Annotated in this window: 89 protein-coding genes and 1 riboswitch (2 of these 90 cut by a window edge); of the genes, 11 read left to right on the top strand and 78 right to left on the bottom strand. The window is 27.4% G+C overall.

Annotated features, from left to right (window positions below):
• The 18 genes from NG901_RS00920 to NG901_RS00835 all read right to left on the bottom strand — a co-directional run.
• Positions 1-437, bottom strand: the 5' portion of a protein-coding gene (locus NG901_RS00920) for a 3D domain-containing protein (protein ID WP_252211772.1). It extends 7 nt beyond the left edge of the window; the window shows 437 of its 444 coding nt (coding positions 1-437); it begins with the start codon at positions 435-437; its stop codon lies beyond the left edge, outside the window.
• A 225-nt stretch (positions 438-662) separates the two neighbouring features.
• Positions 663-1,103, bottom strand: a complete 441-nt coding sequence (locus tag NG901_RS00915) for a hypothetical protein (protein WP_252211771.1) — start codon at positions 1,101-1,103, stop codon at positions 663-665.
• 519 nt (positions 1,104-1,622) lie between these two features.
• Complete coding sequence (locus NG901_RS00910; protein ID WP_252211770.1) at positions 1,623-3,218, bottom strand: peptide chain release factor 3; 1,596 nt, start codon at positions 3,216-3,218, stop codon at positions 1,623-1,625.
• 429 nt (positions 3,219-3,647) lie between these two features.
• The gene (locus NG901_RS00905; RefSeq protein WP_252211769.1) at positions 3,648-4,397 is read right to left on the bottom strand and encodes a MurR/RpiR family transcriptional regulator; all 750 of its coding nucleotides are present in this window, start codon (positions 4,395-4,397) and stop codon (positions 3,648-3,650) included.
• A gap of 160 nt (positions 4,398-4,557) precedes the next feature.
• Positions 4,558-5,883, bottom strand: a complete 1,326-nt coding sequence (locus NG901_RS00900; protein ID WP_252211768.1) for a 6-phospho-alpha-glucosidase — start codon at positions 5,881-5,883, stop codon at positions 4,558-4,560.
• A gap of 230 nt (positions 5,884-6,113) precedes the next feature.
• Positions 6,114-7,694, bottom strand: coding sequence for an alpha-glucoside-specific PTS transporter subunit IIBC (locus NG901_RS00895; protein WP_252211767.1), 1,581 nt, complete (start codon positions 7,692-7,694; stop codon positions 6,114-6,116).
• 366 nt (positions 7,695-8,060) lie between these two features.
• Positions 8,061-12,110 (bottom strand): InlB B-repeat-containing protein, encoded by a 4,050-nt coding sequence (locus NG901_RS00890; RefSeq protein ID WP_252211766.1) that lies wholly within the window; start codon positions 12,108-12,110, stop codon positions 8,061-8,063.
• Between the two features lie 97 nt (positions 12,111-12,207).
• Positions 12,208-12,759 (bottom strand): hypothetical protein, encoded by a 552-nt coding sequence (locus tag NG901_RS00885; protein ID WP_252211765.1) that lies wholly within the window; start codon positions 12,757-12,759, stop codon positions 12,208-12,210.
• Between the two features lie 215 nt (positions 12,760-12,974).
• Entirely contained in the window at positions 12,975-15,062 is a 2,088-nt protein-coding gene (locus NG901_RS00880; protein WP_252211764.1) for a GGDEF domain-containing protein, read from the bottom strand.
• A 231-nt stretch (positions 15,063-15,293) separates the two neighbouring features.
• The gene (locus NG901_RS00875) at positions 15,294-16,721 is read right to left on the bottom strand and encodes a cadherin-like beta sandwich domain-containing protein (protein WP_252211763.1); all 1,428 of its coding nucleotides are present in this window, start codon (positions 16,719-16,721) and stop codon (positions 15,294-15,296) included.
• Positions 16,722-17,117: 396 nt separating this feature from the next.
• Entirely contained in the window at positions 17,118-18,365 is a 1,248-nt protein-coding gene (locus NG901_RS00870; RefSeq protein WP_252211762.1) for a cadherin-like beta sandwich domain-containing protein, read from the bottom strand.
• Positions 18,366-18,513: 148 nt separating this feature from the next.
• Positions 18,514-19,842: a cadherin-like beta sandwich domain-containing protein gene (locus NG901_RS00865; RefSeq protein ID WP_252211761.1), complete on the bottom strand. Its 1,329-nt coding sequence runs from the start codon at positions 19,840-19,842 to the stop codon at positions 18,514-18,516.
• A 221-nt stretch (positions 19,843-20,063) separates the two neighbouring features.
• Positions 20,064-20,978 (bottom strand): N-acetylmuramoyl-L-alanine amidase family protein, encoded by a 915-nt coding sequence (locus NG901_RS00860; protein WP_252211760.1) that lies wholly within the window; start codon positions 20,976-20,978, stop codon positions 20,064-20,066.
• Positions 20,979-21,122: 144 nt separating this feature from the next.
• Positions 21,123-22,610, bottom strand: coding sequence for an N-acetylmuramoyl-L-alanine amidase family protein (locus tag NG901_RS00855; protein ID WP_252211759.1), 1,488 nt, complete (start codon positions 22,608-22,610; stop codon positions 21,123-21,125).
• Positions 22,611-22,908: 298 nt separating this feature from the next.
• Positions 22,909-24,621 carry a methyl-accepting chemotaxis protein gene (locus NG901_RS00850; protein WP_252211758.1) on the bottom strand — a complete coding sequence of 571 codons (1,713 nt, stop codon included), beginning with the start codon at positions 24,619-24,621 and terminating at the stop codon, positions 22,909-22,911.
• A gap of 269 nt (positions 24,622-24,890) precedes the next feature.
• Positions 24,891-25,208, bottom strand: a complete 318-nt coding sequence (locus tag NG901_RS00845; protein ID WP_252211757.1) for a hypothetical protein — start codon at positions 25,206-25,208, stop codon at positions 24,891-24,893.
• Between the two features lie 325 nt (positions 25,209-25,533).
• The gene (locus tag NG901_RS00840; protein ID WP_252211756.1) at positions 25,534-27,279 is read right to left on the bottom strand and encodes an N-acetylmuramoyl-L-alanine amidase family protein; all 1,746 of its coding nucleotides are present in this window, start codon (positions 27,277-27,279) and stop codon (positions 25,534-25,536) included.
• Positions 27,280-27,979: 700 nt separating this feature from the next.
• Positions 27,980-30,217, bottom strand: a complete 2,238-nt coding sequence (locus NG901_RS00835) for a cadherin-like beta sandwich domain-containing protein (RefSeq protein ID WP_502800112.1) — start codon at positions 30,215-30,217, stop codon at positions 27,980-27,982.
• A 365-nt stretch (positions 30,218-30,582) separates the two neighbouring features.
• Here NG901_RS00835 and NG901_RS00830 point away from each other — a divergent pair, with 365 nt between their 5' ends.
• The 4 genes from NG901_RS00830 to NG901_RS00815 all read left to right on the top strand — a co-directional run bounded on the left by NG901_RS00830 (position 30,583) and on the right by NG901_RS00815 (position 32,364).
• Entirely contained in the window at positions 30,583-30,807 is a 225-nt protein-coding gene (locus NG901_RS00830; protein ID WP_205449994.1) for a DUF1659 domain-containing protein, read from the top strand.
• A gap of 130 nt (positions 30,808-30,937) precedes the next feature.
• Positions 30,938-31,156: a DUF2922 domain-containing protein gene (locus NG901_RS00825; protein ID WP_252211754.1), complete on the top strand. Its 219-nt coding sequence runs from the start codon at positions 30,938-30,940 to the stop codon at positions 31,154-31,156.
• A gap of 206 nt (positions 31,157-31,362) precedes the next feature.
• Complete coding sequence (locus NG901_RS00820; protein WP_252211753.1) at positions 31,363-31,926, top strand: sigma-70 family RNA polymerase sigma factor; 564 nt, start codon at positions 31,363-31,365, stop codon at positions 31,924-31,926.
• Between the two features lie 273 nt (positions 31,927-32,199).
• Positions 32,200-32,364: a YvrJ family protein gene (locus tag NG901_RS00815; protein ID WP_205449997.1), complete on the top strand. Its 165-nt coding sequence runs from the start codon at positions 32,200-32,202 to the stop codon at positions 32,362-32,364.
• 44 nt (positions 32,365-32,408) lie between these two features.
• Here NG901_RS00815 and NG901_RS00810 read toward each other — a convergent pair whose 3' ends face one another.
• From NG901_RS00810 to NG901_RS00775, 8 genes are all read right to left on the bottom strand, one after another.
• Positions 32,409-34,115, bottom strand: a complete 1,707-nt coding sequence (locus tag NG901_RS00810; protein ID WP_252211752.1) for a cadherin-like beta sandwich domain-containing protein — start codon at positions 34,113-34,115, stop codon at positions 32,409-32,411.
• A 730-nt stretch (positions 34,116-34,845) separates the two neighbouring features.
• Positions 34,846-37,086, bottom strand: coding sequence for a cell surface protein (locus tag NG901_RS00805; RefSeq protein WP_252211751.1), 2,241 nt, complete (start codon positions 37,084-37,086; stop codon positions 34,846-34,848).
• A 543-nt stretch (positions 37,087-37,629) separates the two neighbouring features.
• Entirely contained in the window at positions 37,630-39,462 is a 1,833-nt protein-coding gene (locus NG901_RS00800; RefSeq protein WP_252211750.1) for an N-acetylmuramoyl-L-alanine amidase family protein, read from the bottom strand.
• 408 nt (positions 39,463-39,870) lie between these two features.
• Complete coding sequence (locus NG901_RS00795) at positions 39,871-40,806, bottom strand: Rpn family recombination-promoting nuclease/putative transposase (protein WP_252211749.1); 936 nt, start codon at positions 40,804-40,806, stop codon at positions 39,871-39,873.
• Between the two features lie 227 nt (positions 40,807-41,033).
• The gene (gene dprA, locus NG901_RS00790; protein WP_502800111.1) at positions 41,034-41,600 is read right to left on the bottom strand and encodes a DNA-processing protein DprA; all 567 of its coding nucleotides are present in this window, start codon (positions 41,598-41,600) and stop codon (positions 41,034-41,036) included.
• 77 nt (positions 41,601-41,677) lie between these two features.
• Positions 41,678-42,859 carry a YifB family Mg chelatase-like AAA ATPase gene (locus NG901_RS00785; RefSeq protein ID WP_252211748.1) on the bottom strand — a complete coding sequence of 394 codons (1,182 nt, stop codon included), beginning with the start codon at positions 42,857-42,859 and terminating at the stop codon, positions 41,678-41,680.
• Complete coding sequence (locus tag NG901_RS00780; RefSeq protein ID WP_252211747.1) at positions 42,843-43,433, bottom strand: REP-associated tyrosine transposase; 591 nt, start codon at positions 43,431-43,433, stop codon at positions 42,843-42,845. The genes NG901_RS00785 and NG901_RS00780 overlap by 17 nt, the downstream gene beginning before the upstream one ends.
• Before the next feature lie 156 nt (positions 43,434-43,589).
• Positions 43,590-44,792 carry a cell wall-binding protein gene (locus tag NG901_RS00775; protein ID WP_252211746.1) on the bottom strand — a complete coding sequence of 401 codons (1,203 nt, stop codon included), beginning with the start codon at positions 44,790-44,792 and terminating at the stop codon, positions 43,590-43,592.
• A 294-nt stretch (positions 44,793-45,086) separates the two neighbouring features.
• Here NG901_RS00775 and NG901_RS00770 point away from each other — a divergent pair, with 294 nt between their 5' ends.
• Positions 45,087-46,538 (top strand): DUF2334 domain-containing protein, encoded by a 1,452-nt coding sequence (locus NG901_RS00770; RefSeq protein WP_252211745.1) that lies wholly within the window; start codon positions 45,087-45,089, stop codon positions 46,536-46,538.
• Positions 46,539-46,604: 66 nt separating this feature from the next.
• On the opposite strand, the gene NG901_RS00765 is transcribed toward NG901_RS00770, so the two are convergent.
• From NG901_RS00765 to NG901_RS00635, 27 genes are all read right to left on the bottom strand, one after another.
• On the bottom strand, positions 46,605-47,531 hold the full coding sequence (locus tag NG901_RS00765) for a hypothetical protein (protein WP_252211744.1): 927 nt from the start codon (positions 47,529-47,531) through the stop codon (positions 46,605-46,607).
• A gap of 285 nt (positions 47,532-47,816) precedes the next feature.
• Positions 47,817-49,856, bottom strand: a complete 2,040-nt coding sequence (locus tag NG901_RS00760; RefSeq protein WP_252211743.1) for a M13 family metallopeptidase — start codon at positions 49,854-49,856, stop codon at positions 47,817-47,819.
• 380 nt (positions 49,857-50,236) lie between these two features.
• Positions 50,237-50,683 carry a hypothetical protein gene (locus NG901_RS00755; protein ID WP_252211742.1) on the bottom strand — a complete coding sequence of 149 codons (447 nt, stop codon included), beginning with the start codon at positions 50,681-50,683 and terminating at the stop codon, positions 50,237-50,239.
• 2 nt (positions 50,684-50,685) lie between these two features.
• Entirely contained in the window at positions 50,686-51,099 is a 414-nt protein-coding gene (locus tag NG901_RS00750; RefSeq protein ID WP_252211741.1) for a nucleotidyltransferase domain-containing protein, read from the bottom strand.
• Between the two features lie 159 nt (positions 51,100-51,258).
• Positions 51,259-53,007 (bottom strand): AAA family ATPase, encoded by a 1,749-nt coding sequence (locus tag NG901_RS00745; protein WP_252211740.1) that lies wholly within the window; start codon positions 53,005-53,007, stop codon positions 51,259-51,261.
• Between the two features lie 42 nt (positions 53,008-53,049).
• A complete protein-coding gene (locus NG901_RS00740; protein ID WP_252211739.1) occupies positions 53,050-53,442 on the bottom strand; it encodes a HEPN domain-containing protein in 393 nt (130 codons plus the stop codon).
• Entirely contained in the window at positions 53,435-53,749 is a 315-nt protein-coding gene (locus tag NG901_RS00735; RefSeq protein WP_252211738.1) for a nucleotidyltransferase domain-containing protein, read from the bottom strand. The genes NG901_RS00740 and NG901_RS00735 overlap by 8 nt, the downstream gene beginning before the upstream one ends.
• Positions 53,750-54,047: 298 nt before the next feature.
• Positions 54,048-54,281, bottom strand: a complete 234-nt coding sequence (locus NG901_RS00730; protein WP_252211737.1) for a hypothetical protein — start codon at positions 54,279-54,281, stop codon at positions 54,048-54,050.
• A gap of 120 nt (positions 54,282-54,401) precedes the next feature.
• Positions 54,402-54,626, bottom strand: coding sequence for a DUF3791 domain-containing protein (locus NG901_RS00725; RefSeq protein WP_252211736.1), 225 nt, complete (start codon positions 54,624-54,626; stop codon positions 54,402-54,404).
• Between the two features lie 432 nt (positions 54,627-55,058).
• The gene (locus tag NG901_RS00720) at positions 55,059-55,751 is read right to left on the bottom strand and encodes a phage replisome organizer N-terminal domain-containing protein (protein WP_252211735.1); all 693 of its coding nucleotides are present in this window, start codon (positions 55,749-55,751) and stop codon (positions 55,059-55,061) included.
• Between the two features lie 417 nt (positions 55,752-56,168).
• Entirely contained in the window at positions 56,169-56,576 is a 408-nt protein-coding gene (locus tag NG901_RS00715; protein WP_252211734.1) for a GtrA family protein, read from the bottom strand.
• Positions 56,577-57,527, bottom strand: a complete 951-nt coding sequence (locus NG901_RS00710) for a glycosyltransferase family 2 protein (RefSeq protein ID WP_252211733.1) — start codon at positions 57,525-57,527, stop codon at positions 56,577-56,579. It abuts the gene before it with no gap.
• A 45-nt stretch (positions 57,528-57,572) separates the two neighbouring features.
• Positions 57,573-59,096, bottom strand: coding sequence for a glucosyltransferase domain-containing protein (locus NG901_RS00705; RefSeq protein ID WP_252211732.1), 1,524 nt, complete (start codon positions 59,094-59,096; stop codon positions 57,573-57,575).
• 403 nt (positions 59,097-59,499) lie between these two features.
• Positions 59,500-59,934, bottom strand: coding sequence for a GtrA family protein (locus tag NG901_RS00700; protein WP_252211731.1), 435 nt, complete (start codon positions 59,932-59,934; stop codon positions 59,500-59,502).
• 14 nt (positions 59,935-59,948) lie between these two features.
• On the bottom strand, positions 59,949-61,133 hold the full coding sequence (locus NG901_RS00695) for a radical SAM/SPASM domain-containing protein (protein WP_252211730.1): 1,185 nt from the start codon (positions 61,131-61,133) through the stop codon (positions 59,949-59,951).
• A 34-nt stretch (positions 61,134-61,167) separates the two neighbouring features.
• Entirely contained in the window at positions 61,168-61,722 is a 555-nt protein-coding gene (locus NG901_RS00690) for an HAD family hydrolase (RefSeq protein ID WP_252211729.1), read from the bottom strand.
• Entirely contained in the window at positions 61,722-63,650 is a 1,929-nt protein-coding gene (locus NG901_RS00685; protein ID WP_252211728.1) for a lysylphosphatidylglycerol synthase transmembrane domain-containing protein, read from the bottom strand. Before NG901_RS00685 ends, NG901_RS00690 begins: the two co-directional genes overlap by 1 nt.
• A complete protein-coding gene (locus NG901_RS00680) occupies positions 63,650-64,393 on the bottom strand; it encodes a sugar phosphate nucleotidyltransferase (protein WP_252211727.1) in 744 nt (247 codons plus the stop codon). The genes NG901_RS00685 and NG901_RS00680 overlap by 1 nt, the downstream gene beginning before the upstream one ends.
• On the bottom strand, positions 64,386-65,198 hold the full coding sequence (locus tag NG901_RS00675; RefSeq protein ID WP_252211726.1) for a glycosyltransferase family 2 protein: 813 nt from the start codon (positions 65,196-65,198) through the stop codon (positions 64,386-64,388). The genes NG901_RS00680 and NG901_RS00675 overlap by 8 nt, the downstream gene beginning before the upstream one ends.
• Positions 65,199-65,228: 30 nt before the next feature.
• A complete protein-coding gene (locus tag NG901_RS00670; protein WP_252211725.1) occupies positions 65,229-66,851 on the bottom strand; it encodes a hypothetical protein in 1,623 nt (540 codons plus the stop codon).
• A 137-nt stretch (positions 66,852-66,988) separates the two neighbouring features.
• Entirely contained in the window at positions 66,989-68,236 is a 1,248-nt protein-coding gene (locus NG901_RS00665) for a glycosyltransferase family 2 protein (protein ID WP_252211724.1), read from the bottom strand.
• Positions 68,224-69,216 carry a glycosyltransferase family 2 protein gene (locus NG901_RS00660; protein ID WP_252211723.1) on the bottom strand — a complete coding sequence of 331 codons (993 nt, stop codon included), beginning with the start codon at positions 69,214-69,216 and terminating at the stop codon, positions 68,224-68,226. The genes NG901_RS00665 and NG901_RS00660 overlap by 13 nt, the downstream gene beginning before the upstream one ends.
• A gap of 182 nt (positions 69,217-69,398) precedes the next feature.
• Entirely contained in the window at positions 69,399-71,633 is a 2,235-nt protein-coding gene (locus tag NG901_RS00655) for a glycosyltransferase (protein ID WP_252211722.1), read from the bottom strand.
• Positions 71,634-71,649: 16 nt separating this feature from the next.
• Entirely contained in the window at positions 71,650-72,375 is a 726-nt protein-coding gene (locus NG901_RS00650; RefSeq protein WP_252211721.1) for an ABC transporter ATP-binding protein, read from the bottom strand.
• 26 nt (positions 72,376-72,401) lie between these two features.
• The gene (locus NG901_RS00645) at positions 72,402-73,187 is read right to left on the bottom strand and encodes an ABC transporter permease (protein WP_252211720.1); all 786 of its coding nucleotides are present in this window, start codon (positions 73,185-73,187) and stop codon (positions 72,402-72,404) included.
• 3 nt (positions 73,188-73,190) lie between these two features.
• Positions 73,191-74,015 (bottom strand): glycosyltransferase family 2 protein, encoded by an 825-nt coding sequence (locus NG901_RS00640; protein WP_252211719.1) that lies wholly within the window; start codon positions 74,013-74,015, stop codon positions 73,191-73,193.
• Positions 74,016-74,032: 17 nt separating this feature from the next.
• Positions 74,033-75,148 (bottom strand): glycosyltransferase, encoded by a 1,116-nt coding sequence (locus tag NG901_RS00635; RefSeq protein ID WP_252211718.1) that lies wholly within the window; start codon positions 75,146-75,148, stop codon positions 74,033-74,035.
• Positions 75,149-75,589: 441 nt separating this feature from the next.
• Between NG901_RS00635 and NG901_RS00630 the strand changes: the two genes are divergently transcribed.
• Positions 75,590-77,029, top strand: coding sequence for an undecaprenyl-phosphate glucose phosphotransferase (locus tag NG901_RS00630; protein WP_252211717.1), 1,440 nt, complete (start codon positions 75,590-75,592; stop codon positions 77,027-77,029).
• 110 nt (positions 77,030-77,139) lie between these two features.
• Here the strand turns inward: NG901_RS00630 and NG901_RS00625 are convergent, their stop codons facing one another.
• Together NG901_RS00625 and NG901_RS00620 are read right to left on the bottom strand one after the other, a co-directional pair.
• Entirely contained in the window at positions 77,140-77,478 is a 339-nt protein-coding gene (locus NG901_RS00625; protein ID WP_252211716.1) for a type II toxin-antitoxin system PemK/MazF family toxin, read from the bottom strand.
• Complete coding sequence (locus NG901_RS00620) at positions 77,478-77,723, bottom strand: AbrB/MazE/SpoVT family DNA-binding domain-containing protein (RefSeq protein ID WP_252211715.1); 246 nt, start codon at positions 77,721-77,723, stop codon at positions 77,478-77,480. The genes NG901_RS00625 and NG901_RS00620 overlap by 1 nt, the downstream gene beginning before the upstream one ends.
• Before the next feature lie 425 nt (positions 77,724-78,148).
• On the opposite strand from NG901_RS00620, the gene NG901_RS00615 reads away from it, so the two are divergent.
• Positions 78,149-79,984 carry an O-antigen ligase family protein gene (locus NG901_RS00615; protein WP_252211714.1) on the top strand — a complete coding sequence of 612 codons (1,836 nt, stop codon included), beginning with the start codon at positions 78,149-78,151 and terminating at the stop codon, positions 79,982-79,984.
• 193 nt (positions 79,985-80,177) lie between these two features.
• Here the strand turns inward: NG901_RS00615 and NG901_RS00610 are convergent, their stop codons facing one another.
• The gene (locus NG901_RS00610) at positions 80,178-81,983 is read right to left on the bottom strand and encodes a PspC-like choline-binding domain-containing protein (protein ID WP_252211713.1); all 1,806 of its coding nucleotides are present in this window, start codon (positions 81,981-81,983) and stop codon (positions 80,178-80,180) included.
• Positions 81,984-82,549: 566 nt separating this feature from the next.
• Positions 82,550-84,883 carry a cell wall-binding repeat-containing protein gene (locus NG901_RS00605; RefSeq protein ID WP_252211712.1) on the bottom strand — a complete coding sequence of 778 codons (2,334 nt, stop codon included), beginning with the start codon at positions 84,881-84,883 and terminating at the stop codon, positions 82,550-82,552.
• A 1,084-nt stretch (positions 84,884-85,967) separates the two neighbouring features.
• Between NG901_RS00605 and NG901_RS00600 the strand changes: the two genes are divergently transcribed.
• Positions 85,968-86,219, top strand: a complete 252-nt coding sequence (locus tag NG901_RS00600; RefSeq protein WP_252211711.1) for a hypothetical protein — start codon at positions 85,968-85,970, stop codon at positions 86,217-86,219.
• 318 nt (positions 86,220-86,537) lie between these two features.
• Here NG901_RS00600 and NG901_RS00595 read toward each other — a convergent pair whose 3' ends face one another.
• Both NG901_RS00595 and NG901_RS00590 read right to left on the bottom strand, forming a co-directional pair.
• Entirely contained in the window at positions 86,538-88,631 is a 2,094-nt protein-coding gene (locus NG901_RS00595; RefSeq protein ID WP_252211710.1) for an MBL fold metallo-hydrolase, read from the bottom strand.
• A 241-nt stretch (positions 88,632-88,872) separates the two neighbouring features.
• Complete coding sequence (locus tag NG901_RS00590; protein WP_252211709.1) at positions 88,873-90,162, bottom strand: M18 family aminopeptidase; 1,290 nt, start codon at positions 90,160-90,162, stop codon at positions 88,873-88,875.
• Between the two features lie 497 nt (positions 90,163-90,659).
• Between NG901_RS00590 and NG901_RS00585 the strand changes: the two genes are divergently transcribed.
• Together NG901_RS00585 and NG901_RS00580 are read left to right on the top strand one after the other, a co-directional pair.
• The gene (locus NG901_RS00585; RefSeq protein ID WP_252211708.1) at positions 90,660-91,835 is read left to right on the top strand and encodes a cation diffusion facilitator family transporter; all 1,176 of its coding nucleotides are present in this window, start codon (positions 90,660-90,662) and stop codon (positions 91,833-91,835) included.
• A gap of 150 nt (positions 91,836-91,985) precedes the next feature.
• On the top strand, positions 91,986-92,303 hold the full coding sequence (locus NG901_RS00580) for a hypothetical protein (protein ID WP_252211707.1): 318 nt from the start codon (positions 91,986-91,988) through the stop codon (positions 92,301-92,303).
• Positions 92,304-92,694: 391 nt separating this feature from the next.
• Here NG901_RS00580 and NG901_RS00575 read toward each other — a convergent pair whose 3' ends face one another.
• The 17 genes from NG901_RS00575 to NG901_RS00495 all read right to left on the bottom strand — a co-directional run bounded on the left by NG901_RS00575 (position 92,695) and on the right by NG901_RS00495 (position 112,619).
• Positions 92,695-94,326: a thiamine pyrophosphate-binding protein gene (locus tag NG901_RS00575; RefSeq protein ID WP_252211706.1), complete on the bottom strand. Its 1,632-nt coding sequence runs from the start codon at positions 94,324-94,326 to the stop codon at positions 92,695-92,697.
• Positions 94,313-94,780, bottom strand: coding sequence for a hypothetical protein (locus NG901_RS00570; protein WP_252211705.1), 468 nt, complete (start codon positions 94,778-94,780; stop codon positions 94,313-94,315). Before NG901_RS00570 ends, NG901_RS00575 begins: the two co-directional genes overlap by 14 nt.
• A 323-nt stretch (positions 94,781-95,103) precedes the next feature.
• Positions 95,104-95,259, bottom strand: a complete 156-nt coding sequence (locus NG901_RS00565) for a hypothetical protein (RefSeq protein ID WP_252211704.1) — start codon at positions 95,257-95,259, stop codon at positions 95,104-95,106.
• A 107-nt stretch (positions 95,260-95,366) separates the two neighbouring features.
• Complete coding sequence (locus NG901_RS00560) at positions 95,367-95,738, bottom strand: hypothetical protein (protein ID WP_252211703.1); 372 nt, start codon at positions 95,736-95,738, stop codon at positions 95,367-95,369.
• A 451-nt stretch (positions 95,739-96,189) separates the two neighbouring features.
• Complete coding sequence (locus NG901_RS00555) at positions 96,190-97,656, bottom strand: methyl-accepting chemotaxis protein (protein ID WP_252211702.1); 1,467 nt, start codon at positions 97,654-97,656, stop codon at positions 96,190-96,192.
• Between the two features lie 299 nt (positions 97,657-97,955).
• Positions 97,956-98,678, bottom strand: coding sequence for an amino acid ABC transporter ATP-binding protein (locus NG901_RS00550; protein ID WP_252211701.1), 723 nt, complete (start codon positions 98,676-98,678; stop codon positions 97,956-97,958).
• Positions 98,665-99,324, bottom strand: a complete 660-nt coding sequence (locus NG901_RS00545; RefSeq protein ID WP_252211700.1) for an amino acid ABC transporter permease — start codon at positions 99,322-99,324, stop codon at positions 98,665-98,667. Before NG901_RS00545 ends, NG901_RS00550 begins: the two co-directional genes overlap by 14 nt.
• A gap of 80 nt (positions 99,325-99,404) precedes the next feature.
• Positions 99,405-100,241, bottom strand: coding sequence for an ABC transporter substrate-binding protein (locus NG901_RS00540; RefSeq protein WP_252211699.1), 837 nt, complete (start codon positions 100,239-100,241; stop codon positions 99,405-99,407).
• A 389-nt stretch (positions 100,242-100,630) separates the two neighbouring features.
• Entirely contained in the window at positions 100,631-102,742 is a 2,112-nt protein-coding gene (locus tag NG901_RS00535) for a HelD family protein (RefSeq protein ID WP_252211698.1), read from the bottom strand.
• A 163-nt stretch (positions 102,743-102,905) separates the two neighbouring features.
• Positions 102,906-104,972, bottom strand: a complete 2,067-nt coding sequence (gene ftsH / locus NG901_RS00530; RefSeq protein WP_252211697.1) for an ATP-dependent zinc metalloprotease FtsH — start codon at positions 104,970-104,972, stop codon at positions 102,906-102,908.
• A 44-nt stretch (positions 104,973-105,016) separates the two neighbouring features.
• Positions 105,017-105,235 carry a DUF3006 domain-containing protein gene (locus NG901_RS00525; protein WP_252211696.1) on the bottom strand — a complete coding sequence of 73 codons (219 nt, stop codon included), beginning with the start codon at positions 105,233-105,235 and terminating at the stop codon, positions 105,017-105,019.
• A 134-nt stretch (positions 105,236-105,369) separates the two neighbouring features.
• Positions 105,370-105,897 carry a signal peptidase I gene (gene lepB / locus NG901_RS00520; protein WP_252211695.1) on the bottom strand — a complete coding sequence of 176 codons (528 nt, stop codon included), beginning with the start codon at positions 105,895-105,897 and terminating at the stop codon, positions 105,370-105,372.
• Between the two features lie 66 nt (positions 105,898-105,963).
• On the bottom strand, positions 105,964-106,482 hold the full coding sequence (gene lepB / locus NG901_RS00515; RefSeq protein WP_252211694.1) for a signal peptidase I: 519 nt from the start codon (positions 106,480-106,482) through the stop codon (positions 105,964-105,966).
• Positions 106,483-106,806: 324 nt separating this feature from the next.
• Positions 106,807-108,102, bottom strand: coding sequence for a diaminopimelate decarboxylase (gene lysA, locus NG901_RS00510; protein ID WP_252211693.1), 1,296 nt, complete (start codon positions 108,100-108,102; stop codon positions 106,807-106,809).
• 212 nt (positions 108,103-108,314) lie between these two features.
• A riboswitch (Lysine riboswitch) is annotated at positions 108,315-108,483 on the bottom strand.
• A gap of 235 nt (positions 108,484-108,718) precedes the next feature.
• Positions 108,719-109,393, bottom strand: a complete 675-nt coding sequence (locus NG901_RS00505; RefSeq protein WP_252211692.1) for a hydrolase — start codon at positions 109,391-109,393, stop codon at positions 108,719-108,721.
• A 924-nt stretch (positions 109,394-110,317) separates the two neighbouring features.
• The gene (locus tag NG901_RS00500) at positions 110,318-111,103 is read right to left on the bottom strand and encodes a peptidoglycan recognition protein family protein (protein ID WP_252211691.1); all 786 of its coding nucleotides are present in this window, start codon (positions 111,101-111,103) and stop codon (positions 110,318-110,320) included.
• Between the two features lie 271 nt (positions 111,104-111,374).
• Positions 111,375-112,619, bottom strand: coding sequence for a methyl-accepting chemotaxis protein (locus NG901_RS00495; protein ID WP_252211690.1), 1,245 nt, complete (start codon positions 112,617-112,619; stop codon positions 111,375-111,377).
• 228 nt (positions 112,620-112,847) lie between these two features.
• On the opposite strand from NG901_RS00495, the gene NG901_RS00490 reads away from it, so the two are divergent.
• Positions 112,848-114,044, top strand: coding sequence for a pyridoxal phosphate-dependent aminotransferase (locus NG901_RS00490; protein ID WP_252211689.1), 1,197 nt, complete (start codon positions 112,848-112,850; stop codon positions 114,042-114,044).
• A 37-nt stretch (positions 114,045-114,081) separates the two neighbouring features.
• Here the strand turns inward: NG901_RS00490 and NG901_RS00485 are convergent, their stop codons facing one another.
• Together NG901_RS00485 and NG901_RS00480 are read right to left on the bottom strand one after the other, a co-directional pair.
• Positions 114,082-114,621 carry a transposase gene (locus tag NG901_RS00485; RefSeq protein ID WP_252211688.1) on the bottom strand — a complete coding sequence of 180 codons (540 nt, stop codon included), beginning with the start codon at positions 114,619-114,621 and terminating at the stop codon, positions 114,082-114,084.
• A gap of 134 nt (positions 114,622-114,755) precedes the next feature.
• Positions 114,756-115,343: the final stretch of a vWA domain-containing protein gene (locus tag NG901_RS00480; protein ID WP_252211687.1), read on the bottom strand. It continues 2,367 nt past the right edge of the window; 588 of the gene's 2,955 nt are visible here — the last part of the coding sequence; the start codon falls outside the window, past its right edge; the stop codon is at positions 114,756-114,758.

The following is a 115,343-nucleotide window of genomic DNA, read 5'->3' as shown; positions in this document are numbered from 1 at the left end:
CTTGAAGAATCTCCAAGGCATGTAACTTTTACATTTCTTACGCCCCACTCACAACATTCTTCATCACTGTTAAAATATACATCAATCTTATTTCCTTTTATAGCTGCTCCACTGTCAGCTGCAACAGCATAACCATATCCCTCTATATACAAAATCGAACCATAAGGAAATACACTTGGATCAACTGAAATTGTGCTAATTCCTAGAGGATTTCTTACACATGGAATTCCGCTAGCTGTCATATTACCTGAAGAATATGCTGTAGAAGGACATATCATTTCAATATTATGATCTGTTCCATTAGAAATATATGCTTGTGCTTCATGATTAGAAAAAGTTATTGTAAGTGCGCAAATGCTCATCATTGCTATTGTAAATACAGTAACTTTCTTTTTAAGATTTTTAAGAAATATTGTATCTTTATACTTCTTTAACATCCCATCTCTCCTTTTGTATTTTTATATTACATTTTCCATTATATCATATATTTATGTAACCTCTCAATGTAAACATATACATATGATAAAGTAGATTCTCAACTAATATTTGCTTAAACCTAAATTTTATCAGACTTTAAAGCTTCAAAAATTCTATACTTTCTTTTACAATAAAAAAGATGATGTTTCCAAATCAAAACATCATCTTTAAAAGCTCTCTGTTTATTATTTTTCACTATATTTAGCAAACATTTTTTCTGCAATTTCTTCATTTACGTTTTTTAAGTTATTTAAATACATAAATGCACTTCCTTGATATTCTTGTCCTTCTCCAAATAAACTTATCTCATAACAATTTCTTAAAACATTAATTATACAGTTATCGTAATGATTTTCCTGACAACTCTTACATCTCTTAAGTATATCTGCTATAGCAATAATAACATCATCTTTATCATATAATTTTGTATCCATTACAGGAATATTTCCATATCCATTTTCAACATACGTGACTCTATTTTTCAAACATCCTTTTATACATTCCTTACCATATCCGATTAAACACTTTTCTTTAGTGCATGTACTACATACATCTTCTGACAAACAGCAAGGAGCTAATTTATTAACTAATTCATTAAAATTAATATCTTTAAAAGCAACACCCATTATATTTCCCTCCATTTTTAATGTATCTTTTCAAACTAATATTTATGTTTTAATATAATTACATTCTAACATTTAAATTTACTTTTTTATAAATATAAAATAAATTTCTCTATTTTAAAATCCAGACTACAATATCAACTTAATATAAAACATAATCTAATTTTAAATACATTTTATAATAAACTCTATTAAATAATATTTATTATCACCTTATTGTTATATTATAGTATATGTTTACATTTTAATCAAATTATGCATAAATATTTTTATCAATTTATAAAATTTTAACCGTCATTCTCAATTAAAAACATCTCTAAAACTATATTTTATCTGCTTATGAAGCTTTAAAAGCCCTACAATTTCCTGTACATAAAAAAATAGTAGCTAAAATCATTTAAGTCAGCTACTATTCTTCATTATTATCTATATTTTTAATATTTGTTTATATATGCTTTAAATAAATTAGCATTTTACTCAGTCCAATTTACTTATGCATATATAAACACAATTATATTTTAATTAATCTTCACTCTTACCTACATCAGATAAAATTACATCTTTATTATGATCTAAAGCCCAGCTTATGCCCCAATCATTTTGGAATATAAGTAAGTTTCTATCTCTTAAATCCTTAACCTTCTTAGTATCTGAAGTTAAGTTTAGCTTATCCATATCAATATTTTTATTTTCTATCCATCTTACATATCTATAAGCTAATCTATCCATTTTAATATCTACATTATATTCATTCTTTAATCTGTATTCTAGAACTTCAAATTGAAGCACACCAACAACTCCAACTATAATTTCTTCCATACCTATATGAATTTCTTTAAATACTTGTATTGCGCCTTCTTGAGCAATCTGAGTTACACCCTTTATAAATTGTTTTCTCTTCATAGTATCAACTGGTCTCACTCTTGCAAAATGTTCTGGTGCGAATATTGGGATTCCTTCAAACTTAAATTTCTTTGATGGAGCACATAATGTATCCCCTATTGAAAATATACCTGGATCAAATACCCCAATTATATCTCCTGCATAAGCTTCTTCAACAATTTCTCTATCTTGAGCCATAAATTGTTGAGGTTGAGCAAGTTTAATCTTCTTTCCGCCTTGCATGTGGTATACATCTTCACCTTTGTTAAACTTACCTGAACAAATTCTCATAAATGCAATTCTATCCCTATGAGCTTTATTCATGTTAGCTTGAATCTTAAATACAAAAGCTGAGAATTTATCTTCAAATGGGTCAATAACCCCTTCTGATGAGTTTCTTGCAAGTGGTGATGTAGTCATTTTTAAGAAATGTTCTAAAAATGGTTCTACACCAAAGTTTGTTAATGCTGAACCAAAGAATACAGGAGTTAATTCTCCACTTCTTACAGCTTCTAAATCTAAATCATCTCCAGCAATATCTAATAGTTCAATATCTTCCATTAACTTATCATGAAGTGCTTCTCCTAAAATTTCTCTAAACTTAGGATCATCTGCTGAACCCTCTATAGCTTCAACTTCATTTTGACCATGGTTTCCTCCATTAAAGGCTATGATTCTATTATTATCTCTTTCATATACACCCTTAAAGTCCTTACCAGAACCAATTGGCCAGTTCATTGGATAAGTTTTAATTCCTAATTCATTTTCGATATCATCAAGTAAACTAAATGGATCTCTAGCTTCTCTATCCATTTTATTTACAAAAGTAAATATAGGCATTTCTCTTAAAGAAGCAACATGGAATAACTTTCTTGTTTGATCTTCTATACCCTTTGCAGCATCTACAACCATTACTGCGCTATCTGCTGCCATAAGTGTTCTATATGTATCTTCTGAGAAGTCTTGGTGACCTGGAGTATCTAATATGTTGATACAGTGATCATCATAGTTAAATTGCATAACAGATGAAGTAACTGAGATACCTCTTTGTTTTTCAATTTCCATCCAGTCAGAAACTGCATGTTTAGATGCCTTTCTTGCTTTAACAGAACCTGCAAGTCTAATAGCTCCTCCGTATAATAAGAACTTTTCTGTTAATGTAGTTTTTCCCGCATCGGGATGGGAAATAATCGCAAAGGTTCTTCTCTTTTCAATTTCTTTTATATAATCAGCCAAAAGTAAATCCTCCCTAATTTAAAATTTCATTAATTATATTATAAACATTCTTAAAATTTATTGTTTCTTAATAATATTATCTATATTAAAATATGTCCAAATACACTAAATACATTCAATATATTGACTAAAGTATTATATCACATCTATGCTTTTAAATACATATTCTCTTCTTTATAATTAACAATGAATAGAACAAAATCGCTAAGGCGACTTTAGAGCCGTTGATTTTTTTAGCCATGCACCCTTTCCAAATGCAATACAGGAATAATGGTGCGGCATATGATTATTTTTTATTCTTTAGATGTACTCATCATGCCTCTAAAATACAGTATTTTATAAGTTATCCACAGATTTTCAGGCGATATAATTTCCTACAGAATAAAAATAAGGCTATTGTATTTTGCAATAGCCTCATTAAATCATAGATTAAGTTCTTATATAACTTAAATATTGTCTAAAAAGCACATCAACTAATAAAAAAAAGAAGGCTGTTGTTTCATGTACTCTCCCATTGTCAAGATTAATTTTTCCCGTTGATATATACAAATTATATTCACAATTCCTTGCCAATAAATTATCACTAAATTTAGTCATAGATATACAATTGATACCATTAATCTTAAACCCATTTGTTATTACCTTTAAAACTTCGCTATTTCCAGATAATGATATTACTATAAATATATCCTTTTCAGTTATATCCGAAGCTACAGTTTTTAGTTCTGTTTCTCCCTCAATTACATATAAATATTTACTCACTATCAAAAATGTTCTTTGCATCTCTTTTGCTACTGCTGTTTGGGTCATTCCAGTTCCATAAACAAAAACTCTTTCAGCTTTATATATTAATTCACATATTTTAGGAAGTTTTTTCTTATCTAAATGCTTTCTATTTTCTTCTAAATCTAAATAAAATTTATGTACATAATCCTCATCTGTTTTTTCATCTTCTTGTTCTTCCCATCTTAAAAATACCTTGAATTCGCTATATCCTTTAAAGCCTAATTTCTGAGTAAGTCTTAAGATTGTTGTTCTTGATACATTACAATTATCAGCAAGGTCATTTATAGATAAATTTCGACATTTTTTCTTGTTATTATATATAAATTTTAAAATATATAGATCATTTTCATTAAGCTTTGAATAATTATTATTTACTGCCTCTTCTAACTTCATCTCTGCTACCTCCGTAATTATTATCATTATATCAAATAATCACATAACGAGATAGTTGAATTGTAACAGAGGTTGCTTATTTTAATAAGCAACCTCTAATCCACTACACTTTAATTATTTTGTAAAAAACTTTAAGCAAATTTAATTATATTATAAAATTTTATTTTAGCACTGGCCAATATTCTTTATTAGCTTCAATTAGATCATCAAGAATTTGCTTTGCAACTTTTGCACTTGGAACTGTCTTTGATAATGTAATTGCTTGCCATAATTTTTGATATGAACCTTCTGCCCATGCTTCAACTGTTAATTTTTCTACTGAAACTTGTTGTTCCATTAATCCTTTTTGGAATTGTGGAATAGCTCCAACAACTAATGGTTCTGGTCCTTGGCTTCCAACTATACATGGAATTTCAACCATTGCTGTTTTATCAAAATTTTCAATAGCTCCATTGTTTTCTACTATTAATAACATTCTTTCTTTAGTGTTGTATGCAATAGCTCTAGCTAAATCAACGATATATGAAGCATGTTCATCAACATGTAATTCGCATCCTTTGGCTGTTCCTGTCTTTACAACTTTTTCACATTCGCCAAATACGAATTTTTCTCTTCCATCCATAACTTCATTTGCTCTAGTATATTCTTTATTAGAATGTTCTACAACATAGTCTTGGAATAAGTAGTATTTTAAATATGTGTTTGGTAAAGTGCTTGGATCTACTGCAAATACATCTTTTGCTTTACCAAAAGTATCATTCCAACTTGGATCATCATGTTGATTTTCATCAATATTAACATTATATCCATATTTAGCAACATGTTCTTTGATCTTTGGCATTAAGTCCTTTCCTTCTTTATCTTTAACACTTGTCCACCAACCAAAGTGGTTTAATCCATAGTATCTTATTTCCATTTCTTTTCTTGAAGATAATCCAACTATTTTAGCCATGTGTTCTTCAATTCCAACTGGCATATCACATATATTTAATATCTTTGAGTTAGGTCTTAACTTTCTAGTAGCTTCTGCAACTATTGCTGCTGGATTAGAGTAATTTAACATCCATGCATTTGGAGAATATTTTTCCATGTAATCAATGATTTCAATTATTCCTCCAATTGAACGCATACCATATGAAATTCCTCCTGGTCCACAAGTTTCTTGACCAACTACATTATATTTTAATGGAATTTTTTCATCTAATTCTCTCATTGCATATTTACCAACTCTGATATGAGCCATTACAAAATCAATATCTGTAAATGCTTCTTCTGGATCTGTTGTTTGCATGAATTCTATTTCAGGTGCTCTTTCTTTTAATATTATTTCACATGCCTTAGCAACTTTATCTTGTCTTTCAGCATCATTATCATAAAATTTAATCTTTCTAATTGGGAATTTTTCTAAGTTTTCAAGTAACATTAATACTATCCCTGGTGTAAATGTACTTCCACCGCCTGCTATTACTACTGAGAATTTTTTCATTTTTCATTCCTCCTAAATTACTATATTTTATTCATTAGTTTGTATCTGTAATTTTAGTTACATACTTCTGAATTTATTTTGTCATCTTTTAAATTAATGATTTTATTAGTATTTAATTTTATTTATTAGTATTTATTTCCATTATAAGGTTAATCATATATTTAGCTTTTTAAACTTGGGTATGTTTTAAGTAAATATTAAAACATACCCTTAAAATATTGTCTTAAATTTTATAGTAATGATTCAAATCTTTGTCTAACTTGTGGTACTGATAACCCTACTATAACTTGGATTGCTTTTCCTTTGTTAACTAAACCATGTGCTCCAGCTTCTACAAACACGCTACTATCTTTTACTAAACTTGGATCTTTTACTGTAATTCTAAGTCTAGTTGCACAATTAGTTACATCTTCAATATTATCTTTTCCACCTAATGCTTCTAAAAATGCCTTTGCTTTAACATCTCTAGCATCTTCTCCTTCATTTGCCTTTTCTTGATTCTTTTTAGCTTTATAATCAGCTTTTCTATATAATTTATCTTCTTTTCCATCTTCACTATCTGTACGTCCTAAAGTTTTGAAATCAAACTTAAGTATTAAAAATCTAAACACAAAGAAGTAAATTGCTGTAAATATTAATCCTATTACTATTTGAGTTATATAAGTTCCTGTATGGTATTTAAATAATGGAAGCCAGTTTTGAACTACCCAATCTATTAATCCGCCTCCAAAGTTACCTGTTACTCCAAATGCAAATGATGTTGCTGATAATGTTGCTGCTAATGTTGCATGTACCAAGAATAATACTGGTGCAACAAATAAGAATGTAAATTCAAGCGGTTCAGTAATTCCTGCAAATATTGCTGTTAATGTTGCTGGTATTAAAAGTCCAGCTACTATCTTTTTCTTTTCTGGTTTTGCTGTTGAATACATTGCTGCTGCTATACCTGTGCAACCAAAAACTTTTGATAATCCATGTAAAGCAAATCCACCTTCTGGGAACATTTCTTTTAATGTATGTGCTAAAGTTGAGAAATCTTGTATATGTGCTGGCCAATAAGCTGCGATTCCTTCATTAACAACTGCTGGACCAAATATAAATGGTGTATAGATAAAATGATGTAATCCAGTTGGGATTAATATACGTTCTAAGAATGTATAAATCCAAACTCCAAATACTCCTGAAACTTTTAAGAAGCCTTGCATTGAATTAATTCCACTTTGGATAATTGGCCATATGAAACATAATGCTAATGCAACTGGGATCATTAAGAAGAATCCTATTATGCATACAAATGATGATCCTTTAAATACACCTAGCCATTCTGGTAATTCTGTATCAAAATATTTATCATGAATAAATACTGTAATTGCTGAAATTAGTATTGCTCCAACCATTCCTAAATCTAATGTTTTTATGTTTGCAATCATTGCCAATCCACTTATTCCACCAACTTCTAGTGAATAATCTACACCAAATGTTGGTCCCCATATTTTAAGCATTGCTGCCATAAAATAATTGAAAGTTATGTATATAACTAGTGATTCTAAACAAGCACGTGCATTGTTTTTCTTTGCTAGTCCTATAGGAAGTCCGATTACAAATAATAATGGTAATTGTCTAAATACAGTCCAGCATCCTTCTTCTATTATGTACCAAATGTTGTACCACATACTGCCTGGTGTTGCTATTGAACCCATTAAATCTGGATTTTTGAATAATATTGATAGTGCTACCATTATTCCTGAAAATGAAAATAATAATACCGGTGTAAACATAGCCCCACCAAAGCGTTGAATTTTCTGCATCATAACGTTTTCCTCCTCATCATTTTTCTTTTGCTGTATTGCTTTGTTGTGTTTATATTATCACCCTAAGATTACGTTTACAATAGAATCAAACCATGTAGTTCCTTTTCACATACATAGGTACTTAGTATGATTTTTGTGAAATTTCACACCCTGTAAATATTTAAAGATAAAGTGTCTGCACTGCGCTTTATTAGTTGAAAATTTAGATGTTAGAGTTAAAAGTCACGGTATTCTATAAGCTATTCTCAAATTTAATATTTTTATAATTTTCTACACAAAAAAGATAGATATCATTTATAATATCTATCTTTTTTTGTGTATTATTCTTTATTGTAAAAATTTAATAAATTTCTCATTTTTAATTATTTAAGGCTTTGTTGCAGAACTTGTTGAGTTTACTTGTTTAATTATTTCTTGTAATTTAACTTTATTAATACTATCAGTTGTTAATTTTGCTATTGCTTCTTTATAAGAAGATAAATTTGTTTCAACTAATTCAGTTAATCCCGCTTCTTCTAATTTTGAAATAGTTAATGAATCTTTTTTATTATTTGAAACATAACCTTTTATTGTTTCAATAACACTATTTTCTGATGGCTTAACTTCACATGTAATATCTATTGGTGATGAAACATTATTAATTGAATACTTAAATTCATTTCCTAAACTTGTACCTGAAATATTATTTGTATTCTTCCATGAATAAGTTATCTCTTCATTGTTACTACTACTAGCTGTAATTTTAAATAACATTTCCTTACCATCTTTAGATATTACAGATGCTCCATTAGATATTGTTTTTCCATCATAAGTTGATAAAATACTAGCCTTTATTGATGGTGAAGCCTCAACATTGAATTTTACAGTATAATAATTTATTGTATGTGTCTTACTAGATCCACTTACTACTATTGTTTCTCCAGTATCAGATCCATTTATTAATATTTTATACGTTCCATCTGGTACAGATACTTTAAATCCAGTTGAAGTTTCTATTGCTGATTTTGATACCAGCCCCTCTAATTTAACACTTGTAATTCCAGCTTTCATCTTTCCATCTAGATTTATTTTTATTTCAGCTTCCTGTAAAACTGCTGATTTTAAAGCAATTTTAACATCCTCTAACATTTTAATTTCATTATTTATATTAGTTGTAAGAGTGCTTATATTAGAATTAGTGCTATTAGGAATTGATGATGATTCTACTTTTATTGCATTATTAATAGCGCTTTCATATTTATTCCAAATAATACTTTCATAAGTATCTTTATCACTTATTAATTTTAATGTTTTTCTGTCTTTTCCATCACTATACTCATTATTTATTGCATCTGTTAATTTCTGCTTTAATTCATCAAATTCCTTAACAGACAATTGAATAGTTAGTGCATCATTAAATGCTTTTTTAATTCTGGCTTTTCCACTTTCATCTACTGCAAAAGCACTTATTTTTCCTGCATTATAAACAGCTTTTGCAACTTCTATTTTGTATTTATCATCACTTAAATTGCCATATCCATCAAAATTTAATTCAAGATAATCTTTATTATTTTCAAGTTCTGTTCTTGTATTAGTAAATGTATCATCATATTCATCATTAAGCCTAGCTAAATTAATTGCATCTATTGCTCCCTTTAATTTTGGATCTATATTTTTAATATATATTCTATCAGAAGTTTTAGATATTCCATTAACAGTAACTTTTACTTTATAGATTCCTGTACTTACATCAGTAAATTTGCCTTCTGCATATCCACTGCCTAACTCTACATCATTAATAGTTTTCTTAACACTCTCATTAAGATTAATTAATTCTAACAATTCTATAGTGGCTTTATTGCTTTCACTATTGATAATTCTTGATTTAAATGATATATTTCCTGAATCATCAGGAATTGCAATTAAATTATCTATAAGTATATCACTAGGAGTAATTTCACACTTAACATTAATTTTGTTTTCAAGCTTGTCTTCTCCATAAGTTGAAATTTTAGATACTTCATTACTTGCTGCATCTTTCCATAAATACTTAAAGCTATTTGTAACATCACTAATACCCTTAACTCTTATGACCAATTCTTTTCCACCAAGTAATATATCTCCTGATTTAATATCTTGTCCATCATATTTAGCACTGATAACTTCACCACTAATAGAATCTGATCCTACTATAGAATAACTTACAGTATAATAATACAATTTAACATCATCCTCTGGTTTATCAGTTACACTTACTATTTTCCCTGTATCTCTGCCATCAACTAAAACTTTATACTCACCGCTAGTTACAGCTACTTTTCTTGCACCATTTTTTGCAAAATCTGTTTTTATAGGAGTTGAACTTCCCTTTTGTAAACTTACATCACCTTCAAATTCACTCCAAATATTTTCTTCTGCTTTTCCATCTCTATAAAGAGTTATTGTTACTAAGTACGCACCTACTAAATTTTCATGTGACCTACTTAATGTCTTTATTGCATTTTCTATACTAGCAATGTATCCACTTGTAAGAGAATTTTTAGCTTGTTCCATAGCAGATTTATAATTTGTCCAACTTAATGATGTAAATTTATCTGAATTTAATTTACCACTGTCTTCTTCATCTTGATATTTAGCTATTAATTCTTTTAATTCCTTTTGCTTAACTTCTAACGCTTCTTTTTGTATTTCCGAATCTTCTTTTTCTTTCTTCAATCTAGCTTGTTCAGTGACAGCTCTATCAAACATTCTAGCAATACCCATTGCTTCATTCTCAAGTTCTTTTTTATTCACATTAGTAAGGTTATTAATATCAATATTTCCTGATATATAATTATTAGAATTTAAATCATCATAAATTGATTTTGCAACTTCTAATTGATAAGTTTGCTCTTTATCAGGCTTAGATGACAAATTTAGCTCATTATACTTATTGTATTGAGATTCATTTACACCAATTGATACCATACAACTTGTAGTTAATTGATTTTTAATAGATAATATCTTTTCCTCTTCATTAGTTCCAGCTTTTGAGGCACTATTTATTTTTTCAACTGCCTCACCTAACTTCATATCAAATTTCTTTACATAAGCATTAAAATCCTTGGTTACTGGAGTAGAATTCCCTTTAGATATAGTCGCTGTTAATTTAACTACTTCTGTTCCAGCACCGTTTATTCTATTTACTTTACCTGTAGTAGCATCTATTATATTTGAATCTGATGACTTCCAAGTAATAACGCTACCGTGTGATCCCTTTGTAGGTAAACTTAAATCATCTGTTACTAAACTTATATCTTGTAATCTAAGTTCATTCATATCTTTTATAACATCACTACTCGCTACTTCGTCCTTTGATAATATAATAAACTCAGATGAATTAGAATTTACTTTTCCAACTGTTACCTTTGCATAATATGTTCCTTTTTCAATGCCTGTGAATGTGAATTTTATATAACCACTTCCACCTATGTTAAGATTTTGAGTTTTCTTAACCTCATCAGTCTTTTTGTCTATTAAATCAATGGTTGCCTCAGTTAATCCAGCATAATTAGTTGCCTTTGCACTTACTTTAACATTACCAATATCCGATTCATTCTCACCTACAGTTACTTGTACATTATTTACAATTACAGAATTACTATTTGAAGAAGATGAATCTCCTGAACTAGAATTATCAGATGAGCCTTCTTTAATCCATTTTGCATATACTTTCATATTAGATCTTATTTTAGTATCTTCTGTAAACTCCTTATCAAAGTCATCATCTTTATACCAACCATCAAATTTATAACCATCCTTTGTAGGTTCCTTTGGTAAGTCTATAGTTTTTCCTGATTTTATATTAGTTATAGCAGAAACGCTACTTCCACCATCAGTATTAAAAGTAACTTTATATCTAACTTTTATTGTTTCAACATCCTTAAAAATTTCATCTTCTGAATCAGAATCACTTGATGAATTTTCTGAATTAGAATATGCTGGCTTAGATCCATATGGTAATAAATTATTTCCATTATCAAAAGTCTTAATAGGCACTGGAATTTTATCTCCTATTGCATAACCTTGATTATTGAACTTATAACTTTGACCATTTATAGATACATTTCCTTTTTGCATAATACCTCTATCATCAAATGCATAAATTTTGCCATCTATTTCAACTATTCCATTTTGCATTACACCGTTAGAATCAGCATAATACCAATAGCCCCAATCATTTATCCAACCAGTCCTCATTACTCCGCTATAATCAAAATAATACCAATTTCCATTTATATTTTTCCAGCCAATTGCATTATGTCCATTTTCCATCCAATTCCAATTTCCTAAATAATCTTTTGTCCACGTTGCCGATGCCTTAATAGGTATAAATGTTATTATAGTAGTTGCTGTCAATACTGATGCCAATACCTTTCTCAAAAGCACATTTTTCATTATTATCCTCCATCTTGTAAACTTTCTTTCTAAAATATTACTATTTAATATTTAAATTACTAAATAGTAATATTTTATAATATAATCATAACAAACTTTACTTGTGATTTGAAGGACATCCTAACAAAAATCCCACACAGCCACAAACAATATCTCTTAATTGAGATATTATGGGAATATCCGGATTAGAAACTTGTATGAAATCTCTTACTAAAAGTAATAGTATCATAGAAGCTAATCCAATTATGAAAACAATAATAATTTGTTCTTCACTTGCACGGTTCTGCTTATTTTCACCATCTAAATGTTCATTATTATTATTTATAATTAACTTCTTATTATCATTCAAATAAGCTTTATTACTGTTTTTATTCTCTAAATAGCATTTATTACTTTCTTTTTCATCTAAAATTTCTTTTTTATTTTTCACAAAATTTGAACTTATAAAATATCCGAATATAGATGCAATAGTAGTCCTTACTATTATATCTATTGCATTTACTGTCTCTTCAGAATTTATTCCATTACCACCTATAAATAGATCAAATGTTACATGAATAAATATAATTATCATAAATATAATTAAACATTTATCTCCTAAACATATTTTACTTAATATTTTCTTTAAATATGAAAATCTCTCTTTCAAAATTAAGCACCTCAATTAAAAAGAACTACTTTTTAATTTTATATTATGAAAAAAAAATCACAAATGATATAACTATCTTACTTATTGCCAATATTATTAACTCAACACTATACTAAAACATAACATAATTTCAAAGCAAAAATTTATGAGCTGTTATACTTAATCTTTAATAAGAAAATTAAGTATAACAGCTCATAAAAAAATAATTTTTTAATTTATCCTGAATATTCAATTGCCATATTTCTGCCTAAAGATTTTGCCATATATAGTGCTTTATCTGCCTTTTTTACACCTTCAAAAAAATCAAATTCATCTTTATTGAATTCATAAACACCAAGACTTAATGTAACACGATTATGTTTTTTACTAGTTAAATAATAATATTTATAATTTTCTACACTCTTCCTAATTCTATCCGCAATTTTTTTAGCTTCTTCTAAATTTATATTTGGTAATAATACCAAAAATTCTTCTCCACCATATCTTCCTAAAGAGTCCGTATTTCTAATTTCACTTTTTATTATTGCACTAACATCTCTTAAAACAATATCACCTATATCATGACCATAGTTATCATTGATTTTTTTGAAATAATCAACATCAATCATTATTATAGAAAACTTATCTTTTGTTTCCAGTCTATTATTTAAAATGTCCTCTCCTTGAGTTAATATAACATTTCTATTAAGCATTCCTGTTAATGAATCATACTTTGCAAAATGCTCAACTGCATTAAATATTTTACCATTTTGAAGTGCAATGGCTATATAAGATGACAAGATTTTTAGTTCATTTAACTCATTTCTTGTATACGCATTTTTTCTATAACTTTGAACACTTATAACACCTATGGATTTATTTTTAATAATTATAGGAATATATAGTATTGAGTAAGGAACTTTCTTGTATTTATTAACATTAAATTTTCTTACATACTTAATATGTTCATTTTCAATATTGTTAATTAAAATTTCTTTTTTACTTTTAAAACAGTACACGCCAAAACTATTTTTATCGTCAAGAGAAATAGAACATAAATTTTTAACGTCACCATTTTCTATAAACAATTTATATTCTAATATACTTTTTTCTTCATCAAATAAAGCAATTCCAAATATATCAGTATCAATTAGCTTTTTAACCTCAATATAAATAGTATATAGTAATTTATCTATATCTAATATGGAAATTATTTCTTTTCCTAATTCTGAAATACGCTCTATCTTATTATATAATTCTCTATATACATTTGCTTTCTCTTCTAAATTCCTATATTTAAAAATGCTAAACCAGCTACTGCTGTGTAAATCATATACCCTTTTTTCATACTTATCATACTCTTTCATTGCTTCAAATGCTTCTTTATATTTTCCTAACTTTTCATAGATACTACTTAATTCTTTATAAACCTGTGATTTTAAAGTAATAAAATTTGTTTCTTCTAATAAATTAAGACATTCTAAAAATTTTTTTTCTGCTAAAATATAATTTTCATTATATAAATTGCACTGTCCCCATCTTATTAATATTTTTGCTCTTAAATAATTATCATCTTGTTTAAGAATTTCTAATGATTCTTCAAATAATTTTATTGCTTCACATTCTTCATTCTTTCTATATAAAATATCTGCAATTATAGATAATAATTCTACCTTATACATTTTAGTCTTATTCTTTTCTATAATTTTTAATGCAAATGTCGAATAATTAAATGCTCTTTCTAAGTCATTTATAGACAGTGAACATTCTGCTAAAATCGTACACATTAATATTTCATGTTTAAAATTAAATTCACTTTTATATGCTTTAAGCTTTTTGAGTGTGTTAATAGCTTCATCATAATTATACGAGTCAACATATGCATATGATATATTAAGTAGTAATACTATAGATAATTTCTTATTTCCTAACTTTCTTGCAATGTCAGCTCCTCTTAATGCATTAATTATAGCTAAATCAAATTGCCCTATTTTTAAATAGTCAACAAGTAGTGCATTACATGTTACACTAACACCCTCTAGTTCTTTAATTTTTTCAAAATATTCTTTTGACATTAAATGCAATTTTATTGCCTTTTCAAAATTACATTCAAGCTGTTCACACCATCCAATATATATTAAGCACCAATGCTCTGCTAATTCATAGTTAAGCTTTCTTGAAATATCTAAAAGATACTCCATAACACTTTTTACATAATGCGGATCATATTCAATGTTATGAACTGCAAATGCTCTAAAGTATTTCATATAATTTTCATTATTCATAAACTTCTTAATGTGTTCTTGTAATTCAGGAAACTTCATAAACAGTTAACCTCCATGTCAAATCATTAAGTCAATAAAAAAATCGATAAAGCCACTATGGAGCTGTCGATTTTTTTACGCATCTGCCTTTTCGAACGTATGTGAAAAAACTTGGCAGGCGACTAAATTATTTTTTTATTCTTTAGATGACATTTCTTCAACTTTAACCAAAATTATAATTTAAGTTATCCACTGATTTCAATATATTATAATTGCTAAAGAATAAAAAAATCAGTTAAAATTTGCTGAACCATCTTTATTGAAATTATAAGTATATCCATCTATAGTTTTAGTAGTTGTATTCATTGTTCCATCTTCATTAAAATAATAGTACTTATTATCTTTATATAGCCAACCTGTTCTCATGGTACCAATATAATTTATATAATACCAATTGCTCCTATAAAATAACCATTCTCCATTTTTCATACTTCCATTAGCATTAAAATAGTACCATTCATTTTCATTATTAAACCATCCTACTGCCATTTTTCCATCATCTTTTAAAAAGTATCTATTTTTATTATATGTTATCCAACCAGTAATCATTTCACCATTGGCATTTAAAACATACCAATTACCTTTATCACAAATCCAACCTGTTTGCATAGCTCCAATTGAATCTAGAAAATACCACTTATCTTTATATGGTATCCAACCTGTTTTCATTATTCCATCATAATCAAAATAATACCACTCATTGTCCTCTAAAAGCCAGCCTGTTTGTCTTTCACCATTAATCTCTGCATAATACCAATTATTATCCACGCAAAGCCAGCCTGTCCTCATATTTCCCCTTTTATTAAAGTAAAAATAGTTATTATACTTTGTATCAAAAAACCATTTATCTTTTATAGGCTCTCCTAATGAGTCATTATATCTCCATCTACCATTTACCATTACCCATTGATTAGGTTTTATAACTGAATTTATAGAATTAGATACATCAGGAGATATAGGAATACCTACATACATATCTAAATTATATTCCTTAAATCTATTTGTTTCAGGATCAGTAACTTTAATTTTAATTTCATATTTCCCAATTCCACTAAATCTTATTCTAATAAGATTAGGATAATCAAGTTCAGTCCCATTAACAACTACCTTATAATTTTTATCCTTTGTTATAGCTTTAAGAACAACTTTAGATGTATCATCATCAACTTCAATATTATAAGAATTCTTGTCCTTCTTAAAACCAATATTACTTGAATCAATACTTATATCATCTAATAAATAGTTGCATTCATTCCCACCCCTATAAATATACAGAGTGTATGTAGCTGTTGTAGCACTATTATTATCCTTAACTTCTATTTCAATTTTATTTTTTCCAATTTCTAAGGGTACTAATTTTCTATATTTATCATCACTTGTTATAACTTCTCCATTAATTTTAACTGTATCATTATAATCTTCAGGTCTAGCTCTAACTACTATTTCTTCAAGTGATTTATCAACATCTAAAATATAAGAATACTTTTTCCTAGAAAAATCAATAGAGCATCTGTCACTTAAATATATATTATCTAAATACACCCTACTAGCTGCGTATGCTTTTTTATTAATTAAATTAAAATATTTTGACGGCTCAAATACTGAAAATATACCAATTACCAAAAATGCCATAATAATATTTCTAAAAAATTTCTTCAAAATTATCTCACCATCTCTCTAAATACTTTAGTACTATTAATTTTACCATTTTAAACATTGATAGTAAATTAACATTAGCTTAAGATAATATTAAGGTTTAAAAATTAAGTTGTGTTTTAAAGTCCACTCTTCCTTTTTCTCTCTCTAATAACAACGATATAATTGAAAATTTAATATAATTATAACATATTTTTTCCAGCATTCAATAGATTTTAAAAATATGTGTTTATAATTTTACATTTTTAACAAAAACTTTACATAAATTTTAAATATTAATTAAATTATATTCTAAAAGTAACGTAATAAAAAATGCCCTAGAGAAAATTTCATATCTCTAAAGCATTTTTAACTTAGGCTATGTTTTAAAACATAGTCTTAACTTAAAATAAGATTATATTATCTTACCCAAGCACCGCTTGATGCTAATCTATACCCATTAACAGTTGTATTTCTAAGCATTTTTCCTGATCCATCACAGTAATACCAATCACCACTCCAATCAGATTTTATCCATCCTGTTCTCATAGCACCTGATGAATTTAAGCAATACCATTGTCCATTTATATAAGACCATCCTGTTTGCATTTGACCACTATATTGATTTAAATAGTACCAATTACCATTACTACTAAACCAACCTTTTTTTGTTGTTCCATCAGCTTGGAAATAATACCATGCATTAGTGTTTCTATCTATGAACCATGCATTCTTGATAGGATTTCCTAATGAATCATTGTACATTAACTGTCCATTAACTGTTATCCATTGGTTTGGTCTAGCAGTTACATTTGTGTTATTATTTGAGTTTGAGTTATTCTTATTTTCTTCTTTGTCTTCATCTTTATCAGAAGATGATCCTCTATTGATGATTAATGTATATATTCTTTCATTTTTATCATCATCTTTAACTCTTATTTTAAATTCATTCTTACCTTTTTTTAAAGTGACTTTCTTTTCATAATCATCATCATCATCAACTGTATCTCCATCGATTTTTACTTTATATTCATCCTCATCTGGTTCAGCTACAATCTTAACTGATGTTTTACTTTCTTTAACATCTACAGTATAAGTAGTTTTGCTTTCCTTTAATTTAACATCTTTATCATCTACTTCAAGATTTTTTAAATAGATATCATCATAATCGTCATCATCATCATCATCATCGTCATCTTTGTCTCTATTACGTAATACTGTTATCTTATAAGTTTCTTTAAGTGTTTTCTTATTTCCATTTTCAACATTTCCATTTTCATATACTTTTACAGAAACCTTAGTTGAAGATGAGCTAAGTGAAATTTTACCATCATCAGCTTCTTTAGAACCTCTATATACTTCATATGAATATCCAGACTTAACATCTGCACTTACATAAACTTTATTTTTAGATTTAGCATTAACATAATAATCTGTTTTTCCGGCATCAAAGTCAACCTTTTTCTTACACTTCTTCTTATCATATAAGCTATAATCATCATCACCTTCTGATTTACCAATGTTTATATCAGTTATCATATCAGAATTTTTACTTGTAGATGCATGAGCTTCTGTTGTAAATAAGTTTGTATATTTTACAGGACCAACTGTTGCAAAGGTCGCTACAGCAAGTAATGATCCTATTGTTCTTTTCAATATTTTATTCATTTTACCATTCCTCCCTTATATGTTGTATATTTTACCATGACAATGACGACAAGTAAATTAATTTAAGCTTAAGATATTCTTAATTCTTTTGTCATAACTTATACTCATTAATAATACATCAAAAAGGTTAATTTTGGGTACTTTTTTATTATCTTCCTATCCAAGCCCCATCTGCACCTAATACATATCCATTCATTGTAACATTAGAAAGCATCTTTCCTGATGAACTAAAATAATAATACTTTCCATTATCTACAATCCAACCATTGCTCTTCATTACGCCAGTATTTCTGTTAATAAAGTACCAATTTGATCCATCTTGTAGCCACCCTGTATGCATTGATCCATTGTTATTTAAATAGTACCAATCATTTCCACAAAGTACCCATCCTGTTCTCATAGCTCCATTTTCGTCTAGATAATACCATGAGTCTCCGTCTCTTAACCAACCTATTTTCATATATCCATTTTGATCTAAGTAATACCATTTTCCTGAAGATCTATCACTGTACCATCTATTCTTAATAGCATTTCCATTTGAGTCATTATATTGCCAAACTCCATTAGCACTTACCCATTGATCACATTTTTTATCAGTATTGCCTGGTGTACTTGGCTTAACTGTATTAGAATTATTGTTTGTATTATTATTTGTATTTTGATTATTAGAAGTAGATGTTCCTCCTCGAGTTATATTTAAAGTGTATGTTCTCTTGTTATCATCATCATCTTCTATATTTATCTTAATAGTATTTTTTCCTTTTTTAAGGTCAACTTCTTTTTTATATTTGTCTCCATCATCGACTGTATCTTCATCAATTTCAACAGTATAATCATCATCTTCTGGTACAGCCTTAATCTTGATAGAATCTACTGATTCAGCAACATTTATATCATAAGAAGTCTTTTTCTTATTAAAACTTATATCTCCATTACTTAAAGTTATATCCTTTAAATAGATCTTATCTGAAGCATTGTCATCATCAGAGTCAGATCCATTTTTTACATATATCTTATAAGTTCTTACTACATTTTCTTCAACATCATCATCTTCAAACTCTCCATTTTCATATATTCTTACATAAAGAGTTGTTGTTCCAGATCCCACTTCTATCTCTTCCTCAAGATCATGTGGTGTATCTTTATTTCCTTTAAATACATGCGCTTCATAGTCACTATCAATATCAGCATTAATATTTACAGAATCTGTGCTACCTGAAATTTTAACGTAATATGTCTTTGTATTAAATTTAAAATCTACTTCATCAGAATCCTTACAACTTGAAGAACTATAAAGTTGTAATTTTTTTGAGCTTGAACCCTTGTATACAGCAAGATCATCAAACTCATCTTTACTTATGCTACTTGATGCATATGCATTTACCATACCTAAATTAATATATTTTGCTGGAGCAATAGTTGTAAATGCACTTACTACAAGAGTAGCTGCAATTATGTGTTTTAATCTTTTATTCATAATTCAATCCCCCTAATATCTTTCCAAAATTATCCTTTTGGACTATTATACCAAAAAAAATGGTGACAGTCACCATTTACCTATCGGTGACTGTCACCATTTTCAATTTAATTCAGCTAAAACCTGTAAATCCAATGCATTACAGATTCACCTCTGCCCAAAGGTGACTGTCACCACTTCAAAAAAGTGACTGTCACCAACATACCTGTCACCAACATAAATTAGATCAATTCGCCAGAAGGTAAAAAATAATACCAATTTCCATTATCTAATACTCTTTCATTCATCATTTTCCCTAATAAATTAAAATAATACCATTGTCCATCAATACTTCTCCAGCCAGTAACCATTTCTCCATTTGAATCAAAATAATACCATTTATCTCCTTTATTTAGCCATCCCGTCACCATATTTCCATAAGAATCTAAAAAATACCACTTATCCTTAGATGTGTCATGGATCCACTCATCTTTAAGTGGATTACCAATGTAATTATTATATTGCCATAGTCCATTTACCATAACCCATTGATTTCTCTTTGTATTATTTAAAACTTTATTATCAAATTTACTTAATAAATTATTTTCATTTTTTACTTCATCATCTTTATATTGTTCTAAATTCCATGATGACTCATCACTAATTTCATTTGATGAATTTTTATTATCTTCTAAAGATTTCTTAACTGTTATTCTATATTCTTTTTTAACATTTTTATCATCATCTGCATCTGATTTTGATTCATAAGTTTTTACATAAATCTTTGTTATTCCATCAGATAATAAAATATCTTTTCCTTTATAGTTCTTTTTTCCATCATTCTTATATATGGAGTAATCTGTAGCATTAGTAGAAGCATTTATTCTAATTGAATCAACATTACTATCCACTTTAACGCAATAATTTGCTTTAGATTTTTTATTAAAATTAGTCTTTTTCCATTCACTATCTAATAAATCAATTTCATCTCCACTTTTAGTTTCAAATACACCTAGTTTTTTAAGTAAATACTCATCATTATGTGTAGATGCATAAACCTTTTCATTATTAAAAACTCTATAATTTACTGGTGATACTGAAGAAAATGCCCCAATAATAAGTGTCATTGTGATAATTCTCTTTAATTTTTTATTCATATTCTATCGCCCTCTCCTATAATGTACATCTATAGCAATTTTTCCATAATAAGCTTATATATTAATACATTATACAATAAATAGTTATAAATTCATAATTATTTTTCAATCAATAAAAGGTGGCTGTCGCCAGCCACCTAAATTTTATGATTGTAAACTTCCATCTGAATTAAAGTGATATTTTGTTCCATCTATATATCTTGAACTTGTAATCATTTCTCCATTTAAATTGAAGTAATACCAATTTCCATTTACTGATACCCATTCATTCTTTTTCATTTTTCCACTTTCATCTAAATAAAACCATTTATTTTTATGGGATACCCATCCTGTTTGCATTGCTCCAGTAGAATCTGAATAATACCAACTGCCTTCATTTCTAAACCAACCTGAATACATTTTACCAGTTGATTTAAAGCAATACCATTTTCCATTAATACATTCCCAATCAGTTGCTGCTACTCCACTGTCTTTTAAATAGTACCATTCTTGATCATCATATATCCACTTTGATTTTTCTATATATCCAGTAGTTTCATTAAAGTAATATCTCTCATCTCTATTTACAGAATACCATCCTTTAGCTACCGTTCCATCAGCTTTTAAGTAACATGAATTTGCTCCATCTTGAGCCCACTGAGATTTTCTCACTTCACCTTTTTCATCAAGACAATATATTTTATCTCCATCTTTTATCCATTGACTATAAAGTTGATATCCTTTTTTAGGTGAGAAATAGCATCTCTTTCCGTCAACAATTTGCCAGCCTGTTTCCATAGCTCCATCAATTCTGTTGAAATAATAATTCTTTCCTTTTATTTCATGAACGCCTCTATACTTAATACCATCTTCATCATAGTAATAAACATATCCGTCATGCTTGTCCCAACCTTCATCTTTGTTTATTTTATCAAAGAAGTCATCAGTACTATCATCTAAATCATCAAATAAATCAGTTATAGAATTTGAAATTTTATCCACAGAATCAGCAACATCATCTAAAGCTCCAGTAATAGTGCTGCTAATATTTCCTATTATTCCTTTAATTTTATTTATCAATTCATTTACAACAGTAGTATCTAAGTTTGTTGCATCTACATATATAGGAGGTTCTTTAGATTGTATTAACAATGCCTCTACTCCTCCTCCAACAACAAACCCTTTTCCGATAATTGTTTGTCCATCGCTTCCTATTGCTGCATATTTGTATATAGGAATACTTTTACATGCACTTTGTAATACTGGTACAAGTTGTGTAAGTATTTTTTGAGTAATAGCTTTAACCGTATCATCATATTTGGGATCACCCGGTTTTAACCCCATTGTTTCAACAATTTGTTTTGCCTTCTTTTCAGCAATTGGAGTTGCTATTTTAGTTGCTTCACTAGTAGTTAATGTTATATTTAAAGTTTTTACTGGTTCCGGAATTACTTTAACTGCTAAACATCCTAAATACTCTTTTTTTAGCTCCTCTTGTAATACACCTATTATTTCTTGCTCTGTAGGCATTCCTTCCTTTGTTGTCGCTGCATAAGCAGTAACATTTCCTTTAAACATATCTCTAGGCGCTATTGCTACCATGGAAGTTGCAATAAGCACTAAAGCCATCACTTTCTTAATTCTTTTTATCATCGTTCTTCCCCCTTGATAATCCTAAAATAAAAAAATTCACTATAATAAATTCTATTTCTATGTACTTTATTTATTTATTATACCACTTATACTCAGCGGTTCAAATACAAAATTGACCAATATTCATTTGGAAAAAATTACACCCCAGGGGTATCCATTGACCCCTGGGGTGTAATTTTTTCCAATTATTCTTAAATTTTGGTTCTATTTTAAATGTGTATTGATATATGCAATAGGTAAAGTTGCATTGTAATTGGACTTTGCTTATGCATATATCAGCACTCTGCTAAAACAGAGCCTAAATTTTAAACTTTTGTACCATTTCAGTAAGTCTTTGAGCTAATTCTGCTTGACCTTGTGCAGCCAATGCTATCTCATTTGTAGCTCTTGTGTTCTCATTAACACTTTCTTTAATTAAGTCCACTCTTTCATTTGAATTTTGAGCTATTGTATCCATGTTTTGAATTGCCCTGCTCACATCCCCTATTGTAGAAGCTACATTTTGTGACATAGATGAAATTTCTTCTGACATTTTACTTACAAAATCAGAATCATTATAATATTGATGTCCTGCTTCACCATATGCATCAAATTGTTCTTGTATATCATCATGAATGAATTTAAGTATATCTGTACCAGTATTAATACTTATTTTAAATGCTTTATTAACTTCAATAATTGTATCTTGTATCCCAGTCACTGCTAATGATGATTGTTCTGCAAGCTTTCTAACTTCTTCTGCAACAACTGCAAAACCTTTTCCAGCTTCTCCAGCTCTAGCTGCTTCTATTGCTGCATTTAATGCAAGCAAATTAGTTTGACTTGCTATATTAGATATTGTATCTGCCATATCTCTTATATTATCAACTACTTTACCATCTTCAATAGCTTTCATCATTTTCTTTTCTTGTTCACTGTATAACTTTTCAGTATTTTCAATAGCTATTTTACTATTATTTTGAACTACTAAAGCTTTTTCCTTAAATTCATTAGCATTATTACTTCCTTGTACTGCTTTAGAAGAAAGCTGAGTAATACTTAAATCTACTTCTTCTACAGCTGAAGTCACTTCTTGTGATGTTGCACTTGTTTCATGCATTCCATTTGCAATCTCATTTACAGCTTCATTTATATGCATTGCATTTGCTGATAACTCTTCGACTGTCGCTGAAAGTTCTTCACTAGCTGAACTTATGTCTTGAGAATCATCCATTATATTTTTCACTAATTCTCTTATATTTTCTTGCACTTTATTTAAAGCATTAGCAGCTTTTCCAAATTCATTAGTTGTTCCAATATCAAGTGATGTTGAAAAATCATATAGAGCTAACCTTTCTGCAAAATTTATCATTTTGTCTAATAACTTAGATATACTAAGTGATGAGCTTAATGCAAGTGTAATTGCAATTAAAATTGATATTATAGTTATAACATCAATGAATAATTTGGCTTTAATAAAAGTATTTTTATTATTCTCATTAGCTGTTTTAGCGATATTCTGATTTATCTCTACAAGTTCATTAAGACTTTTAGTCATTTCTTGTTGTATAGGTTGTATGTCTAAATATTTTTTTTCAGCACCTTCAAAGTTACCCTCATAAATATAACTAACTAAACTTTCTCTTTCTATCCTATATTTCTCTAAACCTTGTTTAAATTTATTAAATGCTTGTCTTTCTTTGTCTGAAATATTTAATTCTTCATATTCTTTTATGTATGTAGTATTTTCTTCAACTTTTTCATTTATTTCTGTTTTAGCATTTTCAAACATATTTTTATGATCTTCATGCATTTCAAGCAATATTTTTCCATTTATTGTTTCTAAGTTTGCCTTTATCGATAAGATTTTTTGCATTGCTTGTAAATCAACATTATACATTTCCTTTACATTATTATTTGTATTTATTAATGCTTCTCTTCCAACTAAACCAATTAATATTACAATCATTGCCATAAACAAAAATGATCCTATTAATTTAGTTTTTACTTTTAAATTTTTATAAAAGTCCATTTCACTCTTCCTCTCTAATTTTGTATTTTATCAATTGCTATATTATGTAAAAAATTTTAATTATTTAATCACTATCTATTTCGTAAGGAACTTTAAATTCTTTATATAAATATTAATACATTAATTCAGTAATTATTTTCACCAAATTAATAAATTATTTTTTTATTATACTATACTGTCTATATAATTCCAAAACATTCCCCTTAATTATCCTTATTATTTATTAAGTAACAAAAAAAAAGCCACTAAGGCTTTTTTTTAATATATTTTTATGAAATAAGTTTTCCATCTTCAGAAAAAGTATATACTTTCTTTTCAATAATAACTTTTCCTTTTTGTATTAAACCGTTTTTATTTGCATAATATAAAATTCCACAATCATCAATCCATCCAATTTGCATTATACCTCTTGAATTTGTAAAGTATTCGCTTTCACCATCTTTAATCCAACCAGTTTGCATCTCTCCATCATCATTTAGATAATACCATGCATGTCCATCTTGAACCCAGCCTGTTTTCATAAAACCTTCATTAAAAAAATACCATTTTCCTTTTAAATTCTTCCAACCACTATAGTCTAATTCCATCAGTACATCCCCCTGTTACTCTAAAATACAGTATTCTAGAAATTATCCACAGACTTAAGATTTTTATAATCTCCTAAAGAAGAACAAAATCGACAAGGCGACTTTAGAGCCGTCGATTTTTTTAGCCATGCACCCTTTCCAAACGCAGTGAAGGAATAATGGTGCGGCATATGATTATTTTTTATTCTTTAGAGATACTTATCATATCTTTAAAACATGCTATTCTAGAAATTATCCACAGACTTAAGATTTTTATAATCTCCTAAAGAATAAAAAAAGGATGAGATAACCCCATCCTTTTTCATTTAAGATAATAATCTAATAATTATCTTATCCAAGCTCCGTTAGCTCCTAATTTGTATCCATCTACAGTTGTATTAGAAAGCATTTTTCCTGAAGCATTTAAGAAGTACCAAGTTCCGTTATCATTTAACCAACCTGTTTTCATTGCTCCTGAAGCTTGTAAGTAGTACCAAGTTCCGTTGTCATTTAACCAACCAGTTTTCATTGCTCCTGATCCTTGCATAAAGTACCAAGTACCATTAACGTTTTGCCATCCAGTTAACATAGCTCCTGAAGCATTAGTGTAGTACCAAGTTCCATTATCGTTGATCCAACCAGTTTGCATGATTCCAGCTGCATTTAAGAAGTACCAAGTTCCGTTGTTATTTAACCAACCAGTTGCCTTAGTTCCATCTTCTTTTACGAATGTCCAAGTTCCATCTGAGTTTTTAACCCATCCAGTAGTTACTTCTGGCTTTTCAACTTCTCCTGAGTCTTTGTTTCCAACTACTGAGTAAACTTCATCTTTTTCATTCCAAACAACCATGTTGTCTTTGTTATAAACTGACATTTCACTCATTGATCCGTCTACTTTGTAAACTTTGTCCCAATCTTCTTCATTATCAAATTTATAAACAAATCCACTTTCTAATAACCACATGTTACCGTCAACGTCGATATCAAAAGCTGTTCCTTCTTCTGCATCTACATCTTCAATTTCAGTATAAGTATATCCTCTTTCAGTAGAGAATTTAACTGTTTTAGCTTCAACTTTTACTTTATTAGCAGTTGTAGTTGTTTTGTAAGCTACTAATTTTCCATCAACAACGTTGAATGACATATCAGCTAATTGAGCAGTTGCATCTACACCATCTTTATCTGTTATAGCATAGTTAGCTACTGTTTTAGCATATTTAGCTCCATCTATAGTATCAGAAGCTTGTGCTTTTGATATTTTTTGGATAACTTTAAATTGTACTTTACCATCTACTGGTGTTACTGTAACATTATTTATTGATTTTATTGTATCAGTTCCAGCTTCTACTGTTATAGTTGCTGTTCTGTAGATATTATCAGAGTCTTGTCCAATTACTTTTGAATCAGTAATTTTCGCAGATACTTTTTGTCCATCTGTAATTGATTTTTCAGTATCTTCAGTGTTGTTTAAAGTAACTGATTTTGCGCTTGATCCAGTTGTAACTTCAACTTTAATTTTTCCTAAGTTGTAGTCAGCATCTATATAGTTTCCTTTAACGTCTGTATAAACATTGTTTCCGTCATATTTAACGCCATACCAAGAATCAGCAAATTTAGTACCTTCAAGTAAAGTGAAATCTGAAGCATTCTTTAACTCATCATGTTCAGTTGTATATCTGTCATCCGCTTTATCTTTAATTTGTTTTCTTAAGCTTACTGCTAAATCATCTAAAGTATTTTCTTTTAAATCTTCATCTATAACTTTACCAGTTTCTAAATCGATGTAGTAATCTCCACCTTCAACTGAAAGATATTTGTTAGCGTATACTCCATCAACATCTACTCCAGTATCAAGGTTTTCTAATTCTGAGTACTTTCCATCATTTAAGTAGTAAGCAGCATCAGTATCTCCATCTTTAACGTTACCATCAACGAAGAACTTTCCATCTTTAAATGCTACTGCATTATAGATTGTACCATCTTTTGATTCTATTCTTTGGTAGTCAGCAGCGCTAACCCCTGTTGGAACTATTGAAGCAACAGCAGTTGCAGCAACTAAAAGAGCTGTTAATTTGTTCATTCTTTTTATCATACTTTTTTCTCTCCTTGTTCTTTTATCCTTTGTAATACTTAACTTTAATAAAAGCTTTATCTTTTGTAATTATGGCTTTACCATATAAAAAAACAATTCATATTATTAGTAATCATTACATAATATAATTCCTTAATAAGTGGTTTTTTATATCTCATATGCCATAGTTTTATTTTAACACCTTTCGACTTTATTGGAAATAGTTTTTATAAATTTTATTACTAGATTATATTTCCTATAAAAGAATTTAAAACTATTGGATATTACAAAATCCATTTTTATTCTCAAAATTTTGTACATATTCATTTTAATGAGATTAAAAGCTTGTCTTTTTTCAATTTTATTCTTTTATTTCATATTATTACATAAATGTTGAAAGTGCCTGTCACCAATGTAATATGGTGACAGTCACCAGCTTGGTTATTTCAGAGTAAAGTGACAGTCACCAGCTTGGCTAAATTTCTCTTTACAATGCTTATATGATTATTTTTTATTCTTTAGATATACTCATCATGCCCCTAAAATACAATATCCCCATAAGTTATCCACATATTTTCAGGCAATATAATTTCCTAAAGAATAAAAAAAACGCTACGAATAAAACTCATAGCGTTTTTTCGGTGACAGTCACCAATTAACAGAAGTGACAGTCACCAACCCCAATTGGTGACTGTCACTAGCTAGTCCAAGAATAGCTAAATTAATAAATTAATGAACCATCTTGTCCTAAGTTATACCATTTACCATCTAAGAATATATATCCAGTCTTCATCTTTCCTGAAGAATCAAAATAATAATCCTTACTATTTATTCTTTGCCAGCCTGTCTTCATAACACCACTATTATTTAAATAGTAATAATTCTTCCCGTCATATAGCCAGCCTTTTTTCATTGTTCCATCATCATTTAAATAGTACCAATTTAAATCATAATACTCCCAGCCTCTTCTCATTGTACCGTTGTCTAATAAGAAATACCAATTACCTTTATACAGTTTCCAACCAGTTTCAAGCATCCCATTAGGTCCAAACATGTACCATTCTTTATCATAATATCCCCAACCAGAATTCTTCATAGCACCATCGCCTTGAAGATAGTACCAATATCCATTATCTTTAAACCAATTGTTTTTCATTGTTCCATCCGCATTTAGATAATACCATTGTCCACTTTCGTTAATCCATCCGTTCTTTTCCATATATCCATTGATATTTACAAAGTACCATTGATTATCATATTTTACCCATTTATTTTTTACTTGATTACCTAAAGCATCATAAAATGTCCAATCATCACCAGATAATACCCATTCATTAATAGCTTGTATTTTATCTCTAATTATACTTACTCTATATAGTGTTGTAGTTTTCTTATCTTCTGCTACAACTTCTATATTGACAAGATTTGCACCTATTTTTAAATCAATGTAATCAGATTCTTGTGCACTTGCATACTCTTTGCCATTTATCTTTACCTTTGCTTTATCATTTTGAGCTGTAAATACAAGTTTAGTTCTTCCTACTGCTCTATCAACTTTTACAGTATAAAGATAAGTTTCTGGATCAAATTTAGGTGATAAAGTTCCTTCAGTACTCTTAAGATTTGAAAGTTTTACATTATCTTTTCCATATCTTCTTGTGATAACTATATCGTAAGTACTCGTATCGCCTTTATCATCAGTAACTTTTATTTCTATTTCGTTAGAACCTTCGTCTAAACTAATAAAACCTGTTGTTCCTCCACTTACAACTTTCTTTCCATTAACTTTAATAGTTGATGTAGAATATTCAGCTGTTGGAGTAACTGTTACAGCGGTTACTTTATTTTCAACAGTAGCTGTATAATCAAAAGTTTGTTTATTAAATGATGGTGAAAGTGATGCTGAATTTATTTTTAAAGATTTTAAATAAGAACTTCTTGGTGCTTCAGTTCTAGTAACCTCTAAACTATAAACTCCAACTTCGCCATCTTTTGTAGTTACTCTAATAGTTATATCATTCTTTCCTTCTTTTAATGATATAGGTTGACTATTAGCTCCACTAGTCACAAGAACACCATTTATTCTTATAGTAGATGAATTATCTGCTGCTGTTGGTTTTAATACAACCTTATCTGTTGCTGTTGGAACAGTAGCTGTATAATCCGTAGTTTCTGGATCAAATTTAGGTGATAATGTTACACCTGTTAAAGACTTTAATTTAGCACTGCCTTTTTTAGCAATTACAAGTTTAAATGTCTTCGTACGTCCATTAACTGTTCTACTAATAAGTATTTCATTTTCCCCACCTAATAATTTAAAGGTGCCTGTCTTACCACCCATAGTAATTTTAACACCTGAAGTTATGGCCTTACCATTTTCATCTACAATACTAACTTTAGCTGTATCTATATCATCTCCTAATCCTGAGATATAGTAATCATCGCCATCAGAATTATAGTCTAAATCAAGAGTCATTGCTCCACCACTACCAGATGCAGCTATCATTATCTTGTTAAATTTAAATGTATCTGCATTTTCTTCTTTAAATTTAAAAGTAACATTATAAGATTTAACTTCTTGAGTTCCTAAATCTTTTACTTTAATAGTAGCATTAAAATCATTATATTTAGTCATAGCTATTTTATAACTTGTAACCCCGTTGCTTGTTGAACTTGCAATTTTTACACCACTTGAATTAGATGTTACCCCTTCGAGTTTGTAATATGACGTATCACTTGATTTTATATTAATAGTCGATACTGACATATCAATTTCATCCGTATAATAAGCATTTGAAGAACTTTTATTAATATCTAAATTAGCTCCACCCGCTTCTACAACAAATCCTAAATTCAATTCCACCGCACTTGCAGATTTAATATTCCCCATTTGAATTCCTGTTATCATAACTGTCAATATTAAAAATTGTGAAATAACTCTTTTAAAATTAATTTTCATCATTTATTTTATTGCTAAATGAATATTAACTTTAGCAATTTCCTCCTCCCTTTTTGTTAGTAAATTAAGCTTTTATCCTACATTAATTATCGTTTAAGCCTACATAAACTTTACATAAGCAATTATAACAATTATAGCCATTTTTTTAAACACAAAAATCCAATTTTCGCTTAATAATTAATTTTTTTTTACAAATAATCGGTTATTTTATTCTTATTAACATATATCTTTTGTGTAAAGCGAATCAAATGCTATGTTTTAAAATCAAATTTATATTTTTGTATAAAGCTTCTGGACAAAAATTTCCAGTGTGAGCTTATCCTTTAAAATATAGCAAAACAAAAAATACAAGGAGGAATGCTTTTATGGCTATAACAAAATTAGTAACAGGTTGTTCATTAGGTATCGAGGTGCAAAAGGGGGTTGATAAATTAGGTGATCCAATCTATACAAAAAAAACATTTTCAAATGTTAATCCATCAATAGGTGCTGACGATTACTTTGAAGTTGCTAGTGCAATAGAAAAAGTACTCGATGCTGATTGTCGAAACTATATCATAACTGATTCATCAAAATTAATGAATGAATAAAATTTAAACTAAAAAACTTACTTTATTACCACACATCAAAATTCAATAAATTGCAATATTATACTTTTTAAATATCTATGTAATTTATTGTAGAAAATATTAAAATTAATAATCTTTAGGAGGAATTACAATGGAATATATATTATCAATGACTTTTATTAATTCTACTGGTTCTAAAACAAATATAAATATAAGTGGTGTTAAAAATGATTTAACTGATGACAATGTAAAAGCTTTAATGCAGTTAATAATTGATAAAAACTTCTTTTTAACAAGTAAAGGATCTTTCGTTAAAATTGAAAATGCTCAATTAACTCAAAAAGAAATTAAAAAGTATACAGTTAAATAAAATAATTTAAAAAAAGTCATGTCCTAGCGACATGGCTTTTTCCATTTTCTGGACCCCAGGGGTAAATTAAAAAATTAAAGTTTTATTGGTTTTTTCATGAGTTAAAGCATATATATTTTATGAACATACAATTTATTACTTATATTACAATTTTATTGCATTTTTCAATATAAATATTAATTATTTTTAAAAGGGGATGGGTAAATATGAACTTTAACGCTATTGAGAGATTAGTTTATTTATCAAAACTAGGTGACAAAAAAGCTAAAGAAGAACTTGCAAAAGAATTTAAACCAATGATATTAAACATTGCTGCAAAAACTTTTACACATGGTTATGATTTTTTAGATATAAAAAATGAATGTTATGCTAAACTTTTTAGCTGCATTGATTATTACTCACTATCTGAACATAAATTTGTTGCATATGCTACAAATTCAATACAAAATGAAATAAAACAAATATTAAGAAAAACTAAAACTAGAGATGCTGCTGAAGGCTCAGATGCTTTAATATTAAATGATAATTTAGAATATGTATTGATATCAAAAGAACCAACTCCTGATGAAGTTTTATATAAAAATGATGAAAAAAAGAGATTAAAACTAGCTTTAAGTAAATTAGATGATGACGAACGACAACTAATAGACTTTATAATAATAAAGAATAATCCTTTAGTAAAATACTCTAAGATTACTAAAATACCATATACAACATTACATCGTAAAAAGAAAAAAACTCTAAAAAAATTAAGTGAATATTTAAATTAATTTAAAATTAGGCTTTATTTTAGCAGAGTGTTGATATATGCATAAGCAAAGTGGGCGGAGTAATTGAACTTAGGAATGCTAAAATGAGTATAGTCCCATTTTAGCTTGCTCCCAATATAAAATTGTGACATGCAGTAAATGTGACAATACTCATTGAGAATTCTCAAAGTCCAATTACAATGCCACTTTACCTATTGCATATATCAACACACATTTAAAACATAACCTAAAATTAAAAAGCAAGATTTAAAAATTTAAGGAGATGCAAAGGATATGAATATCAATGAATTAGTCAACTTAATTGGTAATGTAGGCTTCCCCGTGGCAGTTAGCAGTTACTTATTAATAAGACTAGAAAAACAAATACATGAACTTAATCTATCTATAAATAAATTAAATACCATCGTATCAACAAAACTTGGATTACCCCAAGGATGAAGAAAAGCATAGGATGCATCCTATGCTTTTCTTTATTGTAAATACTATTCTACTAATTGACCACTAGCATTAAAGTTGTAATTCACTTCATTTATTGTCTTTTGTCCTTTTTGCATTGTTCCATCAGCATTTAAATAGTATTTTGTCTTTCCTTCTTGTAGCCATCCTGTTCTCATAGATCCGTCGGCATTTGAATAGTACCAATTGTCTCCGATTTTATACCAACCAACTAACATTGTTCCATCAGTATTAAAATAATTCCAGAATCCATTCAACTTAACCCATCCAGTTGCCATTGAACCATCATAATTTAGGTAATACCACTTATTATTGTTTTGTAACCAGTTTGTTTTCATATTTCCATCAGCAGTTAAGTAATACCATTTATTATTAGTATCTTTGAACCATTGATTCTTTAAAGCCACTCCATTAGCATCATAATATTGCCAATTTCCTGTTGATGTTTTAACCCATTTACCTTTAATAGTACTTGCATTACTATTTGATGAATTACTATTATTATTTCCACCACCTGGTGTTACTGTTGACCCTGGATTTGTACTTCCGCCCCCTGGAGTCACTGTAGTATTTCCAGAATTACTATTTCCCGGATTACTTGTATTATTACTTGATGAAGAAACAGTTCCTCTTGTTATATTTAAAGTATAAGTTCTTTGTTCATCATCTTCATTTGTAACCTTAACTTTTATTTCATTCTTTTTATTTAAAGTTAAATCAACAGTTCTTTGATTCTTAGAATTTACACTTTTACCATCTACTGTTACATCATAATCATTATCATCTGGCTCAGCTTCAATTTTTACTGAATCTATAGAAGATGCAACCTTTACATCATATGATGTTACTTTTTTAGCAAAATCTAATTTAATATCTCCATTATTTAATTTTAAATCATCTAAATATACAGGATCTTGTTTATTGTCTTCTTTATCTGAATCTGAACTTGAAGAATCTCTTCCACCTCTATATACATTCAATGTATATATCTTTTCATTATCATCTTCATCTGATACTACAATTTCAATTTCATTTTTACCTTTTTTAAGATCTACAGTTCCCTCATATCCATAACTCTCTTTTACTTTTGTACCATCTATTCTTACAGTATAATCTTCATCTGATGGTTTAGCTTTAATTTCTATCTCATCAACAGATGAATTTACATCTACATTATAGCTTGTCTTAGTTTTAGAAAAAGATAATTTACCGTAATCTAAAGAAATACTTGATAAATATAAACTACTATTATTTGAAGAACCTGATGAAGTTTTTTCTATATGAATTTCATATTCGTCTAAAACATCATTCTTTACATTATTTTTGTCAAAACGTCCTTCTTTATAAGTTCTTATATATAAAGTAGTAGTTCCTTTTCCAAGTTCTATTTCCTCATCTGATTCAAATGCAGTTGATCTTCTGTTATTATCTGCAAAAATATAAGTTTCATAATCAGAATCTGTATCACAACTTATGTTAACACTTCTTAATGAAGTCTTAGCATAATATTCATTTCTACTAGTTCTAAAGTCTGTGCTTACATCATACTCATCATCTCTATAAAATTTAAGTTCATTTGATGTATCAGTCTTATTTAATTTTAAATCACTTATATGACTACTTGCAGCATATGCTGTTGTAGTAAATAAGTTCATGTATTTTGACGGTTGTATTGTTGAAAATGCACTAATTGTAAGTGCTATAGCAATAATTCTTTTTAATCTTTTATTCATAATTCTTCCTCCAATTGCATATATACTATTATTTTACCATTTTATGATATAAAATGCATTACCTATAACCTTAATTTTTTGTTATGTTTTTTAATCTATTGATATTTTAGTATAATGCTCATGGACAGAGGAATTTAATTTAACAACACTAAAAATAAAGCCTAGTCTAATTAATGCATGCTCCCAATATAAAATTGTGACAAGCAATTAATTCAACAGGGCTTCATTAAGAGTTGTAAAAAATCAAATTCCAACGCCACTGCGCTCTTATACTAAAATATCAACATTGTACAAAAAACATATACTTTCTATGCACTTTATAACAACATTTAAATTCTTACTTAATACTTTTCAAAATTCAATTGCAATGTCGCTTCACATATTTCATATATCAACATTTTACAAAGACATATACTGATTTTATATTGCTTAATTCTCAATTATATTCTAAATTAATTCAACAGGGCTTCATTAAGAGTTGTAAAAAATCAAATTCCAACGCCACTGCGCTCTTATACTAAAATATCAACATTGTGCAAAAAACATATACCTTCTATGCACTTTATAACAACATTTAAATTCTTACTTAATACTTTTCAAAATTCAATTGCAATGTTACTTTACCTATTACATATATCAACATTCTATAAAAAAATCCCTAATATAAGATATCATCTCACATTAGGGACAATCATATTTTTTAGCTTTCCACTATCCACTTTTCACTACATCACCTAGCAGCTCCATTTTGATTTAATACACGACCATCAATTTCTACGTTATATGCCATTGCTCCATCTGGATATAAATAGTACCATCTGTAATCTATATATTGCCATCCTGTTTGCATCTCTCCATTTGTATTAAAGTAATACCATACTTTATTAAATTCTTTCCACCCAGTAGATATTTCTCCCTTAGAATTTATATAGTACCAATTATTATTTGATTTTATCCATCCTGTAACCATACATCCATTATTATCCAAATAATACCATTTACTATTTGAATTAATCCAACCTTTTTGCATAACTCCAAATTCATTAAAATAGTACCAATTATTATCTACTTTTTGCCATCCTGTCATTATAAATGAATTTCTACTAAGATACCACTTTCCGTCCATAGATTCTTTCCATATTAAATTTGATGAATCTATATTATTAAAATTAACATCATTAGAATTTTTATCAAAATTAACTACATTATCTATATAATTGTTTTGTGTTGATGTTTCTATAGTTGTATTATAATCATCTGTTGATACGTTGCTGTCTGCATTTGGACTTGCTGATAATATATATTTAGAACAATGTGTTATAGTAAATATAGCTTTTCCTTTTTTAACACTTATATTTGATGATATTAACTCTAATGACTTAGTTTCTTCATTATAATAGTATAAGTATCTGTTATCACCATTTAATTCATCACCAACATTAACTTGAACAGTTGCTTTTCCTGGTAAAACTCCATGATGTTTAAAGTTTATAACTACTTCTGAATCATTTTGTGTTTTTGTTTGTATTTCAGAATCAAAGCTATCATCCATTTGAGACACATTTTTTAAATCTGAAGCATTAAAATTCCATACATAATTACTTCCCTCAAGAATTAATTTTTCATATTCATATTCCTTAGTTAAATCAAATATTTCTTTATCAACCTTACTTGAATATGAAGTATTTAAATACATCTGATCATCACTTGTTTTATCTGTATCAACTACTATTCCACTATTATATTTATTTGAGCTACTATTCCACGAATTACTGCTTGAAGAATTGTCTTTTAACTTTTCTTTGATTATTTCAGTTCTGTCGCTTTCTTTACTTTCACTAATTTCTCCAGATATAGTCACCTTAACTTTTAAATAATATCCCTTATCATTACTCTTAAGCTTGTACTCTTCTTTATCTGCATTATCTATTTCTTTATATTCTCCATTTTTATCTTTGCATCTTAACCATTGATATGAAACCTTAGGCTTGTTTGTATTATCGTTATATTTAACCTTAGCTCTTAAAGTATTTCCTACTCTCTCAGTTCCATATATAGATACAGATTTTAATATATCTCCAGTAACATTACCTGAGTTGTTATTATCATTAGCATTTACAGATGGTATATAATGAATTCTAATTTTTATTGCTGTATCATCACTATCCTCTGCATACTTAAAATAAAGAATACTATCACGTTCTTTTTCAGTATAATTAGGTGCTCCTGTTATATTTGCTCTCATATAATATGGTATTTTATTATTTGAATCTAAACTAAGTTCATAAAATTTTTTTCCGTCAACACTATAAGCTAATTTTTGTTCACCTTTGCTTAGTTCTATTAATGGTATAAACCATTTATTTAAAGTACTATTTGTAGCAGAATGATTACATGCATTAAGTTTATCACTTGCTAAAATAATAAATGTATATTCTCCTTGTGCATTTATATTAGCTGCATTTACAGTAAGCTTTTCATAATTTTTTCCCATATCTTCTGCAAAAGAATTTATTAAAGGTACTATAGCTTCCTTTTTATCATCTATTTCTGGTGGTACATCTTCATCATTTCCATCTGAAGGCTCATTTCCACTAGTTCCACCCTGTTCACTTCCATCTGTGTTACTCCCATCCCCTATAGTTTCACCATCCTTTGATTCAGTATTTTCTGTATTACCACTTTCTTTAACAATATCATTTTCATTGGACTCTTTTAAAGTAATATCATCCCCATTACCTTCATAAGTACTTAAAATATTTTCACCATTCATTAACTCTATAGATTTTTCAATTAAATTTGCAGATAACTCATCAGATTTCTCTGTGTCATCTTTATGTAATACCTCATCAGCATAAACAATATAAGAATCTTTGCAAGGTAAATAAAAAATAAAGGCAAATTGAATAAGTAATATAGTAAGAATGATTGCAATTGATTTAAAATAAATACGTCTCATAAAATCTCTCATTATCAAAACCCCTTCTCTTTAAACGTTTTCATATAAAATTATAATATTCTTATATAAATATATTATAATACATACTATATGAAAAATAATACAAAAATAATAAATTTTATGACATTTTCTTTTAATAAATGTTGATGCATAAAGTTATTACAATAAACAGTTGACAATGAACAATTGTGGTTAAAAACCATTAGCTTTCTAAAAGTATATATTTTAAAATTCATATAGGACTTCTATCCTTCACTTTCAACTAAAATATACTATAAATAAAATGTTATTTTTTAATATAGATTTATATATGCAATAGGTAAAGCGGCATTGTAATTGGACTTTGAGAATCCTTAATGAGTATTGTCACGTTTACTGCTTGTCTCAATTTTACATTGGGAGCAAGCTAAAATGGGACTATACTCATTTTAGTATTCCTAAGTTCAATTACTCAGTCCACTTTGCTTATGCATATATAAACTCTATCCCCAAACATAACATTGTAAAAAAATAAGAGACTTTCTTTCGAAAGTCTCTTATAATTTAAAGCTTAAATTATTTAACCCAAGCTCCGTTAGCTGCTAAAACATAACCATTAACAGTTGTGTTAGCTAACATTTTTCCTGATCCATCAGCGAAGTACCAAGTACCATTGTCGTTGATCCAACCAGTCTTCATTGCTCCTCTAGTTCCATCTGAAACTGGATTTAAGTAGTACCAAGCTCCATTAATGTTTTGCCATCCTGTTTGCATAGCTCCATTTGAACCTAAGTAGAACCAAGTTCCATTAACAGTTTGCCATTCAGTTTGCATAATTCCAGCTGCATTAGCTAAGTACCAATTAGCTCCATCTTGGAACCAACCAGTTGCTTTAGTGTTGTCAGCGTTAACGAATGTCCAAGTTCCATCAGCAGCTTGGTTCCATCCAGTTTTAACTGTAACTTCTGGTTTTTCTTCTTCTTTATCTTCTTTTTGTCCGATTACAGAATAAACTTCATCGTCTTCATCACTCCAAACAACCATGTTGTCTTTGTTGTAAACTGATAAGTTTATCATTTTACCATCTACTTTGTAAACTTTATCCCAATCATCTTCGTTATCGAATTTGTAAATAACTCCGCTATCAATTATCCAAAGGTTTCCATCTACATCAACATTATATGAAGTAGCAGTTTCTATATCACTATCAGCTACTCCTTCACAATCAGTGTAATACCAACCAGCTTTAGTCTTTAATGAAGCAACTTGAGCATATATTTTATCTTTATCTTTATCTTTACCAACTATACTTTTATCAGTTGTGTAAATAACTACTTTTCCATTAACTATAGTTGATTCAGCTTTATTATTTTTTACAGCTTCTAATAACTTTATAAAGTCTACAACGTCTCCATCATCAATAGTTGCATCGTCTTCAGTTACTGCATAAGTAGAAACTGTTTTAGCATATTTAGCTCCATCTATTGTATCAGAAGCTTGATCTTTTGATATTTTTTGAATAACATCTAATGTTACTACTGTATTACCCTCTGTAGCTTCAAGTTTAGATACTTCTATTCCATTAACTTCTTCTATTGGTTGGTCCTTGCTAGTTAATGTAATTGTTGCATATCTATAAATATTTTTAGAGTCTTGTCCTAAAATAGCATTTTCAACAACTTTTGCTGTTAAATTTTTGCTATGTTCTTTACCAGCATCATCTTTACCACAGTTATATTTTTTATCTGTATTTTCTACATTAACTGCAGATCCAGTAGTTGGTTTAACTTTAATTTTACCTAAATTGTAATCAGCATCAATGTAATTACCTTTTGCATCAGTATAAACATTTAATTTATTTGTATTATCTGTATTATATGCTTCTTTACCATTTGTTTCATCTGCAGCTTCATATTTACCAGCATACCAAGTTTCACCAAATTTATTTCCTGATTCTATTTCATCTAATCCTATTTCATTTTTGTGATCAGCATATCTTTCATCTGCTTTATCTTTAACTTTTTTCTTTAAAGCTGATTTTGCATCATCTTTATTTTCTTCTTTAATATCTTCATCAGTTACTTTACCATTTGTTAAATCAACAAAGTAATCTCCATCTTCAATGTTAACATATTTTTCGCCATAAACTTTTGCTTCTGAATTTGAATCAACATCTTCTAATTCAGAGTATTTTCCATCTGCTAAGTAATAAGCAGCTTCATCCTTATCATTTACTTCTCCGTCAACGTAGAATTGTCCATCTTTGTATGCTACTGCATGATAAACCTTTCCATCTTCTGAAGATATTCTCTTAACGTCTGCTGCATTAACTCCAGTTGCTGGAACTAATGAAACTACTGCTGCGGCAGCTACTAATAAAGCTGTCATTTTGTTTGCTCTGTTAAACATAATTTCTTTCCCTCCTAATTTTTAAAATCATTATAAATTATACCATTCTAACATATTAATGTAAAGTTTGATATAAAGTACAATAATATTGTCATCATTTACTTAATTGGATTTTTATAGTCAAAAACCCACTTTTATCATTATACCAAAAAGTTTGTCCCTGTCAATTGATTTTTTGGTATATAATTATCATATTTCAAAAATATATATATATGTTATCTTTTTTCTATATGTGGATTATTATCCCATAAATCTTTCGTTATACAATACAATAACATTTTCTAATTTAGGGCCTTTTTTGAGAAAATAAATTAAAATTTAAAAATATTTATTTATTTCCCATTTTCTGGACCCCAGGGGGTAAGCAAAAAAACAGATAAGACTTTAAATCTCATCTGTTTCCATTTTTTACACCCCAGGGGTGACTATTTTATTTATCTCTTCGTCTGTTAATCCTGTTAATTTAGATATAGTTATATTATCCATTCCTAATTTATTTGCCTGTATTACTGTTTCTTTTATTTTTTGCGTTGCTCCTTGCTCAATGCCTTTCTCAATACCTTTCTCAATGCCTTGCTGTATTCCTTTTTGTATTCCCTGCTCAATTCCTCTTTGTATACCTTGTTGAATTCCTTTTATTTCAGCTGTTTGCATACAAGCTATATAATCTCTAATTGCCTTTAATTCTCCTTCATACAGCTCTCTTTCTTCTCTATCCAAATACATAACATCTAACTTTTCAACAGCTTTTTTTACAGATTCATCTACTGCTAATTCAGTTGGTATTTTATCTTTTTCAAGTTCATAAGCTCTATTTAAAAATGCTATCCATCTATCTAAAGTGGTTTTCACATCTTTAAAATCCTTCTTAAACTTATTAAGTTCTATAAAATGCATTTCAAATACACTTGAAAATTCTTTTTTACTCTTCTCATTATATACTTTATATACATTATGAAAGTCGTCTTCATCTATATAATCAAAATCTAAAATATTTATAGATATAGTTTTTCTTAATTTGTCATAATTATATCCACCTTCTAATTGATCTGAATATACCTTAGCCCAATAATAGAAAGCTCTTTTTTCATAAAAAACCTGTTCTGATAGTTGCATCTCTATGTCATACCAAGTTCCTTTTTCATCTACTGCTTTTATATCAAGTATGCTCATTTTGTCACTTTTATAATTTGCTATGTTATATGGATTTTTAAGTATAATATCCTTTACTTGTTGATCCTCTGATAATATGGAATTTATAAAAGAAATAAGTATATCCTTATTCTCTTCACTTCCAAATAATTTTTTAAATGCAAAATCTACTTTGGGGTTTAATCTACACATAAAATTCACTCCTTAGCATTTTTTATCTATATATATTATATCCTATAAAAATCACTTCATAAATCATAATCTTTTTTTCCATTTTTTACACCCCAGGGTAAACAGTCCTCTTTTTTGTATTATGTAGCCTTTAAGCTCCATTTTATATGATTATCATCTTCTACAGCAAAATTATTAAAAACAATCATCTTCGAATTAAGATATATTTTTGCACCCTCAAATATTAATTAATTTGTTCCAACACTAAAGCCTTCATATATATTATTAGGTACTGCAAAAACTTCTTTATTATATTTCATTCCACATCTAGCTGTATACAACGCTCCACTATTTTTTCCTGCTTCAGTTACAACTATTTTCTCACACAACATTGCAATAATTTCATTTCTTCTTATAAAATTTTGCTTTGCATTTTTGCTTCCTGGTGGAAATTGAGATATTACTAGACCATGTTCGCATATAGCTTTCATTAATTTCATGTGTTCTTTTTGATAACATCTATCTAGCCCTGTTCCTATAACAGCTACAGTATATAAATTATTTTTTAAAGCTACTGTATGTGAATACCCATCTATTCCTTTTGCCAACCCACTAATTATAGGGATATTATTTTTAGAAAGTTCTTTTGATAATTCTATGGTTACTTTTTTACCATATTCACTACATCTTCTTGACCCAACTATTGCTACTGATTTAGAAAATTCTTTTATTATTCCTTTTGCATATAACACTATTGGTGAATTTATATATTTATTTAACTGACTTGGATACTTTTCTTTATATTTTCTTAAAATGTATATATCATTTTCAATACAGTAATTATATATTTTTTGACAATAAGTTAAATCCCTAGAATTAATGATTTTTTCAGCTAATTTATTGCATTAAAATTCTTTTGTATATCTATTCTATCCATTATTGGGCCTGATAGTTTTTGTCTATATTTAATAATTTCATAATCAGTACATTTACACCTTTGCTCTCCATAATATCCACATGGACAAGGATTCATGGCTGCAACAAGCATAAAATCTGCTGGAAAATCATGAGTATACTTAACTCTAGAAATTGTAACTTTACCATCCTCAATAGGTTGCCTTAATGCATCTAGGGTTTTCTTATTAAATTCTGCTATTTCATCTAAAAATAGAACTCCATTATGTGAAAGTGAAATTTCTCCTGGCATAGCAAAAGTGCCCCCACCTATTAGTGAATTTAATGAAGCATTATGATGTGGTGATCTAAATGGTCTTTCTGTTATTAATGCCCCTCTATTTTGCAATAATCCTGAAACACTGTATATCTTAGTAACTTCTAAAGCCTCTTCTTCACTCATAGATGGAAGTATTGTAGGTATTCTTTTAGCAATCATTGATTTACCGCAACCTGGTGTTCCACACATCAACAAATTATGTCCACCAGCTGCTGCAACCATTATAAATTCTATGGCACTATCTTGTCCTTGAACATCACTAAAATCTATTAAATATTTATTAGATATTTTATGCTTAGCGTTATTCAAATTTATAGGTTTATATGGATTTATTCCTGATATAAAATTAATAACTTCATTTAACGTTCTAAAAGCAAAAATATTCATATCACTAACTAGACTTGCTTCTTCCACATTTTCTATTGATACTATTATGTTTTTTATACCATTATTTTTGGCTTCAATTATCATTGGCAATATTCCTGTACATGGTCTCAAATCACCATTTAAAGATAGCTCGCCTATAAAACCATATGTACTAATTTCTTTAACTTGTACCTGCTTCGACTGTATTAGCAATGCAACTGCCATACCTAAATCATAATGAGATCCCCTCTTTTTAATATCACTTGGAGATAAATTAACTACTATTTTCATTTTTGGAAATTGAAACTTAGAGTTTATTATTGATGCTTCAAGCCTCTCTCTAGATTCTTTTATGGCAGTATCTCCCATTCCTACTATAGATATAGACGGTAATCCATCTATAATATCAATTTCTATTTTAACTAAATATCCATCTATACCTAATATTCCAAAACTATTAACCACTGTAGCCACTTAACTTCCCTCCCTCTTTATTGATACTAAGTGCATTCTCTACAAATTCCTTATATAAAATATCTCTATTCCTTTTACTAAAATAATCTAATATTATTTCTGGATTTATTGTTTTCTTAGAAGTCTTTCCTATAAACATAGAATAACTAGACCATTTGTAATACTCAGGTTTCTTAACTATATTAGCCCTTACTGGATTTAAATGAATATATCTACTAACTTCTAAGATTTGTTTATCATCTTTTATCAACTCTGAAAAATATCGTGATTGAAATAAATGTCCTATGTAATTGTATTTCTTATTAAAATATTTTGTGTATGTAGAATTCAATCTTCCCATTATTCGTGTTAATGGTTCTTTTCCTGTTTTTATTATTAAATGCACATGATTACTCATCAAACAATATGATATTAATTCATAATTTAAATAATCATAATAATGTAAGCTATCCTCAAGTTTATTCAAATAAACCCTAAAGTCTTGTTCATCTAAAAAAATTTTACTTCTACGATTACCTCTAGTTGTTATATGATATATAGCACCTTCATACCATATAATTTTAGGTGTTGACATCTTAGCATTTCTCCCTATAACTATTATTATTTTAAAGTATAGACATAATCTTTTTATTTAAACATTTCCCATTTTCTGGACCCCAGGGGTAGATACACCAAAAAAACAGATAAGATCAAATCTTATCTGTTTCCATTTTTTACACCCCAGGGGTGATTAATATGGGTAATAATAAAAATGTGTAGATGGATCTGTATCATATATTGGATCATAATCTTTAACATTTCTTTTATGTACTACATTGTCACCAAATTTTTTTCTTTGGTTATCTGCAATATATGAATTCCATCCATCAGCCCAACACATAAATGTGTATACATGAGAATTATTTTTTGTAAATACAATATCTCCTGGTTTTAATTGGTTTAAATCATAACACGCTACAAATCCTTTATTCTTTAATTGACTTTCTAATTGAGCTACATTTGCAGTATACGTAGAAATATTGAATCCATTTCTTCTTAAAACTTCTGATAAAAAATATACACAGTTATTACTCTCAATTCCGCCATGCAGTCTTATTGCTTCATCATGCACACTTACTTGATTATATGTATTAGTCATGTATTTAAATATGTTGTAATTAGTATTTGAATGAGAATAATCTCCATATATATTTACACATTCCCCATTAAACTGAGAATATTTATAGCTATCATACCATGTATTTTCAGCAAGAGTTCCGTCAGCATTAAATCTATAGTTTTTTCCGTCTATAATTTTTTCTTCATTTGATAGCATTGCACCTATATTTCTATCTAAATAGTACCACTTTTCCTTTAATTTTTTCCAACCATATTCGATTTTTCCTGATTCTGAAAAACAATACCACTTCTCATTTACTAATTGCCATCCTGTTAACATCTCCCCATTATTATTAAAATAATATGTTGTTCCATTTATGTTTTGCATGCCTTTTTGCATTGCTCCATCATTGTTAAAGTAATACCATTTTCCAAATATGTTTTTCCATTCATTCTTAACTAATTGATTTTTAAACTCATAATAATACCATGAACCATACTTTTCTTTCCATCCAATTGTATGTAACTCTTCTTTTAAAGGTTCATCTTCTTTTTCTTCATCTTTATCAGATTTCTGTGATGATACATCAGTATTATTATGCTTGTCCTCTTTTTCTTTTGTATCTTCTTCCTTAATATCTTTTACATCCTTTGTATCCAGATCTAGTTCTTTCTTTGATTCATTCTTTAATAAATTACTTTCAGTTAAAACCTTATTTTCTTCAACTAATTTAATCTTTTCTGGATTTGTACTTTGACTTGCAAAGACTGTTGTTGGAATACTATTAATACATAGTATTAATGATAAAATCACTATTATTTTCCTTTTCTTCACATTAATCTCCTCATTTTTTCTTTTGTATTATGCATGTTTTTAATATATATATTAGTTCTATTTTTACAAATTTACTAACTATCAAATAATGCACCTTAATTTATCGTTAACTGTTTATTAATCTTTATCTTAAATTTAAAAGTAGAAATTTTTTATCATCTACTCTTTTGTGCTTCTCACTAGCTTACCCAATTTCCATTTTTTACACCCCAGGGGTATAGCAATCACAGTATCATGTTATACTATATTTTATATTACATATTCAATAGATATGAAAAGAAAGGAATTTTATTTATGAGAAAAAGAATTTACACTTATCTTCTTTTATTATTCATGTTTATTTTTTTAACGGCTTGCAATAATACAGATGAAACTAAATCTTCTAGCTCAATTGATAACGATATTAGTATTAATGATGAAAATTTAAATTTTGATAAATTATTTAAAAAAGGTAATGAACTTTCTAATGATTATTCTACATTTAAAGATTTTGATATGAATAAAGATGAAGCAAAACTTAAAATAGATGGAAAAAATTTAAATTTTACCTTACCAATATACTTAGATAAGAATAGATACTATTTACCATTAAATGAAATTGCCTATAATTTAAATGGTAAAGGCGTGAAAAATGAAGATATATTATCATTACAAATAAACGATTTAATTTATTCTATTAATCTTTCAAATAATACCGTTAAGTGTCCTAATAAAGAATTTAAATTAAAAAAAGATTTATTAAACTCTGAAAACATTTATTACATATGTTTTTCGGACCTCTCTAATATGCTTGATTTATATACTAGATGGGATAAGGATAATAAGATAATTAATTGTAAAATTAATTCCAGTGAAAATATAAAAAATACTAATACTGAAGTAAATAATAGTAATGATAACTCTAAAAATACTAGTGATGATACTGATATAGATAATGAAAATACACAGATAGGGTTAATACGATTTGAGGATATATGTTTAACTTCTCAAAGTTATGATAAAAACTACTTTGAAAATCTTCGTGTAATTGGAACATACATGAATGAAAAAAATATTCCTTATCATATAGCTTGGATTCCAAGATACAAAAATCCTAATTTTAAAATTGATAATAATCCTTTAACTAAAAATAATTTTGAGATTGCAGAAATGGTTTATACACTTGATTATTTGAAAAATAATAATGCTGTAATTGGTTTGCATGGCTATACTCATCAGTTTGGACATCATGAATCAGCTGCTGGATTTGAATTTGGAAAGTTTGAACCTTCACCTGTTGTGTTTAGAGAAAAAATAGAAAAAGCTATTGAAACAGCATCATACTTAGATATACCAATAAATTTTTTTGAAGTACCACATTATGAGATAACTCAAGAACAAAATAAAATTGCAGAAGAATATTTTAAAATACTTTACTATCCATTTAATGATTGTGGTGTTGACAATGCAGATTTGACAAAGCCACAACTAAGTCCTTATAATAACGCTTCATTATATATATCAACTCCATTAGATTATATTGCAGAAGGTAAAGAAGATCTTTGTTTAGATAGAATTAAAAATGCTGATACCTCTAATATGGGTAGTGTATTTTTCCATCCTTCATTAGAAAATAATTTTATTACACTAAGTGAAGATTCTAATGGTTGTCCATGTTTTAGCTATGATGATAATTCTATATTAAAACGATTAGTAACTATATTAGAAGAAAAGGGCTTTAAAATGACTAAAGTAACTGAACTTTAAAAGATCAAGCTGGTGACTGTCACTAGCTTGACCTTTTTCCATTTTTTACACCCCAGGGGTGATTTCTTATAAATCATCTTTTGAAAGATTTATATAAACATATGAATCATTATTAGTTTTAGTTTCTATTTTATAATTTCCATCTTGAGTAAGCTTATATTTAGTAATATTAAAGAACTTACTACCGTTTAATTTGAACTCTTCTTTTTGTCCATCAGGTTTTGTTATTATAAGATTTTTCAAAACATCATCTCCAGCTTGTACAAATGATGATATTAATAAATCACCATTATTAGATGATTTAGAAAAACCTATATTAGGTGAAGTTATATCTCCATTATTAAGGTAAAAATCATATTTTAATACATCAGAATAAGAACCATCTTTAAACTTGTAAACCATAAGAATTTCAGTCATACCAGTATAAGAACTTTCAAATGATACAGGAGAATCATTACCATTAACTAGTCTCCAAGTTGAATAATCATCTGTAAATCCTAGTATCTTGCTATACTCTACTTTTCCTGATTGATTAACTTTTTTATAAGCACAGTACAATTGTCCTCCATCATAAGTAGTCTTAGGTAATACACGATGTCTACAATACGCATCAATAGAAAGAGTTATTTTTCCATCTTCACTTTTTGCAACAGTTTGAATTGCATCTCCTCTTTTTATATCACTTCTATATTCTCCAGTTTTATCAACATAGTAACCATCAATAAATTCATCTGTACACATTCTACCCATGTCTTGTATAAAATACCATTTCCCATTTTCTTGATACCAACCATATTTATGGCTATATCCATCAGAATCAAATAAAAAATATGTTCCATTATAGTTATACCATCCAGTTGGATAACTTCCATCGTCAAGTTGTAACCAATCTCTTCCGTTATCATTATGCCATTCATTAGCAGAAGCCTTTATTGGCAACGCCACTATTGTTATAACTGCTGTAATAAGTAAACTTAAAAGTATTTTTTTCAATATACTTCCCCCTCGTTTAAATTTATATATTTACAATTATACCATTATATATATGTAAAAGAAAATTAAAGCAACATTGTTAGGTATGTTAAAGTCACAATGAACACTTCCTTCAATAAGTTTTACATACATTGGTTTTAAATATTCACTTAAAGTTAAAAATCTTCATAATATACTTTCAATAATCAAAAAGCAGATAAGATTTTTACGTCTTATCTGCTCATATGTGGTGACTGTCACTGTTTGACCTTTTTCCATTTTTTACACCCCAGGGGTGATATTATCCTACCAAATCTTTAATCTATTTTCTGGTTTTACATACATATCATCATTTTCTTTTATTCCATATATTTCATAGAATTTATCAAATTGTGATAATACTACATTTGATCTTACCTTATTAGGCGAATGTACATCATTTTGAAGTTTAAGATCTCCATATTCCTTTGTACTAATTTCACGCCATACATTAGCATTACTTTCAAAGAAATCTTTGTAATTAGCCTTTGGCATCTTATCTAATATATCTAATGCACAAGCTATTCCTCCAAGATCAGCTATATTTTCTCCTACTGTAAGATCTCCATTTACACTTTTACCATTATCAAGTTTTACATTATTATAAAAGCTTCTTACGCTATTAGTTTTTTCTTCAAACTTTTTATAATCTTCAGTGCTCCACCAGCTATTTAAGTTACCATCACCATCAAACTTGGCTCCAGTATTATCAAAAGCATGACTAATTTCATGACCAATGATTGCTCCAATTGCTCCTAAGTTATGTTCTTTTGAAGCATTTACATCATAAAATTGTTGTTGAAGAATTCCCGCTGGAACTGTGATTGAATTAGCTGTTGGATTATAGAAAGCATTTACCATTTGTGGTGGACATGCAAATTGTGATTTATCTACACGTTCATTTAATATACTTAATTGCTTTTCTTCTGCAAATTTACCTAAATTTATTAAATTTTCAAAAAGTGAACCGCCTTCTTCATATGATCTTATCTTTAATGAAGAGTAATCTTCCCATTTTTCAGGATATCCAATTTGAACACTTATTTTATTTAATTTTTCTTTAGCACTCTTTTTAGTTGAATCACTCATCCAATCTAAATTTTCTATTCTCTTTTCATAAGTTTTAATTATTTCATCAGTCATATCTTTAACATCATTTTTAGTCTTTTTAGAAAAGTATTTTTCAACATATATCTTACCAAATGGCATTGCTAATGCTGAATTAACTATATTTATAGCCTCTTCATCTTTAGGAGTTTCTCCACTTGAACCTAAGTAAGCATTAGAAAATTCTTGTGCTGCTTTTTGGAAATCATCACCTAGACAACCTGCTGCACCTGCTATATTTTTTATTTCTATATAATCTTTAATAAGTGGTAAATTTTCTTCAGTATAAATATCATTCATTGCTTTTAACCAATTAGGTTCTGTTAAAATTATTTTATTAGCTTTATCTATTTTTAAATCTTTCATAAGATCTTTTATCTTTAAATTTGGAGCTACTTCGTTAAGCTTATCTAAAGTATATACATTATATTCATCATCTATTGCATTAGGATTTTTTGAGCTCTCTTCTTTTCCTATTATTGATGGTGCTATCATGTATTCTAATTTGTAAAAATTATCAACCTTTATTTTTGCCTCTTCTTCAGTATATCCTACTAAAGTTAAGATCTTTTTATAATAATTTTCAGAAAGACTTTTCACTCTTGCAGTATTTTCTGTTGGCTTTACATATTCATCAGAATTTCCTAAACTAAGAGAAGTTGATCCAACATATGCAGCATATCTAGTGGCATCTTTTAAATCAACACTGCATCCAATATTAATTAATGGATTTCCAATATCATATTTATTAAGTTCTCTAATGTCATCTAAAGTCTTAATGTTTTTAATCTTATCTAACATTCCTTTAATAGGTTCTATACCTTGTTTATTTCTTGCTTCACTATTTAAAACATTCTTATATAAATTAATCATTTTTTTCTCATCACTATCTTTTGAATAGTTCTTTTCATTAGCTAGTAATTCTTTCATTATTTCTTTCTTTTGCTCTGTTAATGCCTTTTCAGCTTCATTAAATGCTGAATTAGATACTTCACCAGCATCAATCTTAGCAGTATTTAACCATTCTTTATTAGTTACACTATAAAAGTCATCTTGTAACCTTATATCGTCAGATACTACTTTACTTCCTAAATTAGCTGTGTCAGTTACTTCAGCTGCTTTAACATATGTTGCTTGTGACATAAATAATGAAAATGCCAAAGCACATGCTATAAGCCTACTCTTTTTAAATTTTGCCATTTTAAGTCTCATCCCCTATATCTTATTAATTTTTAGATTACATTTTTACAGGGTATTTATATATGCCACTTTACATATTGCATATATCAATACAGATAAAAAAATAACCTAATTTTTAATTTGCGTATTTAATGTACCATATTCTGTAATATACGTATATATTATCTATAAAATATTAAGAAAAATTTATGATTTTTCTAACTTGTACATTATTATCTTGCACAGATATATAATTATTATTATAAAAAATGTATTTCTTATGAATTACTTTTTAAGTAAAACAAAATTTAGATTTTAAACTTGTACCTGTAAAATTTTACACCCCAGGGGTCAATAAAAAAACAGATAAGATTTTTACACCCTATCTAATTGTATAAATTTTATTTCACTCTTAAATGTATTTCTGTATCACTTACCTCTAAAAATATATCAAGATACATTATTTCTGAAAAACAACATTTAAATATCTCTTCTTCCACACCTTCTCTTTTATAATAATCGTGTGTATATCTATTTCTTAGTCGTACAATTTTTATTAAAAAATCACATAAAGAATCCTCTAAAAATCCATGAATTCTTGCTCTCTTTACTAATTCTACTGCTGAGCATCCATCTATATAATTATCATTCATAACTAAAAATGTCTCTGACATATCAATTATATATTCCGTTAAATCCTGAAAATATCCAAGAATAGAACGCTTTAAAAAAATAGAATTTGTATTATTAAATTCCTTCATTGCACCAATAAGCAAAGTAAGTGTGTCTTTAGCAACATAAAACTTCTTTTCTAATCTTTCTTTTTTATATTTATAATAAGGTGACATATTTATTTTCCTCCATTTAGTAATTCTGTATCATGTTTTATAAGTTTATTAAGCCATTCATTATTTCGTAAATATTTATTAACATAAAGCCTAAAATCAATTTCTTTATTAAAATCTAAAATAAGTTTATTTTTACTTTCTATATAACATTTTGCTAAATCAGAATCAAATTCATTTAAATATAAAAATGTTATATGTATATTATCATAAGAAAAAAAATCTTCTAACCTAGGAAGTAATTCATCTTCTAGTTTAAATTCAAATTCTACCCCTCTTTTTTCATTTAACAAAATTAATATATCTATATCACTTCTATTTTCTATAAAGTTTTCTGTATTATAACTACCAAAAGTAGCTAAAGCAATTATATTATCTGTGTCATCAATTTTAAAATCTTTTATATCTTCTTTCTTCATGTAATTCACTACCTTTAAATCATAGTATTACTTTAATTATAACCTATGTTTAATTTTCTTAAAACAAAAAAACAGATAAGATTTTTACACCCTATCTGCTATGGTGACAGTCACCAGCTTGAACATTTTCCAAATTTTACACCCCAGGGGTGATTTACATCAACCTTCAACAACCTCAATTTTCTTCCCTTTAAATACAATTGCAAGTTTTAATATATTATTTATATTTCTTTCCATAAGTTCTGCTTCATATTTATTTTCCTCAATTTGATTTAAAGCTTCTTCAATTCCCTTTTCTATGCTTTTACTCATAAAATCATCAATCTTTTTAAACTCCATTATAATTCCAAGCTTTGAAGTATCTTTAGGAATTAGCATAACATCATATCTACCGTATCCACTTTCTTTATTTGATTTTACTTCATATTTATCAGCAAGAGATACAATCATACCAAGTACAAAGGCATGATAAACCTTTTCTGGCTCCTCTCCTGATACATCAAAATAGCTTATATTATTTAAAACAAAATTTTTGAAAAAACCACCAAAAGTTTCAACATCTCCAGTTACCAATGCATTCAGCATAATAGCATACTTTTTGCTTGTTAAACTTTCCTTAAACCACTTTTCAATTAAGTTTTCATAAAATATGTTCACTTCTTCATTTGGTATTTTTAATTCACAATTAAACTTTCCTCTAGTAAGCTCCTTATTTACTGGCTTCAAATATCCGCTTAAGGTTAAAAATCCCCATAGATTTTCCTCATCATCTTCTACATCTTTCATAACAACATGATCATCTACTATCTTTTTTATAGAATTTCCCTTTATAAGTTCTTCAAGATTTTTCTTAGTATCTTCATTTCCATTAGAAAGTAATCTCTTTATTAAATCATTACTACTACTATTTATCCAATAAGGCATAAATCCCATTGTATTGTTTTTAATATAATTTAAAACTGACCAAGGATTATATATAATCTTTCCTCCAAATATATACCCATTGTACCATTTCTTAACCTCATCAATCTTTTCTGAAAGGTTATAATATTCTAATAAATTTATAACCTGTTCTTCTGTAAAGCCAAATTTATCATTAAAATTAATTCCTAAAATACTATCTACCTCTATATTATTAAGCCCTGAAAAAATACTTTCCTTTGCAACTCTAAGTATTCCAGTAACTAAAGATTTTTCTAAATATACATTATCCTTAAGTGCAGCTGTTAAAATATTTCTTATTAAAACGATAGCTTCCTCATGCTGTGAGAATCCAAATCTTGTATTTGGTTCATCTAACGTACTCAGCGAATGAATATGAGTCGAGTTTCCTTTTTTTTCTGAATAAGACTCCTGAATTGGCACATCATATTCATCTATAAGTACAATTACTTTTTCATCATAATGCTTGTTAAGCAATCTCATTAGATTACTTAATGCTTCTGAAAACTCAACGATAGAACCTTTTCTATCTAATATTTCTTTAAACTTCTTTTTATCAAATTGTGATAATTTTTCACTTTCTAATAAATAGTAGTGATCCATATATATATTGTACATTAATGATTTTATTCCCTCTTGAAGATTTTCAAAACTAAGATGTTTTTCATTCTTAAAAGTAAGAAAAATAACTGGATACTCCCCTTGCATCTTCATTATCTTTTCTTCATTTTCTATTTCTAATCCCCTAAATAAATCTTTATTTTCCTCTTTTTTTTCTATATCAAAAAAGTATTTTAACATACTCATATTTAAAGTCTTACCAAAACGCCTTGGTCTTGGAGTTAAAATAACCTTTGCACCATTTTCTATAAATTCTTTTATAAGCAAACTCTTATCTACGAAATAATGATTTTCTTTTATAATTTCCCTAAAGTCTGATGTTCCAACCTGAATACTCTTTTTCATTACTGCACCTTCCTTCTAAAAAAATATCTATACTATAAATTCTTAATTCAAATTTAACTTTGATATCACAATTCTATAAATTTCTTCTGCTATTTTAACACATTCCTCTGCTTCATAATCACTTACTATAAGTGGATTGTCTGCTGGATATCTTGTTTCTATATAATATTGATTTAAAAAACCACAATCCTTAATGTATTGTTTAAAATCATTATTGTGCTTTTCACTTACTTTGCATAAATATATAAGACTATGGCCACTTACGATTCCCTCTCCCTTAAATATTAAATATGCTTTTAATGATTTTTCAACTGCTTGCTGACAATGAAATGCTACTACATCATTTCCACACTCATGTTCTTTTAGTATTTTTGCAGACTTAATATCTCTTTCTGCCTTATCTATCCAATCCTTATATCGCAACGTATCAACCATATATTTTCACCCCTGTATTTATAATAGAGTATGCAAAGCTACTTTTGTCATTTATACAATTATTCCATTCCTCATTTGTGTATAAAACTAAATCAAATGGAATATTACTTTCTATATTTACATACATATTTGTTAACAATTCTCTTTTATTGATTGTATCCTTAATAATACATAAGTCAATATCACTATCTTCTCTAAAAATTCCTTTTGCTACAGAACCAAAAAGTATTATCTCTTTGGGATTGAATTTTTCTATTACTTGTTTCTTTATATAATCTATTTCTTTATTAAAACTATTAACATTCATTCTGAATTCTCCTTTAGTATCTCTACCAAATTTATTAACATTCTTTTTAATAATCAATATATTTTATCTTATAATGACCTTTTAAAAAATATCTATCATATATCTTATATTATAGCCTATTTATAATGCACTTAAAACAAATAAGAGTATTCAAACTTGTACCTGTAAAATTTTACACCCCAGGGGTCAATAAAAAAACAGATAAGATTTTTACATACTATCTGTTATCTTTATTTCCATATTATTTTTATAAAATATTTAACCTCTTCAAAGCTATTATCAATTTTTTTATTTAAATTTAATGAAACTTCACCTTTGGCTTTTCATATAAATTTAATTCACGTAAAACATCATCAGCAATAAATGAATATGATTCTGTACAAAGTGTAGTTTCCTGTTCAACTAATTCACGATAAACATTAGTTGAATAAAATAATTCTAATGTTTCAATTTCAGATTTATTTAACTTTTTTGAAAGTTCTAGTACTATCAGTTGTAGTTTACGATTCATTATAGATTTTTTAATCAGCATATTCCCACCTAACTAATTTTAATCTTTTAATAGCTCTATAAGTATAAAATGAAATTTGATTTTCCTCTAGTTCTATTACGCTTTCCTATTTTTAGCGCCCATTTAGTTGCTTGCTTAAAATTAGTTGTCGTATAAAATCCCACTCCTATTAAAAATAAATTTATGAACATCTTCAACACCATAAGATATAGATTGTGTTTGCAGTATATCATAAAATTCAATTATATATTCAAAGACATTATATTTTTTAAATAATTCTATTATTTCTTGACCCTCTATTTTATAACATTTCTTATACTCTTCTATTAGACATACTATATATAACAATATATTAGAATCCAACATAATTTTCCCATCCTTTAATGTGAAATATTATTCTCTTAATCATATTATACTTATTTATTAATTGTATTTCTACTCTTATGTCATATTTATTGACTTAAAACAACTAACAATCACAAACTTGTACCTGTAAAAATTTACACCCTAGGGGTAACTTCTAAAGGGATGATTTACCACCTTAGAATAAAATTATTATTTATAGATTCCAAGGGTGATTTCTAAAATTCAAAATTATCAATCAAGTTTCCTTTTGGAAGCTCTCCTGTAAAATCATATATTTCAATATCATCACCATCGTGATCTCAACTACAAATAATTTCATCATCAATTTTTTTTGAATTACTTTTGTTTTTCGTCTTGGGTTTACTTCGCGTTTTATTAGATTTATTTAGCATAGATTTTTTATCTAAATAAATTTTATCTTTCAATTTTATTTTATTTTTTTACATCACTTTCATTATTGAGGAAATTTTCAGTTTCATTCGATTTGCTTAAATTTGTTTTCTCTAAAATACTTTTACTTTGGATTTTAAGGTTATCTTTTTTATTAATCTTATCTTTTACCTTAATACTTTCTATCTCAGCATTAAAATCTTTTTTATCATTATTAAAATTTACTACCTTAATATTGTTGTGTAAATTAGATACTTTATTTTCCTTATCAAGATTAGCTACAAATTCTTTATTATTCGATTTATTTTCCGTAATGCACTCTTTATTTAAATTTTGTACATTCTCTTTCTTAACATCACTTTCTATATTATCAACAGTTTTTAATTTATCATTAGAACCTTCTTTCTTCTTAGGTTTGATATTTTGATGCTTAGCAAAGTTCCTAACTCTATAAATATTATCTTCATCTAATTCAATCATTTCTAAATCCATAAATACTTTTAAAGCTAATTCTGCTTTTTTAGCACTTCTATTAAATTCTAAGGCTAAAGTTTCTATTGTATAAGGAATACTTCTTGAAAGATATAGATTACCTTCTAAATTAACTTTACTTGCTAAAATTAAAAGTCTAGTCCAAATATAATGAATAAGGTCCTTATCATCCATTGTGTCTATTATCTTAAACTTAGTATCATTATACATATCTACTCTTAACTTCACTACTTTTCTTTCCATGTTAAAAACATCTCCTTATAATTTTCTATCATATATATTTATTTTAAATTCGTATACATTTTCTCTTGTACAAGTTATGTATCTTAAGATTCTAAATAATATATATGTATTAGAAAGAAATATTACATAAAAATATAAAAATTTTTTATAAAAAAATCTATTTTTCCAAGTTGTCTATAACTTCTTTACAAATGTAATTTTCTATAGAAAAAAACAGATAAGACTTTTTTATCTTATCTGTTATAAATTTACTCTTATTTATTCGTAAGCGTCAAATAGGTTCTTTCCAACGTTATTGGATTAAAAAGTTAATCCCTTTAATTGCTATTATTGTCTATCTTATATGGTACATTTTAGTTATCAGTAGAGGTTTTTCTAAATTATCTCATTAGCGGAGGTACAGCCTCCACTTGCTCTCTAATTATTAAAAACAATTCTTTTACTTAATATATAGTTTAATATTACAACAATAATTGCAACTAATAATTTAGATATCATTTCATCCATATTGATATTGACTAGCCCATATAATAACATAGTTTCAATAAAAAAAGTAGTTATCCTAGTACTAAAAAATTTAACTATCTTTAGTAATACATCTTTAGATGAATTTTCCTTATTACTTTCAAATACATATTTATTATTAGTAAAATATGCAAATAGTACTGCTATAATGAATGCTATAGTATTTGCTATAATTATATTATTTGTGAATTTTATACTTACCCAAAATACTAAAAAGTTAACAATTGTTGTTAGTCCACCAAATATAATATATACTATATACTCCCTATATTTTCTATATAACTTATTTATTTTACTCAACTAGTAGTCCCCTTTACTATTTAACTTTTTCTCTATGTTAGTCTCATTTATAATAAAGATTGGCCTATTTTTAACTTCAATATATATTCTGGAAATATATTCTCCTAATATTCCTATACAAGTTAAAATTATTCCACTAAAAAACAATATTCCTGCCATTAATGAAGCATAACCAGGTGTATCCACTCCTACAAACAATGTCTTTATTATAATATAAAAACCATACAAAAAACCAATACTAGAAACCAAACTTCCAAATATCAAAGAAATTTTTAACGGTATTGTTGAAAAGGCTATAATTCCATCTATAGCATATCTTAGTAATTTATTAAAAGACCATTTACTCACACCGACTGGTCTCTCAACATTTTCATGCTCAAACCACTTAGTTTTAAAACCTACCCAACTAAAGATACCTTTGGAGAATCTATGATACTCTGGAAGACTAATAATACTTTCTACTACTTTTCTTTTCATTACTCTAAAATCTTGTGCCCCATCTTCTATCTTAACATCTATCATATTATTAATTAAGACATAAAATTTTCTAGAAAAATAACTTTTAATCTTATCCTCACCATTTCTATTTACTCTTCTAGCTGCTGCCATATCATATCCATCTTCTAATGCTTCAATCATCTTAATTATAGCCTTAGGTGGATGCTGTAAATCTGCATCTAAAATTCCTACATACTCTCCTGAAGATAGTTTCATTCCTGCTAGCATCGCAGCTTCTTTTCCAAAGTTCCTAGAAAAAGAAATATATTTAACATTTTCATCCCTACTTGCTAATCCTAATAAGATATTAAAAGTTTTATCTTTGCTTCCATCATCTACAAATATTAATTCATAACATTCGTGATACTCTGCCAATACGTTCTTTATTTCTGTATAAAACAATTGAAGTACATCTTCTTCATTATAACAAGGTATAATTAAACTAAGTTTCATTTTCTCATCTACTTTCAATATATTATTTATATTAAATATCTATAATTAATAAATACATATATACGCTGTATCATCCTCAATATATATTTGCTGTTTATTTAATTCATCCCAATTTTTCGCTGCAAACATTTTTTTCTTAATTTCTTCAGGTATCTCAGATTGTAAAAATTTCCTATTTGTATAATAGTTATACATTGGTAATACACACCATTCCACATGTGCGGCTCTAACATTGATATCGCCAAAAGAAAATACATTGTCATATGCCCACTTATAGTTCTCATCTCCCGTAAAGGCTAGTTTATTAACCTCCATACCTGTTTCTTTTTCATATTCAAGAATCTCATTGTAAAAATAAAGTGTTTCTTGTCTATCTAATCTATTAGTAATGTGATTTCCTAATATGACTTGTTGTGTTTGATAATAATTAATGCCTAGATAAATAATTATTATTAATCCACATACTTTAAATTTAAAATTGTTAAGTTTAAAATCTTCTTTTTTCTCAGCTTGACATAAAATTCCTGCCATGATATATAACCATCCAGGTAATAAAATAAATCCAGTAGTAGTTCGCCATACCATCCAAAATTGATTTCCTATTACATGTGGTAAAAATGTAATAGCAACTATTCCAATAAAATTTAATATTATTATTAATGATACACATGTCTTATTTACTCTCTTTAATTTTAAAATTACATATATTAGGGATATAATACCACTTAATAGAAATAGTATATAAGTGTATTTTGGAAGTGCATTCAATGTAGTTGTCCAAAGGCTACTGTGTAATATATTTTTAATATTATTCATAATGTCTACTTGACTGTAATTTGCTCTTTGTAGGCTATATATCTTTGATATAATTAGTTGACTTCCTGCCGCATAGCAAAAAATAGTAATTGCTTTAATTAAAGTTATAAAAAATTTCTTAATTGAATGCCCTTCTAAATAGTCACCTAACATAAATATTGTACATACTAAATAGAAGTACACTCCTGAAGTTTGATAAAATCCAAATCCTAGTATCAATAATAATGCACTTAAAAAATAATTAAATATTTTATTTCCTTTTTGACTTAATAATACTTTGCCAGATAATAGACCACATAAAGCTGCAGGAATAAAGGTAAAACAAACTGTTTCTGTCCAAACTATCCAATCGGTATAAAATACATTACAAAATAATGTTATTGTTGCTAAAAATAACAATCTATCTACATGAGTATTTTTTTTTACTATCTGCTTTATAAAGTAATATATAAGATAAATATTTATACTTAAAATTAAACAGGCTAATGCAGTAAAAAATAGCTGATTTTCTACAGGATAAAAATTCAATATATGCATAATGCCAAGAAAAATATCCAAACCGAATCTACCATTAACCTTCACAAATTCGTAAGGAGTATATGCTTGTGGGTTATCCAACATGATATACCCATCAGCAGAAACATGTGTATAACCGTAAAGGATATAAAAAATGAATGGTACTAATATACTTACCCATATATACCTCTTATCTCTAAGATATATGTTTCTTATATTACTTATAAATTTTTGCATTTAATTTCCTCTTTCCTTAACTAAATTTTTAATTGCTTTTCTTAGAATTTTTCCTACTTTATTATTATCAATAAAATATATATTTTTAATTAATCTACATATATATAAATAACTCTATGAATGTATATATCAAGCATTATTGCTCCATATATTTATTTCTTTTTTAAAGCAAAATCATTAATACAAACCTTTGTTATATTTTCTTTATTTATCATTATTTCTTTCTTTTTTTAAAAGATTACAAATAGTAATTTTACCTACATTTGCAATACTTTGTCTTAAATGTTTAGATGCTGTTATTGAACTTAAGTTTAAAGATAAAATAAAAATACACCTTCCATTTTTCTTAATGTAATGTTTACAAAAATACTTTTAAACAAGAAAGGTGTATCTGTTTATGCTACTATAATTTTTCACTTAAAATTTTTATTACAAGAAAGTTTATTGTCATTGTAATTGGTGTTATAAAAATTTTAACAAGCATTTCTAAATTACTAGATATAAATAAATAATTCATTAATGTTGTCGTACTGACTATATTGAAAATTACTTGTGCCAAACTTGAAATCAAACTAATTAATATTATTTGATATAAAAAATAAATCAAGTATTTCTGAGGCAAGCTAAATTTACTACTGGTATTACTAAATATTTTTTTTGTTGATACTATAAATACAAACGTAATAGCTGGAATTGCACTAATTACATTTGCTACTCCTACATATAAACCTAACTTACTTGTAATTATATAATATATTGAAAAATCAATAATCCACCCTGTTCCTGAAATTAGAATAAACTTAAAAAATTGCTTTACTATTTTATTTAAATTATACATCTATTTTATCCTTACTAATCTTCGTTATTGTGTTTTTCCTGTTTATTTTGTAGATTATCTACCCACTTCTTATAAACCATTAATTCTTCAACACGCTCATTATATACTTTTGTCAATTTATCATATTCTTTTTGTAAATCTAATACTTGTTTTTGAAGATTTTCAACCCAATTCTTATAATCTTTAGCTTCTTTTATCCTAGCATTATATCTTTGTTCTGCTTTTTCATTCTCAGATTTAAACTGTAAAATTTGTTCCTGTAATTGCTTATTCCAATTAACATATATTTTTAATTCTTTTATTCTTTCTTCATCTTGTATACGCAACCTATTGTTACATTCAAAGTATAACCTATAGTCATCATATATTTCATTTATATTTCTAGCATTTATACAATCTCTGCACAGGATATCTTTTTGTTCATCTTTAAGACCACATCTTATATAATTAGATTCTTCACTCTCATAAATTTCATCATATGATTGTTCTAATAAATTGCCTAATACATGTTTCATACCATAATCCATACAACATAATAGAAGTGTCCCATCAGGAAGTAACACATTGTGATTCAAATCTAGTTCACAGTTAATACATACAATTTCACCAACATTCTTTTTATTAACAACATTTTCTTCATTGACATTTCCTGCCCTATTATGAATCTCTGTAATTAATCTAGAGTCTTCTGGTATTGCTGTTAATATATCAGGATGAATTCCTGCATGGCAGGAAAAACCTGTCACAAGTTTTTTACCATTTTTCTCATACTTCGTAATATGATCTAGTAAGTTAATATATTCTTTGGTGACATTAATGTGAGTATTACTTTTATCATCTGGAATGTGAACTATAAATTCCTCAAAAGGTATATCTTTAATTTGATTAAAATCCTCCATTTTCATCCCTACCAACGTAGTATAGATTGCAATAGGCAACTTCTTTTCATATGCATATTTCACCATTTTTGTGCATTCTGGATTAAGCCAAGGTTCAGCCATTCCAGAGAAGTCAATTCTTGTATTTTGTGGTAACTTATTAATGCAAGTTTTAAATCTTTCTAGCGACAACATCATGTCAGTCTTCGGATCTTTACATTTTTTAAGATATTCACTAATTAATAATTGCTGCGGACAATATACACAATTACAACTACATCCTATTTTAGTTGTAATTTCAAGCCTTCCTACCCTTTTCATATAATCCTTCTTTCATTAATAAATTTATTTCTTACTAAAACTTTTCAACCTTTATAACTGTTGCCCCAGATTTTAATGCTGCTTCTATGCCTACTTCTGAATCTTCATATATGATAGTATTCAATGGTCCAATATTATAATATTCCATAGCTTTATAAAATCCTTCTGGATTAGGTTTTACCTTTATGACATCCTCATGAGAAATTATTAATTCAAATAAATCGTACTTACCAAACTGTTTCAATATCTCTGTACTATTTTTTTTAGAAGCAGTTGTTACTAATACAATATAATATTCTTCACTCATATATTTTATCATATTAAATAAATGTATATTAACAATGGCTTTATCAAGGTAATTTTTATATACATTCTTTTTAAGATGGTGAATCTCTTCTATATTATCTACTGTGTCCATGATAATAGGTAAAAATTCCGTATAATGCCTTCCATTACACTTAGTTACAAAATAATCATAATCTAATGTATAATGATATTGTTTTAAAGCTTCTTTATACGCATAATAATTTACATTTCTAGTATCAAATAAAGTTCCATCCAAATCAAATATTGCTAATTTATCTTTCATTAATCATCTTCTCCATACATTTCTATTACATCATGTAACACAATTAATAATCCTGCATAAAACAGTATTGATTTTTCCTCATCTTTTTCTATTTTATAAGGCATTAATCGCAACCAATGTATAATTTCATGAAAATATATACTTTTAATTCTATCTTTAGAAAAATTTTCTTTCATATATCGCTTAAGCATCATATGCAATTTAATATAAGCTTGAGATTTTGTAAATAGAAAGTTAATCTTATTTTTGTTTATTTCAACTTTTTTAGTAGTCATTAAAAATTCATAGTTGCCGTGAATGGATTGTAGTAATTTAGCATAATCTAAGTTTGAGCAATCATGAATATTTCCTGTGTTAGGATCAATAATATAAAAGTCATCTTTACCAGTAGAATCTCTTGTACATATAATATTTTCAATTGTTAAATCTCCATGAATATCTGAATAAATATCTTTTGCAAATACTTCGCTAAGATATTCAATCGAAAGGTATTTTTCATAATATTTTAAGTTTTTATAACCAACACCGTTAATAATAATTTTATCATATTCTTGTAATGAATTAATTTTTTTAGATGTAAGTATTCTATCAATATTTTTTGTAACTTTACCTTCAATATACTTTTTTATTGTCTTTTTATCTGCCGGTTTTACATTGCACTTATAAATAGATGCTTCTAAACACTCTAATGCACCTTTTATCATGTTCCATCCGTTTTCTAAAGGCATAGAATGTGCATAATTAAATAGTCCTACTGCATTTCCTAAATACGGCATATCATAATAACAATATGTTTCCTCTTTTTCATACCTAGTAATTTCAGGAAGAGGTAGCATTGATTTATATTTCTTCAACCATTGCACCTGTTCATATAATTTATCACCATCATCCCCAAAAGCATACTTTCTAAAAAAAGTGCTTTTCTCATTCATGCACAACATTGTTGTTGCATTAGATCCTGCTGAAAAATCACGAATAATTGATATATCTTGATTGATTTTTAAATAATTCTTTAAATACTCATTTTTATGTGTTGAAAAATATTCCTCTAAAAAATTTAATCTTTCTTTTTTATCGATATGCGGTAATAAATTTAAATAAGATTCATCTCCAGTAGATATATCTCCAGTATAATTTTTTTGAAATATAGAAATAATTAATATTATAATAAGTGGTGCAATCATATAAATCGCCATTGCGAATGGAAATGAACCCAATAATTGCGTTGACATTCTAGATATCCCTAACGTGCCCATTTCAATACTATTTTTAGCAAATAAGATTGTAAAAATATCTGTCCATAAAAATGTTGAACCTTCTTTAGATATGAATTCTGCAAAAAAATAATATGATGTTAGGTAAACAAACCACATTCCTACTGTTGTAACAATTAATAAAATCTTATTAATCTTCAAGAAGATATCTTTAAAGTTACATATTAAAGACCAACATAATTTTAATAAGCTACATTCTATTGTTTCATTAAATATACTGGCAATTTTTCTAAGTATCTTTTTTAGATATCCTCTAAACACAAATGCAAAAATTGTTAATAACATAATAAAAGCAGATAAAAATATATAAAAATATGTAGATTTAATTCCATTATCACTATTAATACCTGTTAATGTAAATACAAAGAATATTATTCCTACCACAAGTATATCTAAATAACGGTCGACTATTACTGTGGATAGTGCAAAAGTTTTTCCATTTTTCATTTTTCTTCCTGAATACCATGCTCTAAACAAATCTCCAAGTTTAAATGGCAAAAAGAAATTAAATAAGTATCCTAAAGATAAAGCTTGCACAAGATTTCTATCTTTAGGTTTTTCATATATTTTTACAAATAACCTCCAACGAAGTACTCTTATATAATGAGCTATGCAAATTAATGTTATGGCTATAATTAAATACATATATCGCATTACAATAATGCCTCTAATCTGCTATCTGTAACAGCATCATCATACTCATCTGGCGTTCCAAAAGAAATATGTTCATCTACTCTAAAACTTTTAATTATATCTCCTCTATTAGCCATCTCATTATATACACCACTTACAAAAAATTCACTATAACTACATTCTATTAAATATTTCTCTACTGCTGTTTTAAAAATATCTCTATTTCTAAAATAATATGCCCCGCAGATTGCTTCGTTACTAATTGCTTGTTTCTCTACTGTTCTACATACATTGCCTGTACTGTCGAACTCCAAAAAGCTATATTTAGAATCATTTGATTCAAAAGTTAACATTGCACCATCCATTTGATTAAATTCTGCTATTTTACAAAAATCATAAAATGAATTACATATAAAGGCATGGTCACAGTCATTAAACAATATTGGCAAATCATCTTCAATAACTTTTATTCCTTCCATACAAGTAAGAACTGCTCCATTAAGTACTTCTGGTACAATTTGTATCTTAGCATCTGGATAATACTCGTTTATCCTATTCACTATATCAAATCTTTCAATATGTTCTTTTAAAACTACAAATGTAATGTCTTTCACTTCCATAAATTTCACAATAGATTGCGTTGCCCAGTAGAAAAAAGGCTTTCCTTGTAACTCAATCAATGGTTTAGGCAGGTTAAATCCTTTATTTCCAAATCTAGTTCCACCACCGCCCATTGGCATTATCAAATGTACTTTTTTACTCATGATTTTCCCCCTTATGTTGATATATCACTTCATAACCATAGTTAATTTTTGAGTGCTCATTTTCGTTAGTATTAAATACTTTTTTAGGTGCAAATACTGTTTTAAAGGTCAAACCTGCAATCTCCTTAGATTGCTTTATAAATTTAGCATTACTTATTTGATCCTCTTCTCGCCATGTTAACGGCTCAAACCTAAACTTACTTTTAGTAATTACACCATAGTTAAGCATATACACATTAAATGTTAGGTTATTCGGAAAATTCATATAGAATTTTTTCTTTAAATACTTAACACTATACATATTTAATCCTGATCCTAAATCCGTAATTCTTCTTTGTAGCATTATTGTCATAAAAACATTAAATATATGATTTCCCCATATTCTAATCTTTGAATAATTAATAAGTTTAGATTCTTTTTCAAATCTACTTCCTAATATACTATCGCACTTTAAATATGTTTTTCTTTTTAATATATTTTCAAAATCATGAACATTGCCTTGATCATCTCCATGCAAAACAATAACATAATCAAAGCCATTATCTATGGCATATTGAAATGCTACCTTATGAGATCCTCCTAATCCATAATTATCATTATTTCTTAGTAATTTAATATCCACATATGCCTTATGCTTTTTCAAATAGTATTGTATTGCCATTTCTCCATTATCTGTACTTCTATTATTTACTATAATAACTTGGTTAATATATCGGCTTATTTGCCTATCTAATTGGCCTAAAACACGTACTACTTGCTTTTCACAATTATAACATGGTATGAATAATAAAATTTTATCTTTCATGGCATATTCCTCCTTATATATTAAAATCCTCTATACTTTATTGTCTCTTTTACTATTTGTAATGCTTAAAATATACATAATACTCAAAATGTATCCTAGTAAATAAAATTGGAAGAAATACATTAGATACGTAGTTGGCGCTAATAAATATACTAGTATAAAATGAATATAGTATATTCCACTAATTATACATAGCATCCATTTTTTCTTTATAGCACATATGATTGATACTATTAAAAATAATATAATTGGTATTAACTGATTCCAATATATATAAAATGCAATAGGCCCTTCTCCATTATTAATCCTATATTCTCCTGTTAAAAAATGCATAAACTGATTTCTATAAGATTCATTAATAGGATTAAGAAATTTACAAATTTCTGGTGAAATATCATACCCTTTTAAAGTATTTTTTAAAACTTCATCTGTAGGTATAGAAGGTAACCAATGGAAATTTTCACTAACTCCTGTTGATTCTAAAAGTATATTAACTTTTGTTTTAATATATTTTATAGGGTTATATGCAATAATTCTTATAGCACTTTTCATAAATGCTTTATATTCTGCATCTGTAAATTCTACAGGCCCAATTGCTTGCTTTAGAATTTCTGCGTTAGTAGCGCTTGAGTTTTGAGTCAATTTATCTATCGGTAGTATTTTATCAATATTTTTCAGATCTTCTTCAAGATTACTTGAGCGAAGATTCGTATCTTGTAATAAAACACTAAATCCCGTCATAAATGTCCATACTGTAGCTCTTCTTTCTAGTTTTTGTTGATCCCCTTGTATAATAATGCAAGAAAATGCTAAAGATAATGCAATTATTAACGCCAAGGCTTTAAGAATATATTTTTTTGATATATTCTTTCTGAAAAAAATTATTATAACTAAAGGCATTATAAATATTAAAGATTTACTTTCGCCTCTAAGATATCCCACGACTACTGTTAATGCTGCAATTAAATATAATTTTTTGGGTGTAAGATAATTATTTTCAAAAACCTGATATAGTTCAAACATTAACAATAAAAATAATACAGAATATATTCCTGCCCTTAATGGGTATAGCATAAAATATATTGTTGGTATAGTAAAGAATATTATTAAAATAATAAGTGCTTTTTTCCCAAATTTATAAAATAGAACTGTTACTATATACGAAGCTACAATTGCAAATATTATTGCTTGGGCTAATATAACCCCTCCTGGATTAGGTATTAACATTAAGCATAAGATATAAAATATATTTGTAAATACACTTTGATGTAAAACAAAATTAAATGTTCTAACATTACTTAATATCAATAGTTCGTCATTATTCCAATTACCAGGCCATGTAATATAAATAAACACTCCATAAATTATCATAATCCCCAAAAATATTATTGTAAAAGTTTTGTATTTAGGATTATTATTTATTACCTTAGTAAAAACATAAAACATAAATTTTATAGTACATACTACTAATATACAAAATAAAATTTTACACATTATATAGTTAAACTTTTGATAAGTACTTATATTTTCAAATATGAAAAATTTTTTTTCCATGAAAAACGATAATATAATTAAAGTTATAGCTAAAACTATTTCAATCATATTAATATTAGTTATAGCTGTAGTTAACTTTAACTCTTTTTTATTATTCATAAACTTTCTCCTTTTAATTATTTCAAAATTTTTTAATTGTAGTCTTAATCCCATATTCTATAAGATTAAATCTTAAAGTTTCCAATTTTTCATTTTTCTTTATTTTTATTATTAAAGTAATTAAGGAAACTAAACTTTTATTTATTACTCCATGATTTTTTTACTGTTCTCTTAATACCACAATTAATTAAGTTTTCTCTTACTCGCCATAATCTTTCAGACTTTGTAATCCTCACCAATCCCGCAACTACTTTAACTAATACTTTATTAATGATTCCTGGTGCTCTATCTTCTGGCCTAATAATATTATTATCTTCAATTGTTTGAGTCACCTTTTCTAACTGTTCTTGGCAGTATTTTTTACTGCAAATTATTTTGCATCGAGAATAAACTTTTTCAACATCTGAAAACTCTATAGCATCTTTTATCCATCTAAAATTTTCATCTATCCATATAGCTTTTTGAATATTATCTCTAACTACATTTGAATTTAAAATTTGAGCTATATAACCTTTCTTTTCTTGTTCTGTCATATTACACTCTTCTCTGAATAATTCCTTTAAGCATCTTATTACTTGCCCCATAATATACGTAGAAAATTCTCTTTTTCCCTCCGGTGTCCATGCCTTATTATCTTCCATTAGTTTTTCAAAAGCCTTTAATAGAATTTCCTGATTTTGAAATCTATCATGTCTATATTTCCTTGTTAATGCCTGCTCATTATGCTGTAAATAGTAATAATATGTATCCTCTAAAAAAACTGCTCCTTTACACATATTATAATATTCAATATTAAACAATAAATCTTCACCCAAAGAAATCTCTACAGGAAATCTCAAATTAAATTTATCTATTATAGACTTTTTATACAACTTGTTCCATAAAGCTTCTAATGATACTGTATTCAATAAGATATATGGTAATTTCTCCATAAAAACATCTTTTCTTAAAACGCACTCTTTCCCCATACATCTTGAAGAAAATTTAACTCTGTCTGTAACTTTTTTGTTTTTGTCTAGAGTTATCATTTCTGCTCCACAAAATACAACATCTGTATCATACGTTTCTATTGTCTCAACTAATCTTTCAATCATCTGTGTTTCTATTACATCATCTGAATCTACAAATTGAATATATTGCCCTATAGCATTTTCTATTCCTATATTCCTCGCACTACTAACACCTTTGTTGGGGGTTGTTATAACTTTTACACGTTTATCAATATTTTCATAATTTCTACATATCTTTAAAGAATCATCAGTAGAGCCATCGTCTACTAGAATTACTTCTATATTACGATATGTTTGATTAAGTATTGAGTTAATACAATAGCCTACATACTGTTCCGAGTTATATACTGGAACAATAACACTTACTTTTTGCATTCACTAATCCCCCACTTTTCTTTTATTATATTAGTATCTCTATACTCACCATATTCCGCTAATCCATGTTTTAATATAATTATTCGTCTTATATATTCTTCATTTACATCTTCTTTTTTTATCCATTCAAAGTCACTTAATAGTAAGTTTTTTACCTGATCAACTAATTTTCCAGATATATTATTTAAATAGCAATTATATAAAGCTTCTAATGCATGCCAGCAATATATATTTATCATCTTATTTTGTAATGATTTAATGTTATGTTCTTTAAAAAAATCTAACCGTTCTCTAAATGCTAAAGAGGCATATAAATTGGCTTCTCTAAAATCTTCTCCTGTTATACTATCTACTCTTCTTCTGTCATAATTATATTTTGATACATCTACGTATACAATTTTATTGGCATTATATATATATTTGTACGTCGTAAATTCATCCTCATGTATTTTCCCTTTTGGATAGCGTACATCTTTAAATACTGATTTTTTATAAAGTTTATTCCATGCTACTGGTTTGAAATATTTCCAATCTAGCATACCCTCAAGAGCCAAAAGGCTATCTGCTTCAATTATTTCCGCAGTACACCTAGTCTCCTCTATAATTCCATCCATATAAAGATTCCTATAACTACACTCTGCTATTTCTGCATCTCTTTGTTCACATAAATTATATAATAACTCTATCATGTCTAAATCTAGCCAATCATCACTATCTACAAATACTAAATACTCACCTTTTGCTACTTCAATCCCTACATTTCTTGCATCTGATAACCCACCATTAACTTTATGTATAACTTTTATACGTTTGTCTTTTTCCGCCAATTCATCACACATCTTGCCACAAGAGTCTGGTGATCCATCGTCTACTAAAATAATTTCTAAGTTTTTATAGGTTTGTTTTTGTATTGATTCAACACATCTAATTAGGTATTTTTCTACTTTATAAATCGGAACAATTACGCTCACTAACTTCATTTTCTCTTCGTGCCTCCTTTAATTCATATATGCAATACGTATAGTCTTATCTTAGAATCCTTTTCATGTCTTAAATATCTATAGATATACTCACTACACATTTTTAACTCAAGTTAGCATAAATCTTGCTTTCTATAGAGCTTTTTTATGCAATAACTTGAGTCAATATTTAAATAAATTATTTATTTAAATAATTTATTTAATTTTAATTTAAATGCTAATCTAATAATTCTTGAGCCCCACTTAGAATTTGCGAGTCGCATTAATTCATTTTTTGTATTTGCTGTATAAGCATTTTTAAAAGAATTCTCTAACAGTTCATATTCTGTATAAAGTGTTAGATAGTCATTTATTAGGCATTCATATTGTTTTAAATTCTCTGAGGCTTTACGGCGTTTTTCTAAACATGTTAGTGACATAAGTTCTTTAAATTCTTTTTCTAAATTCTCTATCATGATATCAGTTGAAAAACTTTCTTCTATTCTGCTTCTACAGTTATCACATAGTCGCTGATATTTTTCTTTGTCTCTTAAAATATCACAGATTACATTTACATATTGCATAATCTCTTCATTTGAGAATTCTCTTGCATCTAAGGCCTCTCCTTCAATCTGAAGAAGTGGCAAAATTGCACCGACTTCATTGTCGATAAGTTCTGCTTGTCCGCCTACATCCGAGCTGATGACCGGTGTTCCCATTGACAATGATTCATATGCTGTGAGTGCTAATCCTTCTTTTAATGAACAAATTAGTGTTAGATCACTTTCATTATAGTATTTTCTCATATCTGCTTGTCTACCTGCAAAATAAATGGTGTTTTCTAGACTAACATCTTTTACTTTTATTTGTAATTCATTTAATTGTGGCCCATCACCTACTACTACAAAGGCTATCTCTGGCATTAGTTTCTTTGTTTCTTTAGCAATTTCTAGCATCAAAAAAGGCCTTTTTTGAGGATGTATTCTGCATGGAAATAAAACAGTTGGACGTTGTTCTTTTATTCCTAATTTTTCTTTTGCGTTTGATTTTGGTGTATTATTGCTATTATACTTATCTTTATCTACACCAATATAGATCGTTTTTATAGTATCTTTTTCTCTTTTGAAATTGTTGATCAAGATATTTCTCGTTCTATTATTACACACATAAGTACGCTCAGTTATCTCCCCTAATGCTCCTGCTGTTCTTGCATATCCACCATTTCGCCAATACCATTCTTCCATGTGTACATAATCTACTATTGCTACGTGTGGAAATTCTTTTCTAATCCATGGTATTAAATAATATCCATAATATGAATTAGTTAAAAATACAATATCTATTTGTCTTGATTTAATAAAATAACTAATAAAGATTGCATATTGATCTACTTCTAAAAAGGTTGGTAATTCAAAAATATCTTGTGTACTTTCTTCAAATAATGATCTCCATGTATTTTCTGCTGGCACTGTCGTAAGTATACTTAATTGGTATTTTGATTTATCCAATTTCCTTACAACATCTAAATTAAATAAATCTGCTCCACCCATCTCCATCCAAGGAAGAAGCATCATAATATTCACTTTATCGTGTTTACTAGATATTTTTTTATTCCATTCTGTATTTTCTGGTATATTAAACTTATTGATTTGGTTTAATGGGTATTCCTTTGCCTCTACTGTATTCGCTATATTCTGTGCTGCTTTTTTAATAATATTTTGTGACTGATTTAAAATGTCACTATTTTTTCTAACTTGGCTTCCCATTCCATTGCTAGTACGTCTATACCAAAAGGCTATTTGATCTAAATGTACTGGTTTTTTACCTTTTGCTAATAAATCTAACCAGAGTTTCCAATCCTCATCATAGTGTTTAGAAACCTCGTCATATCCCCCAACCTCTATAAAGTCTTGTTTTCTAATAGCTGCTGTACAAGTAAGTATATTATCTTTTTTCATTACATCTGAAGAAAATTCTTTTTTCCAAACATATTCTTGTTCTCCAAAACCCACACTATCTGTATAGCACCAACTATATCCTGGATTAAGTTTAAGCCCCCAATAAATACATTCTAAATATGTTGGAGTAATTAAATCGTCTGCATCTAATGGAACAATTATTTCCGTTGTACTATTAGATGCAGCATTATTTCTAGCACTTGCCTGTCCTCTATTTTGTTGTGTTATTATTTTTATCCTTACATCTGTTTTAGCAAGTACTTTTAGTCTTGCTATATCTTCTTTATCGGTACTTCCATCATCTACAATAATCCATTCAAACCATGGAAATGTTTGATTGAGTACACAGTTAAATGTCTGTTCAAAATATTTACCTGCATTATAGTAAGGTGTAATAATACTTATTAAAGGAATTTCGCCTTTATTTATATCTCTATCAAAAAGCACCTTCCCAGGTTCATTACTAAAATTAAATTTCATTTTCTTCCTCCTACTACTATGCCATGTATTGCTTACATACTTCTTCTACATCACCCATCATTACCATCTCACCTTTTGATAACCATACAACCTTATTACATAATTTTTGAACTTGTTCTATCGTATGAGATACAAAAATAATAGTTGCTCCATGATTAATAATTTCATTCATTCTTTTTTCACATTTTTGTTGAAATTTATAATCTCCCACCCCTAGTATTTCATCTACTATTAAAATATCAGGCGCTCTTACTGTTGCAATAGCAAATCCTAAACGTGCAACCATACCGGATGAAAAATTTTTAATTGGTACATCTACAAAATCCCACAATTCCGCAAAGTCAATAATTTCTTCAAATTTTTCTCGCATTTCAGCCCGACTATATCCTAACACAGCCCCATTTAAAAATACATTTTCTCTAGCAGATAAATCCATGTCAAACCCTGCTCCTAATTCTATAAGTGGTGCTATTGTTCCGTGAACTTCAACAGTTCCATTTGTTGGTTTCATAACTTGTGCAATAATTTTAAGTAAAGTACTTTTTCCCGAACCATTCAAGCCAACAATACCAACTGCTTCTCCTTTTTCTATGTTAAATGAAATATTTTTAAGTGCCCAAAATTCTTCGAACATTAATTCTCTTTTTACTAATTTAACAATATATTCTTTTATGTTATCTACACATTCACTACTTTTATTAAACATCATCGATACATTTTTAACTTCCACCATATTGTTCATTGATACACCTCCTAGTAAATATTGTTTTAGATATACAAAATAAACTTATCTTGTTTTTTGTAAAATAAAATTAAACCTATTATTAGTGTAATAACTCCGATAGATAAGCAAGTTATATTTTGTCCTAATGTAGGTATAGTATTATATAATACTATATCTCGAAAATATTTTATAAAATGATATACAGGATTTAATATCAGTACTATGTTCATTTTTTCTTCTAGCAATGATACTGGATAGAATATTGGTGTAAGATACATCCATGCCATTGTAAGTACACTATATAAATGTGCTATATCTCTAAAAAACACTACCAATACTGATAATATTAATCCTAATCCTATTGTAAATAAAATTAAGTAAATCATCAAAATTGGTGTTAATGCCATCGTTGCATAAAATGGTGCTTTTGTAACAGCCATTACTAATATCATTGCTATAAACGCAAAGAACAAGTTAACAGCACATGAAAATACTTTTGATACAGGAAATAAGTATTTTGGTATGTATACCTTTTTTATTAAACTAGCATTTCCTGTAATTGCATAAAGACAATTTGTAGTTGCCTCTACATTAAATGTAAATATAATATTTGCTGTAAAGAAATATACCGGAAAGTTTTCAATATCAAATCTAAACAAATGTGAAAAAACTATGGTCATAACTGTCATCATTAACACAGGATTTAATAATGTCCACAACAGCCCTAATACAGATCTTCTATATCTTATTTTTATATCTCTTGTTACTAACTCATATAATAAAGATTTATATTTAAATAATCCTGATAGCATTACTTTTATCTTATTCATAATCTATTTACGCATCCTTCTCTTTATATAATATATAGTTTTAATTTTATTAAGTATCTTTACAGGTATTAGTCCCACTACTAATGGTTTAATTGCATAAAATATGCCTTTTGGCATAAGTCCTAAATTTTTAAATCCTCTATATTTTACAATCATTTCATTAACTCTAAACCTATATTTACGTCTTTTAAATGTATTATCATCTTGTCTTATATAGTATAGGCTTTTTTCTAGGTTAGCGCCTCTACATCCTGCCGCATATAATCGAAGTAATAAATCATAATCTTCTGATCTTATAACTAAGTTATTTTCACAGTATCCTTTTTGTTTTTCTATACTATCCTTTTTAAACATTAAAGATCCATGCACAAATGGTAATGTAATTAAAAAATCTTGTTTTTGTGGATATTTGCAAAACCAATATTCTCCATCTATTTTGCTTGGTTTGTGCTTAAAGTATACTCCTTTACATCCTACAAAATCATATTCTTTATTATCACGTAAAAAAGCAATTTGTTTTTCTAACCTTGCTGGATGTGAATAGTCATCTGCATCCATTATTGCTATAAATTCACCTTGTGCAATTGACAAACATTTATTTCTAGCACCACCAGCCTTTATGTTTTTCTCATTCTTAAGCAGTTTTATCCTTATATCGTTAGCACAAAGTTTTTCTAATACTGAATAGGTATTGTCAGTTGAACCATCTTCACATATAATAAATTCAAAATCTTGATAAGTCTGATTTAATATAGATTGAATAGATGTCCTTAGTACATCCTCATCATCTGTATTATATACAGCCATAATAACAGATATTGTTGGCATTCTAAAACACCCCCTAATTAATCTATATAAGTGTTATATATATCTATTATTTTATATAAGGCAGTAGTAAGATCATATTTTTCAATTCGTTTGCTATTATATTTACCAAAATATTCTCTTTTATTTTTATCCCAAATTAATAATTTAAATTTTTCCAAAAAATCTTCTTTATGAATTTTAAATAAATATCCTCCTTTTCCTTCCTCTATAAGATCTACATGTCCTTTTACATTAGATGCTAATACTGGAAGTCCACATGCCATACTTTCCATAATATTAAATGGTAGTCCTTCGCTTTTACTACTTGAAATAGCAACATCTGCCATAATCATATATTCTCTTACATTCTTTGTATAGCCTGTAAATATTATATTTTTATTCAATTTGCTTTTAATGACTAATTTTTTACATTCCTCTAGTGTCTTACCATTTCCTATTAAAATGAGCTTTACATTCGGAAAATCTTTTAAGATATAATTCATATTGTTAATAAGAAATGTCTGATTTTTTCTATTTGAAAATTCAGCCACATATACACCCAAAAAGTCATTTTCTTCAAATCCATATTTCTTTCTTAATATTATCTTGTTTATCTTATTTTGGGGAGAAAATTTTTTTAAATCAACACCCACTCCAGGTACGTTAATAATTTCTTTAGATGCTAACTTATATTTTTTAGCAATATTATAATCTTCCTGATTCATTGTTATAACGCAAGTTGTAACTTTTGAAAAAATCTTTTCTACCCCCAAATAACATATCTTTTTTGCAATTTTATCATTCACGCTAAAAAGATACCCGTGTACCATATTAATAATGTTAATTTTCTTATGATGACTTAATATATATGCACAGCGTGTAATAGCAGCTGCTAAAGTTGTATGTAATATAATCACATCAAATTGTTGCTGATTAAAAATATTTCTTATTTGTTTAATTGCAATTATATTTCTTAACGAATATATTTTTTTATAAAAATCTACTTTATATGCGTAGTCTATTGTGTCATGTTTTATAACTTCATTAGAAATTACGTGAACTTCCATCCCCTTATCTTTTAAAGATTTTAAATATGGTAGATGAAAATTAGTAATATGTATTGCTGTAGATGCAACAAATAAAACTTTTTTCATTAGCTATTTACCTTTCTAAAATACTTAATTTATTTTATGTATGAGCTTATCTTATTTCCCATTTTCTAATAAAAAAAGACACACTATAACATAAATATTGTATCATAGTTTGTCTTTTTTTAAATACTTTTTTCATTTTAGTTTGGGTCAAGTAAAATTATCCAAAATTTCATAGTATATTTATGTTTTTTAAACTTCTATGAATATTTAATTTAAAATCTCTTATTACAAATTTTTTTACTACTCAAAGCTATATCTTTTTCATTTATTTACTATTGTTATTTCTTTCAAAACCTAGATTTCATCTACATTGCAAATTTATACATACAATGATATTATCAAGATATATTAAATATAATACTGTACTTTAATGTCATTTTTAATTTGTTAAAAATGATGGACAAGTTTCTAAATTTAAAATTTACGAAAAGGAAGATGTTAATGATAAAAGAAAATCAAAATTTATTAAATAAAATAAATGCTTTTTCTGACATTTTAATTTTATTTATTTCTATGGTTTTAGCATATTTAATTAGATTTTATGTATTTTCACCAGATAGCGAATACATAAAATTAGCAAAATATATTCAGTTCACTTTAATTATTGTTCCAATAAATTTAATATTATATAACTTTTTAAATTTATACCATTCATTTAGAACAACGGCTTTTAAAAAAGAATTTTTTCAAGTAATTCAAGCTAATACTATACTAACAGCTGTTTGTTTATCACTATTATACATATTTAAATTTGTTGATATTTCTAGATGGGTAATAGTTATTTTTTATTTTGTTAATATAACTTTAATAACATCAAAAAGATTTTTTCTACGAAGAACACTATCAAAAATGCGTTCTAAAGGAATGAACTTAAAACATGTAATAATTATCGGTTCTGGAGAGACTGCTAATGAATATTTAAAAGTTATTAAAGAAAATAAGAGTTTTGGATATAGCTATACTGGATATGTTTCTAATTCTTCAAATTTTGAAGGAAGTAAACTTGGGAATTTCAATGATTTATATAAAATTTTAAATACATTTAATGCAGATGAAGTTGTCTGTGCTCTTGATATTGAAGATGCAAAGTATTTAGAAAATATAGTTTCTGCTTGTGAAAAAAGTGGTACAAAGATTTCAATTATACCATTTTGTTATAAGTATATACCTAGTAAGCCTTATATAGATCAACTAGGTAGTATTCCTCTTATTAATGTAAGAAGAATTCCTCTTGATAACTTTGGTAATGCATTTATTAAAAGAACTGTAGATATTATAGGTTCTCTTGTTTTAATTATATTGACAAGCCCTATAATGATATTTACTGCATTAGTAATAAAATGTACTTCTAAAGGACCTATTATATTTAAACAGCCTCGTGTTGGTTTAAACAAGAATACATTTACAATGTATAAGTTTAGATCAATGAAAGTTAATTCCGAAGAACAAAGTGGTTGGAGTACAAATAATGATCCTAGAAAAACCAAATTTGGATCTTTTATTCGTAAGTTTTCCATTGATGAATTACCACAATTCTTTAACGTATTAAAAGGTGATATGAGTTTAGTCGGTCCAAGACCTGAAATTCCTCATTTTGTTGATGAATTTAAAAACGAAATACCCCTTTACATGGTAAAGCATCAGGTAAAACCAGGAATAACTGGACTAGCTCAAGTTAATGGCTTTAGAGGAGATACTTCTATCAAGAAAAGAATAGAATATGATATACACTACATTGAAAATTGGGACATACTATTAGATATATCAATACTATTCAAAACAGCATTTAAAGGCTTTAAAAATAATGAAAAGCTAGTAATAAAAAATAAATCAATAATTGAACAATCAGAAAATATAAATCACAATAACATAAATATATAAATTTAAAGCATGACCTATACAACTAACTTAATTGTGCAGGACATGCTTATTTTTTAGACTCGTTTTAAATTTATCTTTATATATGCATAGGTGCAATGAAGTTGTAATACTTATTCAAATTCAACAAATCCAATTATTATATCAATAACTTCTGCCAAAATATCTTGTGGCACTCTTTCTACAAACTCTGCATTTCTCATTTTTATATCTAATGATTTAACTTGATCACACATTACAACACCTGTAGTTTTAGTTCTCTCATCTAAGGGTACATGAATTGGTATATATCTATTTGTATTAGTAATAGGACAAACAACAGCTATACTTGTAAAACTATTAAAAGTATTATTACTAACAACAATAGCTGGGCGTCTTCCTCTTTGTTCATGACCTACTTGTGGATCAAATGTTAAAAAAATAATATCTCCTTGTTTTGGATTATATTGCATTACCAAATCTCCCTGCCTGCTATTTTTCCTGTATCCCATTCTTCTGCTTCATATTCGCTATTAAAATTTTTCAATCTTTCTGCTAAAGTTTTATGCTTTATAGTTTCCGCTTTTTTTATAATGATTTGATCTTCACTTGCAATAACTTCAACTCTATCATTTTCTTTTAAAAATGCACTTTCTAAAATTGCTTTTGGTAACCTAAGAGCATTACTATTTCCCCAACGTTGAATATTAGCATACATAAATATCAACTCCTTTATTATTAGTATATACATTGTATCTACTTTTAGTCAATAAATTATAATAAAATCTCTATACTCATTAACACAAACTTATAAACCTCTCATTTCTTGCACCACATATCTTTACAATGATATAATATAACTTAATCTAACAAAGAATATTTAAATTAATTTATATTGTAAAATATATTTTTAAATTTAAAGTTTATATTTAAGTATAATTGTGAGATTGGCATTGAAATTTGCTTTTTAGAACTCTTAATGAAGATTTGTTTAATTAATTGCTTGTCTCAATGTTTCATTGGGAGCATGCATTAATTAGACTAAGCTTTATTTTAGTATTCTTAAGTAAATTTCTCAGTCCAACGAACTTTATACTTAAATATAAACACTACGTAAAAAATAATATTTTAGGAGTGTTAAATATGTATCTTCTTGAAAGAATTGAAGACAATTTAAAGAAAAAGTCCATTGGATTTTTCTTACCTATTACATTTATATTAACTATAATACCTCTTATTGTGAGATTAAAGATGGTTGACCTTGATGATGCCGGTATAAATTTATATGCAGTTGAAAATCAAGCTGATTTCTTTTCACAAAATAAGGCTCTTTGGTTAGCTATTTTTTCTGTAATACTTTTTATATTTGCTTTATGTTTATTTAAAAAATTATTTGAAAAAAGAGATAAAACTACCACTGCAATTTTAATTTGTACTGGTGTGTTTTTAATTTGTACTTTCCTTTCAGCGATGTTTTCATCGTATAAACAAGTTTCTTTCTTTGGATTTTATGATAGAGCTGAAGGATTTATTACTATTGCATGTTACATGATTATTTTTGTTTATTCCATTTATGCATTTAAGAGTACACATTGTTATAAGTACATGGTAATACCTATATTAATTGTAGTTTTAATTAATTCATTTTTAGGGATTTTTCAATACATAGGTAATGATTTAATTAATAGTAAATTAGGTATTGCATTAGTTGTTCCTAGTGAATACAACATTGGTGAAAAAGGCTTAGGCTTACTATATGAAAAAGGAAAACTTTATGGTACTTTTTATCATTACAATTATGTTGGTAGCTTTGTCGGCCTTGTATTACCAATATTATTTTCTTTAACTATATTTGAAAAGAAAGTAATTAATAAGATTGTCTTAGGAGTATTCTCATTACTTTCTGTATGGTTATTATTTGGTAGTACATCTCGTGCTGGTATAATTGGTTTATTTGTCGCTATAATTTTTGGACTTATAATCTTTGGAAAAGTTATATTTAAAAGCTGGAAACCTCTTGTAATAACTTTAGCTTGCATTGCTATTTTAGCTGTTGGAGGTAACATTGCTACTAAAGGTCAACTTTTTGAAAGAGTTCCTTCTCTAGTTTCTGATATATTCAGCGTATTTGATAACACAAGTAATGTAGATTATAGGACAAATACCCCTATAAGTGATATCAAACATGTTGATAAAAATGTAGAAATAACTGTTCCAAATGATGTTTTAAAGATATCTTATGAAGATGGAAATTATATATTTAGAAATTCTAGTAATGAATCTATTCAATTTGATATTGTAGATGGAGTTTATAAAACTGCTAATGAAAACTTTAGTAATATTTCATTTAGATTTGGTAAATCAAGTAAATCTTCTAGTAAAGCAGATTTATTCATGTTACAAGTTAATGATAATCCAACATTTATGTTTAAATTAAAAGAAGATAATAGCATTCATTTAAGAGATTCAAACGGAATGAGATTTATAGATGTGGAATATCCTGATACTTTTGGATTTAAAGGAAAAGAAAAATTAGGTTCTGCAAGAGGATATATCTGGTCAAGATCAATTCCTTTAGTTAAAGAAACTTTATTATTAGGTAAAGGCCCAGATACATTTGCTTATGTATTCCCACAAAATGATTTAATGGGTAAATACTACGCTTATGATACTCCTAACATGATTGTAGATAAGCCACATAATTTATATTTACAAATTGCAATAAACAACGGTTTAATAGCTTTAATTGCATTCTTAGGTATAATGATAATTTATGTTGTAGATAGTATTAAATTATATGCATTAAAGAAAGAATACAGTGAATCTCAAATACTAGGTGGAGTAACTTGCCTTGGAATTGTAGGATACCTTTTTGCAGGAATGTTTAATGATTCAGTAGTCAGTGTTGCACCTATGTTTTGGATAATACTCGGAGTTGGGGTTGCATTAAATTACTTAAACAAAAAAGAAACTAAATAAATTTATATAATTTTAAAATATACTTAAAATAAAAAATCCAGAGTTATTATTTGCCCTATCAACTTGACAGGTGGCAATTCAATTCTCTGGATTTTTTACTTATACACATTAAATTATTTGTTCAAAAAAGGTACTCCCACATGGGGAGTACCTAATATATAAAATTTAAATATGATAAAAAGCTTAATTTAAATTATCTGATCCAAGCTCCGTTAGCTCCTAAAACATAACCATTAACAGTTGTGTTTGAAAACATTTTTCCTGAACCATCTAAGTAGTACCAAGTTCCATTGTCATTTAACCATCCAGTTTGCATAGCACCTGAAGCGTTAGTGTAGTACCAAGTTCCGTTGTCATTAATCCAACCAGTTTTCATTGCTCCTGATCCTTGCATAAAGTACCAAGTACCATTAACGTTTTGCCATCCAGTTAACATAGCTCCTGAAGCATTAGTGTAGTACCAAGTTCCGTTATCGTTGATCCAACCAGTTTGCATGATTCCAGCTGCATTTGAGAAGTACCAAGCTCCGTTGTTGTTTAACCAACCAGTTGCTTTAGTTCCATCTTCTTTAACGAATGTCCAAGTTCCATCTGAGTTTTTAACCCATCCAGTTGTTACTTCTGGCTTTTCAGGTTCTACTGAATCGTCTTTAGCTCCAATTACTGAATAAACTTCATCATTTTCATTCCAAAGAACCATGTTGTCTTTGTTGTAAACTGACATTTTGTCCATTGATCCGTCTACTTTATAAACTTTATCCCAATCTTCATCATTATCGAATTTGTAAACAAATCCGCCTTCTAAAATCCAAAGATTTCCGTCTACATCTTTATCAAAAGCTACAACATCTTCTTCTTCATCAGCATTTGTGATATCAGTGTAGTTGTATCCTCTGCTTGTTTTTAAGTCTATTGTTTGAACATTTACTTTTTCAGATGCTACTGTGTATGCTATAACTTTTCCACCAACTATGCTGAACTCTGCATTAGCAAGTAAATCTTTTGTTTCTGCTTTATCGTTAGAAATAACGTAGTTAGTTACAGTTTTAGCATATTTAGCTCCATCGATATCTCCTGAAGCTTGAGCTTTAGATATCTTTTGGATAACTTCAAATGATACTGTTTTGTATCCATCAGTTGTTGTGAATGCAGTTGTAGCTGCAGTTACATCTTTTCCGTTAATTTCAACAACAGTGTTAGTTCCAGCACTAACTGTTATAGTTGCTGTTCTATATATGTTGTTAGAATCTTGTCCTATTACTTTTGCATTTGAAACTTTTGCTGATAAATCATCTTTTGCTATTGAATCATATTTATCATCAGTGTTTTCAACTGTTACTGCTGAGCTAGTAGTAGTTCCATCTGAAACTTTTACTTTGAACTTTCCTAAGTTGTAATCAGCATCAATGTAGTTACCTTTTGCATCAGTATAAACATTTAATGCTTTTGCAGTAGCACCATCTCCACCATTAGTTGATTTATCTTCAGCTGTGTAAGTAGTTTCGTACCAAGTTTCTCCAAACTTGTTTCCTGACATTACTTTTAATGAAGATTCTTTTAATGCATCATGATCAGAATATCTGTCATCAGCATTGTTTCTGATTTTCTTTCTTAATGTTGTTGCAGCATCATCAATATTGTCTTCTTTTAAATCTTCATCTGTTACTTTACCGTTTGTTAAGTCAACGTAGTAATCTCCACCATCAACAGAAAGATATTTTTCTCCGTATGTTCCGTCAAAATCTACTCCAGTATCAACGTCTTCTAATTCAGTATATTTTCCTTCATTTAAGAAGTATACTGCTTCAGTATCTTCATCTTTAACATTACCATCGATAACGAAAGATCCGTCTTTGTAAGCTTGTGCACTATAAACAGTACCATCTTTAGATTCTATTCTCTTATAATCAGCAGCATTAACTCCAGTAGCTGGAACTAATGATACTACAGCTGCAGCAGCTACTAATAAAGCTGTTGCTTTGTTTGCTCTATTAAACATATTTTTTCCTCCTAGTTTTCCACTTAAATTTCTTTTTCTTTAGTTTTTCTAAAATTTCTTCTTTAGTTTTTGTGGAATATTATTCACTTTTTTCTTTTCGTAATATAATACCTCCACTTTTTTATATTTCGGTACTTTTTTTGTAGTTCTTTATACTTTTTTGTAATATTTCTAAGATTTTTTTAATTTTTTTATATTTTTTTCTCATAAAATTTAGATATATTAAAAATACTTTCATAAATTGTAATAAAAATACTTGGTATTTATATTGAAAAATACCAAGTAAATAGAAGTAATTTAATTTTATTCAATTTTTGTATATAAACTTATATTTAATATAATTAAAGGCTATCTCATAGATATAAATATCTAATTTGAGATAGCCTGTATATTGATTATTTTAATTTATATTGATATTTAATTACGAGGGAAAGTTGTAATTTAACACAATACCAATTTTATTTTAAGCGTAGATTTTAATCATTTTAGTATTCCTAAGTTCAATTACTCAGTTCAATTTATTTATGCATATATCATACATTGCTAAGATATATGATTTATACCTATTATCTAATCCAAGATCCATTTGCTCCTAATGTATATCCATTTACACTTGTATTAGAAAGCATTCTACCTGAACCATCTAAATAGTACCATGTTCCTTTATCATTAAGCCAACCAGTTTTCATTGAACCATTACCGTTTAAATAGTACCAAGTTCCTCTATCGTTTATCCATCCTGTCTTCATAGCTCCTGATGGTTCCATAAAGTACCAAGTTCCATTTACATATTGCCATCCTGTTAACATGTTTCCATTATCATTTAGATAGTACCAAGTTCCTCTATCATTTAACCAGCCTGAATGAGCCATTGATCCATCTGCATTTAAATAGTACCAATTTCCAAAAGGATTTACCCATCTGTTTGATTGCATTATTCCATATTCATCAAGATAATAATAAGTTCCATTTACATTAACCCATTGATACTTAACTTGATTTCCTTCATTATCAAAGAATATCCAGTTTCCGTAATTATCTTTGTCCCAACCTTTTTTAACTTCATTATTATCATCTTTATCTTCATCTTCTGATGATTTTTTCTCACCTATGATTGAATATACTTCATAATCTTCATTCCAAGCAACCATATTGTCTTTATCATAAACTGATAATTTTTCCATAGAACCGTCTACTTTATAAACCTTGTCCCAATCTTCATCATTATCAAATTTATAGATAAATCCTCCATCTAAAGCCCATATGTTACCATCAACATCTATATCATATGCTTCTTCATTATCTAAATCTTGATCTTCTTCTTTAGACATATCAGTATAGTAATGTCCAGATCTTGATTTTAATTCGATAGTTTTAGCATTTATATTATCTCCATCTATTTTGTATTCAACAAGTTTTCCACCTACTGCTGTGAATTTTCCACCTAATAAATCTTCTTTATCACCATCTTTATCAGATATAACATAGGTAGTTACATTCTTGGCATAATGAGCTCCATCTATATCTTTAGAAGCTTGAGATTTTGAAATTTTTTGTATTGTTTCAAAACTTACTGATCCATTTGCACCTCTTTTAAATACATCACTATGATCATTTATTTTAATTCCATTTATTTGTTCTATTAAAATATCAGAAGTGCCATCACCCTTTGCTCCATTTGCTGCTTTTTCAATTAAAGTTGCATCTGCTATTGCTTCTACCTTTGCTGCTTTTGCTGCTTCTATTGCTTTTGTATTTTTTGTAGCTTCATCTCCTGTTGCTTCTCCAAATGCTTTTTCTGCTGCATTAATTATTGCATCTTGAACTGCTTTTATAATTCCTGTTGCTGATGGTGTTTTAGCATTCTTTATTCCATCAAGTGTTGTTACTGAATCTGCTGTTAATTTATCAGCTTCTCCTTTTACAAGACTTACTGCTGAAGCTGTTGTTTTAACAGTTTCAATAGTTGCCCCTTCTAGACCAGCTGCTTTTTCAACTTCATCTTTTATAGCTTTTTTAACGCTACCATTTACATCAACACCGTCAATACTGTTTATTGCTGCTTTTACATCAGCTATTGTTGCAGTATCTGTAGTACCTTCAGTAACAAATGAAGAATTAATATTAATTGTTACAGTAGCTCTTCTATATATATTATTAGAATCTTGTGCTATAACATCTTGATTTGAAACTTTAGCCTTTAATGCCTTTTTGGCACCAGCAACTTCAAATTCTTTATCAGTGTTATCTATACTGACACTCTTGCCATTAGCTGTTACTCTAACTTTGCCTAGATTATAATCAGCATCAATATAATTTCCCTTCATATCTGTATAAACTGTTAAATCAGATGCAGTGTTTCCATCTCCACCATTAGTCTTTTTATCATCTGCAGTATACTTAGTTTCAAACCATGCGTCTCCATATTTTGAACCATTAAGTTCTTTTAAGTCATTCTTTAAATCCTCATGATCTGAATATCTATCATCTGCTTTATTTTTTATTTTTCTTCTTAATGCATTTGCTGCATCATCTTCCCCATCATCTCTTAAATCATCATCATATACTTTACCATTAGTTAAATCAACGAAATAATCTCCACTATCAAGATCAAGATATTTTTCATTGAATACTCCGTTAAATTCAGAACCAGTGTCTACATCTTCTAATTCTGTGTATTTACCATTACTTAAAAAATAGATTGCTTCAGTATCTCCATTTTTCACATCACCATCTATAACAAAGTTTCCATCTTTATATGCTTGAGCACTATAAACTGTACCATCCTTTGACTCTATTCTTTTATAATCTGCAGCATGTACACCTGTTGACGGAACTAATGAAGTCACCGCCGCCGCTGCTAGTAATAATGATGTTATTTTGTTCGCTCTTTTTATCATATATATTCTTTCCCCTTTCGATGTGCGTGTTTACAACTTAAAATTTAAATATTATTCTTGTACGATTTACATTTAAATTTATCTTTTTATTAATCTCTTTTTATTAATTCTTCTTATATATATCTTCTTATCAAATTCTTTTTATTAATTTTTCTTCTTATCAAAATTCCTATTATTCTTTATCTTTGTGTATTATCTTAAAGCCTTAAATTTTTATTTTTTTATATTAAAGCTTAATTCTTTATATTCTGTTATTTCTTATTATATTTGCTTTATAGTACTTTTATTTTTTAACTCTATTTTAATTAAATATTGATATCTTAGTATAATAAGCGTAGTGGCAATCTCTTATTTACCTTTTAGAGTCCTATCTACTAGTTTTACACTGTAATATCTAAAATTTTTTAAAATAGCACTTTTATAAAGTTTAATTATAATGGCTTTTTCTTTAATTATTGTAGGATATAGCTTAATTTACCATCATGTTAACTATTATAAGCAAATTTTTCTTTTTGGTACCTAAAAATTACTTTTGATTTTTTTGTCGACAACTCTAAATAGAATTACTAATTACTTAATAACTCTAAGCAGATTTATTAATCAGTCAATAACCCTAAAAGGATTATAATTTAAATGACTTTAAGATAAGATTTAAGATAAGAAAAATAAATAAATTGTTTTTATTTACACTACACATTACAAATTTGATTTTATATTTTGGGACCTATTTCTATATTTTTTCTTCTATTAAGGTTTTCTTAAGAAAAAACTCAAGAAACATTAATATTTTCTATTGATTTTTATTACTGAATCAATTTCATATTAAAACAAGCTAAAATAGGACTATACTCATTTTAGTATTCCTAAGTTTAATTACTCAGTCCATTTTACTTATGCATATATAAATATATGCGATATTTTAATTTTTACAAATTTAACCTAGTATTAAATTTGAGTTTATTCAAATAATATTACTGTAAATATTAATACCTCCAAATAAACATTATTTTTAACTTATTTTAATTTCTTTAATATATTATTTTAATATATTACTTTTTTTAAAATATTAAGGAAGTGATATTCTATGAATAATGAAAAATCGCCTTATCTACCTAAGGTAAGAACAGATTATTATCCAACACAAAGCAAAATAGAAAGTGTTTCTGAAGACGGATCAGTTGCCATTAGTTTACCTAATCCAGCCGTGGATGATATTGTTGTAAATAACATCGCTTCCATGGAATTTGATTATACTCAAGATATGACGTCTAGTGAAAATTCCGACTTAAATAGCACTGATCCTGAAAAAAATTATTTTAAACATTGTAACAAATAATTTTAAACTCCCGAGAAAAGAAAACAGAGTACTTAATGACATACATCATTAAGTACTCTGTTTTTTCATGTTCAATTTAAAATTCACTATTTATACTTTGTATATGTTGATATATTTTTTTAAAAAAGTGGCATTGTAATTGGACTTTGAGAATTCTCAATGAGTATTGTCACATTTACTGCTTGTCTCAATTTTATATTGGAACAAGCTAAAATGGGACTATACTAATTTTAGCATTCCTAAGTTCAATTACTCCGCTCACTTTGCTTATGCATATATCAACACTCTGCTAAAACAGAGCCTAAAATATAAATGAACTTAATATTGAACATTCCATCCATCTTCTGTTGCGTATAATGAAACACCATCTTTAAGTCCAGTTTCAAATAAAGTTACTCTTCCTGTTACTAAATTAGTGTAAGCATCATTTTTCATTATTTGATTAGTTTCTCTAGGAATTATACCAATATCTGCTCCAATATAATTTACAAAAATATAGCTTGAAGATGTATTTATTCCATGATGTGGAACTTTTAATACGTCTACTCTTGAATGTGCTAAAAGATCTGATTCTACTATATCTTTTTCAGCCAGCCATTCTATATCGCCTGTAAATAATGCGCCTAAATCACTATATTTTAAATATACTAAAGCTGATTGATTATTTATTTCCCAATAATTAGCTGAGACTCTTTTGTCAAGTGGTTTTGCATAGTACGTATCTCTATTAACAAATTTCAAAATACCTTCTTCATCGATATCTTGTCCATAAACTGCATTTATAACTTCTATATCAAGATCTTCTATTAAATCCATAGTCTTTTTAAATACCCTATAGTCTTCTTTCATAATCTTGATATCACCAGATTCTGATCCAGTTTCCTCTAAATCCAAACAATCTTCTAAATAACTTTTTTCAGGCATATATATTTTTTCTACATTAAAATTCTTAAGAATTTTATATAGACCTCCAATATGATCTGAATGAGGATGAGTTATTATAACATGATTGATTATTTTTTTATCATCTTTATCTTCTTTCATATCTTGACTTTCTAAAAAGTCTATTACTTTCTTTTCACTATCTTTTGTATTTAATCCAGTATCAATCAATGCAGTCTCTCCATTTGGAAGTTTTATAAATATACAATCTGCATTTCCAACATCTAAATATTTTACATAAAGATATTCATCTATTTTTCCGCCACCTTTATATAAACCGCTGTCAGTAAAGCTTTCAGGTTTACCATCTATAATTATATTGCCTGTTGCTAATTCCCCATTTGCCTTAACATAATATTTTTTATCATTATTTTCTATCCATTCATTAGATAACATTTCACCATTTTTATTTGAATAACATTCCTTGTCATTCTTTCTATAAAAGCCTGTCTCCAATGCCCCACTACCATTAAAATAGTACCATTTATCATCTATATTCATTTTTCCACTAGCCATTTCACCAGTTTTATATAGATAATATTTATCCATACCTAATTTTATCCATCCATTTTGCATTACTCCATGATCATCTAAGTAATACCATTTATAATCAATATAGCTCCAACCATTTCTCATTGCACCATATTCATTAAAATTATACCATTTACCACTAAAGTCTTTCCATCCAATAGCAACTGAATAATCATCATTAAAATAATAAGTATTCTTGTGAAGTACATAATTAGGATCTTTACTAGGATCTACTATTTCATACTCATCTTCTTTAGAGCTTGTACTGTTTAAATCAGTATCATTTTCTTCTTTATTATCTTCAAGAGAGTTTACTTCTTCCCCCTTTTTGTTATCTTCTTCTACTTTTTCTGAATTTTTAATATCTTCATTATTATTCTCAGATTCTTTAATTTTTTTATCTGTTTTTTTATCTTCAGATTTTATATCATCTTTGTCTTCATCTTCTGGTATATCTTTATCAACTTTAGTGTTTTCTTTTTCCTTCTTCTTTAAGATTGGTTCATATACTTGAGGATTAGTTTCCGTTCCTTTATATATGTATTCCTCTATTTCAAACCAGCCTCTTTTTTGTAACATTCCATCTTCAGTAAAATAAAATCTTTTTCCATTAATAACATGCCAACCTGGTTCTGGAGTTTTTTCCTCTTGGTCTAGAACTTCATCAACATCTTCTTTTAAATCCTGTTCTTTTGAATTACTTTCAGATAACTTGTCCCCTTTTAAATTATTTTTTTGTGATTTACTATCTTTATTATTTTTCTCTTGTGATTTATCTTTTTGTAATTCATTTTCTAATGAGCTATTTTTTTGTGACTTAGAAAGATCACTTGTAGCTGCATATGCATTTACATTTGGACATATACCACTTATAAATGTTGTAGCCATAATTAATACTATAATTCTTTTCTGTAAATTAAAAATAACAATCCCTCCCATCAAAAATTTCCTTCATATATTATACCTTTATTAGAATATTTTCTCAAATAAATATACACCCCTGGGGTGTAATTTTTTCCAGATGCATAATTTTTATTAATTTAATTACATTATGTAGAAATTGTATCTTTATTTTTGCAAATGAAAAGACTGTCTCTTAATTAATACTCTTAAAATATTAAGCTTGATACTTAATTACTTTTTGTTTAGAGACAGTCTTGTTAATTTTTTAAACTAATGTTTATAATGAAAGAAATTCAGTAAATGCTTTTATTGTATATTCATTATCTTTAACACTTGCAAGTTCTCTTACTGAATGCATTGAAAGTAATGGTGCACCCATATCTATAACTGGTATATTTAATTTAGATGCAGTTATTGGTCCTATTGTTGTTCCACCCTTAACATCTGATCTATTCACAAATTCTTGACATGGTACATTTACATTTTCACAAACTTGTTTAAATATTGCTGCTGCGTAGCTGTCTGTTGAATAACTTCCTGATGCCGCAATTTTTATAACTGGACCACCTCCAATAAGTGGTCTGTTTGTTGGATCATGCTTTTCTGTATAGTTTGGATGAAGAGCATGAGCTAAATCTGCTGAAATCATAACTGAGTTTGATAATGATCTCTTGAAATCTTCTCTATCTTTTCCAAGTGCTAATGTTATTCTTTCTAATATATTTTCAAGTAATGAAGAATTTGCTCCTTGAGATGTTAAGCTACCTATTTCTTCATTATCAAGTGCCACTAAAACTTTTGTTGCTTTATTAGATTTACTTTGAAGTAATGCCACAAGTCCTGCATATACCATCCAAAGGTCATCTAATCTTCCTGCTGAAATGAATTCTTCATTCATTCCAAATAAGCATCCTTTTTCATATTCATATACGAATAAATCAAAATCTACGATTTCTTTTTCTTCTACATTTAAGCTTTCTGCAATTAACTTAAGTAAGTAACCGTCTTTCTCTAACTTATCAGTAGCCATTGTAAGTAATGGTAATGTATCTTTTTGTCTATTATATTCATAGCCTTCATTAATGCTTCTATTCATGTGTATTGCTAAACTCGGTATTATTAAAACAGGCTTATTTAGATCAACTAATTTAACTTGTGGTTTTAATGGATTGCTTCCTTTTAATGTAACTCTTCCAGCTACCCCTAATGGTCTATCAAACCATGTGCTAAGTATTGCACCACCATAAACTTCTGTGTTTAATTTAACATAATGGTCTTCTACTGTCATTTCTGCATGTGGCTTTATTCTGAATCCTGGAGAGTCTGTATGAGCTCCTATTAATCTAAATCCTTCTTCTGCTATATCTCCACTTCCAATTTCGAATCCTATTATTGCAGATTCATTTTTCATAACATAGTATTTTCCACCATGCTTTAAATCCCATTTATCACATTCCTTAATTTCTACAAATCCTTCTTTATCTAAGATTGATTTAACTTGATGAGCACCATGAAATGCACTTTTACTATTATTTATAAAATTTAATAAATCTTTTGCTGTGTTCATAAAAATTCCCCTTTCAATATAATAGCTAAAAAACACCCTTCACAGTATAGCTTTAATATTTATTACAATTTTAAGATAATATTTATAAATTATATCTTAAAATATTATAGAAGCTCTTACATTAATAAGATTATTTTGACTATTATTTATAACTAAAAATTATTATATATTTACATAAATTACATATACAATAAATGTATGAATATAGTCATATTATCAAATTCTATAATTTAAATCAAACAATCTATAATATAAAAATACAGTTTATATCTTATTTTATCCTTTAATATAAAAAAAATTATATGAAATTTTAATTACTCCGCCCACTTTGCTTATGCATATATCAACACTCTGCTAAAACATAGCCTAATATAAAAGTATCAATAAATTTAATTATTAGCTATTAATTTTTACATTATAGCAACATTATATTTTACAAATACTAATTACTGTATTAGAATTAAATTATTTAATATAAAGCATAGGAGTGATTATATATGTTCTCAAAATTTCTAGTTACTAAGTTTATTAAAGATAATCACAATGTAAATGATGATAAAGTAAGAAATTCTTATGGTATTCTTGGAGGGCTTGTAGGAATTTTTATTAATCTTATACTATTTTTAATAAAAATTTCCGTTGGACTTTTTTCTTCAAGTATAGCTATTATTGCTGATGCATTTAATAACTTATCTGATGCAGCATCTTCTCTTATAACTATAATAGGTTTTAAGATGGCAAGTAAACCTGCTGATAAAGAACATCCTTTTGGACATGGGCGAATTGAATATATTTCTGCTTTAATTGTTGCATTTATGGTTATGCTTGTTGGTTTTCAATTTATAAAATCATCATTAACTAGAATTATAAATCCTGAAGCAGTTACCTTTGAAATTGTACCTTTTATTCTTCTTTTAATTTCAATAGGACTTAAATTTTGGCTTTCTGGTTTTAATAAATTTATGGGGAATAGGATTAATTCTTCTGCATTAAAAGCAGCTTCTGTAGATGCATTAGGAGATGTTTTTACTTCTAGTACTGTTGCTATTTCTTTTTTAGTTTCTAAGTTTACATCAATTCCTATAGATGGATTTATCGGACTTATAGTTGCTGGATTTATAGTTTATTCAGGTTTTTCATTAATAAAAGAAACTCTTAACCCATTGCTTGGTGAAGCTCCTGATCCTGAACTTGTTAAAGGAATAAATGATATGGTATTATCTTATGAACATATTACTGGATCTCATGATTTAATAATACATAATTATGGGCCTGGAAAGTGTATGGCTTCAATACATGCTGAAATTCCCTCAAACATTGATATAATGAAAATTCATGAAGTAATTGATAAAGCTGAAAGAGAGATTTCTGCAAAACTTAAGATTTATCTTGTTATACATATGGACCCTATATGTATAATTGAGGGTGAGGTTAAGGAAGCACACGATGAAATTCTAAAATTAATTGATGAATATGATTATATAGATTCTATTCATGACTTTAGAATCGTTGGTGATGGAAACTGTAAAAATCTAATATTTGATTTGGTTTTAAATGCATCTTTAAAAACATCTTTAAAAGATGAAGAACTAATTGATAATATTAGTTCAAGAGTGAAGTCAGTTCATCCTAAATATAATTGTATAATCACTTTAGATAAGCATTATCTTTAATAATTATTTATATTAATGTGTAAAATATACCTCCTATAAAGCATAAACTACTTTATAGGAGGTATATTTTTATTGTTTTTATACTATATATGTTATGAATTTATTTATAAAAAATAATTAATTAAGTTCTAAAAAAAGGAGGTATTTTTTATGAAGTGTCCTTACTGCAACAAAGAACTCGGAGAAAAAAATGAATGTATAACATCTACATGCTATGCATTTGAGAAAGTATTCCCAAGATATGATTTAGAAGAAGAGAAATCTTCAAAAACTAATGAAACTTTAAATACCACTAAAGAAAAACTTGATGATTCTACTATTAGTTCAAAACTTGAAGAAATTGAAAAAAATGCAACTAATCAAAAAAGTAATCCTATAGAAAATTCTACTGGAACAAGTACTAATGCAGGACTTTACATTTTAATTGCAATAATTATCCTATTAATTATTGGCTTTGTTTTTTTCTAAAATTTGATTTTTATCTGATCAAAATGGCATTGAAATTGAACTTTTAAAATACTTAATGATTATTGTCACATTTACTGCTTGTCTCAATTTCACATTGAGAACAAGCTAAAATGGGACTATAATCATTTTTAGTATTCCTAAGTTCAATTACTCAGTCCACCTTTTATTATAACTACATGTTTTAAGTAAAATGATATTTTAGTATAATGGCGCAGTGGCATTGAAATTTGCTTTTTAGATTTCTTAATTAGTATTGTCACATTTACTGCTTGTCTCAATTTTATATTGGGAGCAAGCTAAAATGGGACTATACTAATTTTAGAATTCTTAAAGTAAATTTCTCAGTCCACGAGCTTTATACTAAAATATCATATTTTTCTAAAACATGTTCTTACTTTTTATTCTTTAATGTTTTGAATCTATCTGCTGCTGCAACTTTTTCTGAACCATCAGTTATTATTTCAACTATTATAGGTTCACTGCATGAATATAACTCATCTTTTATTTCATTAAGCTGACTTAAATCTGTTATTTCATATGATTTAATTCCAGCTGCTTCCCCTATTGCCTTTATTGAAACTCTATCTTGAACTACTCCATTAATAGATCTTCCAAATAGGAATGTCATTCCCTGGTCAACGTAATTTAATTTTGCATTATTTATTACAAAGTATACTATAGGTAATGAATATTGTTTTGCTGTTAAAATTTCACTACCATTCATAAATACTGATCCATCTCCAACAACTACAGCATATTTTTCTGTATTCCCACTTAATGCTGCACCTATTGAACCTGCAACACAGTTTCCCATAGCTCCATAATTTAAACTAGCAATAAAATCTGATTCTTTTGGAATAAACAGATATTTATACATATAGTTCATGAATTCACCAATATCACACATATAAGTAGTGCTTGGATTTAATATATTAGGAAGCATGTCTGCTAATCTTCTAACAGATATTCCTGTATGATCTTTTACATAATCATTATTTAATTTTTCTACTTTATTTAAAGTCACATTTTTATCTTCAATTTTTTCATTTATTATTGATAATGCTTCTGATAATTCATAATATACTTTAAATCTATCAATATGATCTTTATTTAAACTCTTTTTCTTATTATCTATTTGAATAACTTTATTTCCATCATTAAATAATGCATCATTAAAGTTTCTTGTTGCACTTTCTCCAAGGCTTGATCCTAATACTAATACACAATCTAACTCTTCTGTATCTGCATAATTTTGGGCAAAATCAGTACTATTAAATCCATAGTTTCCTATGTTAAATTCAAACTCACTATCTATTGAGCTCTTACCTTGAGGAGTAGTAGCTACATACCATCCTAATTTTGATGATAATTTCTTTATAATTTCACTATTTCCTTTAGCACCTCTACCAACTAATATGATACCTTTTTTAGCATCATTTAACATATTAATTGCTGTATTTAGTGATTCTTGATCATAATTATAATCTATTTTTTCAGCTACATAAGTTTTTATATCGTCTTCACTTATTTCTGTTGTAGGTAAATCCATAGAGATTGATAAATGAACTGGACCCTTAGGATCTTGCATTGCTAATTTTACTGCTTTATCTAATTCAGATAATACATCTTCTTTTTTAGTAACTGTTTTACTGTATTTTGTTATGCTTTCAGTTATAGGTGCTGTATCTAATTCTTGAACACAACCTTTGCCTATGCTATCACTTGCTGCATATCCACTAATAACAAGCATAGGAATATTATTTATGTATGCATCTGCTATTCCATTTATTGCATTAGTAATGCCTACCCCTCCACATAAAATTGAACAACTAAGTTTTTTACTTAAATCTGAATATTTTCCTGCTGAATAAGTTGATCCTGCTTCATTTTTAGTTACTACAAATTCAACCTTAGTATCATTAAGTGCATCATAAATACTTGCTACATTTCCTGATGGTATACCAAATACGTATTCTACACCACAACTTTCAATATATTTTGCTATAGCTTTAGATAATTTCACGTTTAAACATCTCCTCAATACATAAAATCTTATTATATTTTTTTACAATATTTATTGCTTCTGATTTTTCTTCTTCTGAATATTTATGTTCTTCTTTAAATATTGGCATAGTAATAAAGAAGACTATTTCATCATTTAAGAAAAATGGTATAAGACAAGTTGATACTATCCCAAAATCTCTTAAACAACTTGGTTTACTTGTATCTACAGAAAGCTTGTCTACAAATAGCGGTTTTTTTGTATTCATCATTTCAGATAAATACATATCATCAACTATTTTAAGCATTTTTGAAGCATGATATTTGCTCCAATCTTCAAATGAAATGTCTGTTAATTGTTTGTAATATGGTTTTATATAAGAATCATCAACTATTTTGTGAATTCCTACATCTTCATAATATATTACATCTTCTAATTCTTTGAATAGATTGTTTAGTAATTCTCTTGTGCTCATAATATGTTCCTTTCTGAAATTTAATATTTACCTAAAAACATTATTTATAAAAATAATATAAATATAGTATAATCATTATTATTTTACCATAATATTTCATACTTTGTATAAATATTACATTGTTATTATATTAAAACATATTTTCGTACAAATACAACATACTATTTTTAAGCTGTGTTTTATTAAAAATATTTATATAAAATAATAGAAGTAACAAAAATATTACTTCTATTATCACTTATGTATTCTTTTTTATTCTTATATATTATGTTTAAATCCCAAGTTAAACCTTTACAATAGATTGTATAATCTACTTGTTATATTTAAAACTTAAATATCTTTTTAATTTGCATTCCAGCTATTGCACTTGCTGGCATAAGCATATACTTCTTTTTAAAATTTGAATTAATATAAAGATCACTCATTTTATCAAGAACATATTTATTCCAATTATAATATATAAATATATAATATCCCACAAAATATTATATATTTACATTTTTCTCATAATTTGAGTTAATTTTGTCAGTTTTTAAATTGTAAAATAAATTTCTAATAAAAATATGTCTTATAGTATTTTTAAATTCTATTTTATAAAATTTATATCTGAAATAACTTTCATGTAATCAAATACTTTATTAGCATTTTTCTTTATTTGAATATTAGCTATATCATTTTCTGGCATAACTATATATTTATCTTTAAAGTCACAACTTATATATGCATTACATACTTTTTCATAAAATAATTTAGTATCAGGAAAACTCATTCTAAATTCCCTATTATCTATAACTAATATTAAATTACTTATGTCCATTGATTTAATAGTCTTTTTAAAAAGTTCCAGATACTCTTCTGCATCACTTTTAGAAAATAATCCTTCTCCCTTGATTATAAATTTATCATCTTCTACTCTCATAGTGTATTTACATAATAGATTTATTTTTTCTAGTTTCATAATTTCCCCCTATTAAATTAAAGATAAATTTTTTGTTGTTAATTACTTTTAAGTTGACAAAAAAATAAACTTTTATTATGTTCCATTTTTTATTTTTATTGAATCAAATTAAATTTTTTCACTAACTTTAACTACATATACCATATTAATAATTTACTTTTAAAGAAATAATAACATATTTTCTTATAATTTTCCATCTTTTTTTAATTTTCCACATATAAATTATACTTTGGATTTTATTTTATAATAAAAATTTATGTTCAAAAATTTTGTTATTTTAATATGTTTATAATTTCATTATTAATATGTATAATTTTTCAAGGAAATAAATTACAAAATATATTTCAAAGGAGGATTTTATTAATATATATAAAATAAAAATACCATATGTTAGTGATTGAATCGTTTTAACATATGGTATTTAATTTACACTCTAAAATCAATACTAACTTTAACTCTGAATTTCACTAAGTTTAGTACTTAATTCATCTATATTCTTATATGCATTAGATATCCCATCTATATTATTGTTAAGTTCATTAATATTAGCTGATATTTCTTCCATAGCTGATGCTGTAGTTTCAACATTTTCACTTATATTATCCACTTCTGTTACCGTTTTTGAAAATACAGTAACTAATCCTTTAATTTGTTGATTTACATTATCTGAATGATTTAATACATTTCCTGTATTATTATTTATATTTTTAAATAAATCTTTTACTGTATTTGTATGTTCATTGCACACTTCTATTGATTTCTTTTCTTTTACTATTTCATCTGATACAGCATTAGTTCTTTCAGATATACTATTTAATATAGATATTATTTGGTTTGTTGATTCTTTAGAGTTTTCTGCTAGTTTTTTTACTTCATCTGCAACAACTGCAAATCCTTTACCATGTTCTCCAGCTCTTGCTGCTTCTATCGATGCATTAAGTGCTAAAAGATTTGTTTGTCCTGCTATTTCACTTACAGTATCTATAATTTTTACTATCTTTGAATTTTCTTCATTTAAATTATTAATTAATGTTACAGTGCTTATAATATTATCTTTTACTTTAATCATTTCACTTGATAAATCCTCAACTTTACTAGCTCCCTCTAAAACAACATCTTTTGTAGAAGATGATAATTCCGACATAATTTCCACTGCATTTGTTACTTCTCCTAACCCTTGCTCTCCAAGTTGCATAAATGATTGGATATTATTCATAGTTTCAACTTCTCTTGTTGCTTTATTTGCAACTTCATTTGAGGCCACTGATATTTGTTCTGATACTCCTGCAGTTGTATTAATACCCTCACTAATGGTAGAACTTGCTTCATTTAAAGATTCTATTGTTTCACTAAGCTTACCTAATAAAAGCTCTGTCTTAGATTTTGATTCATTACTTTCTTTAATTTTTTCTTCTAATATAATGTAAGTACGTTTTGTTATTATACATAATAATGTGCATATAACTAATCCACTTCCAATATATAAAAGTAAAAATATTAATTGATCATATCCTATGTTTGAAAACATTGTTTCTTTGTTTTTCATAAAAAAATAGCTCATACAAACAGCACTAGATATACATTGAAGAACTATTGGAATTGTCTCTTGATATAATATAATTAAAAAAATTGCTGAATAAAATATCATAAAATTAGATATTGTTGGTGACGTGCTCATTAATATTACACCAATTGTAGATATTGAAAATACCATGAAATACATTGATATATTAATACATTTTTTCTTTATTAAAATAAATTGTATAATGCTTAATACTATACCTGAACCTATTATTCCTACAACTGCCATTATAGGTGCTTTTAAATAATAATCAAAAATACCTCTTAATAATACTGAACTTAAAAATAGTACAAGCAAAATTTTATTTTTCATGTCTATAATTTTTTTGTTATCCATTCATTCTTCCCCCTATGTAGAATTATATCCTTATATTTTAAGACACAATTTTGTAAACTTATGAATAAATTTTGTTTTTATGCATTTAAATAGTATTTCCTACGTGTATAATATTAACATATTTTATTATATTTGTATATGATTTTACATTTAATTATATTTTATTTGCATAAAATTATACATAAAGTTACATAATATACAAAATAGTATTAATCTTACTAAAATAAAAAAAGCCAATAAACAACAAGTATTTTTCTACTTATTATTTATTAGCTTATTTATTGTCCCATTTGAAAAACTTAAAGCACTTTAGATAAAAAGTCTATTGTTCTTGGACTTTTAGCATTCTTAAACACTTCTTCTGGAGTACCCTCTTCTATTATATTTCCTTCATCCATAAAAAGTATTCTATCTCCAACTTCTCTTGCAAATCCCATTTCATGAGTTACAACTACCATAGTCATACCTTCTGAAGCAAGATTTTTCATAACACTTAAAACTTCTCCTACCATTTCTGGATCTAATGCTGATGTTGGTTCATCAAATAGCATAACATCTGGTTCCATAGCTAATGCTCTTGCTATTGCTATTCTTTGTTTTTGTCCACCAGATAATGATGCTGGATATTCATTTGCTTTATCTTTAAGCCCTACTTTATCTAATAAATCTACTGCTTTACTTTCTGCTTTTTGCTTTGATAATTTTTTTACCTTCATAGGAGATAATGTTATATTATTTAATACTGTCTTATGTGGAAATAAATTAAATTGTTGAAAAACCATACCCATTTTTTCTCTCATCTTATTTATATCCACAGCTTTTGATGTTATATCTTTTCCTTCAAACTCAACTACTCCAGAGCTTGGATCTTCTAATAAATTAAGACATCTTAAAAATGTACTTTTTCCAGAGCCTGAAGGTCCAATTACAACAACAACTTCACCTTTTTTTATATGACAATCTATTCCTTTAAGAACTTCATGTTTTCCAAAACTTTTGTGTAAATCTTTAACGTATATCACTTACCTTCATTCTCCTTTCTACATATCCTAATGCTCTTGTTAGCGTAAATGTAATTATAAAATATACAACTGCTGCCACTATGACAGGTTCTAATCCTAATGCAGTATTTCCTTTTACAGTATTTGCATTATACATAAGTTCAGCTACACCAATTACAGAAACCATTGAAGATTCCTTAATTACTGATATAAATTCATTTCCTAAAGCAGGTAATATATTCTTAAATGCTTGAGGTATTATTATATTAAACATAGCTGTTTTTTGATTCATGCCTAAACTTCTCGCTGCCTCCATTTGCCCCTTATCAACGGCTTCAATACCAGCTCTAATTATTTCAGAAACATATGCTGAAGAATTAAGCGCTAATGCTATTGCTCCTGTCGTTATATCAGATAAATCTATACCTAATAATTTAGGTAATCCAATATAGATTATGTATATTTGAACTAGAAGAGGAGTTCCTCTAACAAATTCTACATAAACTGTACCTATCATTCTTAATATCTTAAATTTTGAACGTCTTAAAAGAGTTAAACCAAGCCCCATAATCGTTCCAAAAAGTACTGCAAAGAATGCTAATACTATTGTAATTTCTGCTCCACTTAAAAAGTATCCATAGTATTTTTCTAAAAATGTAAAATTCAAAATTTCTCCTCCCCTCTATTTCCACCCCTGGGGTCCAATAAATTCCATTTGGAATTTATTGGACCCCAGGGGTAATCAATTTATTCCACCATATCATTTGCTTCTATTACAAATTGATCTATTTTACCTTCGTCTTTTAATTTTTGTATTGTTTTATTTATTTCACTCTTTAAATCATCTGAACCCTTATTCATTGCTATTGCTGATCCACCTTCTGAATCTTCTAATATAACATCTGTTAAAGCTATGTCTGAATTCTTTTCACAATTAAACTCTGCTACTGGTAATTCTACTAATATTGCATCTACTTTATTATTTTTTAAATCTAATACTAAATCAGTAACTTTTCCTAATGCTTTCTTTTCAGCATCTGGAATTTTGTCGTTAGCTAGACGTTCTTGGATTGATCCTTTTTGTACACCAATCTTTTTATTTTTTAAATCATCAAGTGATTTTATATTTCCTTCTTCACCTTTTCTAACTATAAATCCATGTTTTGCTGTATAATATATATCTGAAAAATCAGCATTTTCCTTTCTTTCATCAGTTGGTGTCATACCTGCAAATACCATATCCACCTTCCCTGCTTGAAGAGCTATAAGTAATCCATCAAAATCCATATCATTTATTTGTAATTCTACGCCTAAATCTTCAGCTAATGATTTTGCCATACTAATATCAAATCCTACAATTTGATCTTTTCCATCTATTTCTTTATGAAATTCATATGGTGGATAATCTGCACTTGTTCCAACTACAAGCTTACCTTTTTGTTTTATTGATTCAAGCACTGATGCTGATTCTTTTGAACCTTTACTTCCTTCTGCATTTTTGTTTCCTGAACATCCAATTATACTTATTGCCATTGCTCCGATTGCCACAACTAATCCTAATTTTTTTAATAAACCTTTATTCATTACTAACGCCCCCTAATTACTTACTTAAAAATTTATTTGCTTTTATTTACTTCGTGGTATAATTATACACCATACATTTATATTTATGCAATAGCAAATGCATAATTATTTAATTTTTATTTATATTAATTAAATAATTATTTTTAATATACTATTAAATCTTGTTTTTCTTTGATAATACGCAAAAATAAAGAGGTATAAATTAACATTTTAGTCTATACCTCTTTATTTAAATTATTTATTATGTATTTTTATTCTTATTTTCTGCATAAATAGTGACTGTCACCAACTTATCCCCCTTGCATAAATGGTGACTGTCACCAACTTGGCCAAACATGCTTAATAGCAGCTACTAAAATTAAAGTAGCTGCTATAATTTGTTTAATGTTTTATTTTTTCTTAATAAATGAAAGTCTATGAAGTGCTCTTGTACACATAATATATTTTACTAATGGATCAATTTCATGATTTTCTATTACTATAACGCCATCAAATTCTAATCCTTTTGCTAAATATGCTGGAATTAACACTTTTCCACCTTTATAAAGTATATCTTCTCTATCAAAGCTTTGAATACTAATCTTTTCTTTAATAATATGAGAAAACTTAGCAAGATCCTTATTTCCATTAAATATAATAGCTATATTTTCAAGACCATCTTCTTCATAATCTTCAATTATTGAAAGAATAGTTTCTACAAATTCATCATCTGAAGATACCTCTTCTTCTATTACTTTTTCCCCATGTCTAACTAATGGAATTATTCTATTATCATCCAAAAACTTAGTTGCATATTCCATTATTTCTTGAGTAGATCTATAACTCTTATTTAATGCATACTCTTGCACTTGTACATGCATCTTTTCCTCATTAAATAAAGGTTGTAAATTTAACATAGCTGGTTCTTCATTATTATTTATTAATCTTTGATTAGAATCTCCAACTATTGTATAACTTTTGCATCCTGTAAGCCCTTTTATCACTTCAAATTGTATAACACTATAATCTTGAGCTTCATCTATTACGATATGTTTAATTTCTTCTTTCATTCTTTTTCCATCTAATTTAATCATTAAATATAATATTCCACTTAAGTCCATGTATCCAAGTTGCTCAGTATCTGTTATATTTTTATAAATATTTATTATATCTTCATGACTTATCCAAGAATCCAATTCTTTTCTTGAATTAATTACATTTCTTACAATTTCTCTAATTTTCATTCTCTTTAAATATTCTAAGTTATTCTTTTCTATTTCTAAATCATCACTTGATAAAGAAGCTATTTTTTCTTTCATTTCCTGATTTAATTTATATACTTCTGCATCTCTTTTATCTTTTATTTTAGATATAAGTACTCTTTTTATTTTTTCACTTCTTCTAAATAGTGGCATATATTTATAATGTATATCAAATAGCTCTTTAATCTCTTTAATTCCTACTATTTCTTCGCCATTAAAAATTATTGGTTTAATATCAAAGTAATTTTGGCTTAATTTTTTTATTTCATGATTTAATAAATCTAAGAATTTTTTAGAACTTTTATATTGGTATTCTTCAAGAGCTGTTTTATTTCCACTCATAGCTTCTTCTATATATCTACTAAAACTTTTTATATATAAATCATCTATTCCTAATTCTTTTATAGCAAAGTTTTCAAATGTCATTTGTTTTATTCCCTCTTCACCTAATGAAGGAAGAACTTGAGCTATGTAATCCATAAATATATCATTTGGTCCAAAAATAAGAACCTTATTTCCAAATTGTTTTCTATAATTATAAAGAAGATAAGATATTCTATGTAATGCAATAGTTGTTTTTCCTGAACCTGCAACTCCGTTTACAACTACAACTTTATTCTTATCACTTCTTATTATTTCATCTTGCTCAGATTGTATCGACATTACTATATCTTTGAGTTTATCAGATGAATTTTCAGTAAGAACCATTTGAAGTATTTCATCTTTAACATCTACTTCTGAATCAAATATACCTTTAAGTTCACCTTTTTTTATTATTATTTGTCTTCTAGAAAGTATATCTGTATCAATTTCTCCTGTTGGACACATATAACTAGACTTTCCTAATATACCTTTATAAAATAATGATGCAATAGGAGCTCTCCAGTCCACAACTACAGATTCATAAGTTTTTTCTACAGTTAAACCATATCTACCTATATAAAGTTCTTCTGGTAAATTTCCGTCTTCCATAAAAGTCACTTTACCAAAATAAGGTACTTCCTTTAAACTAGTAAATTCTTTTAATCTTTTATCTATTGTCTTATAAGCTTCTTCTTTTACGTAATTTTCATGGTCAAAGTAATCTATAACTTGATCTTCATCATCTTTATATTCTTCAATAAATTTTTTTCTTGATTGCAGAATTTGATTAGTTATATCTTTTCTTTTTTGCAGATAATTAAGTATTTCACCGCTTAAAATTTTTTCAACTTCTTCTAACTTATTTTGTTCCATTAAAAATTCTAAATTTTGATTCAAATTAATTGTCCCCCTTGCTTCTTAAAGTAAATTTTCTTGATTTGAAAACATAAGGTTCAGATAATTCAACTTATTTTTTAAGCTAAATCAATCTAAACCTTACTATTAAACACTAGAGTTTTTATTTTAATTATGTTTAAAGATATTATTTTTCATCTTCTGATTACTTTGTATCCTCAGATATCTCCTTAGTTAAAGTATCTTCAATTTTAGTTGAATCATCAATTTTTTTGTTTACATTTATTCCAACTTTTTTAAAAAACTCTGATTTTTCTTTTTCTTCATTTTCTTTTCTTATTCTCTCAAACTCTTCTTGTTTCTTTTTTTGCTTTTCCTTTTGTTCTTTATCTTTTAACTCTTTTTCTTTTAATTGTTTTTCTTTCTTTTCTTTCATTTCGGGATATTTCTCATAAACCATTTCCATGAATTCTTCACCAAAAAGAGTTTCTTTATCTAATAATATATTTGAAATTTTATCTAATAAATCTCTATTATCCCTAAGTATTTTTCTAGCTTTTTCATGAGCTTCTCTTATTATCTTTAATGTTTCTTCATCTAACATTGTTGATGTTTGTTCACTGCAATGTCTAACTGCTCTTCCATCTAAATATCTATTCTGTACTGATTCAAGTGCCATCATATCAAATCTATCACTCATACCATATACTGAAACCATACTTCTAGCTGATTGAGTTGCTCTTTCAATGTCATTTGAAGCACCTGTTGAGACAACATTAAATACTTCTTCTTCAGCAGATCTACCACCTAACATAACTGTAATTTGGTTCATTAAATCTTCTTTAGATATAAGATATTTTTCTTCTTCTGGAAGTTGCATCGTATAACCTAATGCTCCCATTGTTCTAGGAACTATTGTTATTTTATGAACAGGATCAGAGCCTTCTAGTAATGCTGCCACAAGTGCATGACCTACTTCATGGAATGCTACTAATTCCTTTTCTTTTTTAGATAATATTCTATCTTTCTTTTCTTTACCTGCAATTATAACTTCTACTGCATCTCTTAAATCTTCTTGAAGTACAAGTTTTCTTCTATTTTTTACAGCTCTTAAAGCTGCTTCATTAACAATATTTGCAAGATCTGCTCCTACAGCACCTGGAGTTCCCTTTGCTATCTCATCAAGATCAACATCATCTCCTAAGTTAACATTCTTAGCATGAACTCTAAGAATAGCTTCTCTACCTTTAAAGTCAGGTCTATCAACTATTACTCTTCTATCAAATCTACCTGGTCTTAAAAGAGCTTTATCTAATATTTCTGGTCTATTTGTAGCTGCAAGTATAACTATTCCCTTTGACGAATCAAATCCATCCATTTCAGAAAGTAATTGATTTAATGTTTGTTCTCTTTCATCATTGCTTTGCATTTGATTATCTCTGCTTTTACCAATAGCATCTATTTCATCTATAAATATTATACATGGTGCTTTAGTTACTGCTTCTTTAAATAATTCTCTAACTCTTGAAGCTCCAACTCCAACAAACATTTCAACAAAACTTGAACCTGAAAGTGAGAAAAATGGTACTTTAGCTTCTCCAGCTACTGCCTTGGCAATAAGTGTTTTACCTGTTCCTGGAGGTCCTACAAGTAAAGCTCCTTTAGGTAATTTAGCACCTATTTCTGTATATCTTTTAGGACAATTTAAGAAGTCTATTACTTCTTTTAATGACTCTTTAGCTTCTTCTTGACCTGCAACATCATCAAATGTTACTCCAATTTCATTTTCTACATAAACTTTAGCATTACTTTTTCCAATTCCCATGATTCCGCCGCCGCCGCCCATGCCGCCGCCTCCCATTCTAGAGAATAAGAATTTCCACATAACGAAAAACAATAACATTGGTAAAATCCAACTAATTGCAAAATCCATAATAGGACTTTGTTTTGGATTTTTACCTGTAAATTTTATTTTAGGATTTGAATTTCTTAATTTATTTATTAAATTTTCATCCTTAATATTAGCTGTATATAAAGTCTTTCCTTTAAATTCACTACTATCTGCTGGTGTAATTATTAAATTTTCTCCTGTTATAACTACCTGTGATATTTTATTTTGATCTATCATTTCATAAAATTCATCATATGATATTTGTTTTGTAGTTGCTGCTTCTCTAATATAGTTTGCAGTACTTATAAACATAAAAACTAGTAAAAAATATATTACCATTGTAATATATCCATTTTTCTTCTTTTTATTGTTACCTTGCATAGTATCATCCTTTCCTTATAATTTGCGAAAATATCTAAAAAACCTTATTTCCACATATTTTTCATCATATTGTTTATTGCTTCTTTTCTTTTTAATGTTTCTTCAACATCTATAATAAATATATCTCCGTTTTTAATCAAAATATCTCCATCTTTTATGTCACCTTTAGTCTTGGAAATCGTAGTTTCTAGCATATCTCCATTGAACGATTCAAGTATGACATGGTTTTCTTCAATTCTATCAACTATATATTTATTCCCCATATTATAAATACCCTCTCTTTATTTTCACTATATTTTAAGTTATTTTTTATATAAAATATAACTCGAAATTTAGCCTTAATCTAAATAAAACATCTTAACAACTAGTATATCATATTATTATAAAATAAGTACTATTAATTCAAGCGACCAAAGTCTTTAAAAGGCCAAATCTTAACCTGTGCCTTTCCTTTTATATCCTCTCCATCTATGTACGGATTAATCCATCTTCTAGCATCATTTGATCTTGCTCTATTATCTCCTAAAAAGAAGTATTTTCCTTCAGGAACATCAAATGTACCATCATAGTCCTCATTATTTTTCACGTAATTTTCAACTAGTTTTTCTCCATTCACACTTACGATTCCATCCTTTATCTCTATATGATCTCCTGGAAGTCCTATAACTCTTTTTATTAGTGTCTGTTGAAGTTCATCTGAATAAAATACAACTATATTTTCATGTTCTATCTTATCTAAATTGTAAATTTTAGTTACAAATAATTTATCTCCTATATTTAATGTTGGAACCATTGATTCACTTGGAATATATACATTATAAACTAAAAATTTATTCACCAAAAATGCTATCACCACTGCTGCAAATATAGGCACTATCCATTCAGTAAAAAAATTTTCTTTTTTTATCTTATTACTTTTTTCCATAAACCCATTCTCCTTTAAGAACCCCAATAATTAAAGTCCCTTTATAATTAATTAGCAATTTATCAACTATTTATACACTTTGAAGTCACTTATAGGATATATTTTTACTTTAGCTTTTCCTTGTATTTTTTCGCTTTTTATATACGGATTTTTCCAGTATCTAGAATCATCTGAATTTGCTCTATTATCTCCTAAAAAGAAATATTCTCCTTCTGGAACATCAAATATTCTATCATAGTCTTCATTATTCTTAACATAATCTTCTGCTAATTGTTCTCCATTTACGCTTACTATTCCATTTTTTATTTCTATATGATCTCCTGGAAGCCCTATAAGTCTTTTTATAAGAATCTCTTTAAGCTCATCAGAATCAAATATAACAATATCGCCTCTCTTTAGATTTTCAGGATTATGAACTCTTGTTGCAACAAGTCTATCCTTAACTTCTAAGGTTGGTATCATTGATCCACTTGTAATCCATACAGTATAAATTAAAAATTTCCATACTAATAATCCTATTACTACGGCACTTATAATTGTTAAACCCCATTCTTTAAAAAAACTATTTTTACTACTATCTTCCATATAAATTCCACCTTTCTGAAATTTCATATATACTACTATACTTTTTGAAATATAAACTAACTACATTAATTTTATAAATACACTATGTAATGTTAGAATTATTTTATCTTAATAGTATAACATAAAGTATTATATTGAAGCATTAAGGATTTATAACAAATTTATTACTTTAAAATAAGGCTAACAGCATGTTGATAGCAGAAAAATTCCTTGTAAAATAAAAAATGTGTATCAAAATTAATAAATCAATTTGATACACACTAAGATATATATATTATCTTGGGAAAGAATATTAATAAAAAGCTAATTTATTAAAGATAATTATTAAATAACTTCATTTTGTATAAGATCTTCATAGGTTTCTCTTCTACATATAAGTCTTTCTTTATTATCTTTTACCATTATTACTGGTGGTCTTGGAATCTTATTATAATTATTAGACATTGAATATCCATATGCACCTGTTGTCATAACTGCTAAAATATCATTTGACTGTGGTGCTGAAATATTAATATCATTTAATAATATATCTCCTGATTCACAACATTTACCACAAATAGTTACCTTCTCTTTTAGGTCTTTCTCAACTTTATTTGCTAACATACATTCATATTCAGCGTGATATAAAGCCGGTCTTATATTATCTGACATACCACCATCTACTGATATATACTTTCTCACTCCAGGAATATTTTTTATTGCTCCTACAGTGTATAAAGTTATACCTGAATTTCCAACGATACTTCTACCTGGTTCTATTATTAACGATGGCTTTGATTGACCTGTTCTAGAACAAACCTCATCAACCTTGTTCAATATTGCTTTACAATACTCCTCAGTTGTTTTTGGTTTATCTCCTGTATTATAGTATATACCAAATCCACCACCTAAATCTAGTTCTTTTATTAAATAACCTGTATTTTGTTGAATTTTTTTTATTAAACCTAGCATAATTTCTACTGCATCCTCATATGGTTTAATCTCAAATATTTGAGATCCTATATGACAATGTAGTCCTGATAGTTCAATATTAGTAAGCCCTATTGATTTTTCTATAGCATCTTCTATCATATTAGCAACAGGTGCAAATCCAAATTTAGAATCCACTTGACCTGTTTTTATATACTCATGAGTATGCGCTTCTATTCCAGGTGTTATTCTCAAAAATATTTTTTGAACTTTATTATAACTTGCTGCAATTCTATTTAAAGCTTCCATTTCATAATAGTTATCAACAACAAATCTTCCAACTCCTAGTTTAACCCCTAGTTCAATTTCGTCTAATGTTTTATTATTTCCATGAAATATTACTTTTTCTAAAGGAAAACCTGCTTTATGAGCTGTAAAAAGTTCTCCTCCAGATACAACATCTAGTGATAAATTTTCTTCATTTATTATTTTACACATTTCAATAGTTAGAAATGCTTTACCTGCATATGCAACTCTATTTGACGAATTATCACACTTAAAATATTTATAATACTCATTACAGTTTTGTCTTATTAAACCCTCATCCATAACATATAATGGTGTACCATATTCCTTTACTAACTCAGTAGATTTAATTCCCCCAATTATTAATTCATTGTTATCAATTTTCATACTTCCAAATAATTTCATTTTTCTACCCTCCAAAAATTTGTCTAAAAACAAAAGTCACAGATATTAATCTGCGACAGGTAGAGTCTACTTAATTAGGATTTTTGTTGCTTATCGCTTATTGCTAAAATCATTAAATAGTATTTTTTAATACTATAATTATTATAACTAATACAAACTAAATCTAAAAATATAAATTTTGATTTAACTTTACTAATTATATCGCAACTATTTCACCTTGTAGCTCTCCACAGTTAGTGACAGTTATGTACATATTTTATACATACCCAGAAATAATTATTTGCATAAAAATTATTTCTTCGGCTATAACACCTTTCTTTATAAATCATCATCTGCCGACTCCTTATAAATACTCATCATTACAGCACCTCTACCCTAGGTTTTAGGCACATGAAAGAAAATAATAGACCAAATGTGTGTCGTATATTTTTCAAATGTACCTTATTCTATATTTCATTATATTAAATTTTATTATTTTTGTTAAAGATATCATATCACAAATTTAATCTATTTCAATACTTTTCAACCTATATTTTTTAACTTTATTAATTTATTAAAAATTTTGTAATAATTATCAAATAATTTGTTAAACTCATTAACTACAAATCATAGTTTTTTATTCGTTCCTATATTTGTCCATCAAATCTCCCATTATACTTGCAGATGATGGTGGAGTATAAGTTATAGCATTTGCCCCTGCTTCTATTGTTTCCTTTATTGATGCAATTGTTGGTCCACCAGTTGCAATAATAGGAAATTCAGGATATCTGCTTCTTATGTTTCTCACTATTTGAGCTGTATTTTTACCTCCAGAGACATTTAATATCGTTGCGCCTGCCTCTATTCTTTCAGTAATATTTTCATCTTCTGATACAACTGTTACTACAACAGGTATATCAATAGTAGCTCTTATTTTTCTTATTATTTCATTTGAAGTAGGTGCATTTACTACAACACCCATTGCACCTTTAAACTCTGCATCCATAGCTAAATTTATAACCCTTTTTCCTTGAGTTATACCACCACCAACTCCACAAAAAACTGGTACATCAGCTGCCATTACAAGTGCTTGTGTTATTAGTGGCTGAGGTGTGAATGGATATACAGCAATAATTGCATCTGCATTAGTATTTCTAATTACAGCAACATCTGTACTAAATAATAATGATTTTATCCTTTTACCAAAAATTTTAATTCCACCACAATCTCTAATTACAGAAGGAACTTCAACTACATGATTTCTTAATGTCCCCTTTATCTCTGGAACTAACTTTGGCTCTTTTGATGCCATTTTTATTCCCCCTCTATTAAGAATTACAAAAGTTATAAATAAGATTACAGTTTAAAAATACTATATATTAATTTATATAAATTAAAGTAATCCACTTTAAGCTAATCCTATATTAACTTTTTTATTAAATATATTATACTCTTTATCATGTAATTTCTTAAAGATATTTTTACTACTTAAATTAAATAATTAAATAAATTTAATAATTTTTTGTTTATATCTCTGAATTTTATACACGTTTTATATAATATTCACAGCATTTATAATAACTTATGCACATTATCCACATGTTTTATCCACAGTTTTGTGAATATTGTTAATAAATATTTATTATGCATATTTTTTATCCTTACATCTAACTTTTAATAATATGGTATCGTATTAATTTTTACACATTTCTATATATAGTTACATTTTATTTGGTACATGCTATATATTGAGGTACCTATATTTTGTCTACTTTTATTTATCCCCATATTTATCAACAGGCAATTATTCAATCCACAAAATGTGTACACCCCTGTTTTGGTTAGGTTTATAAGCGTTTCACCTATGTACATTAAAATATTTAATCCACAAAGTTATACACAGATATTTTCGACTTATGTTCATTAAAAAAATTTAAAGTTTTTGTTATATTTTAAATTAATTTTGCTGATTTTAGTTCTACATATTATAGTTTTACTAGTTAAATAAAAGTTATACAAGACATTTTTAGGATAAAAATATATGGCTATGTTTTTAAGTGAATGTCCAAATTTTACATTTGGAAACATGAACTTACTCAGCGAATCTAAATGAGTCGAGTTTCATTTTTAACTTCTGTCCATGAGCTTTATACTACAATATCAATACTGTTTTAAAACATAGCCAAATATATAAAACTATCCCTTGATTACAGGTAACATTTTAATATTATAAATTTTAACTATTAGACAACTCATTTATTTCACTTGTTATTGCTTCTTTTACATTTTCCATAGGAAAATTTTCTCCTGGGCATAAAGTATCATACGTATCTCCATGTCCTTGAACACCAGAAATATTGTATTTTATTATTAGATATGTTGATAACTTCTCTAATGCTTCAATTTCTTGTTCCGTTGGTTCTTCTTCTTCTAAATTTCCTTCTATACATATTCCAAGAGTATTGTTATTTTGCCCTTTTATATGTGCTCCTATTGCTTCTTCTGGTCTCCCCCTATATATAGTCCCATCTTTTCTTATATAAAAGTGATATCCTATTCCAGACCAATTTTTTCCTACATGCATTTCATGTATTTTGTATGGTGTTAAATTACTAGATGCTGCATGATGAAATACAAGCAATATTGGTTTATTATTATACTCTAAATCTCCTGACCATTTATAATCTACTTCTCTTATACCTAATTCTTTCTTTAGACTAGGTAATTTTCTTTGCAAAGTACTTATTCTAATTTTATTTCCTTCATAATAAGGATTATCATTTAAAAATCGTATATATCTACATTTCCCTAAATAGCCTGTTACAAGTGACAATACAACTATTCCTATTAATAATAATACAAGCTTATTTTTAAAACTTTCTTTTTTTATGTTTAGCTCTATTTCCTTAGGACTTATTTTGTATTTTATTTGTGATTTATTTCTATACTTAAGTCTATATTTACTTTTATATTTATTTTTTTCGGTTATACTTGTCATAACATATCCAACCCTCTTTCTCATAGGTTACATAATATATTATAAATCATTTTAAGTATTTTTCCAAATATTGGTTAATAAATACAGATAAATATTTTAAAACACGGCTCTGTTTTAAGAAAATGTTGATATATGCAATAGGTAAAGTGGCATTTTACTCCGTCCACTTTGCTTATATATATATCAACACATATTTAAAACAGATCCTAAAATAAAAATATGGATAAGTATTCTAATATAATAATAATTAAAATACTTATCCATACTTATTTATACTTGCATTGTATAAAATTAATTATAATTTAAATTCTTTTACTAATTCACTTAAATCTTGTGAAAGTTCTGCTTCCTGTTGTACTACTGATGCAACCTGATCCATAGCTTGTGATGTCTCATGTAATCCATTTTTTATATTATGAGAGTGCTCTGTTGTCACTTCCGAATTCTTTGCTGTACTTTCAATAGCTGCACTAATTTGCTCCATTGATGCCCCTATTTCTTGAGACATTGATGATAATTGAGTTGACATCTCATTAACAAAATATCCATCTTTTTCATAAGACTTTCCTACTGCTCCATATTTCACAAGTATATCTTTTATATCATTTTTTATAAAATGTAAAATATCTTGAGTATGAATTGAAAGATTGCTAAATGCATCTTCAACTTTATCAATTGTGCTTTGAATAGTAATAACTGTTTTAGAAGATTCTTCTGCTAATTTTCTAACTTCTTCTGCAACTACAGCAAATCCTTTTCCAGCTTCTCCAGCTCTAGCAGATTCAATTGCTGCATTTAAAGCTAAAAGATTAGTTTGTTTAGCTATTACATTTATTGCATCAGCCATAACTTTTATTTCTTCTACAACTTTAGCATCTTCAATTGCTTCTAAAATACGTTCTTCCTTTTCAAGGCATACATTTTTTGCATCTTCAATTATAGTCTTGCTATGAACTTCTATTTCATCAGCTTTTTGTTTTATTCTTTCTGAATTTTCATTTGATGTCTGTGCCTTTTCTGCTAATTCTTCCATGCTTGCATTAATTTCTTGTATAGATGCAGATAATTCTTCAATAGTACTACTATTATCTTCTATACCACTTACTATTTTAGTAGTTGACATATCCATCTTTTCCATATTCGATGTTAATTCTTGAATAGATGCAGATATTTGTTGACTTAAAGCAGAAGTATTTGAAGACTTATTTATAGTATCTTTAATTGTTTTTCTAATATTTCCTTGTGCTTTATTTAAAGCTAATACTATTTGTCCAAATTCATCATGTCTTTCTAAAACTATATCTGTTGATAAATCTCCTTCTCCCATTCTTTGAGCTAAAGACTTAATTTTATTTAATGGTTTTATAATACTATTAATTGAAATCATAAAAATAAATGCAATAATTATTATTGATAAAATTAAAAATATAAATTCCATTTTAAAATCAATAGAAAATATAACTCCTACAGTTATTCCTACTGCAAAGGTAAGTATATACAGCATAAGAATTTTTATTTTTATACTAACATCTTTTATCATTTGACAATAAACCTCCTGAGAAATATATTAATTTTGTAAATAAATTAATTATAACATTTTATTTACCTAAATTATATAATCATCTAATATATTTCATAATTAACCATTTAATTACAGTTTTATATTATTTTAGATATAATTTTCCACTAATTTTTAGTAATAATAAACACTATTTCAAAATTTATGTTAAAATATCTTTATGAGTAATTTATTTAAGGAGTGAAAAAAATGATTTCAGATAAAATGAAAAACTTAGTAGCAAATAATTCTGCTATAAGAGCTATGTTTGAAGAGGGAAAACGACTTTCAAGTATTTATGGCGAAGAAAATGTCTTTGACTATAGTATTGGAAATCCAAATGTTGAACCTCCTGAAAATATAAAAAATATAATAAATGAGATATTAAGTGAAGAATCTCCAAATCTTGTTCATGGATATATGAACAATTCAGGTTATGAAGATGTTAGAGATGAAATAAGTAAATTTTTAAATAATAAATATAAATTAGATCTTTCTAATGAAAATATTGTTATGACTTGTGGAGCTGCTGGTGGCTTAAATATTATGTTAAAAACACTTTTAAATCCTGGAGATGAAGTTATTACTTTTGCTCCATATTTTGGTGAATATAGACATTACACTAATAACTATGATGGAAAATTAGTTGTTGTTGAACCAGATACGTCTACATTTGAACCTAATATGGATGCACTAAGAGAAAAAATCACAACTAAAACTAAAGTTGTAATAATAAATACACCTAATAATCCAACTGGTGTTATATATTCAGATGAAGCTTTAAAGAAATTATCTTCTATACTTGAAGAAAAACAAAAAGAATTTGGTACTAACATTTACTTAATTTCAGATGAACCATATAGAGAAATAGTTTATGATAATGCTAAAGTTCCTTGTATATTGAAATATTATAAAAATTCATTTATTGGATATTCATACAGTAAATCTTTATCATTACCAGGAGAACGTATTGGATATGTTGTTATAAATAATAATATAGATACTTTCTCTGACATAAAATCTTCATTAAACATAGCAAATAGAATTCTTGGATTTGTTAATGCACCTTCATTATTCCAAAGAGTTATTGCAAGATCTTTAGATGCTGAAGTTGATGTAAATATTTATAAGAGAAATAGAGATCTTTTATATAATCATTTAACTAGTTTAGGATTTGAATGCTTAAAACCTCAAGGCGCATTCTACTTATTCCCTAAAACTCCAATTGAAGATGATAAAAAATTCTGTGAGGATGCTAAGCAATTTAATTTATTACTAGTTCCTGGTTCAAGCTTCGGATGTCCAGGTTATGTAAGATTATCATACTGCATATCTTATGAGAAAATCAAAAACTCATTACCTGCATTTGATAAATTAATGGTACTATATGGTGACAGTCACCATTAGTGCTTTGGTGACTGTCACCACAGAACATGGGTGACAGTCACCCCTCTACATAATTTTTGTATAATTCACGACAATTCTCAGTTTTAAAAAAAGATAATACCATATTACAATTTACTACCTTTTCTTTTTTCTTTCCTATGTAAACACAATAACTGCTCCATTTATATTCTTCAGGTTTTTTTACCATATTTGCCCTCACTGGATTAAGATGAATATATTTACTTGTTTCTAACATCTGAATATCATTACTAATTACTTGTGACCAATATCGTTCTTGAAAAAGGTGTCCAACATAGTTATATTTCTTATTAAAATACTTTGCATAGGCATTATTAAGCCTTTTCATAAAAAATCCTATGTGAATTTCTTTAGTTTGAATATGTAAATGAATATGATTCGTCATCAAAGTATATCCCAATACTTCAAATTCACCTTCAAAATATTCTATACATTCCTTAATTAAATTTATATAAACTCTATAATCTCTATCTTCTGCAAAAATATAATTTCTACGATTTCCTCTAGAAGTTACATGCATAATAGAATTTTGATACCATTCTCTATTTTTCCTGCTCATAAATATTCTCCTTAAGCTTTTTTCTATAATTATGAACATCTAAAGTAATTTTATTCATTTTAGTCCATGCTGGTGACTGTCACCACAGAACATGGGTGACAGTCACCAACATGAAAAAGTGACTGTCACCAACATCAGAATAATTCTGGTATTTCTAAATCTGTAATATTAACTGATGCATTTAATGGATTACTATTATCTAATTTTATAGTATTAACAAATGTCTTAGGTAATTGCGTTTCCCCTGATACTATAATTTTTTCATTGTACACTATTAAAACATTATCACCACTGGTTAAACCTAATTCACTTAAATTTATGCTATATGATTTACTTAATGATGCTTCAATAGTATTTAATAATTGTAACTCATTATTACTTTTTATCTTATAAATATTAATTGGTTCATCAATTCCCACTTCATTTTCTTCACTAATATTTAGTGTAGCTTTTGATTCTCCATTATATTTAAAATAAGCTCCAAAATTAATGCTAGAATTTTTATTGCACTCTGGTATTCCACTATTTATCCTTGGAGCACCGCCAACTATACCAGTATATACTCCGTGCTTCAAACCAGTTATTACTATTGTTTTAGGTATTTTAATAGGCTTTCTAATTTCATTGCCAATTAAATTATTATATATTATATGGTTATTACCTCCAAAACCTAATTCTCCTGTTACTCTTGGCTGTATTATAAAATCATATGGTAATGGTGT

This window comes from Clostridium sp. CMCC3677 (genome assembly GCF_023845585.1).
Lineage (GTDB): Bacteria > Bacillota > Clostridia > Clostridiales > Clostridiaceae > Clostridium > Clostridium aquiflavi.
The sequence above is the reverse complement of the archived record's forward strand: the minus strand, read 5'-3'. Positions and strand labels throughout refer to the sequence as shown.

Excerpts from the sequence above, each read along its gene's own strand:
- lepB (WP_252211695.1), bottom strand. The coding sequence starts at position 105,897 with ATGGAAAAAAGTAATAAGATAAAAAAAGAAAATTTTTTTACTGAATGG.
- NG901_RS00625 (WP_252211716.1), bottom strand. The coding sequence starts at position 77,478 with ATGCAATATAATCCAAAACAAGGAGATATTATTTTTTTAACATTTGAT.
- NG901_RS00815 (WP_205449997.1), top strand. The coding sequence starts at position 32,200 with ATGAATATCAATGAATTAGTCAACTTAATTGGTAATGTAGGCTTCCCC.
- NG901_RS00750 (WP_252211741.1), bottom strand. The coding sequence starts at position 51,099 with ATGAAGAAAGAAGATATAAAAGATTTTAAAATTGATGACACAGATAAT.
- NG901_RS00805 (WP_252211751.1), bottom strand. The coding sequence starts at position 37,086 with ATGAGAGATTTTATGAGACGTATTTATTTTAAATCAATTGCAATCATT.
- NG901_RS00485 (WP_252211688.1), bottom strand. The coding sequence starts at position 114,621 with ATGAGCAGGAAAAATAGAGAATGGTATCAAAATTCTATTATGCATGTA.
- NG901_RS00880 (WP_252211764.1), bottom strand. The coding sequence starts at position 15,062 with ATGAAGTTTCCTGAATTACAAGAACACATTAAGAAGTTTATGAATAAT.
- NG901_RS00855 (WP_252211759.1), bottom strand. The coding sequence starts at position 22,610 with ATGATAAAAAGAATTAAGAAAGTGATGGCTTTAGTGCTTATTGCAACT.
- NG901_RS00730 (WP_252211737.1), bottom strand. The coding sequence starts at position 54,281 with ATGCTGATTAAAAAATCTATAATGAATCGTAAACTACAACTGATAGTA.
- NG901_RS00760 (WP_252211743.1), bottom strand. The coding sequence starts at position 49,856 with ATGGCAAAATTTAAAAAGAGTAGGCTTATAGCATGTGCTTTGGCATTT.
- NG901_RS00675 (WP_252211726.1), bottom strand. The coding sequence starts at position 65,198 with ATGAAAGATAAAATTTTATTATTCATACCATGTTATAATTGTGAAAAG.
- NG901_RS00830 (WP_205449994.1), top strand. The coding sequence starts at position 30,583 with ATGGCTATAACAAAATTAGTAACAGGTTGTTCATTAGGTATCGAGGTG.
- NG901_RS00610 (WP_252211713.1), bottom strand. The coding sequence starts at position 81,983 with ATGTTTAATAGAGCAAACAAAGCAACAGCTTTATTAGTAGCTGCTGCA.
- NG901_RS00645 (WP_252211720.1), bottom strand. The coding sequence starts at position 73,187 with ATGAATAAGATAAAAGTAATGCTATCAGGATTATTTAAATATAAATCT.
- NG901_RS00505 (WP_252211692.1), bottom strand. The coding sequence starts at position 109,393 with ATGGCATCAAAAGAGCCAAAGTTAGTTCCAGAGATAAAGGGGACATTA.
- NG901_RS00680 (WP_252211727.1), bottom strand. The coding sequence starts at position 64,393 with ATGAGTAAAAAAGTACATTTGATAATGCCAATGGGCGGTGGTGGAACT.
- NG901_RS00720 (WP_252211735.1), bottom strand. The coding sequence starts at position 55,751 with ATGGAAAGAAAAGTAGTGAAGTTAAGAGTAGATATGTATAATGATACT.
- NG901_RS00500 (WP_252211691.1), bottom strand. The coding sequence starts at position 111,103 with ATGAGAAAGAGGGTTGGATATGTTATGACAAGTATAACCGAAAAAAAT.
- NG901_RS00745 (WP_252211740.1), bottom strand. The coding sequence starts at position 53,007 with ATGAAAAAGAGTATTCAGGTTGGAACATCAGACTTTAGGGAAATTATA.
- NG901_RS00695 (WP_252211730.1), bottom strand. The coding sequence starts at position 61,133 with ATGAAAAGGGTAGGAAGGCTTGAAATTACAACTAAAATAGGATGTAGT.
- NG901_RS00705 (WP_252211732.1), bottom strand. The coding sequence starts at position 59,096 with ATGCAAAAATTTATAAGTAATATAAGAAACATATATCTTAGAGATAAG.
- NG901_RS00620 (WP_252211715.1), bottom strand. The coding sequence starts at position 77,723 with ATGTATGCTAATATTCAACGTTGGGGAAATAGTAATGCTCTTAGGTTA.
- NG901_RS00650 (WP_252211721.1), bottom strand. The coding sequence starts at position 72,375 with ATGAACAATATGGTGGAAGTTAAAAATGTATCGATGATGTTTAATAAA.
- NG901_RS00905 (WP_252211769.1), bottom strand. The coding sequence starts at position 4,397 with ATGAAGTTAGAAGAGGCAGTAAATAATAATTATTCAAAGCTTAATGAA.
- NG901_RS00600 (WP_252211711.1), top strand. The coding sequence starts at position 85,968 with ATGAATAATGAAAAATCGCCTTATCTACCTAAGGTAAGAACAGATTAT.
- NG901_RS00615 (WP_252211714.1), top strand. The coding sequence starts at position 78,149 with ATGTATCTTCTTGAAAGAATTGAAGACAATTTAAAGAAAAAGTCCATT.
- NG901_RS00800 (WP_252211750.1), bottom strand. The coding sequence starts at position 39,462 with ATGTTTAACAGAGCAAACAAAATGACAGCTTTATTAGTAGCTGCCGCA.
- NG901_RS00710 (WP_252211733.1), bottom strand. The coding sequence starts at position 57,527 with ATGAAACTTAGTTTAATTATACCTTGTTATAATGAAGAAGATGTACTT.
- NG901_RS00890 (WP_252211766.1), bottom strand. The coding sequence starts at position 12,110 with ATGAAAAATGTGCTTTTGAGAAAGGTATTGGCATCAGTATTGACAGCA.
- NG901_RS00490 (WP_252211689.1), top strand. The coding sequence starts at position 112,848 with ATGATTTCAGATAAAATGAAAAACTTAGTAGCAAATAATTCTGCTATA.
- NG901_RS00850 (WP_252211758.1), bottom strand. The coding sequence starts at position 24,621 with ATGGACTTTTATAAAAATTTAAAAGTAAAAACTAAATTAATAGGATCA.
- NG901_RS00755 (WP_252211742.1), bottom strand. The coding sequence starts at position 50,683 with ATGTCACCTTATTATAAATATAAAAAAGAAAGATTAGAAAAGAAGTTT.
- NG901_RS00895 (WP_252211767.1), bottom strand. The coding sequence starts at position 7,694 with ATGATGCAGAAAATTCAACGCTTTGGTGGGGCTATGTTTACACCGGTA.
- NG901_RS00555 (WP_252211702.1), bottom strand. The coding sequence starts at position 97,656 with ATGGATAACAAAAAAATTATAGACATGAAAAATAAAATTTTGCTTGTA.
- NG901_RS00630 (WP_252211717.1), top strand. The coding sequence starts at position 75,590 with ATGATAAAAGAAAATCAAAATTTATTAAATAAAATAAATGCTTTTTCT.
- NG901_RS00640 (WP_252211719.1), bottom strand. The coding sequence starts at position 74,015 with ATGCCAACAATATCTGTTATTATGGCTGTATATAATACAGATGATGAG.
- NG901_RS00540 (WP_252211699.1), bottom strand. The coding sequence starts at position 100,241 with ATGAATAAAGGTTTATTAAAAAAATTAGGATTAGTTGTGGCAATCGGA.
- NG901_RS00570 (WP_252211705.1), bottom strand. The coding sequence starts at position 94,780 with ATGAGCACAAGAGAATTACTAAACAATCTATTCAAAGAATTAGAAGAT.
- NG901_RS00825 (WP_252211754.1), top strand. The coding sequence starts at position 30,938 with ATGGAATATATATTATCAATGACTTTTATTAATTCTACTGGTTCTAAA.
- NG901_RS00835 (WP_502800112.1), bottom strand. The coding sequence starts at position 30,217 with ATGAAAATTAATTTTAAAAGAGTTATTTCACAATTTTTAATATTGACA.
- lepB (WP_252211694.1), bottom strand. The coding sequence starts at position 106,482 with ATGGAAGATAGTAGTAAAAATAGTTTTTTTAAAGAATGGGGTTTAACA.
- NG901_RS00820 (WP_252211753.1), top strand. The coding sequence starts at position 31,363 with ATGAACTTTAACGCTATTGAGAGATTAGTTTATTTATCAAAACTAGGT.
- NG901_RS00495 (WP_252211690.1), bottom strand. The coding sequence starts at position 112,619 with ATGATAAAAGATGTTAGTATAAAAATAAAAATTCTTATGCTGTATATA.
- NG901_RS00740 (WP_252211739.1), bottom strand. The coding sequence starts at position 53,442 with ATGGTTGATACGTTGCGATATAAGGATTGGATAGATAAGGCAGAAAGA.
- NG901_RS00860 (WP_252211760.1), bottom strand. The coding sequence starts at position 20,978 with ATGAATAAAAAATTAAAGAGAATTATCACAATGACACTTATTATTGGG.
- NG901_RS00795 (WP_252211749.1), bottom strand. The coding sequence starts at position 40,806 with ATGTGTAGATTAAACCCCAAAGTAGATTTTGCATTTAAAAAATTATTT.
- NG901_RS00780 (WP_252211747.1), bottom strand. The coding sequence starts at position 43,433 with ATGTCAACACCTAAAATTATATGGTATGAAGGTGCTATATATCATATA.
- NG901_RS00735 (WP_252211738.1), bottom strand. The coding sequence starts at position 53,749 with ATGAATGTTAATAGTTTTAATAAAGAAATAGATTATATAAAGAAACAA.
- NG901_RS00595 (WP_252211710.1), bottom strand. The coding sequence starts at position 88,631 with ATGGGAGGGATTGTTATTTTTAATTTACAGAAAAGAATTATAGTATTA.
- NG901_RS00560 (WP_252211703.1), bottom strand. The coding sequence starts at position 95,738 with ATGAAACTAGAAAAAATAAATCTATTATGTAAATACACTATGAGAGTA.
- NG901_RS00635 (WP_252211718.1), bottom strand. The coding sequence starts at position 75,148 with ATGAAAAAAGTTTTATTTGTTGCATCTACAGCAATACATATTACTAAT.
- NG901_RS00810 (WP_252211752.1), bottom strand. The coding sequence starts at position 34,115 with ATGAATAAAAGATTAAAAAGAATTATTGCTATAGCACTTACAATTAGT.
- NG901_RS00725 (WP_252211736.1), bottom strand. The coding sequence starts at position 54,626 with ATGTTGGATTCTAATATATTGTTATATATAGTATGTCTAATAGAAGAG.
- ftsH (WP_252211697.1), bottom strand. The coding sequence starts at position 104,972 with ATGCAAGGTAACAATAAAAAGAAGAAAAATGGATATATTACAATGGTA.
- NG901_RS00525 (WP_252211696.1), bottom strand. The coding sequence starts at position 105,235 with ATGGGGAATAAATATATAGTTGATAGAATTGAAGAAAACCATGTCATA.
- NG901_RS00900 (WP_252211768.1), bottom strand. The coding sequence starts at position 5,883 with ATGAAAAAATTCTCAGTAGTAATAGCAGGCGGTGGAAGTACATTTACA.
- NG901_RS00865 (WP_252211761.1), bottom strand. The coding sequence starts at position 19,842 with ATGAATAAAAGATTAAAACACATAATTGCAGCTACTCTTGTAGTAAGT.
- NG901_RS00915 (WP_252211771.1), bottom strand. The coding sequence starts at position 1,103 with ATGGGTGTTGCTTTTAAAGATATTAATTTTAATGAATTAGTTAATAAA.
- NG901_RS00845 (WP_252211757.1), bottom strand. The coding sequence starts at position 25,208 with ATGGAATTAGACTATAGTGGTTGGAAGAATTTAAAAGGAAAATGGTAT.
- NG901_RS00690 (WP_252211729.1), bottom strand. The coding sequence starts at position 61,722 with ATGAAAGATAAATTAGCAATATTTGATTTGGATGGAACTTTATTTGAT.
- NG901_RS00870 (WP_252211762.1), bottom strand. The coding sequence starts at position 18,365 with ATGAATAAAATATTGAAAAGAACAATAGGATCATTACTTGCTGTAGCG.
- NG901_RS00770 (WP_252211745.1), top strand. The coding sequence starts at position 45,087 with ATGAGAAAAAGAATTTACACTTATCTTCTTTTATTATTCATGTTTATT.
- lysA (WP_252211693.1), bottom strand. The coding sequence starts at position 108,102 with ATGAAATTATTTGGAAGTATGAAAATTGATAACAATGAATTAATAATT.
- NG901_RS00660 (WP_252211723.1), bottom strand. The coding sequence starts at position 69,216 with ATGAAGTTAGTGAGCGTAATTGTTCCGATTTATAAAGTAGAAAAATAC.
- NG901_RS00580 (WP_252211707.1), top strand. The coding sequence starts at position 91,986 with ATGAAGTGTCCTTACTGCAACAAAGAACTCGGAGAAAAAAATGAATGT.
- NG901_RS00670 (WP_252211725.1), bottom strand. The coding sequence starts at position 66,851 with ATGAATAATAAAAAAGAGTTAAAGTTAACTACAGCTATAACTAATATT.
- NG901_RS00665 (WP_252211724.1), bottom strand. The coding sequence starts at position 68,236 with ATGCAAAAAGTAAGTGTTATTGTTCCAGTATATAACTCGGAACAGTAT.
- NG901_RS00590 (WP_252211709.1), bottom strand. The coding sequence starts at position 90,162 with ATGAACACAGCAAAAGATTTATTAAATTTTATAAATAATAGTAAAAGT.
- NG901_RS00840 (WP_252211756.1), bottom strand. The coding sequence starts at position 27,279 with ATGATAAAAAGAATGAACAAATTAACAGCTCTTTTAGTTGCTGCAACT.
- NG901_RS00605 (WP_252211712.1), bottom strand. The coding sequence starts at position 84,883 with ATGATAAAAAGAGCGAACAAAATAACATCATTATTACTAGCAGCGGCG.
- NG901_RS00700 (WP_252211731.1), bottom strand. The coding sequence starts at position 59,934 with ATGTATAATTTAAATAAAATAGTAAAGCAATTTTTTAAGTTTATTCTA.
- NG901_RS00585 (WP_252211708.1), top strand. The coding sequence starts at position 90,660 with ATGTTCTCAAAATTTCTAGTTACTAAGTTTATTAAAGATAATCACAAT.
- NG901_RS00655 (WP_252211722.1), bottom strand. The coding sequence starts at position 71,633 with ATGAAATTTAATTTTAGTAATGAACCTGGGAAGGTGCTTTTTGATAGA.
- NG901_RS00685 (WP_252211728.1), bottom strand. The coding sequence starts at position 63,650 with ATGCGATATATGTATTTAATTATAGCCATAACATTAATTTGCATAGCT.